The 112208-nt window shown below is 63.9% G+C and carries 109 protein-coding genes and 2 tRNA genes (2 of these 111 cut by a window edge); 49 read left to right on the forward strand and 62 right to left on the reverse strand.

What is annotated here, in order from left to right; all coding sequences use genetic code 11:
- The 4 genes from cobT to FJ419_RS13050 form a co-directional block, all read right to left on the reverse strand.
- On the reverse strand, positions 1-1557 hold the 5' portion of the coding sequence (cobT, locus tag FJ419_RS13035) for a cobaltochelatase subunit CobT (protein ID WP_095767560.1). It extends 342 nt beyond the left edge of the window; only the first 1557 of its 1899 coding nucleotides appear in the window; the start codon lies at positions 1555-1557; its stop codon lies off the left edge, out of view.
- A 9-nt stretch (positions 1558-1566) separates the two neighbouring features.
- Positions 1567-2037: a hypothetical protein gene (locus FJ419_RS13040; protein WP_140692763.1), complete on the reverse strand. Its 471-nt coding sequence runs from the start codon at positions 2035-2037 to the stop codon at positions 1567-1569.
- A gap of 9 nt (positions 2038-2046) precedes the next feature.
- Complete coding sequence (cobS, locus tag FJ419_RS13045; protein WP_140542548.1) at positions 2047-3033, reverse strand: cobaltochelatase subunit CobS; 987 nt, start codon at positions 3031-3033, stop codon at positions 2047-2049.
- Between the two features lie 125 nt (positions 3034-3158).
- Entirely contained in the window at positions 3159-3782 is a 624-nt protein-coding gene (locus FJ419_RS13050) for a J domain-containing protein (RefSeq protein WP_095767437.1), read from the reverse strand.
- 136 nt (positions 3783-3918) lie between these two features.
- On the opposite strand from FJ419_RS13050, the gene FJ419_RS13055 reads away from it, so the two are divergent.
- Positions 3919-4221 carry a BolA family protein gene (locus tag FJ419_RS13055; RefSeq protein ID WP_095767436.1) on the forward strand — a complete coding sequence of 101 codons (303 nt, stop codon included), beginning with the start codon at positions 3919-3921 and terminating at the stop codon, positions 4219-4221.
- 4 nt (positions 4222-4225) lie between these two features.
- On the opposite strand, the gene FJ419_RS13060 is transcribed toward FJ419_RS13055, so the two are convergent.
- On the reverse strand, positions 4226-5032 hold the full coding sequence (locus tag FJ419_RS13060; protein ID WP_140692766.1) for an alpha/beta hydrolase: 807 nt from the start codon (positions 5030-5032) through the stop codon (positions 4226-4228).
- A gap of 276 nt (positions 5033-5308) precedes the next feature.
- Here FJ419_RS13060 and FJ419_RS13065 point away from each other — a divergent pair, with 276 nt between their 5' ends.
- Genes FJ419_RS13065 through FJ419_RS13075 form a run of 3 tightly spaced genes read left to right on the forward strand, consistent with a single transcriptional unit; the run spans position 5309 to position 10144 of the window.
- Positions 5309-7258: a PrkA family serine protein kinase gene (locus FJ419_RS13065; protein WP_095767435.1), complete on the forward strand. Its 1950-nt coding sequence runs from the start codon at positions 5309-5311 to the stop codon at positions 7256-7258.
- A 19-nt stretch (positions 7259-7277) separates the two neighbouring features.
- Positions 7278-8588, forward strand: a complete 1311-nt coding sequence (locus FJ419_RS13070) for a YeaH/YhbH family protein (RefSeq protein ID WP_140692771.1) — start codon at positions 7278-7280, stop codon at positions 8586-8588.
- An 8-nt stretch (positions 8589-8596) separates the two neighbouring features.
- Entirely contained in the window at positions 8597-10144 is a 1548-nt protein-coding gene (locus FJ419_RS13075; RefSeq protein ID WP_140692774.1) for a SpoVR family protein, read from the forward strand.
- Positions 10145-10169: 25 nt separating this feature from the next.
- On the opposite strand, the gene FJ419_RS13080 is transcribed toward FJ419_RS13075, so the two are convergent.
- From FJ419_RS13080 to FJ419_RS13090, 3 genes are read right to left on the reverse strand one after another with little or no spacing between them, the layout of a single operon-like run.
- Positions 10170-11066 carry a transporter associated domain-containing protein gene (locus tag FJ419_RS13080; protein ID WP_140692777.1) on the reverse strand — a complete coding sequence of 299 codons (897 nt, stop codon included), beginning with the start codon at positions 11064-11066 and terminating at the stop codon, positions 10170-10172.
- A complete protein-coding gene (gene aroB / locus FJ419_RS13085; protein ID WP_140692780.1) occupies positions 11063-12208 on the reverse strand; it encodes a 3-dehydroquinate synthase in 1146 nt (381 codons plus the stop codon). The genes FJ419_RS13080 and aroB overlap by 4 nt, the downstream gene beginning before the upstream one ends.
- Positions 12205-12834: a shikimate kinase gene (locus FJ419_RS13090; RefSeq protein ID WP_140692783.1), complete on the reverse strand. Its 630-nt coding sequence runs from the start codon at positions 12832-12834 to the stop codon at positions 12205-12207. Before FJ419_RS13090 ends, aroB begins: the two co-directional genes overlap by 4 nt.
- Before the next feature lie 190 nt (positions 12835-13024).
- Here FJ419_RS13090 and FJ419_RS13095 point away from each other — a divergent pair, with 190 nt between their 5' ends.
- The 5 genes from FJ419_RS13095 to FJ419_RS13115 all read left to right on the forward strand — a co-directional run bounded on the left by FJ419_RS13095 (position 13025) and on the right by FJ419_RS13115 (position 17017).
- The gene (locus tag FJ419_RS13095) at positions 13025-13177 is read left to right on the forward strand and encodes a hypothetical protein (protein WP_042643428.1); all 153 of its coding nucleotides are present in this window, start codon (positions 13025-13027) and stop codon (positions 13175-13177) included.
- Positions 13178-13212: 35 nt separating this feature from the next.
- The gene (locus tag FJ419_RS13100) at positions 13213-14127 is read left to right on the forward strand and encodes a site-specific tyrosine recombinase XerD (protein WP_140692786.1); all 915 of its coding nucleotides are present in this window, start codon (positions 13213-13215) and stop codon (positions 14125-14127) included.
- Positions 14128-14226: 99 nt separating this feature from the next.
- Complete coding sequence (locus tag FJ419_RS13105; RefSeq protein WP_140692788.1) at positions 14227-15177, forward strand: acetyl-CoA carboxylase carboxyltransferase subunit alpha; 951 nt, start codon at positions 14227-14229, stop codon at positions 15175-15177.
- A 221-nt stretch (positions 15178-15398) separates the two neighbouring features.
- The gene (locus FJ419_RS13110) at positions 15399-16697 is read left to right on the forward strand and encodes a murein L,D-transpeptidase family protein (protein ID WP_140692791.1); all 1299 of its coding nucleotides are present in this window, start codon (positions 15399-15401) and stop codon (positions 16695-16697) included.
- A gap of 50 nt (positions 16698-16747) precedes the next feature.
- A complete protein-coding gene (locus tag FJ419_RS13115; RefSeq protein WP_140692794.1) occupies positions 16748-17017 on the forward strand; it encodes a sulfurtransferase TusA family protein in 270 nt (89 codons plus the stop codon).
- Here the strand turns inward: FJ419_RS13115 and FJ419_RS13120 are convergent.
- A complete protein-coding gene (locus FJ419_RS13120; RefSeq protein WP_140692797.1) occupies positions 17014-18120 on the reverse strand; it encodes a GTP-binding protein in 1107 nt (368 codons plus the stop codon). The genes FJ419_RS13115 and FJ419_RS13120 overlap by 4 nt on opposite strands.
- An 8-nt stretch (positions 18121-18128) precedes the next feature.
- Positions 18129-19295, reverse strand: coding sequence for a D-alanyl-D-alanine carboxypeptidase family protein (locus tag FJ419_RS13125; RefSeq protein WP_140692800.1), 1167 nt, complete (start codon positions 19293-19295; stop codon positions 18129-18131).
- 221 nt (positions 19296-19516) lie between these two features.
- Between FJ419_RS13125 and FJ419_RS13130 the strand changes: the two genes are divergently transcribed.
- Entirely contained in the window at positions 19517-20680 is a 1164-nt protein-coding gene (locus FJ419_RS13130; protein WP_140692803.1) for a M20 aminoacylase family protein, read from the forward strand.
- An 86-nt stretch (positions 20681-20766) separates the two neighbouring features.
- Positions 20767-20843, forward strand: a tRNA-Arg gene (locus FJ419_RS13135).
- A gap of 43 nt (positions 20844-20886) precedes the next feature.
- Here FJ419_RS13135 and FJ419_RS13140 read toward each other — a convergent pair.
- The 6 genes from FJ419_RS13140 to FJ419_RS13165 form a co-directional block, all read right to left on the reverse strand.
- The gene (locus tag FJ419_RS13140; protein WP_140692814.1) at positions 20887-22293 is read right to left on the reverse strand and encodes an NAD(P)-dependent oxidoreductase; all 1407 of its coding nucleotides are present in this window, start codon (positions 22291-22293) and stop codon (positions 20887-20889) included.
- A gap of 206 nt (positions 22294-22499) precedes the next feature.
- Positions 22500-23414: an anti-sigma factor gene (locus tag FJ419_RS13145; protein WP_140692820.1), complete on the reverse strand. Its 915-nt coding sequence runs from the start codon at positions 23412-23414 to the stop codon at positions 22500-22502.
- Positions 23401-23970, reverse strand: coding sequence for a sigma-70 family RNA polymerase sigma factor (locus FJ419_RS13150; RefSeq protein WP_140692832.1), 570 nt, complete (start codon positions 23968-23970; stop codon positions 23401-23403). Before FJ419_RS13150 ends, FJ419_RS13145 begins: the two co-directional genes overlap by 14 nt.
- A gap of 462 nt (positions 23971-24432) precedes the next feature.
- Positions 24433-25818, reverse strand: a complete 1386-nt coding sequence (chrA, locus tag FJ419_RS13155) for a chromate efflux transporter (RefSeq protein WP_140692839.1) — start codon at positions 25816-25818, stop codon at positions 24433-24435.
- Positions 25818-26633: a sulfurtransferase/chromate resistance protein gene (locus tag FJ419_RS13160; protein WP_140692843.1), complete on the reverse strand. Its 816-nt coding sequence runs from the start codon at positions 26631-26633 to the stop codon at positions 25818-25820. The genes chrA and FJ419_RS13160 overlap by 1 nt, the downstream gene beginning before the upstream one ends.
- 175 nt (positions 26634-26808) lie before the next feature.
- Positions 26809-27597 carry a 3-hydroxybutyrate dehydrogenase gene (locus tag FJ419_RS13165; RefSeq protein WP_140692850.1) on the reverse strand — a complete coding sequence of 263 codons (789 nt, stop codon included), beginning with the start codon at positions 27595-27597 and terminating at the stop codon, positions 26809-26811.
- 241 nt (positions 27598-27838) lie between these two features.
- Here FJ419_RS13165 and FJ419_RS13170 point away from each other — a divergent pair, with 241 nt between their 5' ends.
- Together FJ419_RS13170 and FJ419_RS13175 are read left to right on the forward strand one after the other, a co-directional pair.
- Complete coding sequence (locus FJ419_RS13170; RefSeq protein WP_140692856.1) at positions 27839-28627, forward strand: acetoacetate decarboxylase; 789 nt, start codon at positions 27839-27841, stop codon at positions 28625-28627.
- The gene (locus tag FJ419_RS13175) at positions 28620-29780 is read left to right on the forward strand and encodes a patatin-like phospholipase family protein (RefSeq protein ID WP_140692865.1); all 1161 of its coding nucleotides are present in this window, start codon (positions 28620-28622) and stop codon (positions 29778-29780) included. The genes FJ419_RS13170 and FJ419_RS13175 overlap by 8 nt, the downstream gene beginning before the upstream one ends.
- A 56-nt stretch (positions 29781-29836) precedes the next feature.
- Here FJ419_RS13175 and FJ419_RS13180 read toward each other — a convergent pair whose 3' ends face one another.
- From FJ419_RS13180 to FJ419_RS13190, 3 genes are all read right to left on the reverse strand, one after another.
- Positions 29837-30865 carry a transporter gene (locus FJ419_RS13180; RefSeq protein WP_140633074.1) on the reverse strand — a complete coding sequence of 343 codons (1029 nt, stop codon included), beginning with the start codon at positions 30863-30865 and terminating at the stop codon, positions 29837-29839.
- 85 nt (positions 30866-30950) lie between these two features.
- The gene (locus tag FJ419_RS13185; protein ID WP_140544293.1) at positions 30951-32561 is read right to left on the reverse strand and encodes an inorganic phosphate transporter; all 1611 of its coding nucleotides are present in this window, start codon (positions 32559-32561) and stop codon (positions 30951-30953) included.
- A gap of 168 nt (positions 32562-32729) precedes the next feature.
- Complete coding sequence (locus FJ419_RS13190; RefSeq protein WP_140692872.1) at positions 32730-33263, reverse strand: TetR family transcriptional regulator; 534 nt, start codon at positions 33261-33263, stop codon at positions 32730-32732.
- A gap of 144 nt (positions 33264-33407) precedes the next feature.
- Here FJ419_RS13190 and FJ419_RS13195 point away from each other — a divergent pair, with 144 nt between their 5' ends.
- Together FJ419_RS13195 and FJ419_RS13200 are read left to right on the forward strand one after the other, a co-directional pair.
- Entirely contained in the window at positions 33408-34709 is a 1302-nt protein-coding gene (locus FJ419_RS13195; protein WP_246679196.1) for an efflux RND transporter periplasmic adaptor subunit, read from the forward strand.
- Positions 34706-37789 carry an efflux RND transporter permease subunit gene (locus tag FJ419_RS13200; protein ID WP_140692879.1) on the forward strand — a complete coding sequence of 1028 codons (3084 nt, stop codon included), beginning with the start codon at positions 34706-34708 and terminating at the stop codon, positions 37787-37789. The genes FJ419_RS13195 and FJ419_RS13200 overlap by 4 nt, the downstream gene beginning before the upstream one ends.
- 139 nt (positions 37790-37928) lie before the next feature.
- Here FJ419_RS13200 and FJ419_RS13205 read toward each other — a convergent pair whose 3' ends face one another.
- Both FJ419_RS13205 and FJ419_RS30760 read right to left on the reverse strand, forming a co-directional pair.
- On the reverse strand, positions 37929-38384 hold the full coding sequence (locus FJ419_RS13205; protein WP_140692885.1) for a L,D-transpeptidase: 456 nt from the start codon (positions 38382-38384) through the stop codon (positions 37929-37931).
- A gap of 308 nt (positions 38385-38692) precedes the next feature.
- On the reverse strand, positions 38693-38920 hold the full coding sequence (locus FJ419_RS30760; RefSeq protein WP_181170688.1) for a hypothetical protein: 228 nt from the start codon (positions 38918-38920) through the stop codon (positions 38693-38695).
- 176 nt (positions 38921-39096) lie between these two features.
- On the opposite strand from FJ419_RS30760, the gene FJ419_RS30765 reads away from it, so the two are divergent.
- Entirely contained in the window at positions 39097-39261 is a 165-nt protein-coding gene (locus FJ419_RS30765; RefSeq protein ID WP_181164944.1) for a hypothetical protein, read from the forward strand.
- Between the two features lie 75 nt (positions 39262-39336).
- Here FJ419_RS30765 and FJ419_RS13215 read toward each other — a convergent pair whose 3' ends face one another.
- Positions 39337-40038 (reverse strand): response regulator transcription factor, encoded by a 702-nt coding sequence (locus FJ419_RS13215; RefSeq protein ID WP_140692892.1) that lies wholly within the window; start codon positions 40036-40038, stop codon positions 39337-39339.
- A gap of 93 nt (positions 40039-40131) precedes the next feature.
- On the opposite strand from FJ419_RS13215, the gene FJ419_RS13220 reads away from it, so the two are divergent.
- Together FJ419_RS13220 and FJ419_RS13225 are read left to right on the forward strand one after the other, a co-directional pair.
- Positions 40132-40860, forward strand: coding sequence for a response regulator transcription factor (locus FJ419_RS13220; protein WP_246679197.1), 729 nt, complete (start codon positions 40132-40134; stop codon positions 40858-40860).
- A gap of 153 nt (positions 40861-41013) precedes the next feature.
- Positions 41014-43116 (forward strand): sensor histidine kinase, encoded by a 2103-nt coding sequence (locus FJ419_RS13225; protein WP_181170691.1) that lies wholly within the window; start codon positions 41014-41016, stop codon positions 43114-43116.
- Positions 43117-43390: 274 nt separating this feature from the next.
- Here FJ419_RS13225 and FJ419_RS13230 read toward each other — a convergent pair whose 3' ends face one another.
- Positions 43391-43801, reverse strand: coding sequence for a hypothetical protein (locus tag FJ419_RS13230; RefSeq protein WP_140544281.1), 411 nt, complete (start codon positions 43799-43801; stop codon positions 43391-43393).
- A 476-nt stretch (positions 43802-44277) separates the two neighbouring features.
- Here FJ419_RS13230 and FJ419_RS13235 point away from each other — a divergent pair, with 476 nt between their 5' ends.
- A complete protein-coding gene (locus FJ419_RS13235; protein ID WP_140692899.1) occupies positions 44278-45480 on the forward strand; it encodes an aromatic ring-hydroxylating dioxygenase subunit alpha in 1203 nt (400 codons plus the stop codon).
- 44 nt (positions 45481-45524) lie between these two features.
- Here the strand turns inward: FJ419_RS13235 and FJ419_RS13240 are convergent, their stop codons facing one another.
- Positions 45525-46943 carry an aminotransferase gene (locus FJ419_RS13240; RefSeq protein WP_140692903.1) on the reverse strand — a complete coding sequence of 473 codons (1419 nt, stop codon included), beginning with the start codon at positions 46941-46943 and terminating at the stop codon, positions 45525-45527.
- 291 nt (positions 46944-47234) lie between these two features.
- On the opposite strand from FJ419_RS13240, the gene FJ419_RS13245 reads away from it, so the two are divergent.
- The 3 genes from FJ419_RS13245 to FJ419_RS13255 are packed head-to-tail and all read left to right on the forward strand — an operon-like array spanning position 47235 to position 50081.
- A complete protein-coding gene (locus tag FJ419_RS13245; RefSeq protein ID WP_140692906.1) occupies positions 47235-48152 on the forward strand; it encodes an ABC transporter permease in 918 nt (305 codons plus the stop codon).
- Positions 48149-48970 carry an ABC transporter permease gene (locus FJ419_RS13250; RefSeq protein WP_140692909.1) on the forward strand — a complete coding sequence of 274 codons (822 nt, stop codon included), beginning with the start codon at positions 48149-48151 and terminating at the stop codon, positions 48968-48970. The genes FJ419_RS13245 and FJ419_RS13250 overlap by 4 nt, the downstream gene beginning before the upstream one ends.
- Before the next feature lie 37 nt (positions 48971-49007).
- On the forward strand, positions 49008-50081 hold the full coding sequence (locus FJ419_RS13255; protein WP_140693651.1) for an ABC transporter ATP-binding protein: 1074 nt from the start codon (positions 49008-49010) through the stop codon (positions 50079-50081).
- On the opposite strand, the gene FJ419_RS13260 is transcribed toward FJ419_RS13255, so the two are convergent.
- From FJ419_RS13260 to FJ419_RS13280, 5 genes are all read right to left on the reverse strand, one after another.
- Entirely contained in the window at positions 50045-51343 is a 1299-nt protein-coding gene (locus FJ419_RS13260) for a flavin monoamine oxidase family protein (RefSeq protein ID WP_140692912.1), read from the reverse strand. The two genes, FJ419_RS13255 and FJ419_RS13260, sit on opposite strands and share 37 nt — an antisense overlap.
- Complete coding sequence (locus tag FJ419_RS13265) at positions 51340-52416, reverse strand: extracellular solute-binding protein (RefSeq protein ID WP_140692915.1); 1077 nt, start codon at positions 52414-52416, stop codon at positions 51340-51342. Before FJ419_RS13265 ends, FJ419_RS13260 begins: the two co-directional genes overlap by 4 nt.
- A 137-nt stretch (positions 52417-52553) precedes the next feature.
- Positions 52554-53636 carry an ABC transporter substrate-binding protein gene (locus FJ419_RS13270; RefSeq protein WP_140692918.1) on the reverse strand — a complete coding sequence of 361 codons (1083 nt, stop codon included), beginning with the start codon at positions 53634-53636 and terminating at the stop codon, positions 52554-52556.
- 80 nt (positions 53637-53716) lie between these two features.
- Complete coding sequence (betI, locus tag FJ419_RS13275; RefSeq protein WP_140692921.1) at positions 53717-54403, reverse strand: transcriptional regulator BetI; 687 nt, start codon at positions 54401-54403, stop codon at positions 53717-53719.
- Positions 54404-54409: 6 nt separating this feature from the next.
- On the reverse strand, positions 54410-55204 hold the full coding sequence (locus FJ419_RS13280; RefSeq protein WP_140692924.1) for a methyltransferase domain-containing protein: 795 nt from the start codon (positions 55202-55204) through the stop codon (positions 54410-54412).
- Positions 55205-55459: 255 nt separating this feature from the next.
- Here FJ419_RS13280 and FJ419_RS13285 point away from each other — a divergent pair, with 255 nt between their 5' ends.
- The 4 genes from FJ419_RS13285 (at position 55460) to FJ419_RS13300 (ending at position 60341) form a co-directional block, all read left to right on the forward strand.
- A complete protein-coding gene (locus tag FJ419_RS13285; RefSeq protein ID WP_140692927.1) occupies positions 55460-57079 on the forward strand; it encodes an NAD(P)/FAD-dependent oxidoreductase in 1620 nt (539 codons plus the stop codon).
- Positions 57066-58640, forward strand: coding sequence for an NAD(P)/FAD-dependent oxidoreductase (locus tag FJ419_RS13290; protein ID WP_140692941.1), 1575 nt, complete (start codon positions 57066-57068; stop codon positions 58638-58640). Before FJ419_RS13285 ends, FJ419_RS13290 begins: the two co-directional genes overlap by 14 nt.
- A 211-nt stretch (positions 58641-58851) precedes the next feature.
- Positions 58852-60081, forward strand: coding sequence for an aminomethyltransferase family protein (locus tag FJ419_RS13295; RefSeq protein WP_140692957.1), 1230 nt, complete (start codon positions 58852-58854; stop codon positions 60079-60081).
- A 2-nt stretch (positions 60082-60083) separates the two neighbouring features.
- Positions 60084-60341: a hypothetical protein gene (locus FJ419_RS13300; protein WP_140692962.1), complete on the forward strand. Its 258-nt coding sequence runs from the start codon at positions 60084-60086 to the stop codon at positions 60339-60341.
- Between the two features lie 7 nt (positions 60342-60348).
- Here FJ419_RS13300 and FJ419_RS13305 read toward each other — a convergent pair whose 3' ends face one another.
- From FJ419_RS13305 to FJ419_RS13320, 4 genes are all read right to left on the reverse strand, one after another.
- Complete coding sequence (locus FJ419_RS13305; protein WP_140692967.1) at positions 60349-61407, reverse strand: dipeptidase; 1059 nt, start codon at positions 61405-61407, stop codon at positions 60349-60351.
- 260 nt (positions 61408-61667) lie between these two features.
- On the reverse strand, positions 61668-61967 hold the full coding sequence (locus FJ419_RS13310; RefSeq protein WP_140692981.1) for a GNAT family N-acetyltransferase: 300 nt from the start codon (positions 61965-61967) through the stop codon (positions 61668-61670).
- Between the two features lies 1 nt (position 61968).
- On the reverse strand, positions 61969-62598 hold the full coding sequence (locus FJ419_RS13315; RefSeq protein WP_140692986.1) for an alpha/beta hydrolase: 630 nt from the start codon (positions 62596-62598) through the stop codon (positions 61969-61971).
- 4 nt (positions 62599-62602) lie between these two features.
- Positions 62603-63535: a VOC family protein gene (locus FJ419_RS13320; RefSeq protein WP_140692990.1), complete on the reverse strand. Its 933-nt coding sequence runs from the start codon at positions 63533-63535 to the stop codon at positions 62603-62605.
- Positions 63536-63750: 215 nt separating this feature from the next.
- Between FJ419_RS13320 and FJ419_RS13325 the strand changes: the two genes are divergently transcribed.
- Positions 63751-65304 carry an alkaline phosphatase family protein gene (locus FJ419_RS13325; RefSeq protein ID WP_140692995.1) on the forward strand — a complete coding sequence of 518 codons (1554 nt, stop codon included), beginning with the start codon at positions 63751-63753 and terminating at the stop codon, positions 65302-65304.
- Between the two features lie 91 nt (positions 65305-65395).
- On the opposite strand, the gene FJ419_RS13330 is transcribed toward FJ419_RS13325, so the two are convergent.
- Positions 65396-66760 (reverse strand): PRC-barrel domain-containing protein, encoded by a 1365-nt coding sequence (locus FJ419_RS13330; protein WP_140693656.1) that lies wholly within the window; start codon positions 66758-66760, stop codon positions 65396-65398.
- A 243-nt stretch (positions 66761-67003) separates the two neighbouring features.
- On the opposite strand from FJ419_RS13330, the gene FJ419_RS13335 reads away from it, so the two are divergent.
- Positions 67004-67924, forward strand: a complete 921-nt coding sequence (locus FJ419_RS13335; RefSeq protein WP_140692999.1) for a diacylglycerol kinase family protein — start codon at positions 67004-67006, stop codon at positions 67922-67924.
- Between the two features lie 8 nt (positions 67925-67932).
- Here the strand turns inward: FJ419_RS13335 and FJ419_RS13340 are convergent, their stop codons facing one another.
- Positions 67933-68136: a hypothetical protein gene (locus FJ419_RS13340; protein ID WP_095767385.1), complete on the reverse strand. Its 204-nt coding sequence runs from the start codon at positions 68134-68136 to the stop codon at positions 67933-67935.
- A 160-nt stretch (positions 68137-68296) separates the two neighbouring features.
- On the opposite strand from FJ419_RS13340, the gene FJ419_RS13345 reads away from it, so the two are divergent.
- Positions 68297-69814, forward strand: a complete 1518-nt coding sequence (locus FJ419_RS13345) for an HWE histidine kinase domain-containing protein (RefSeq protein ID WP_246679198.1) — start codon at positions 68297-68299, stop codon at positions 69812-69814.
- 20 nt (positions 69815-69834) lie between these two features.
- On the opposite strand, the gene FJ419_RS13350 is transcribed toward FJ419_RS13345, so the two are convergent.
- From FJ419_RS13350 to FJ419_RS13360, 3 genes are all read right to left on the reverse strand, one after another.
- Positions 69835-70299, reverse strand: a complete 465-nt coding sequence (locus FJ419_RS13350; RefSeq protein WP_140693018.1) for a phage holin family protein — start codon at positions 70297-70299, stop codon at positions 69835-69837.
- Between the two features lie 6 nt (positions 70300-70305).
- On the reverse strand, positions 70306-70632 hold the full coding sequence (locus tag FJ419_RS13355) for a DUF883 family protein (RefSeq protein WP_140545906.1): 327 nt from the start codon (positions 70630-70632) through the stop codon (positions 70306-70308).
- 73 nt (positions 70633-70705) lie between these two features.
- Positions 70706-71458 (reverse strand): Crp/Fnr family transcriptional regulator, encoded by a 753-nt coding sequence (locus FJ419_RS13360; protein WP_246679199.1) that lies wholly within the window; start codon positions 71456-71458, stop codon positions 70706-70708.
- Between the two features lie 151 nt (positions 71459-71609).
- On the opposite strand from FJ419_RS13360, the gene FJ419_RS13365 reads away from it, so the two are divergent.
- Positions 71610-71993 carry a response regulator gene (locus FJ419_RS13365; protein WP_140545905.1) on the forward strand — a complete coding sequence of 128 codons (384 nt, stop codon included), beginning with the start codon at positions 71610-71612 and terminating at the stop codon, positions 71991-71993.
- Positions 71994-72148: 155 nt separating this feature from the next.
- Here the strand turns inward: FJ419_RS13365 and FJ419_RS13370 are convergent, their stop codons facing one another.
- Together FJ419_RS13370 and FJ419_RS13375 are read right to left on the reverse strand one after the other, a co-directional pair.
- Entirely contained in the window at positions 72149-72700 is a 552-nt protein-coding gene (locus FJ419_RS13370; RefSeq protein WP_040985057.1) for an RNA polymerase sigma factor, read from the reverse strand.
- A 3-nt stretch (positions 72701-72703) separates the two neighbouring features.
- Positions 72704-72907: a NepR family anti-sigma factor gene (locus FJ419_RS13375; RefSeq protein ID WP_095767379.1), complete on the reverse strand. Its 204-nt coding sequence runs from the start codon at positions 72905-72907 to the stop codon at positions 72704-72706.
- Between the two features lie 217 nt (positions 72908-73124).
- Between FJ419_RS13375 and FJ419_RS13380 the strand changes: the two genes are divergently transcribed.
- The 5 genes from FJ419_RS13380 (at position 73125) to FJ419_RS13400 (ending at position 76362) form a co-directional block, all read left to right on the forward strand.
- Complete coding sequence (locus FJ419_RS13380; RefSeq protein ID WP_095767378.1) at positions 73125-73919, forward strand: response regulator; 795 nt, start codon at positions 73125-73127, stop codon at positions 73917-73919.
- A 169-nt stretch (positions 73920-74088) separates the two neighbouring features.
- Positions 74089-74253 (forward strand): DUF1328 domain-containing protein, encoded by a 165-nt coding sequence (locus FJ419_RS13385; protein WP_018429836.1) that lies wholly within the window; start codon positions 74089-74091, stop codon positions 74251-74253.
- A gap of 268 nt (positions 74254-74521) precedes the next feature.
- Positions 74522-75472 carry a sensor histidine kinase gene (locus tag FJ419_RS13390; RefSeq protein ID WP_246676508.1) on the forward strand — a complete coding sequence of 317 codons (951 nt, stop codon included), beginning with the start codon at positions 74522-74524 and terminating at the stop codon, positions 75470-75472.
- 217 nt (positions 75473-75689) lie between these two features.
- A complete protein-coding gene (locus FJ419_RS30770; RefSeq protein ID WP_181164947.1) occupies positions 75690-75860 on the forward strand; it encodes a hypothetical protein in 171 nt (56 codons plus the stop codon).
- A 256-nt stretch (positions 75861-76116) separates the two neighbouring features.
- Positions 76117-76362, forward strand: coding sequence for a YMGG-like glycine zipper-containing protein (locus tag FJ419_RS13400; protein ID WP_140693029.1), 246 nt, complete (start codon positions 76117-76119; stop codon positions 76360-76362).
- 77 nt (positions 76363-76439) lie between these two features.
- Here FJ419_RS13400 and FJ419_RS13405 read toward each other — a convergent pair whose 3' ends face one another.
- From FJ419_RS13405 to xylF, 4 genes are all read right to left on the reverse strand, one after another.
- A complete protein-coding gene (locus FJ419_RS13405; RefSeq protein ID WP_140693044.1) occupies positions 76440-78065 on the reverse strand; it encodes a CHASE domain-containing protein in 1626 nt (541 codons plus the stop codon).
- Positions 78066-78193: 128 nt separating this feature from the next.
- Positions 78194-78994, reverse strand: a complete 801-nt coding sequence (locus tag FJ419_RS13410) for an ATP-binding cassette domain-containing protein (protein ID WP_140693055.1) — start codon at positions 78992-78994, stop codon at positions 78194-78196.
- A gap of 17 nt (positions 78995-79011) precedes the next feature.
- Positions 79012-80364, reverse strand: coding sequence for a sugar ABC transporter permease (locus FJ419_RS13415; protein ID WP_140693058.1), 1353 nt, complete (start codon positions 80362-80364; stop codon positions 79012-79014).
- Positions 80365-80513: 149 nt separating this feature from the next.
- Positions 80514-81554, reverse strand: a complete 1041-nt coding sequence (gene xylF, locus FJ419_RS13420; RefSeq protein ID WP_140633154.1) for a D-xylose ABC transporter substrate-binding protein — start codon at positions 81552-81554, stop codon at positions 80514-80516.
- 268 nt (positions 81555-81822) lie between these two features.
- On the opposite strand from xylF, the gene FJ419_RS13425 reads away from it, so the two are divergent.
- Entirely contained in the window at positions 81823-83067 is a 1245-nt protein-coding gene (locus FJ419_RS13425) for an ROK family protein (RefSeq protein WP_140693061.1), read from the forward strand.
- A 322-nt stretch (positions 83068-83389) separates the two neighbouring features.
- Here FJ419_RS13425 and phoB read toward each other — a convergent pair whose 3' ends face one another.
- From phoB to FJ419_RS13460, 7 genes are all read right to left on the reverse strand, one after another.
- Positions 83390-84079, reverse strand: coding sequence for a phosphate regulon transcriptional regulator PhoB (phoB, locus tag FJ419_RS13430; RefSeq protein WP_010911896.1), 690 nt, complete (start codon positions 84077-84079; stop codon positions 83390-83392).
- Positions 84080-84095: 16 nt separating this feature from the next.
- Positions 84096-84803: a phosphate signaling complex protein PhoU gene (gene phoU / locus FJ419_RS13435; RefSeq protein ID WP_140545898.1), complete on the reverse strand. Its 708-nt coding sequence runs from the start codon at positions 84801-84803 to the stop codon at positions 84096-84098.
- 20 nt (positions 84804-84823) lie between these two features.
- Entirely contained in the window at positions 84824-85627 is an 804-nt protein-coding gene (pstB, locus tag FJ419_RS13440) for a phosphate ABC transporter ATP-binding protein PstB (protein WP_140693064.1), read from the reverse strand.
- Positions 85624-86475: a phosphate ABC transporter permease PstA gene (gene pstA / locus FJ419_RS13445; RefSeq protein WP_140545896.1), complete on the reverse strand. Its 852-nt coding sequence runs from the start codon at positions 86473-86475 to the stop codon at positions 85624-85626. The genes pstB and pstA overlap by 4 nt, the downstream gene beginning before the upstream one ends.
- A gap of 3 nt (positions 86476-86478) precedes the next feature.
- Positions 86479-87465 (reverse strand): phosphate ABC transporter permease subunit PstC, encoded by a 987-nt coding sequence (pstC, locus tag FJ419_RS13450; RefSeq protein ID WP_140693067.1) that lies wholly within the window; start codon positions 87463-87465, stop codon positions 86479-86481.
- Positions 87466-87529: 64 nt separating this feature from the next.
- On the reverse strand, positions 87530-88588 hold the full coding sequence (gene pstS / locus FJ419_RS13455; RefSeq protein WP_140693072.1) for a phosphate ABC transporter substrate-binding protein PstS: 1059 nt from the start codon (positions 88586-88588) through the stop codon (positions 87530-87532).
- Positions 88589-89081: 493 nt separating this feature from the next.
- Positions 89082-92426: a response regulator gene (locus FJ419_RS13460; RefSeq protein WP_246679200.1), complete on the reverse strand. Its 3345-nt coding sequence runs from the start codon at positions 92424-92426 to the stop codon at positions 89082-89084.
- Positions 92427-92502: 76 nt separating this feature from the next.
- Here FJ419_RS13460 and FJ419_RS13465 point away from each other — a divergent pair, with 76 nt between their 5' ends.
- Both FJ419_RS13465 and FJ419_RS13470 read left to right on the forward strand, forming a co-directional pair.
- Positions 92503-92973 carry a hypothetical protein gene (locus tag FJ419_RS13465; protein ID WP_246679201.1) on the forward strand — a complete coding sequence of 157 codons (471 nt, stop codon included), beginning with the start codon at positions 92503-92505 and terminating at the stop codon, positions 92971-92973.
- Positions 92974-93152: 179 nt separating this feature from the next.
- Positions 93153-93374 carry a hypothetical protein gene (locus FJ419_RS13470; protein ID WP_140693076.1) on the forward strand — a complete coding sequence of 74 codons (222 nt, stop codon included), beginning with the start codon at positions 93153-93155 and terminating at the stop codon, positions 93372-93374.
- Between the two features lie 151 nt (positions 93375-93525).
- On the opposite strand, the gene FJ419_RS13475 is transcribed toward FJ419_RS13470, so the two are convergent.
- The 6 genes from FJ419_RS13475 to FJ419_RS13500 all read right to left on the reverse strand — a co-directional run bounded on the left by FJ419_RS13475 (position 93526) and on the right by FJ419_RS13500 (position 96825).
- Positions 93526-93885 (reverse strand): hypothetical protein, encoded by a 360-nt coding sequence (locus FJ419_RS13475; protein WP_181170694.1) that lies wholly within the window; start codon positions 93883-93885, stop codon positions 93526-93528.
- 276 nt (positions 93886-94161) lie between these two features.
- Positions 94162-95016, reverse strand: a complete 855-nt coding sequence (locus tag FJ419_RS13480; RefSeq protein ID WP_140693085.1) for a glutathione S-transferase family protein — start codon at positions 95014-95016, stop codon at positions 94162-94164.
- A 23-nt stretch (positions 95017-95039) separates the two neighbouring features.
- On the reverse strand, positions 95040-95621 hold the full coding sequence (locus FJ419_RS13485) for a VOC family protein (protein WP_140693089.1): 582 nt from the start codon (positions 95619-95621) through the stop codon (positions 95040-95042).
- A 145-nt stretch (positions 95622-95766) separates the two neighbouring features.
- Positions 95767-95841, reverse strand: a tRNA-Glu gene (locus FJ419_RS13490).
- Positions 95842-96031: 190 nt separating this feature from the next.
- Entirely contained in the window at positions 96032-96445 is a 414-nt protein-coding gene (locus FJ419_RS13495; RefSeq protein WP_140693093.1) for a VOC family protein, read from the reverse strand.
- Positions 96442-96825: a fimbrial protein gene (locus FJ419_RS13500; protein WP_140693096.1), complete on the reverse strand. Its 384-nt coding sequence runs from the start codon at positions 96823-96825 to the stop codon at positions 96442-96444. Before FJ419_RS13500 ends, FJ419_RS13495 begins: the two co-directional genes overlap by 4 nt.
- 26 nt (positions 96826-96851) lie before the next feature.
- Here FJ419_RS13500 and FJ419_RS13505 point away from each other — a divergent pair, with 26 nt between their 5' ends.
- Positions 96852-97922, forward strand: a complete 1071-nt coding sequence (locus tag FJ419_RS13505; RefSeq protein WP_140693099.1) for an RluA family pseudouridine synthase — start codon at positions 96852-96854, stop codon at positions 97920-97922.
- Between the two features lie 215 nt (positions 97923-98137).
- The gene (gene rpoH, locus FJ419_RS13510) at positions 98138-99049 is read left to right on the forward strand and encodes an RNA polymerase sigma factor RpoH (protein ID WP_140545121.1); all 912 of its coding nucleotides are present in this window, start codon (positions 98138-98140) and stop codon (positions 99047-99049) included.
- Positions 99050-99321: 272 nt separating this feature from the next.
- Here rpoH and FJ419_RS13515 read toward each other — a convergent pair whose 3' ends face one another.
- From FJ419_RS13515 to FJ419_RS13525, 3 genes are all read right to left on the reverse strand, one after another.
- Positions 99322-99981 (reverse strand): peroxiredoxin, encoded by a 660-nt coding sequence (locus FJ419_RS13515; RefSeq protein ID WP_140633184.1) that lies wholly within the window; start codon positions 99979-99981, stop codon positions 99322-99324.
- Between the two features lie 182 nt (positions 99982-100163).
- The gene (locus FJ419_RS13520) at positions 100164-100529 is read right to left on the reverse strand and encodes a cell division protein ZapA (RefSeq protein ID WP_095767358.1); all 366 of its coding nucleotides are present in this window, start codon (positions 100527-100529) and stop codon (positions 100164-100166) included.
- Positions 100530-100533: 4 nt separating this feature from the next.
- Entirely contained in the window at positions 100534-100806 is a 273-nt protein-coding gene (locus tag FJ419_RS13525; protein WP_023763725.1) for a DUF4164 domain-containing protein, read from the reverse strand.
- Positions 100807-101066: 260 nt separating this feature from the next.
- Here FJ419_RS13525 and tkt point away from each other — a divergent pair, with 260 nt between their 5' ends.
- The 6 genes from tkt (at position 101067) to FJ419_RS13555 (ending at position 109769) form a co-directional block, all read left to right on the forward strand.
- Positions 101067-103058, forward strand: coding sequence for a transketolase (gene tkt, locus FJ419_RS13530; protein ID WP_140693102.1), 1992 nt, complete (start codon positions 101067-101069; stop codon positions 103056-103058).
- Between the two features lie 144 nt (positions 103059-103202).
- Positions 103203-104213 (forward strand): type I glyceraldehyde-3-phosphate dehydrogenase, encoded by a 1011-nt coding sequence (gap, locus tag FJ419_RS13535; protein ID WP_140545115.1) that lies wholly within the window; start codon positions 103203-103205, stop codon positions 104211-104213.
- Positions 104214-104485: 272 nt separating this feature from the next.
- Positions 104486-106375 carry a potassium/proton antiporter gene (locus FJ419_RS13540; protein ID WP_246679202.1) on the forward strand — a complete coding sequence of 630 codons (1890 nt, stop codon included), beginning with the start codon at positions 104486-104488 and terminating at the stop codon, positions 106373-106375.
- A 161-nt stretch (positions 106376-106536) separates the two neighbouring features.
- The gene (locus FJ419_RS13545) at positions 106537-107733 is read left to right on the forward strand and encodes a phosphoglycerate kinase (RefSeq protein ID WP_140693105.1); all 1197 of its coding nucleotides are present in this window, start codon (positions 106537-106539) and stop codon (positions 107731-107733) included.
- Positions 107734-107848: 115 nt separating this feature from the next.
- Positions 107849-108874 (forward strand): class I fructose-bisphosphate aldolase, encoded by a 1026-nt coding sequence (locus FJ419_RS13550; protein WP_140693121.1) that lies wholly within the window; start codon positions 107849-107851, stop codon positions 108872-108874.
- 154 nt (positions 108875-109028) lie between these two features.
- Positions 109029-109769: a thioredoxin family protein gene (locus tag FJ419_RS13555; RefSeq protein ID WP_140693138.1), complete on the forward strand. Its 741-nt coding sequence runs from the start codon at positions 109029-109031 to the stop codon at positions 109767-109769.
- 49 nt (positions 109770-109818) lie between these two features.
- Here the strand turns inward: FJ419_RS13555 and FJ419_RS13560 are convergent, their stop codons facing one another.
- Positions 109819-109980, reverse strand: coding sequence for a hypothetical protein (locus FJ419_RS13560; RefSeq protein WP_140633199.1), 162 nt, complete (start codon positions 109978-109980; stop codon positions 109819-109821).
- Between the two features lie 205 nt (positions 109981-110185).
- On the opposite strand from FJ419_RS13560, the gene FJ419_RS13565 reads away from it, so the two are divergent.
- The 3 genes from FJ419_RS13565 to FJ419_RS13575 all read left to right on the forward strand — a co-directional run bounded on the left by FJ419_RS13565 (position 110186) and on the right by FJ419_RS13575 (position 111471).
- On the forward strand, positions 110186-110350 hold the full coding sequence (locus tag FJ419_RS13565; protein WP_095767353.1) for a hypothetical protein: 165 nt from the start codon (positions 110186-110188) through the stop codon (positions 110348-110350).
- 204 nt (positions 110351-110554) lie between these two features.
- Positions 110555-110749, forward strand: a complete 195-nt coding sequence (locus tag FJ419_RS13570; RefSeq protein ID WP_140693154.1) for a hypothetical protein — start codon at positions 110555-110557, stop codon at positions 110747-110749.
- A gap of 2 nt (positions 110750-110751) precedes the next feature.
- Complete coding sequence (locus FJ419_RS13575; protein WP_095767352.1) at positions 110752-111471, forward strand: YafY family protein; 720 nt, start codon at positions 110752-110754, stop codon at positions 111469-111471.
- A gap of 167 nt (positions 111472-111638) precedes the next feature.
- Here the strand turns inward: FJ419_RS13575 and FJ419_RS13580 are convergent, their stop codons facing one another.
- Positions 111639-112208, reverse strand: partial view of a DUF1013 domain-containing protein gene (locus FJ419_RS13580; RefSeq protein ID WP_140545101.1) — the 3' portion only. The gene runs 123 nt beyond the window's last position; the window shows 570 of its 693 coding nt (coding positions 124-693); its start codon lies beyond the right edge, outside the window — the gene reads right to left on this strand; the stop codon is at positions 111639-111641.

The raw sequence follows: 112208 nt of genomic DNA on the forward strand, positions 1-112208 counted from the left end.
CGCCTCGCCGTCGATGTTTTCCTTGAGCAGGCCCTCGCGCATCATCAGCCCGAGATTGCGGCGCGCGCGCCGCCACGGATGGTCGGCGGATTTATAGATGATGTGGCGCAGGTCGTTGAGCCGGCCGGGGTTAGGCGGCTTGCCATCCTTCAGCCATTTCTCGCGCGCCTGCCCGCCTTTCCACGCCCGCGTGGTGAAGCCGAGGATTTCCACCGAAACGCCGCAGCGCTCCAGCGTGCGCGCCAGGATGTCGGCGCAGGTCGCGGCGACGGTGATCGGCCGGCCGCGCATGGAGCCCGAATTGTCGAGCACCAGCGACACCACCGTGTCGCGGAACTTGGTGTCGCGCTCCTGCTTGAAGGACAGCGGCTGCATCGGGTCGATGACGACGCGCACCAGGCGGGCCGGATCGAGATAGCCTTCTTCCAGGTCGAAATCCCAGGAGCGGTTCTGCTGCGCCATCAGCCGGCGCTGCAGCCGGTTGGCGAGCCGCCCGACGACGCCGGAAAGGTTGGCGAGCTGCTTGTCGAGGAAGGCGCGCAGCCGGTCGAGCTCCTCTTCCTCGCATAGTTCCTCGGCGCCCACCGTCTCGTCGAAGGCGGTGGTGAACACCTTGTAATCGATCTCTTTCGGCAGGTTCAGGAACGGATTGTCGTTGCGCTTGGCCTCGCCCGGCGTCTCGGCGTCGGCGTCGTCCTCATCGGACAGGTCGTCGGAGGTGGCGTCGGTCGCTTCGGTCTCGGCCGACTCTTCGTCGTCGGCGGAGGCTTCGGCATCTTCCGACTGCGACTGCTCGGAGCCTGAATCCTCCTCGCCGCCTTCCTCGCTCTGTTCCTCGCCCTGCTGCTCGTTCTCTTCGTTTTCCTCCGAGTCGTCGGTTTCCTGGTCTTCGCCGAGTTGTTCGGCCATTTCCATGGAAACCAGCATGTCGCGCACGACGCGGGCAAAGGCCTGCTGGTCCTCGAGCTTGGCCGACAGGCCGTCCAGCTCGCCGCTCGCCTTTTCCTCGATCCAGGGACGCCAGAGATCGACCAGCCGCTCGCCGCTCTTCGGCACGGAACGTCCGGTGAGCTTCTCGCGCACCATCAGCGCAATCGCTTCCTCGAGCGGCGCGTCCGCCTTGTCCCTGACGTCGACGAGGTTCGCCTTGGCGTATTTGTCCTCGAGCATCGAGCCGATATTGTCGGCCACGCCTTGCATGGCGCGGCTGCCGATCGCCTCGACGCGCGCCTGCTCGACGGCGTCGAAGATGGAACGCGCCAGCTTGCCTTCCGGCGCCAGCCTGTTGTGGATGCGCTGATCGTGGCAGGCGCGCTTCAGCGCCATGGAATCGCCCAGGCCGCGCGTGATCGCAATGTCGTTGCGGGACGCTTTCTTCGGCAGTTCGGGCAGGCGAGCGCGGTTGCCGGCCAAAGCCGGCCGGTCCTTGGCAAAACCGACCTCGAGGTCCTTGTCGCCGGCGACGGCGCGCATGCACACGGTCACCGCGCGCTTGAAGCTGTCGGCTTCAGACCCGTTCTTCGGCTTGTTGCGCGTGTTGTCGCCTGGACCCGCCATGATACGTCTCTATTTTAGTTCCGGCTGTTGGATTGGTGTCGGCTGGTCAAACTGAGTACGGAGAATTCCGACAATTTCCTTCACCGAAATTGTGAAATAGCCCCCTTTTCCGGAGTCATAAGCCTGTCGCCACTGACGGTATCCATTTTCAAAACCACTTGGGATCGGAACGACGCCTTCAAGTTCAACGACACTTGCTCTCAGAGCTTCCGCCGAAATGGGCATATGAGAAACGGTTTGCAGTTGTTTTTCGCCGGTCGGTATCGGCGCGTCTGTAACAGAGATCGACACGATGGCCTGTTGATTGCCATCGAAGCTGTCAACCGCACCGACGATTACCCGAGATGAAGCAGGTACCGCTCCGCGGTAAGTCCAAATCTGCCCGGCTTTGAACGGGTTGGTTTGAGCCATAGCTACCTGACAGACAGATAAGCAAAAAATCAGCAAACCCCACTGGAATGTCCGCAGGGCTGGTTGCATGGGCTCCGCCTACCCCAGCACCACGTTCGCGGCGCTCTCCGGCAGATCCTCGCCGAAGGCGCGTTGGTAGAACTCGGCCACCACCGAACGCTCCAGCTCGTCGCACTTGTTGAGGAAGGTCAGCCGGAACGCCATGCCGATATCGCCGAAGATCTCGGCGTTCTCGGCCCAGGTGATGACGGTGCGCGGGCTCATCACGGTCGACAAGTCGCCATTGATGAAGGCCGAACGCGTCATGTCGGCGACACGCACCATCTTGTTGACGATGTCCTTGCCCTTGCTGTCGCGATAGTGCTTGGCCTTGGCCAGCACGATGTTCACTTCATTGTCGTGCGGCAGGTAATTGAGCGTGGTGACGATCGACCAGCGGTCCATCTGCGCCTGGTTGATCTGCTGGGTGCCGTGATAGAGCCCCGTGGTGTCGCCAAGGCCGACCGTGTTGGCGGTGGCGAACAGCCGGAATGCAGGGTGCGGGCGGATGACCCGGCTCTGGTCGAGCAGGGTCAGGCGGCCCGACGATTCCAGCACGCGCTGGATGACGAACATCACGTCCGGCCGGCCGGCATCATATTCGTCGAAGCAGAGCGCCACATTGTGCTGATAGGCCCAGGGCAGGATGCCGTCGCGGAATTCGGTGACCTGCAGCCCTTCCTTGACGACGATGGCGTCCTTGCCGACGAGGTCGATGCGGCTGACATGGCTGTCGAGGTTGACGCGCACACAGGGCCAGTTGAGCCGCGCCGCGACCTGCTCGATATGCGTCGACTTGCCAGTGCCGTGATAGCCCGACACCATGACGCGGCGGTTGTAGGCAAAGCCGGCGAGGATCGCCAATGTCGTCGCCTTGTCGAACAGATAATCCGGGTCGATGTCCGGTACATGCTCCGTCGCCGCCGAATAGGCGGGAACGACCATCTTGGAATCGAAGCCGAATTTCTCCTTCACCGGCACTGTCGTATCGGGCAGGTTGGCGATGTCGCGATCGACCTTGTTCATCACTATCAACGTCTCCACGGGCGAAACGCCGCGTTTCGCCGGCAATCAATTTTGTCCGGGGGCGGTCTTAGAGCCTTTTCCAACCTTATGAAAGTTGGAAAAACGACTTGGTACCGTGGGGCCGCTCAGCACAATCCTGCTTGCTTGAGCACGCGATAGGCCTGCAGCACATCGCGGAACCGGTCTTCCGAACCTCTGTCGCCGCCATTCGCATCCGGATGGTGACGCTTAACGAGTTCCTTATAGCGCGCCTTGATGTCCTGACCAGTCGCCTTTGTGTCAAGGCCAAGCGTTTCCAGCGCCTTGGCCTCAAGTGGCTTTGCCTTGCGCTCGCGCGGCTCGCGTGCTCCGCCGCTGAACAGGTTGAAGGGATCGCGCATGCGGTTGTAGTAGCCGGCCCGTCCCGAACGCTGCTGCGCGAAATCCGGCGCCGAGCGCGTTCCGCCGCCATTGGCGCCCATGCGCCATGTCGGCCTGTGGCCGGTCAGCGCCTCCTTCTGGAAACGGGCGATCTCTGTGTCCGACACGCCGGAGAAGTAATTGAAGCCCTTGTTGTATTCGCGCACATGGTCGAAGCAGAAGCGAAAATACTCGCCCTCCTTGAGGCGCCCGACCGGCGCGCGATGCGTGCCGGCCTCGTTGCAGCCGTCCCACTGGCAGATCGGCGCGCGCGACTTCAGCTCCGCGTCCTTCTCCGGCCGAATTCGAATTTTCTCGAAATATTTGGGATACGCTTTCATCTCACCCATTTATGGGCTGTTCGCATATGCGAAACAAGAATTGACATTTCGCCGATGATCGCCCTAACCGCTGAATCGCGGCTTAAAAGCGGTCGAAATTCAAGATTTTGCGGCTGTGCCGCAGATGTGGGGAAGGGAAACCCGGATGTCCATACAGTCGACAATCGAAAACAAGCTGAAAGCAGCATTTTCGCCCGAACGGCTAGCGGTCATCAATGAGAGCCACCTTCACGCCGGTCATCATCACGTCGAGTCGGGCCACCACGCGACGTTCGACGGCGCCGGCGAGACGCATTTCCGCGTTCGCATCGTCTCGCCGAGCTTTGCCGGCATGGCTCGCATCGAGCGCCACCGTGCCGTCAACGAATTGCTCGCGGACGAACTGAAGGCCGGCGTGCATGCGCTGGCGATCGAGCCGGCGGCACCCGGCGAGAAGACGCGCTGGTAAGCTCTCAGCCGACGCTCGCCTTGAGGAAGGCCAACACAGCCTTGGTCAAGGCGTCGCCGTCCTGGCCGAAATCGCGATTGATCGACATATGCGTATAGGCGCTGCCGTCGAACAGCGTGACCTTGGCGCCGGTGGCGCGCAGGCGTCCCGCGAAAGCCTTCGACGCTTCGCTTCGCCCGGGCGCGCGCGAGTAGGCGATGAAGGTCGGCGGATGTTTCCTGCCGTCGACATGGGTCGACGGCGATAGCGCCGCCCATTGTGTCGGGTCGGGAAAGGCACGCGCATAGACGCCCACCATGCCGCCATTCCTGGATAACGCCACAAGATCATAGGCCCTGGTATCGTCCAGGATCAGCGCGGCGACACCGGGCAACCCGCCGCGCATGCCGGTCAGGGCGATAAGGTGGCACCCGGCCGAATGGCCCATGCCGATAATGCGACTGGGATCGCCGCCGTATCGGGCAATGTTGGCGCGCACATAGCCATAGGCCTTTTCGACGTCGCCGGCCTGGGTGCCGACATCGGCTTCCGGCAGCATGCGGTAATCGATCGAGACGAACACGAATCCATTGGCGAGCAGGAAGTCCGGCTTTGAGCCGACCTGGCCGCGTTTGCCGAACCGCCAGGCGCCGCCATGGACAAAGAAGACCACCGGCAAGTTGTTCGCGTCGTCCGGCGCGTAGATGTCGAGCTTGGCCGGACCGTAATCGAGGGTTTGCGGCGCCTGCCGACCCGGACGCCTGGCGGCTGACGCACCTGCCGGCAGCAGCGCCCCCAGGGATGCCGCGATGAAGCCGCGTCGATCGATCATCGTCATCTCCGGCCAGGTTACGGCGCAAGCGTGCCGCGCACCTCGATTGGATTAATAATGACAACTTGTGGGTAGCAAACCAAATCAGGACCTTGAAGCTCCGCCGGCAATCACCACGTATTTCTGGGGCGAGCATTTTCGGCCGCGTCGGGTATCCCCCGGGTCAATGCCAGATTGCATGCGCTATCCTTCATGTGAAGGGAACAAACAGTGCTTTCCGGCAGTTGATGCAGCGATGAGCCGATTGGCAGCCCACCGGCTCCGAGGCAAAGCACCATGCGCGAGAACCAATCAGACGTCTTCGATCTGTTTTCGGAGATTTATTCCAACGCGGCTCAGGAAGAGATCAGCCTGCAGCAATATCTCCTGGCCTGCCGCGAAGACAAATCCATGTACGCGTCGGCGCCCGAACGCATGGTCGAGGCGATCGGTGAGCCGAACCTGGTCGACACCAGCAAGGACGAGCGGCTCGGCCGCATTTTCTCCAACCGCACCATCAAGGTCTATCCCTCCTTCTCCGATTTCTACGGAATGGAGGATACGATCGAGCGCATCGCCGGATATTTCCGCTATGCCTCGCAGGGCCTCGAGGAGCGCAAGCAGATCCTCTATCTCCTCGGCCCGGTCGGCGGCGGCAAATCCTCACTGGCCGAACGGCTGAAGAAGTTGATGGAGGAGCGCCCGATCTACACGCTCAAGGTCGGCAATAAGATCAGCCCGGTCTTCGAATCTCCGCTCGGGCTTTTCCATCCCGATCGCATGGGCGATCTGCTGGAGGACAAATACGGCATCGCCCGCCGCCGCCTGAACGGACTGATTTCGCCCTGGGCGGCCAAGCGCCTCGACGAACTGTCGGGCGACATCTCCAAATTCAGCGTGGTCAAGCTGATGCCGTCGCGGCTGCGCCAGATCGCCATCGCCAAGACCGAGCCCGGCGACGAGAACAATCAGGATGTCTCGGCCCTGGTCGGCAAGGTCGACATCAGGCAGTTGGAGCACTTCAGCCAGTCCGACCCGGACGCCTACTCCTACAGCGGCGGCCTCAACCGGACCACCCAAGGGCTGCTCGAATTCGTCGAGATGTTCAAGGCGCCCATCAAGGTCCTGCACCCATTGCTGACGGCAACCCAGGAAGGCAGCTACAACGGCACCGAGAATTTCGGTGCCTTCCCTTATCAGGGCATCGTCGTGGCCCATTCCAACGAATCGGAATGGCAGCAGTTCAAGAACAACAAGAACAACGAAGCCTTCCTCGACCGCATCCTCGTGGTCAAGGTTCCCTATTGCCTTCGTGTTACCGAGGAGAGGCACATTTACGAGAAGCTGCTGCGCGAGAGCGAGCTGGCAAACAGCCCCTGCGCGCCCGAAGTGCTGGACATCCTCAGCCGCTTCACCGTCTCCACCCGCCTTGCCGAACATGAGAACTCACCGCTCTACACCAAGATGCGCGCCTATGACGGCGAGAACCTCAAGGAGATCGACCCCAAGGCCAAGTCGGTCCAGGAGTATCGCGACGCCGCCGGCGTCGACGAGGGCATGACCGGGGTAAGCACGCGCTTTGCCTTCAAGATCCTGTCGCAGACGTTCAACTACGACACCAAGGAGGTGGCGGCCGATCCCGTGCACCTGATGTACATCCTCGAGGAGGCCATCAAGCGCGAGCAATTCCCGAAGGAAACGGAAGCCGCCTTCCTCGAATTCATCAAATCGGAACTCGCGACGCGCTATGCCGAGTTCATCGGCCATGAGATCCAGAAGGCCTATCTGGAATCCTACAGCGAGTACGGTCAGAACCTCTTCGACCGCTACATCGCCTATGCCGACGCCTGGATCGAGGATCAGGACTACAAGGACCCCGACACCGGCCAGATCCTCAACCGCGAGGTGCTGGACAAGGAATTGTCGCAGGTCGAAAAACCGGCCGGCATCGCCAACCCCAAGGACTTCCGCAACGAAGTGGTCAAATTCACACTGCGTGCCCGGGCGCGCAACCATGGCCGCAATCCCTCCTGGACGAGCTATGAAAAGCTTCGCGAGGTCATCGAGAAGCGCATGTTCGGCCAAGTCGAGGACCTGCTGCCGGTGATCAGCTTCGGCTCCAAGCAGGACAGCGTCACGGAGAAGCGGCACAACGAATTCGTGCAGCGCATGGTGGAACGCGGCTACACCCAGCGGCAGGTTCGCCGGCTGGTCGACTGGTATATGCGCGTGAACAAGGCGGGTTGAGCAAAGCCGGGACGGTTCCATGCCGATCTTCATCGACCGCCGCCTGAACCCGAAGGACAAGAGCCTGGGCAATCGCCAGCGCTTCCTCCGACGCGCCCGTGATGAGCTCAAGCGCAGCATCCGCGACCACGTCCGGACAGGTCGTATCGCCGACATTGACCGCGAGCATGCCGTGCCGATGCCTCGCAAGGGCACCAGCGAACCGACCTTCGGCGAAGACAAGGAAAGCGGCAGGCGTCAGCACATCCTGCCCGGCAACAGGACATTCAGCTCTGGCGATCTTATCCCCAAGCCGGGCGGCGGCGGCGGCTATGGATCGGCTCCGGGGACCACGGAATCCGAGGACGACTTCCGCTTTGTGCTGTCACGCGAGGAAGTGCTCGACCTTTTCTTCGAGGACCTCGAACTGCCGGATCTGGTCAAGCTCAATCTCAAGCAGATACTGAGCTTCAAGCCGAGACGGGCGGGCTTCACGGCAAGCGGAGCGCCGACCAACATCAATGTCGGACGCACGATGCGCAACAGCCACGGGCGCCGCATCGCGCTCAGGCGTCCCAAGCAGGCGGAGTTGGACGCAATCGCCCTGCAGATTGCCGAGCTTGAAGCGAAACCGGCAAGCGCGGCGATGAGCGAACGCATCGCTGCCCTGCGCGAGGAGTTCGACCGGATCGAGCGCAGGCGCAGGCGAATTGCCTATGTCGATCCGGTCGATATCCGTTTCAACCGCTTCGATCCCCAGCCGGTGCCGAACGCCAGCGCGGTGATGTTCTGTCTGATGGACGTCTCCGGCTCGATGGGAGAGCGCGAGAAGGATCTGGCCAAACGCTTCTTCGTGCTGCTGCATCTGTTTCTGACACGGCGCTACGAACGCACCGAGGTCGTCTTCATCCGCCACACCCACGAAGCCAAGGAGGTGGACGAGCATACGTTCTTCTACCACACCGAAAGCGGCGGCACGGTCGTCTCCACCGCGCTCGAGGAAATGCACCGCATCATCGAGGAACGCTACCCGGTCGCCGAATGGAACATCTACGCCGCCCAGGCCTCCGACGGCGACAATTTCGCCACCGATTCCGAGCGCTGCATAGAACTGCTCGACCGCAAGCTGATGCGGCTTTGCCAGTATTTCGCCTATGTGGAGATCATCGACGAGCGGGAAAGCCACATTTTCGGCTCGACCGAGAACGGAACGTCGCTCTGGCGCGCCTACAATGCCGTCGACGGGAAATGGCCGAATTTCCAGATGAGGCGCATCGCCGCGCCGGCCGACATATACCCGGTCTTCCGCGAGCTCTTCGCCAGGCAACCTGATCTGCGCAAGAGCGCTTGAGGGCTCGGATGGTCAGCCAAGCGCGCAAATCCGAATTGCTGTTTTCCGGGTCGGACTGGGATTTCAACAAGCTGTCCCGGGTCTATGACGAGATCGAAGCGATCGGCCTCGAAGAGCTTCGCCTCGACATCTACCCGGTGCAGATGGAGATCATCTCTTCCGAGCAGATGCTCGACGCCTATTCGTCGGTGGGCATGCCGCTGATGTACCGGCATTGGTCATTCGGCAAGCACTTCCTCTACAACGAACTGCTCTACCGTAAGGGCGCACGCGGTCTGGCCTATGAACTGGTCATCAACTCCAATCCCTGCATCGTCTACCTCATGGAAGAAAACACCATGGCCCTGCAGGCTTTGGTGACGGCGCATGCTGCGCTGGGACACAACCATTTCTTCAAGAACAATCACCTTTTCCGGCAATGGACGGACGCCGGCGGCATCCTGAGCTATCTGGATTTTGCCAAGAGCTACATAGCCCGATGCGAGGAACGGCATGGCCTGGCAGCCGTGGAGGCAATCCTGGATTCGGCCCACGCGCTGATGGAGCAGGGTGTGTTCCGCTATCATCGGCCGCCGAGACTGTCGTCCGAGCAGCAGCGCGAAGGGCTGCGCGAGCGCCTGGAATACGAGGAGCGTTCGTTCAACGATCTCTGGCGGACACTACCGCCTTCGCAAGAGAGCGACGATACCAAAACAGCCGGTGACGACGACGCGGCCGAGCGGAAAAAATCGCTCAATCTGCCAGAGGAGAACCTGCTCTATTTCCTCGAGAAGAACAGTCTCGTCCTCGAGCCCTGGCAGCGCGAGATCGTCAGGATCGTGCGCGTCATCGCGCAATATTTTTATCCGCAGCGGCAAACCCAGGTGATGAACGAAGGTTGCGCGACCTTCGTGCATTACACGCTCATGAACATGCTGTTCGACCGTGGCCGCATCAACGAAGGCGCCATGCTCGAAATCCTGCGCAACCACTCGAACGTGGTCTTCCAGCCGGCCTATGACGACCCGCGCTTTTCCGGCATCAATCCCTATGCGCTGGGTCTCGACATGATGCAGGACATCCAGCGCATCTCGACCGCGCCGACCGCCGAGGACCGCGACTGGTTTCCCGACATCGCCGGCCGCGGCGACTGGCGCGACACCTTGCTCGACGCCTGGGCCAACCATCGCGATGAATCCTTCATCCGGCAGTATCTGAGCCCAAGGCTGATCCGCAAATGGCGGCTCTTCGTGCTGGCCGACGGTGCCGACGAGCCGCACTATGAGGTGGCCTCGATTCACAATGAGCGCGGCTATGGCAAGATAAGGTCGGCGTTGGCGCAAAGCTACGATATCGGCGCCAACCGTCCCGACATCCAGGTGGTTGACGTCGACCTGCTCGGCGACCGGCATCTGCGGCTCCAGCACGTGGTCAAGGATGGCGTCATGCTCGAGGGCCAGAGCCGCGACGCGACGCTGCGCCATATCCGCAACCTCTGGGGCTATGATGTCAGCCTGGCGGCAATCGATGCCGGTACCGGCGCGATGCTCAGCGAGCGTTGGACCAAGGAACTTTGAGGGCATCGCCGGACATCGGCACGCCTTAGCCCTCGCTGGCGGGACGTATCCGCAATCGGGCGATGCGGTTCTTCTCGCGCTTCATCACCACGAAACGCTTGCCGTGGAAGGTGAAGGCCTGCTTCTCCTCCGGGATCGACTGCGTCTCATGAATGACGAGGCCGGCGATCGTCGTGGCTTCCTCGTCGGGCAGGTCCCAGTCGAGCGCGCGGTTCAAATCGCGGATTGGCACCGTGCCGTCGACGACGACCGAGCCGTCGGCCTCTTTCTTGACGCCCTGCATGTCGATGTCGTGCTCGTCGGCGATCTCGCCGACGATCTCCTCGATGATGTCTTCCAGCGTCACCAGCCCTTCGACCTCGCCATACTCGTCGACGACGATGGCGAAATGCGCCTTGCGCCGCAGAAAGGCGTTGAGCTGTTCCTGCAAGGTGGTGGTGTCCGGCACGAACCACGGCTTGGCCGCGATCTTCATGACGTCGATCCGCGAAAAATCGTTGCCGACCTCGTTGAGGGCTCTCAGCAGATCCTTCGCGTGCAACACGCCGACGATGTTGTCGAGCGAGCCCTTCCATAGCGGCATGCGGGTGTGCGGGCTCTGCAGGATCTCGCGCACCACCGCCTCCGGCGCATTGTCGGCATTGACCGAGCGCATATTGGTGCGGTGGACCATGACGTCCGAGACTTCGAGCTCATCGAGGTCGAACAGGCCCTCGAGCCGATTGCGCTCCTCACCGGCAGCCGCGCCCTCGCGGCGAGGTTCGTCGCCGTCTTCATCCTTGCCGTTGCGCTCGGACCGCTGCGCCGGCTCGATCGGCCGCAGCGCATAGCCGCAAGCGGCAAGCAATCGGGCGCGGAAGAAAAGCGCCAAAAGCACGATGGCGGCAAGGACGGCGGCGACGATCCAGCCGGCGCCGTTCATCCGGGATGGCTCACCTCGAGCCATCCGGGATGGTTCGATTTGAGGAAGGAGAGCACTTCCGACGACGGCACGTCCTTGGCGATGAAAGCTTGGCCGATGCCATGCGTCAGAATGAAGGTCAGCGCGCCGCGCGAAACCTTCTTGTCCTGGGTGATGAAGCCGAGCAACGCCTCGGCGTCCGGCAGCTCGCCCGGAATATCGGCCATCCGCCAGGGCAGGCCGACGGCGCGCAGATGCGCTTCGACGCGCTCCGCGTCGTCCGGGCTCGCCAGGTTGAGACGCGCCGAAAAACGATGCGCCAGCGCCATGCCGATGGCGACGCCCTCGCCATGGACGAGCCGGCTCCCATCATACTGCGTGGCAGCTTCGAGCGCATGACCGAAAGTGTGGCCGAGATTGAGCAAGGCGCGGTCGCCGGTCTCGAACTCGTCGCGGGCAACGACGTCGGCCTTGGCGCGGCAGGCCTCGGCGATCGCCTCGACCCGCGCCGGACCGCCGGCGAAAACGTCCCGCCAGTTCCGTTCGAGCCAGGCGAAGAAGGCCGGGCGGTCGATCAGCCCGTATTTGGCAAGCTCGGCATAGCCGGCGCGGAACTCGCGGATCGGCAGCGTGTCGAGCACCTGGGTGTCGGCAAGCACCAGCCTGGGCTGGTGGAAGACGCCGACGAGGTTCTTGCCGCGCGCGCTGTTGATGCCGGTCTTGCCGCCGACGGAAGAATCGACCTGCGCCAGCAGCGAGGTCGGTATCTGCACGAAATTCATGCCTCGGCGCACGATGCCGGAAGCAAAACCGGCAAGGTCGCCGATGACGCCACCGCCGAGCGCGATCACCACGTCGCGGCGTTCGAGTCTTGCCGCGAGCACGCCGTCGACCGCTTCCTCCAGATGGACGAAACTCTTGGTCTTCTCGCCCGCAGGCAGCGTGATGACGGCGGACTGGATGCCGCCTTTGTCCAACCCAGCCTTCAACGTGTCGAGATGCGCGGCGGCGACATTCTGGTCGGTGACGATGGCCGCGCGGGTACCGGGAAGCCGGCGCGCGATCTCCTCGCCGGCGCGCGCCAGCAATCCTGAACCGATCAATATGTCGTAGGCACGGTCGCCGAGACCGACCTCAACCTTCACCGGTTCGGCATTGCTCACGACTGAATCTCGCCAGTTGTGGCGCTCGTAGCGCCCGTTGCGATCGTGTCGATGCCGAGATGGGCGCAAAGCGCCGCGACGACTTCGCCAGCGATGATCTCCTTGCGGTCGTCGCGCGTCGGCACAGTCAGGTCGGCGATGGCGTAGACCGGATAGCGCTCGCCCATCAGCTTCTCCAGGACGCCACGCGGATCGGGATTCTTCAAGAGCGGCCGGTTCTGCTTCTTCGAAACGCGCTCCATCAAAAGGTCCAGATCGGCCTTCAGCCAGACCGATACGCCATGCGCGGAAATCGCCTCGCGCGTCTGCGCATTCATGAAGGCGCCGCCGCCGGTCGACAGCACTTGCGGTCCGTTCTCCAGCAGACGCAGGATCACCCGCTGCTCCAGCGCGCGGAATTCCGGCTCGCCATAGCGCTCGAACAACTCCGGCACCGTCATGCGCGAGACGCTTTCGATCTCCTGGTCGCTGTCCATGAAGGGCAGCGACAGCATCGTCGCCACCTTGCGGCCGATCGCGGTCTTGCCAGCGCCCATCAGTCCGACGAAGATGATCGACCGGCTTCCGAGCCGTTCGATCAGCGCGGCGCGGCCTTCGTCCGTCGGATTTGGTGGCAGAGCGTTCATCGGGGCCTCTTTGCGCCGTATCGACATCAAAAGCCTGTTTGCGTCAAGCACGGCCGGACAAACGGCCTCGAAGCTTCCCCGGCAAAACCTCCTGCTCACCGGAATCCTTCGTGCTTGAATTGGCCGGATTGGCGTCCCATAAGGGCACAGGGCTTTGGAAACGCAGAACAACAAGACGGGCGAAAATTGAATGCCGACTTTGTTTCGCTTCGTCGTGACGCTGGCGGTTCTTGCTGGCATTGCCTATGGCGCGATGTTCGCGCTGGCGATGTTCGTGGAGCCGAAAAAGGCCGAAATGAGCATCCGCATTCCGGCTGAAAAGCTCAACCCGAAGAAAAACTGACCCACGAACATCGACAAAGAGCTGATCCCGGCCGAATGAACAGCGCCGCCCGCATCGAAGCCTTCCTCGAGATGATGAGCGCCGAGCGAGGCGCGGCCGAGAACACGCTTTCGTCCTATCGTCGCGACCTGGAGGATGCTTCCGAGGCCATCAAGGGCGGACTGGCGGGCGCGGGATCGGCCGACATCCGCGCCTATCTCGACGACATCGCCGCGCGCGGCTTCGCGCCGACCTCGCAGGCGCGCAAATTGTCGGCCATCCGCCAGTTCTTCAAATTCCTCTATGCCGAAGGGCTGCGCGGCGACGACCCTACCGGCACGCTGGACAGCCCGCGCAAGGGCCGGCCGCTGCCGAAGACGATGAGCGAAGCCGAGACCGGGCGCCTGCTCGACCGGGCTGCGCAGGAAGCCGGAGAATCCGGGCCGGACGGCGACAGGCTGGCCGCGTTGCGCCTGCACGCGCTGGTCGAAGTGCTCTACGCAACGGGCTTGCGCGTGTCGGAACTGGTCGGCCTGCCGGTCACGGTGGCGTTGCGCGACGATCGCTTCTTCATGGTGCGCGGCAAGGGCGACAAGGAACGCATGGTGCCGCTTTCGAACAAGGCGCGCGCCGCCATGCGCGCCTGGCTCGCCGCAAGGGCCGAGCGGCCAGCCTTTGCCGAGAGCCCGTTCCTGTTTCCGGCCTCTTCCGACAGCGGCCATCTCTCCCGGCAGGTTTTCGCCCGCGATCTCAAGGGGTTGGCCGCGCGGACGGGGATCGCCGCGGCGAAAATCTCGCCGCATGTGCTTCGCCATGCTTTTGCCAGCCATCTCCTGCAGAACGGCGCCGATCTCAGAGCCGTTCAGCAACTCTTGGGCCTTGCCGACATCTCGACCACGCAGATCTACACCCACGTGCTGGAGGAGCGGCTGGTGCGGCTGGTCAACGATCATCACCCGCTTGCCGACTAGGCCTCATATCGCTATGTGAGGGCGACGTTCCACCGCCCGGAGCCGGCATTTCAGCGGTTCCGCCAGCCATTGCCTTCCGACGGATCGGTCCGCCCAAGCATGTACAATTACCTCGACTTCGAAAAGCCGGTGCAGGATCTGGAGCTCAAGATCCTTGAGCTGAAGAAGCTTGCCGAGAACGGCGAGGCGGTCGATGTCGCCGAAGAGATCAGCAGGCTGGAAAAGCGCTCGCGCGACGCTTTGCGCGACCTCTACAAGGCGCTCACGCCCTGGCAGAAGGTACAGGTCGCGCGCCATCCCGACCGCCCGCATTGCGTCGACTACATCAAGACGCTGTTCACCGATTTCACGCCTTTGGCCGGCGACCGCAACTACGGCGACGACCAGGCGATCGTCGGCGGCTTCGCGCGTTTTCGCGGCGAGCCGGTGGCGATCATCGGCCAAGAAAAGGGATCGGACACCGCAAGCCGCATCAAGCACAATTTCGGCTCGGTGCGGCCAGAGGGCTACCGCAAGGCGGTGCGGCTGATGGAATTGGCCGACCGCTTCCAGATCCCGCTTTTGACGCTGGTCGACACGGCCGGCGCCTATCCCGGCGTCGGCGCCGAGGAGCGCGGCCAGGCCGAAGCGATCGCGCGCTCGACCTCGGCCTGCCTGGCGCTGAAAGTGCCGTCGATCTCGGTGGTCATCGGCGAAGGCGGCTCCGGCGGCGCCATCGCGATCGCCACCGCCAATCGCGTCTACATGCTGGAGCATTCCATCTATTCGGTGATCTCGCCCGAAGGCGCCGCCTCGATCCTGTGGCGCGACACCACGCGCTCGAAGGACGCGGCAACCAACATGAAGATCACCGCGCAGGATCTTCTCGAGATGAAGATCATCGATGCCATCATTCCCGAGCCGATGGGCGGCGCCCAGCGCGCGCCGGAAACGGTGATTGCGTCCACCGGCGACCTCATCGCCAGGACGATGAAGGATTTCGCCGGCGCCAACACCGATTTCCGCGAGCAGCGCCGCGAGAAATACCTGGCGATGGGCCGCAGCCTCTGACCTCTCAAGTCCGGCAAGACGTTCAACTGTGGCCGGAATAAGCAATTCCGCCACAAAAATGCCGCCGGATTCGGCTCAATGGAAATCGCCGCGAGGGGTTTGCCAAGGCTTGCGGTAAGGAATTTTCAAGGTTAACGGGCTTACGGTCCACTGGTGTTCAGCCTATGGGCCCGGCCATGCCGAGAGCCGTTGGCCCGAGAGATAGAGACGTAGCCGTATCGATGTTTGCCAAGCTTGCCCGCACCGGAATCCTGATCGCCGCCATCGGCATCGCCGGCTGCAACGATTCGTCGATGAAGGACTTCGCGCCGGAGGCCAACAAGCCGTTGCCCGACAAGATCCTCGCCGACATGAGGGCCAAGGGCATGGTGCGCACCTCCTCGGTGATGGCGCGCATCTTCAAGGAGGAAGGCAAGCTCGAGATCTGGAAGGCCAAGACAAACGGCCGTTACGATCTTGTCGCCACCTACGACATCTGCAAATGGTCGGGAAAGCTCGGCCCCAAATACACCGAGGGCGACCGCCAGGCGCCGGAAGGTTTCTATACGGTGCGTCCCTCGCAGATGAACCCGCGCTCGAACTACCACCTGTCCTTCAACATCGGCTTCCCCAACGCCTATGACCGCGCCAATGGCCGCACCGGTCAGAACCTGATGGTTCATGGCGCCTGTTCGTCGTCCGGCTGCTATTCGATGACCGATGCCCAGATCGAGCAGATCTATGCCTTCGGCCGCGACGCCTTCCAGGGCGGCCAGACCGAGTTCCAGATCCAGGCCTTTCCGTTCCGCATGACCGCCGCCAACATGGCGCGCTACCGCAACGACCCGAACTACGATTTCTGGAAGATGCTGAAGGTCGGCTACGACAATTTCGAGATCACCAAGGTGCCGCCGAAGGTCGACGTCTGCGAGAAGCGCTACGTCTTCAACCAGGTCGCGCCCGAAGGCACGACCTTCGACCCGACCGGCCCCTGCCCCGCGATGACCCAGCCGGATTCGCTGAGGACGGCCTATGCCAATTACGAGAAGAGCTACGACGCGGCCTTCAATTCGGCCGTGAATTCGAGCACGCCGCCGCCGAAGCCGACGATTGCCGGCGTCAAGGAAGCCAGCATCGTTTCCGACTGGTCGAAGCGCCGCGCCCGCGGCGAGCGTGTGCCGATCGACCCGCCGTCGCTGAATTCCGACGGCTCGGTGACCGAAACGACCCGCATGGGCCGCATCGATTCCCCGCTCGGCCGCAAGATGGCGGCAGCCGACGCGGAAAAGGAAGCCAAGCGCAAGGCCGAAGAGCAGCGCCTGGCCGCGATCGAGGCGGCCAAGGTCGCCAAGGCACAGGCAAGGGCGCAGGCGCTGGCCGAGAAGGAGGCCGCCAAGCAGGCGGCGCAGCAACCGGTCGTCACCGCTGGCGTCGAAGCCGCGCCCGCCCAGCCGGCGCAGGAAACGCAGGCCGCCGCCGACGCCGACCAGGGCACCGTGTCGAAGCTGAAGAAGAAGCTTCTCGGCATGTTCGGCGGCTGAGATTTTTATGCATGTCGCCCAAAAGTGGAAGGCGGTTTTGGGATAACGACATGCATGAACAAAAGGCAAAGCCGCCCGCCATCTACGATCTCAAGGGACTGAACTGTCCGTTGCCGGTGCTGAAGGCCCGCAAGCGGCTGGCTGCGATGCGACCCGGCGCCCGGCTGTGGCTCGAAACCACAGATCCGCTGGCGGTGATCGACATCCCGGCCTTCTGCGCCGATGCCGGCCACCAGCTGCTCGAGACGGCGGCCGTCACTGGCGGCCACCGCTTCCTGGTCGAGCGCGGCAACGCGGCTGACCTGCTTGCTTCAGCTTAAAGCCCGGCAATCGCCAGCGGATTGGCTCCCAACGCCGCGCGGTCCGGCGTGTCGATCGACGGCTTGTTGGTGAAGGCGGCGAACAGCCGCTGGATATAGTCATCCGGCATGTCGAGCGTGATCAGCACCAGCCTGGTTCCGCGCTGGCCGTCGGGCCAGGCGGGCAGTCTCGCCGGCGGATGCAGGATCTTCTGCACACCATGGATGACCAGCGGCCGCGAGGGATCCTCCGCGAGTTCGATGACGCCCTTCATGCGCAGGAGTTTCTCGCCATGCGTCGAGCGCAGGAGGTCGAGGAACATCTCGATCGCCGAGAACGGCACCGGGCCGTCATGGACAAGCGAGTGCGAGCGCACGCGCGTGTCGTGGCGATGCTCATGATGGTGGTGGGGATCATGGTCGCCGTCATGGTGGTGATGGTCGTGATCATGGTCGTGCGCCGCCTCTTCGCCAAGCCAGCGCCGCACGTCGGCGGACTTGGTTTCAGGACCATAGAGGCCGCAATTGAACAGCGTCGCAGCGCTGCCCTCATTTACGCCGAGCACCACGGCGCCCGGATTGATCTGCTTGAGCCTTGCCCGCAACGCCTCGACCTCGGCCGCGCCGGCAAGATCGGTCTTGGTCAGCACGATGCGGTCGGCCACCGCGGCCTGTTTCACCGCCTCGACATGGGTGTCGAGCGTCGCCTCGCCATTGACGGCGTCGACCAGCGTGATGACGCCGTCGAGCCGAAACGCCTGCACCAGTGCCGGATGCGCCATGATCGACTGCAGCACCGGTGCCGGATCGGCCAGGCCCGTCGTCTCGACGACGACACGGGCCAATTTCGCGATACGGCCGGTCTGCAGCCGGTCGACCAGATCGGCGAGCGTATCGACCAGGTCGCCGCGCACCGTGCAGCAGAGGCAGCCGTCGGAAAGCTGGATGATACCGTCCGACGCCTGCTCCACCAGCAGATGGTCGATCACCACCTCGCCGAACTCGTTGATGATCACCGCCGTATCGGCAAGCGCCGGATCCTTGAGCAGCCGATTGAGCAGCGTCGTCTTGCCGGCGCCGAGAAAGCCGGTGAGCACCGAAACGGGAATGGGAAAGCTGCTCATTGGTTTGCCTAGTTGGCAGCTTTGACGGGCTGGTCGCCCTGCGCTCCGGCAGCGGCGGTCGCCAGCGGCTCGGCGCCGGGCGGCGCCGGCCTGTCCGGCCGCCAGATCGGCAGCGGCACATCGGCATAGTTCTGGTCAGTCTGGTCGACGAACGCCTTCGGCGCGGGTCCCGTGGCGCCGCCGAGGCCGACCGCGATGAGCGTAGGATGGGCGAGCTTCACCTGGTAAGGCGATTTCGGCTTATCCTTTGCGGCAACTTCGGGCGCCGCCTCCGATTGTTCCGCCTTCGGCTTTTTCGCGCAGATCTCGTCATGCATGTCGTTGGGTGACAGCGTGTCGCCATAGGGCTTGAGAGCGGCCAGCGTGGTCGAACCCGCCGCCGGCTTATCAAAACCCTGGTCGAGCAGCTTTGCCGCCGCTTCGGCGCGGCTGACCGCCGATTTCTCGCCAAGCACCACGGCGACGAGCGTGCGCCCGTTGCGCGTCGCCGAGCCGATCATGTTGAAGCCGGAAGAGCAGACGAAGCCGGTCTTCATGCCGTCGGCGCCGGGATAGCGGCCGATCAGGAGATTGTAGTTCGGGAGCGCCTTCTTGCCGACGGCAAGGCCTTCGATCGAGAACCACGGGGCATATTGCGGAAAATCATTGCGCAACGCCGTCACCAGCACGGCAAGGTCGCGCGCGGTCGTATACTGTTCCGGCGAATAGAGTCCGTTCGGGTTGACGAAATGCGTGCCCACCATGCCGAGCCGGGCCGCCTCGGCGTTCATGCGCTCGGCGAATGCGGCCTGCGACCCGCCGATATTCTCGCCGACTGCCATGGCTATGTCGTTGGCCGACTTGACCAGCATCATCTTCAGCGCATTGTCGAGCCGCATCACCGAACCCGGTTTGAAGCCCATCTTGCTCGGCGGCTCGCCGGCCGAATGCTTCGTCACCTTGATCGGCGAATCGAGCGCCACCTCGCCGGCCTGGATCGCGCGGAAGGCGACATAGGCCGTCATCAGCTTGCTGAGCGAGGCCGGATACCAACGCTTGAACGCGTCCTGGTGCTCCAGCACGGTGCCGCTCTTGAGGTCGAAAAGCACGACCGGATTGGCGCGCGCCGTGCCTGCAAGCACCGGAAGCGCCAGCGCGCCTGCCAGCAACAGGTTGAGGAAATGCCTTTGCCGCATGATCAAATCCGAAATCGCCTCTTGCCGTGATCGCCGCTGGCTCCGTAAGATTTCGTTACCCATCGCCAGCATAATGCGGGCCGACCCTCGATCCCGAGCCGCATTGTTGCGGTGCTATTTACCCTATGTGACGCCAAAATGGCAAAGTGCCATATATTCACAATTGCCGAGCAGTGGCTCTGAACCGACTGCCGCCAGTCAACCAAGAGATGGACCCGACCATGCCGATTCTGAACCGCGCCGCGCAAATGCAGGAAGAAGTTGCCGGCTGGCGACGACATCTGCACCAGACACCGGAGCTGAATTTCGACGTTTTCCAGACCGCCGGCTTCGTCACCGAGAAGCTGACGGCCTTCGGCTGCGACGAGGTGGTGACGGGACTGGGCAAGACCGGCGTCGTCGGCATCATCCGCGGCCGCAAGGGCGATGGCCCGACCATCGGGCTGCGCGCCGACATGGACGCGCTGCCGATCGACGAGATCACCGGCAAGCCGTGGGCCTCGACCGTGCGCGGCAAGATGCATGCCTGCGGCCATGACGGCCACACCGCCATGCTCTTGGGCGCCGCCAAATATCTGGCCGAGACGCGCAATTTCGCCGGCACCGTGGCGGTGATCTTCCAGCCGGCAGAGGAAGGCGGCGGCGGCGGCAACGAAATGGTCAAGGACGGCATGATGGAGCGCTTCGACATCGAAAAGGTGTTCGGCATGCACAATATGCCGGGCCTGCCGGTCGGCCAGTTCGCCATCAAGCCCGGCCCGATCATGGCCGCGACCGCCGAATTCACCATCACCGTCAAGGGCCGCGGCGGCCATGCCGCGATGCCGCACGGCACGATCGACCCGATCGTCATCGCCAGCCAGTTGGTCGGCGCGCTGCAAACCATTGCCTCGCGCAGCACCGATCCGGTCGAGTCCGTGGTGGTGTCGGTGACGAAGTTCCACGCCGGCGACGCCTATAACGTCATCCCCGAAAGCGCCGAGATCGCCGGCACTGTGCGCACGCTGAAGAAAGAAGTGGCCAAGAAATCGGAAGAGCGCATTCGCGCACTCTGCGCCGGCCTCGCCTCGGCCTTCGGCGCCACCATCGAGGTCGATTACGACGCCAACTACCCTGTCACCTTCAACCATGCCGAGGAAACCGTGTTTGCGGGCGACATCGCCGCCGACATCGCCGGCGACAGCCACGTCCACCGCGCCATCCAGCCGGTGATGGGCGGCGAGGATTTCTCCTATATGCTGGAAGCGCGCCCCGGCGCCTTCATTTTCATCGGCAATGGCGACTCGGCCGGCCTGCATCATCCGGCCTACGACTTCAACGACGAGGTCATCCCGCACGGCATGAGCTATTGGGTGAAGCTGGCCGAGACCGCGCTCGCCGCCTGACCGCACGCAGGCGAAAGCGGCGGCGTTCCCATCGCCTTCTCGCCTCTTGGCGAACCGGCCCGAAGCGTTTATGTGTCGGGCCGCGTGGTCCCGTAGCTCAGTAGGATAGAGCGGCAGATTCCTAATCTGTAGGTCACAGGTTCGATTCCTGTCGGGATCACCAACGTTTTCAAGGACTTGGTGAGCAAGTCGCCGCACTGCGAGCGTCAAAGTGATCCTGAAGTGAACGGCCCCGCAAGATGGTGCCTGCGCAAAAGTGTGGAGAGGCGGTTCGCGGCCTCGGCGAACGCTTCGCCTCCGGAAGCGATCAGCGCCGGTCGCTCCTGCTCGGACGCCGCCAGAATGCGTTCCCAGAACCCGGCGACGACGGCGCTCGACCGCGCGAGATCGCTGGCCGCGTCCTGGTCGTCGGCCAGCCCCGCCAACTGCCCGGGCGTGATGCCGCCGATACCGGGCGGGACTTTCGCTCCCATGTCGACGAAACCCGGAGGCAGCGATCCCTTCAGATTGTAGACGCGATGCTCGGTGACGGCGGCGTAGATCTGATCGATGGCCTGCTTGGCGCCGGCGACCCGGGAGGGATGGTCCGTGTCGGCCGCGGCATGTGGGAGAAGTTCCAGCTGCGGGCTATAGGCTTCGATCAGTCTGAGATAGGGCAGCATCGGCCCCGAAAGTGTGCCGCCATTGTTGAACAGGTCCGCATCGATGGCCGCATGGGAAACGCGTCCCGACGCAAGCGCGCGCTCCAGCGCTGCCACATCGACCAGTTCGCCTCGGTCGTAGTTGATCAGCACGGCGCCTGGGTTGAGAGCGCAAAGCACCCCGTCTGAGATCAGCCCGGCGTTGGCGTAACGTTGCTGGCCGGCATCGAAAGCACCCAGGCCGAGATGGACCGAAAGCGCGTCCGCGCCGCGCGCCGCGTCCACCATGGTCGCGGCGTAGTCGAAGCCTTCCAGCTCGATCCATTTGCGGTGACGGGGCCGCGCATGGATGGCGACCCGCATGCCGAAGGCCTGGCCGAGCCTGGCGAATTCCCGGCCGATATTGCCGTAGCCGATCACCGCCAGTCTTTTGCCTTCGAGCTTCTCGGTCGGGTAATGCCGCAGGTCTTTTCCGGTATCGAATTGCCCGCCGGCGACCAGCGCGTTGAGCCTGTCCACGGGAAGATCCGGCCTGACTTTCAGCAGCGCCTTCATGGCCATTTGCGCGGTTGCGCGGCTGTTGATGCCCGGCGTGTTCATGAGAGGCGCTTCGCCGCCTTCCCCGCTGCCCCCACCCCACGATGCCGAGCCCATATTGCCGGTGCCGGCGCCGATGCGCACGCCGCCGAGGCGGAATCTGGTCTCCGCCGGAATGAACGTCGCCGCGGCGATGACGGCGTCATAGCGGCCGTCGCCCGCCTCGGCCAACAATTCGTCACGCGTGCTCAATTGAGGTTGGTAGAAGAAATGCAGCCTGCCGGGATCAAGGGCGCCGGCCTTGGCGATGCCTGTCTGGTGGAACACGCCACCCCTGGCTTCGATATAAGCCTTGACCTCGCTGTGATCGGGATTGCCGTCCACGCCAAAGCGGAGGCCGACAAAGTCGCAAATCAGAATATTGGCTGATGTCATGGAGCGCGGTTTCCCCTGCAGCTCCCTCCAGCTACTCCAATCCGTCTTCCGATAGATCGACGCGAAGCGGCATATCCGAGTCGCAAGCGAGAGATTCGCCCCGGAAATTTGGACCGGCCGCGCTCGACCGCTGGTGGCGTTCAAGTGCCGCCTCGACGATCGCCGGCGTCCACCTTTGCGAAGGCGGCTACACCTGCCGGTGATGCTCAGCCCGGGCTGCCGGCGGCCGGATTGGCGATGATGGCGGCCCGGAAGCGGGCGACGAAATCGTCGAGCGCCAGGCGTTCGGCATCCGAGATCGCCCAGTAGGAGAAGGCGTCATCTGTCCAGTGGACCAGCAGGAAACCGCCTGCCGACAGATCGTCCGCCACCGGCACCGATTTGGCCTCGTTCTGCCGGGGTGCGGCCACCAGCGTGATCAGATGCTCGTGATGGCGGTAGACCAGAGCCGGCATCGGCCTGTCGCCGATCACCTCGACGCGCCCGCCAAGCAGGGCGTAACCATCCTTGGCCATGTCGGGCGCCGCAGGCGAGACGCCGATGCGGCCGTCGAGCCATGGCTTCACCGTGTGGCGGTCGGACGAGACGATGTCGACCGGAGTCGCCGCGAGCAGGCTGCGGCGATGGCCGTTGGCGACGGCCACGGCAAAGCTGTCGGCCCCATTGTCCGCCGTCGCCAGCCACTGCGTCGCGCCGCTGGCCAGAAACGCCGTCAGCACGATCGAGGCCGCCATCTGGCGCCAGTCGAAGGAGTTGAACCAGCGTGCCGCGCGCGGCCGCATCTCGACGACATTGCCTTGCTGCTGTTGCGGCTGTGACTGCGCCTTCACGGCTGTGGATTGGACGGCTTCGTCGGTCCCACTCACCTCGGCGATGGCCGCAATGCGGGCCAGAAAGTCGTCGCGGACCGTCTGGCGCGGCACATTGGCGACAGCGCCGCGCAGCGCCACCAGGCGCGCGTGTTCGGCGGCAAGCTCCGGATCGGCGGCCATGCGCCGCTCGACCGCCAGGGCGGCCGCGGCATCGAGCTCGCCATCGACAAGGGCGTGGATCATCAGCTTCATATCCTGCGGGTCCTGCGGCAATCCATCCTCACGCGGGCGATTTTCATGCGGGCTCATGGCGCCCTCCAAGTTCCGTCATCAAGAGGCCGCGGGCTCTCGCCAGCCGCGACATCACCGTGCCCTGCGGCACGCCGAGAATGGCGGCGATCTCGCGGTAGCTGAGGCCGTTGATGTCGCGCAGCACAAGTGTCTCGCGGAACGCTTGCGGCAGCCTGGCGATCGCCGCTTCCACCGCCGCCGAATTGGCCTTGGCAATCAGCGCCGCCTCCGGGCTGTCGGCGTCAGTGTCGGGCGGCGGCGACACGTCGTCGAGATCGGCGAGGTCGCCGACGGCGACCACGCTGCGCGGGCGGTTCTTCGCCATCCATGTGTAGGAAGCGTTGCGCACGATGGTGAGCAGCCACGCGCGGGGGTTTCCCCCAGCGAACCCTGCAATGCCCGCATGCGCCTTGAGGCAGGCCTCCTGCACCACATCCTCGGCGTCGGCTTGATTGCCCGTGAGCCAGCGGGCAAGCGACAGCGCATCGCTAAGATGCGGCAGCACCACTTCGGCAAAACGCGCTGCCAGCATCTTTTCGCTCAACACCGTTCCGCCGTCGGGCGCTCCCGCCATGGATTTGCCGCCCTCAGCGGGAGGCGACGATCTGTCCCTGCTCGTGTGGGCGAAGATCGCGACCGCAGGCGATGGCGCCTGCTTCGAGGGAGGAGAAGGCATTGGTGTCACCGGAGTCAAGTGTCTCGGAAGCAAGGCGTGCCTCGGAAGAGGACGGCGCATCGCTTGCTGCAACGGGGCGGTCGCCGTCATGGTCGTGGATCTCGATGGTGGCGATCGGCAGGGATCACGGCCGGCGGCGGGGCCGTATCGCCCGGACCGGACGCGCCCGGCTCATCCGCTCCAGGGGACGCCGGCGGCTGACGCCTTCGCCTTGTTCACGTGCGTATTTGTCTTCGCGCCGCTTCATGGTCGGTCTCCTGCTGTTGCGCACAAATGGCGCATGCCCTGGAGACCGGCGGACCGGGCCGTTTATTCCCGCCCGGTCGGCTTTTTGCTTCACGCTAGCGTGATCGGATGGCGCTACAGCGCCTGCAGCGCAAGCCCCCCCAGCGCGGATCCCGCCAGCGTCGGCAGCATGCCGAGCTTCAACCTGAACATCGCGACCATCGCCCCAACCGACAGCAGCGCGGCGCGCCAGTCGAGCGAGGACAGGACCGGAACCTCCACGCCCCAGCCAACGCTTGCGACCTTGCCGAAGACGACGTGCAGCGCGAACCACAATGCAAGATTCATGATCACGCCGACGACTGCCGCGGTGATCGCGCCCAGCGCCGCCGCCAGCGCCTTGTTCTGCCTGAGCTGCTCGATGTAGGGCGCGCCTAAAAATATCCAGAAGAAGCAGGGGACGAAAGTGGCCCACAGCGTCAGCGCCGATCCGAGCGATCCGGCAAGCAAAGGAGTGATCGCGCCGGCATGGCGATAGGCGGCGGCGAAGCCGACGAATTGCAGCACCAGGATCAGCGGCCCGGGCGTCGTTTCGGCAAGCCCCAGCCCGTCGACCATCTGTCCAGGCGAAAGCCAGTCGAACGAGGTCACCGCCGCCTGCGCCACATAGGCGAGAACCGCATAGGCGCCGCCGAAGGTGACCACGGCCATCAGGCTGAAGAAACCGCCGATCTGCGTCCACACGCTGCCGGGCCCCGCCAGCAAGGCGATCAGGGCCACCGGTCCGAGCCAGAGCGGCAGCCAGATGGCGATGGTGCGGGCCGCGTGCCATCTGGTCGGCACAGTGTGGCCGAGCTCGCCGCGCTCGAACATCAGGTCGACCACGCCTTTGATGTCGGCGACGCTGCCCTTGCCATGTGCCGAGCCGGAAAACAGCCGTGGCGCAAATCGATTGCCGATCCAGCCGATGAGGCCTGCCGCAAGCACGATCAGCGGAAACGGCAGCTTCACGAGATAGATGGCGAGGAAGGCCGCCACCGCGATCGCCACCATCGCACGGTTCTTCAGCGCCCGCTTGCCGATGCGGATCACGGCTTCGACGACGACGGCAAGCACCGCCGCCTTGACGCCGAAGAACAGCGCCTCAACGACCGGCGCGTCGTTGTAAAGCATGTAGAAGCTGCTCAAGCCCAGCATGACCAGCGCGCCCGGCAGCACGAACAGGCTGCCGGCGACGAGACCGCCTGCCGTCCGGTGCAGCAGCCAGCCGATATAGACGGCAAGCTGCTGGGCCTCGGGCCCAGGCAGGAGCATGCAGTAGTTGAGCGCGTGCAGGAACCGCTCCTCGCCGATCCAGCGGCGCTCCTCGACCAGTTCCTTGTGCATTAGCGCGATCTGCCCGGCCGGCCCGCCGAAGGACAGCAGGCCGATCTTGGCCCACAGCCGCGTCGCCTCGCGAAAACTCGGCGCGGTCGGGACATCGACCAATGGCGCGGCGTCGTTCTTGGCGAGTGCGGTCATTACGCCTTGCCTCCTGCCGGCCAGTTGTGCGTCTCGTCGGCGGCATCGCGGCACCAGCGGAAGAAGGCGTCATAGAAGAGCATGCCGGCTTCGAGCTGCTCAAGGTCGTCGCGGAACATGCGCGACAGGCCGAGCGAGGCGGCGAGGAACCCGGCCGCCTGCGGCACGAGGTCGAGGCGCGCCGTATCGGCGCTGCGCACGATCAGCGCCAGGCGATCGAGCGCTTCGACGCGCAGCCCGAACTCCTCGATCATCGTATCGAATGTGCAGCGATCGCCACGATGGCTCCAGAACACGCCTTCGATATCGAAGGGAACCGCGCCGAAGCGATCCGCCACAAGAGGCACTTCGGCTGGATCGACGAACAGGAAAACCGCCTCGGGATCGACGAAGCGGCGGATCAGCCAGGGGCAGGCGATTCGGTCGACCTTCGGCCGCGAACGCGTGACCCATACCGTACGCCCCTTTTCGGCGCGGGGCGGGATCGCGCCGGCGCTGATCAACGGTGCTCTGGCGGCGACCCAGGCCTCGAAGCCGCCTTCAAGCGATTCCGCCGGAATGCCTTCGTGGCGCAGCCACGCGGCAACACCTTGCGACAGTTTCTGCCCCCTCTGGCAGATCACGACCACTCTGCGTCCCGAAAATTCCGACGCCCAGCTTGAGACAGTCCTGAAATCGCGCCGGCATGACGCCGGCAACAGGCGCGGATCGGCTTCATAGTCCTCGCCGATGCGCACATCGACCAGGCAAGGCGCATCGGGCAAGCCGACGAGACGGGAAAGCTGCGGAACGGTGATTGCGGTTGTTGACGGCATAGCGTCCACCTCCTGAACAAAGAGAGCTTGGACGCGATCGTTGGGCTGACGCCTCACGGGGTCGTCGCGGGGAACCCCTTGCCGGAATGCTGGAACGGTCCCCCGCGATTGTCAAGAATTCAAATGCCAGGGGCGGAAGCTCCGCCCCTCGCATTACCTGAAGCGGCGGATGGCCTTACTGCGCCGTCCAGCCGCCATCCATCGGCAGGGTCGTGCCGGTGATCTGCCTGGCGGCGTCCGAGCACAGGAACACGGTCAACGCCGCCAGCTCCTCGACGGTGACGAATTCCTTGGTCGGCTGCGCCGCAAGCAGCACGTCGTGCTTGACCTGCTCCTCGGTCATGCCGCGCGCCTTCATCGTGTCGGGAATCTGCTTCTCGACCAGCGGCGTCCAGACATAGCCAGGCGCGATCGCATTTACGGTGATGCCGTCCTGCGCCACTTCCAGCGCCACCGTCTTGGTCAGGCCGGCGATGCCGTGCTTGGCCGAGACATAGGCCGACTTGAACGGCGAGGCGACCAGCGCATGCGCCGAAGCCGTGTTGATGATTCGGCCCCATTTGCGGCTCTTCATGCCGGGCACCGCCGCCTTGATGGCGTAGAAGGCGGCCAGAAGGTTGATGCGGATGATGGCTTCCCACTTGTCGTCGGGAAATTCCTCGATCGGCGCGACATGCTGGATGCCGGCATTGTTGACCAGGATGTCGAGGCTGCCGAACGCCGCCTCGGCCTCGTGGATCATGGCGGTGACTGCGGCGCCGTCCATCATGTTGGCGCCCGAATAGCGGCACTTGACGCCGAAATCCTTTTCGATGCCGGCCCGCTCCTGCTCGATCGCCGCCGCGTCGCCCAGGCCGTTGATGGTGACGTTAGCGCCCTCCGCGGCGAAGGCACGGGCGATTGCAAGGCCGATGCCGCTGGTCGAGCCGGTGACGAGCGCATTCTTCGAAGACAGGGAAACCATGGGAGATCTCGCAAGAGGTGGGAGGGACTTATCAACGCAACGAGTTGGGAGAGCAGATAGTTGGTGCAATGCAGCACGACAATGGCACGGCCATGTGTCGGCTCGATTACAGCGCGGCAGCGCCATTTGCCGGCTCCGTGGCCGCATGTCGCCGGGCTGACACGGCACTGTCATGCTGCCATGCAACATATTTGCCAGCGCATTCGCGCGGGTCATTTCACAGCTTACTGGGGCACCAGCCATGGAAATCGCCGATGTCGTGAAGCGCGCCTATGCCATGCCGCTCACCAACCCTTCCTTCCCGCCCGGCCCTTATCGTTTCTTCGACCGCGAATACATCATCATCACCTACCGCACGACGCGCGAAGCGATGGAAGCCGTCGTGCCGGCGCCGCTCGAGATAGACGAGCCGCTGGTCAAATACGAATTCATCCGCATGCCGGACTCGACCGGTTTCGGCGACTACACCGAGACCGGCCAGGTCATCCCGGTGCGCTACAAGGGCCAGCACGGCGGCTACGTGCATTCCATGTATCTCGACGACGACGCGCCGATCGCCGGCGGCCGCGAGCTCTGGGGTTTCCCGAAAAAGCTCGCCAACCCCAAGATCGTGCATGAGGGCGAGGTGGTGGTCGGCACATTGCATTATGGCAGCGTGCTCTGCGCCACCGGAACCATGGGCTACAAGCACCGCGAAGCCGACCACGACCAGGTGCTCGCCTCGCTCGCCGCGCCCAACTTCCTCATCAAGATCATCCCGCATGTCGACGGCAGCCCGCGCATCTGCGAGCTGGTCCGCTACTACCTCACCGACATCACGCTGAAGGAAGCCTGGACGGCACCCGCCGCGCTCGACCTTCGGCCGCATGTCATGGCCGATGTCGCCAAGTTGCCTGTGCTCGACATCGTCTCGGCCGTTCACTTCACCGCCGATCTGACGCTGGGTCTCGGCGAAGTCGTGCATGATTATCTCGCGGACCGCGGCCGATCGGCTGCCGGCGCGAAGGAGCTGGAGAAAGCCGGTGCTTGAGCGTACCCGCAACAAGGCGGCCGCCGCCACCATCCAGGAAATCACTGCGCAATATGACCGCATCGCCCTGGTCTTCCAGGGCGGCGGCGCGCTCGGCGCCTATCAGGCAGGGGTCTATCAGGCGCTTGCCGACGCCGGCTGCGAGCCGACCTGGCTTTCCGGCGTCTCGATCGGCGCCATCAACGCCTCGATCATCGCTGGCAACGAGCCGAGCCGCCGCCTGCAGCGGCTGGAGCAGTTCTGGCAGACGATCTCGGGCCGCAAGATCTGGGCCTATACGCCCGAAGGCGACATCTATCGCGATATCCGCAACCAGACCTCGTCATTGATGACCATGACGATGGGCCAGCCGGGCTTCTTCAAGCCGCGCAGCCCGAACCCCTGGTTCCAGCTGTCGGGAGCCGAAGGCGCCACCAGCTTCTACGACACCGCCGAGCTCAAGGACACGCTGGAGAGCCTGATCGACTTCGACGTGCTGAACGACGGCAAAAAGCGCTTGAGCGTCGGCGCGGTCAATGTCAGGACCGGCAACTTCGTCTATTTCGACACCGACAAGGTGCGCATCGGGCCGGAGCACATCATGGCGAGCGGCGCGCTGCCGCCGGCCTTCCCCTCGATCCGCATCGAAGGCGAGTATTACTGGGACGGCGGCATCGTCTCCAACACGCCGCTGCAATATCTGCTCGACCAGGAGGAGGACCGCTCCTCGCTGGTGTTCCAGGTCGATCTGTTCAGCGCCCGCGGCGTGCTGCCGCGCGGCTTGGCCGACGTCCTGTCGCGCCACAAGGACATCATGTATTCCAGCCGCACGCGCCAGAACACCGACAACTTCCAGCGCATCCATGCGCTCAAGATGAAGCTGCTCGACGCGCTGAAGCGCGTGCCGCCGGACCAGCTCAAGGACGGCGAGAGGGAACTGATAGCCGACTATTCCGACGCCGGCGTCGTCAACATCGTCCACCTGATCTACCAGCACAAAGGCTATGAAGGCCACGCCAAGGATTATGAGTTCTCGGGCACCTCGATGCGCGAGCATTGGGAGATGGGGCTGGAAGACACCGAGCGCACGCTGCGCCACAAGAAGTGGCTGATGCTGCCCGACAATGCCGACGGCGTCACCATCCACGACCTGCATCGCGAAGACCCAACCTGACAAGTTGTACCCGCCCGGGCCGTTTCGAGATCCGGGTGCCTGGACCGATAGGCATCCTAGAACTTGAGATCGGCGCCGGCTCGCAGCAGCAGCCAATAGAACAAGCCCGTCGCGCCACCCGCAAGCAGCATCGCCAGCAGGAAGCCGCCATGGGTGTGGGTCAGCGGCAGTCCTTCGGTGTTCATGCCGAAGATGCCGACGATCAGCGTTCCCGGCAGGAGCAGCGCGCTCATCACCGCCAGCGCCTTCAGGCTGCGGTTGGATTCGTCCGCCAACTCGGCCGCGACCTCTTCCTGCAGCAGCCTTGCCCGGTCGTTGACCATGACGACTTCGCGGTCGAGCCTTTTGAGGCGTGCCGACAGCTTGCCCAATATCTCGTGGGCGCCCGCCGACAGCTCCCAGCCGGCACGGTTCTCGTCCAGGAACAGCGCCACCTGCGCCGAGATCGGACGGTGCAGCGAGACGGTTAGGCGACGCACGTCCTTGATCCGGCGGCGCTCGTCGGCCAGCCGCTCGGTGACCAGATGATCCTCGACCTCGTCCAACTGCTTCGTCGCCCGCGCCAGGCGTTCGCTAGCGCTCCTGCAGAAGGCGAGCACGATCGCTGCGAACAGCTCGAAGGCCGAGGCGGGCTTGAATCCTTCCGAAAGCGTCTTGTTGACGTCCTCGACGGCGGCCAGCGAATGGCGCCGGCCGGTCACCAGCAACCGATCCGTCACGGCGAAATGCAGTCGGCCGATGGTGGTCGACCTCCGTCCGATCTCGCCATGCAGATCGGCGGCGATGCCGTGCACGACACCCTTTTCATGCGCCAGCGCCATGCTGTCCTCATGGCCTTCGAGGATCGCATGCGCCGATTGCGGCAGCGCGCAGGCATGGCTGATCCAGGAATGGGCGCGCTGGTCGATAAGGTCGACATGCAGCCACACCCAGCCATCCGGCTCGGCAAGGACCGCCTCGATATCCTTTGGCGCGATCGGCTCGGCCGGTGCATCGGCTTTGCCGCGATAGGCCCATATCAGGCCGGGCGCATGGTGCCGGCTGTCGTCCCAGGCAAGCAGCGTCAGATGTGATGCGTCATTCATGGCTGCCACTCAATCACATGCTGAAAAAGCAAGACGGCGCCGAAACCGGCGCCGTCGATGTTGCCGATCAGGCATGAACCGCCGCTCAGAAAACGTGGCGGAGGATCACGAACAGCACGAAGGCCAGCGCGATCGAGCAGGGCAGCGTGAGCACCCAGGCCAGCAGCAGGTTGCGCACGGTCGACCACTGCAGGCCGGAGCCGTTCGCCGCCATGGTGCCGGCGACGCCGGACGACAGCACGTGCGTCGTCGACACCGGCAGGCCGAAACGGTCGGCCATGCCGATAGTGATCATCGCGACCAGCTCGGCGGCGGCGCCCTGGCCATAAGTCAGGTGGCTCTTGCCGATCTTCTCGCCGACGGTGACGACGATGCGCTTCCAGCCGACCATGGTGCCGAGGCCGAGCGCCAGCGCCACGGCGATCTTCACCCACAGCGGAATGAACTTCGTCGCGTTGTCGACCGCCTTGTGGTAGTCGGTCACCGCCTTGAGATCGGCGTCCTGCATCGGCAGCAGCTTCTTCTTGTCGATCAGCTTCAGCGCTTCGCCGATCAGATAGATGTCGTTGCGCGCGTTGCTGACCAGATCGGTCGGCACGTTGTCAACCGAGGCGTAAGGCTGCAGCCCGGCGGTGGTGTTGTGGATATAGGTCTGCAGCGCGATCGTAGTCTGATCGTTCCAGCTCTTGCTGCGCACGGCCTCCTGCACGGCAGCCTTGGCAGCATTGGCATCGGCGACTGTAACGCCAGGCTTGACGTACTTGCCCAGAGCCTGCTCGACAGACACCGAGGCCGACTTGTAGGCGTCGAGATAGTTGATGTCGGGCGTGCGGTTGAGCGCGTAAGCCGTCGGCACCACGCCGATCAGGATCAGCATGATCAGTCCCATGCCCTTCTGGCCGTCATTGGAGCCGTGCGCGAAGCTGACGCCGGTGCAGGTAAAGATCAGCAGGGCACGGATCCACCATGGCGGCGGCGCATTGCCCTTCGGCGCTTCGTAGAGCGCCGGATTGCGCACCAGGAGCTTCATGGCATAGAGCAGGATGGCGGCGGCGAAGAAGCCGACGATCGGCGAGACCAGCAAGGTGATGCCGACATTGGTCGCCTGCCCCCAGTCGACGCCGCTGGTGGCGCTTCCGGCCGGGGCCATGAACTGGTTGGCGAGGCCGACGCCGATGATCGAGCCGACCATCGTGTGCGAACTCGAAGCCGGCAGGCCGAGGAACCAGGTGCCGAGGTTCCACAGGATGGCCGCGACCAGAAGCGCGAACACCATGGCGAAGCCGGATGACGAGCCGACCTGCAGGATGAGCTCGACCGGCAGCAGCGACAGGATGCCGAAGGCCACCGCGCCGCTCGAGGTCAGCACCCCGAGGAAATTGAAGACGCCCGACCACATGACGGCGAATTCGGCCGGCAGCGAGCGCGTGTAGATGACGGTGGCGACCGCGTTGGCGGTGTCGTGAAAGCCGTTGACGAACTCGAAGCCCAGCGCGATCAGAAGGGCGATGCCGAGCAGGATCCAGGGCACCGTCTTGGCGATGGCCAGATCTTGGCTGAGCGCATAGCCGACATAGACGATGCCGACGAGCACCAGCACGCCGAAAGCCGGCAGGAACCATTTGGCACCGCCCGATTGTTCCAGGGGATGATCCGGTCTCGGGATCCCCGCCTCACTCGAAACTACGTCCACCATTGTCCCACTCCTTTTGCATTGCAGCAAAGAACCGGGGAGAACGCTATGTCCCTAGGATGAAGCTGGTGTGACGCTCTTAACCGTTTGGTCACCACCAAACCGCTTGGTCACTACCAAACTGTTTGGTCACTACCAAGCCGTTTGGTCGCCACCAAACTGTTTGGTGAGCTATCCGGCTATCTTCAGGAGCGACGACACCAGAAGCCTGCGCTCGTCTTCGGACAGCACGTCTGAATCAAACAGGTTCATGCTGCGCATCCCCTCAATGGCGAGATAGCAGACCAGCAGCGAGCCGAGGTCGTCCGTCTCTCCTTTCAGCCGTTCGAACAGCTGGCGCTTGAAGGCCTTGATCGGCGTCAGAAAATCGGGATCTTCGGCGATCGCCGAGAACATCCACGACGCCGAGGGTTTCGGCCGCTCGCAGTCGTCGGCCGACAGCTTGATATAGGCTGAGAGGACGCTCTCGTGACCGGCCTCGGTGGCGCGCGTTTCCAGCGCCTTCTGGAAATCGCTGAGATAGCTTTCGACCAGGCCCTGCATCAGCTTGGCCTTGGTCGGAAAATTATAGAGCAGGCCGCCTTTCGATACTCCGGCGCGGCTGGCGACCGCCTCGAGCGACAGGCTTCCCGGACCAGCCTCGCGCGCCACATCGGCGGCGGCGGCAAGTATCTTCTCGCGTGAGTTCGCCCTGGGTACTCTCATTGCTTCCCCTACATTAGCCTAGGCGGAATTGACAAGACCGTCCAGCCGGTACAGTAAGGCGCGCCATTTGAAATCGGGACTTATCGTCGATATGTGTCCCGGCATCGATTGTTTTTGCCGGCTGCCGGCTCGAGGGGACTGCCCGTGAAGCGCTTTTTCGTCATCGCCGGATTCTTGCTGCTGCTTGCCCTGGTATGCGTCGGCATCGTTGGCTTCAACTTCATGCGCGATGCCGGCATCAAGCAGTATTTCGCCACCATGAAGCCGCCGGCCGCGACGGTCTCGACAGTGACGGTCAAGCCATCGGTATGGACCCCCGGCATCGAGGCCATCGGCACCGTCAACGCCATGCGCGGCGTCGATCTCACCCTCGAGACGAGCGGCATCGTCAGGGACATCCTTTTCCACGCCAACCAGAAGGTTGCCGCCGACGCGGTGTTGGTGCAGCTCGACGATGCCGTCGAAAAAGCCGATCTGGTGGCGCAGAAGGCGCAGGCCGCCTCGGACCAGGCGGCGCTGACCCGCGCGATCGAATTGCAGCGGCGCGGCGTCGGCACCGACGCAACGCTTGACGCCGCGCGTGCCGCGGCGGATGCCTCGGCCGCGCAAGTCAACAAGCTGCAGGCGGTGCTCGATCAGAAGCAATTGTCCGCGCCATTCGGCGGCACGGTCGGTATCCCGAAGATCGACATCGGCCAGTATCTGGCGCCAGGCAACGCGGTGGTGACGATCCAGGACCTGGACACGATGCGGGTCGACTTCACTATACCCGAACAGCAGCTGCCGCTGCTCAAGATCGGCCAGACCATCAAGCTCGGCACCAATCTCGCCGACATGTCCTTTGCCGGCTCCATTCGCGGCATCGACCCCAAGATCGATCCCGCCAGCCGGCTGGTCTCGATTCGCGGCGAGGTCGCCAATCCGGAAGGCAAGCTGACGCCTGGCCAGTTCGTCCAGATCCGTGTCGAGCTGCCGCAGGAAAACAATGTCATCTCCGTGCCGCAAACGGCGGTGACGACCAGCCTCTATGGCGACTATGTCTTCGTGGTCGAGCCGGCGAAGCCCGCTGCCGCTGCTGCGCCGGCGAAGCCGGATGAGCAGAAGGCCGGCGCCGACAAGGCGGCCGGCGATGCCGCCAAACCGCAGGCGGACGCCACCAAGCCAGCCGACAACGCCGCAAAGCCGACGGATGCGAAGCCGGCCGACAAAGCGGCCGGCGACGCCGCCAAGCCGGCCGAGGCCGCGCAGCAGCCTGCGCTCACCATCTCGCAGGTCTTCGTCAAGCTCGGCCGCCGCAACAACGGCATGGTCGAGATCGTCGAGGGCCTCAAGGACGGCGACCAGGTCGTCACGGCCGGCCAGAACCGGCTCTTCAACGGCATGTCGGTTGCCGTCGACAACACCATCGACCCCAGCAAATCGGCGAACAAACAGGTTCAGCAATGAGCTTTTCCGACCTTTTCATCCGCCGGCCCGTGCTGTCGACGGTGCTGGCCTGTCTGATCCTGCTGCTCGGTTTCCAGGGCATCTTCGGCCTGTCGATCCGTCAGTATCCCAAGGTTGACGAGACGGCGATCACCATCACCACGGCCTATCCCGGCGCCAGCGCCGACCTGATCCAGGGCTTCATATCGGCCCCGATCGCGCGCGCCGTCGCCTCGACCGAAAACATCGACTACGTCACCTCGTCCAGCCGTCCGTCCTCGAGCACGGTCACGGTGCAGATGAAGCTCGGCTCCAATCCGGACGTCGCGCTGGCAGAGGTGCTGTCCAAGGTCCAGGGCGTGCGCGGCACCTTGCCGGACGCCTCCAAGGATCCGGTCATCGTCAAAGGCACCGGCCAGCAGTTCGCGATGATGTACATCTCGATGCAGAACCCGAACATGACGAAGGAGCAGCTCACCGAATATATCGAGCGCGTCATCCGGCCTCGCATCTCGACCGTGGAAGGTGTCGCCGACGTCCAGATCTTCGGCGCCCAGGAATATTCCATGCGCGTCTGGATCGACCCGATCAGGCTTGCCGCCCGCGGCGCCACCGCCGTGGACGTGCTGACCGCGATCAACAACTCGAACTTCCTGTCGGCGCCCGGCAACACCCAGAACGAATATGTGGTCTCCTCGATCACCGTCCATTCGACCCTGCAGACGCCCGAGGCCTTCGCCCAGCTCCCGATACGCTCGACGGATGGCCAGGTGGTGCGCCTGCGCGATGTCGCGCATGTCGAGCTCGGCGCGAAAAACACCGACACCAGGGTGAGCTTCAACGGCAAGCCGGGAACCTTCCTGGCCATCTTCCCAACACCTGCGGCCAACCCGCTGACGACCGCCGCCGCGGTCACCCGGCTCGTGCCGCAGATCCAGGATACGCTGCCGAAAGGCATGACGATCGAGGTCGTCTACGACGCGACCGGCCAGATCAGCGCCTCGATCGAGGAAGTGTTCAAGACCATCGGCGAGGCGGTCGCCATCGTCATCGTGGTCATCCTCCTGTTCCTGGGCTCGTTCCGCTCGGTGATGATGCCGATCGTGACGATCCCGCTGTCGCTGATCGGCGTCTGCTTCATCCTGTTTGCGGTCGGTTATTCGATCAATCTTCTGTCGCTGCTGGCCATGGTGCTGGCGATCGGCCTTGTCGTCGACGACGCCATTGTGGTGGTTGAGAATATCCACCGCCACATGGAGGAAGACGGCATGTCGCCGATGCAGGCGGCCTTCAACGGCATGCGCGAGATCGCGACGGCCATCGTGGCGATGACCATCACTCTGGCCGCCGTGTTCGCTCCGCTTGCCTTCACCGGCGGCCTCACCGGCGCGCTGTTCCGCGAATTCGCGGTGACGCTGGCCGGCTCGGTGGTGCTGTCGGGCGTCATCGCCATGACCATCACGCCGATGATGTCCGCACGCCTGCTGAAGCCGGGCCAGAACGGCCGCTTCCAGCGGATCGTCGACGGCACCTTCAGCCGCGTCGAGCGCGTCTACGAACGGGCGGTCACCGCTTCGCTCAGGAACCGCCCGGTGACGCTGATCATCGTCGTCGCCCTCGTCGCGCTGACCGGCTTCATGTTCACCAAGACCTCGACAGAGCTGGCGCCGGAAGAAGATCAGGGCTTCCTGCTCTCGATCGTCACCGCGCCGCGCTATGCGACATCGGATTACACCGAGGCCTACGTCAACCAGATGCTTGGCCTGGTGAAGGACATTCCAGAGACCAGGGCGCAATTCTCCGCCGTTGCCTTCGGCGGCGCGACCAACGGCGCCTTCGTCGGCTTCGCCTTCAAGGACTGGGCAGAGCGCAAGCGCGGTTCGAAGGAGCTCCAGGCCGACATCCAGGGACGCCTCGCCAAGGTCGCCGGCGTCGAAGCCTTCGTCTTCGCGCCGCCGACGCTGCCCGGCTCCGGCGGCGGCCTGCCGATTTCCATGGTGGTGCGCTCCACCGGAGCTCCCTCGGAGGTCTTCGAGCAGGCGGAGAAGATCAAGAGCAAGGCGCAGGCCTCCGGCCGCTTCATCGTCGTGCAGAACTCGATGTCCTACGATGCGCCGCAGGTGACCGTCACGATCGACCGCGAGCGCGCGGCAGCATTGAACCTGCCGATCGCCGATATCGGCAACACGCTGACGCTGCTTGTGGGCGGCTCCGAAGTGGCGCAGTTCGACCGCGACTCCAACAGCTACGACATCATCCCGCAGGTGCCGCAGGAATTCCGCGACAATCCCGACAAGCTCGGCGAGTATTTCGTGCGCAGCGTCGACGGCAAGATGGTGCCGCTGTCGGCGGTCGTGAAGATCTCGACCAATGCCTCGCCGGCGGCCATCGAGCAGTTCAACCAGCTGAACTCCTCGACGATCTCGGCCTTGCCTCTGCCCGGCGTGACCACCGGCGACGGCCTGAAGGTGCTGGAGGATCTCGCTAAGGAGACCCTGCCCGACACCTTCTTCGTCGACTATTCCGGCCAGTCGCGGCAGGAGAAGGAACAGGGCAACACCATCCTGATCGCCTTCGCGGCGGCGGTGATCGTCATCTACTTGGTGCTGGCGGCCCAGTTCGAGAGCTTCCGTGATCCGCTTATCATCATGATGGCTGTGCCGCTGTCGATCTTCGGCGCGATCGTGCCGCTCAACATCGGCCTGGGGACGCTGAACATCTACACCCAGGTCGGCCTGATCACACTGATCGGCCTGATTACCAAGCACGGCATTCTGCTGGTGGAATTCGCCAACCAGCAGCGTGAAATCCATGGCATGCGGCGCCGCGACGCCATCATCGCTTCGGCCAAGGTGCGCCTGCGGCCGATCCTGATGACCACGGCGGCAATGGCGCTCGGCGTCGTGCCGCTGATCGTCTCCAGCGGCGCCGGTGCAGCCGCGCGCTATTCGATGGGGCTGGTCATCTTCACCGGCATCCTTGTCGGCACCATGTTCACGCTCTTCGTCGTGCCGATGTTCTACACCTTCATCGCCAGCAAGGACCTGCCGCATCTCGCCGAGAAGCCCGATCCGAATCTGATGCCGGCGCTGCCGAGCTGAGACGGCAACCGAAGCGAAAAAAACAAAAGAGGCCGGAAAATTCCGGCCTCTTTTGTTGGCGGCTGCCTCACAGCTTCGCGATCTTGGAAGGCGGCAACCTGCCTGCTACTCTTACCCAGCCGGTTACTTTGGCCAAGCCTTACTTGACAATGACGATGCTGGTGTTGCCGGGGCCGAACACCTCGACCAACTGATAGAAATCGGCCGCTGCATCGGGATGCAACCGCACGCAGCCATGCGAAGCGGGACGGCCGAGACGGCTGATGGCATAGGTGGCGTGGACGGCGTAGCCGCCGCTGAAAAACACCGAATGCGGCATCGGCGCGTTGTCGTATTTTTTCGAATACCACATCTCATGCAGGCGGGTCGGCTTGAACGAGCCGGTCGGCGTGATGTGCCTTTTGTCGCCGGTCGACACCTTCCAGGTGTAGGTCGGACGGCCATCGACCGTGACTTCCATGATCTGCTGCGACAGCGAAACCTTGGCGACGATCTGGTTGGCGTGGGCGGCGTTGCCGGCGCCGAAGAGCAGCGCCGCGCCAGTGAGCGCGGCGGCGGTGATGTTGATGAGCTTGGCGGAATTGGCGCAGTGCATGACGATCCCTCTGTTTTTTGCCGTTGTGTCCGGCTTCAATTTCGATGGGCTCTTATCGTGCTCGTCCGTTTCAGACCTATTTCGCTTGATGCTCGTTTCTGTTTCGAATTCGTTTCCACAAATTAACAACGGGACCAGTTGAACGATACCGCGGATCTCTTCGAGACGTGGCGGTCAGGCGTCGTACAATCGGCTTAAGCCAAAAACGAAAGTTCATTTCGTCCGCATATGAAAGACTTGGGCTCATTTTCGAAACCGACTTGCAACAAAGTGCGTCTCCGGCGGCATGATTTGGATACAGGCCGGCGTCAGATTTGACGCAACGGGAACAGACATCCGCAAACGAAAGTGGGCAGGAAATCGAAACTCCGCTCCTGGCTTCCCAGGATCAGCGTCGCGGCGATCGTGCTCGGCGGCGCCGGCTCGGTAGCAAGCCGGCGACGACGCTGGCGGCGATGACTTCCGGCGAGGTTTCGACGCTGCACATGGCTCTGTTCATCGCCACGGTCTGGATTTTGTGCAGCCTGCGCGTCCACCGGCTGAAGGCCTTCTGGCGGGTCGGCCTCCGGTTGATGAGGACGCGCGGCCCCTCCGGCTACTTGCTGCCGAGAGGACCGAAGGCCCGCGCCGCAGCGGGGGGCTCCGTCAGCGGCGCGGGCGCTTCGGGAGTTTCCTGAAGCACCGACGATTTCGAGATTGGGGATTTGAAGAGATGAAGACGAAATTTGCCGCCTCGGTGCTTTCCGCGCTGCTTTACGCGCAGGGTTTGCTGGGCTTTGCCGCTCTTGCGACTGTATTGCTAAAGGAGCGCGCCCAGGCCGGGATAACAGTCAGCGCGAACGTTCCAACTGGACCCTCGGTTATCGTCGTGCGCTGAACGCCAGGCGTTGTCGGACCCAGAATGACCACCGCTTTGGGGAATCCGATGCTCAAAAGCCTCGCTGATCAAAGCTTACTCGTTGCGTGGAACCGGCGGATCGAAACGATAGCCGGCGCCCCTGATGGTGGTGATGGTCTCGGTGTCGAGCTTGCGGCGCAGCCGCACGATGCGCGAATCGATCGAACGGTCGAATGCGTCGGCATTCTCGGCCGGCGCCGCGGCAATGATGTCGTCGCGCGTCAGCACCTTGCGCGGGCTGGCCAGGAACAGCTTGAGCAGCGCCACCTGGCCCGGGGAAAGCTGCTCCTCCGCGCCCGAGCGATGCATCACCATGGCCGACCGCAGGTCGACGGTGGCGTTTTCCAGCACGATCAGCTCGCCGCCGGCCCTGCCGCGTCTCATCAGCAGGCCGCCGATGCGCGCGGCAAGCTCGCGCACGTTGAGCGGGCTTTCGATGACGTCGGCGGCACCCAGCTCGAGCGCCAGCACCTTGTCGACGAGGTCGCGCGGCCGGCAGATCAGGATGAAGTCGGGACCGCCCTCGCCACCCCCGCCCTGGCTGCTGTAACGCCTGAGCAGTTCGCGGCCCTCGGCCTGGGTGACGTCGTCGCCGACGACCACGACATCGATGCCGCCGGCCGAAAGCAGCGTCTCCGCCTCCCAGGGCTGGCGCGCCTGGCGCACATCGTGCCCGCGCCGTTCGAGATGGTCGGCGAGATTTTTGGCCACCACCTCGGCGACGGACACAAGCGCAATGACGGATCGTGCGGCCATTTTCTTCACCCCGCCACAGGCAACTCGAGATGAGTGCTGGACATCATGTTTATACCCAATCTACTTTCCGCTGAAAGCGGGAGCGAGCGCGTCGTGAAGGCACGTATCATCGTCGTCGAGGACGAACCGGATCTGAGGGAGGCTGTGGCCGAATATCTCGGCGCCAGCGGCTATGACGTCGTGACGGCCGAGAATGCGGCCGCCGCGCGCGCGCTGTTCGAGGCGCAGTCCTTCCACCTCGCCATTCTCGACATCGCCATGCCTGGCGAGGACGGGCTGTCACTCGGCCGCTGGCTGCGCTCGAAAACGCAGATCGGCGTCATCTACGCCACGGCCGCCGGCACCGCGCTCGACCGCATCGTCGGGCTGGAGCTCGGCGCCGACGATTATATCGTCAAGCCGTACGAATTGCGCGAGGTGCTGGCGCGGGTGCGCAGTGTGCTGCGCCGCGTGCCGCAGCCGGCCGAGCTGCAGCCGGCGAAGGCCGAAACCAGCAATCGCCGCTTCGTGAATTTCGGCGGCTTTCAGGCCGATTTCGACGGCCGTCTGGTCATCGGCGCCAATGGCGCGGTCATCGAGATGGCCAAGAGCGAGTTCGACGTGCTCGAGGTTTTTCTTACCCGCGCCAACCGGCTTCTGACGCGAGCGGCGATTTCGGAAGCGATCGGCTTCGTCGAGGATCCGGAATCCTCGCGCGCGGTCGACATCCGCATCATGCGGTTGCGAAAGAAGATCGAGGCCGACCCCGCCAATCCGAAATTCCTGCGCACGGTGCGCGGCGAAGGCTATATCTTCTCGCTGCCGAGCGGCGACGCCAACTAGAGCATTCCGGGAATGGCGTGAAACGGCTAGGCTCGGCGCCTTGGCCGTAGCCTTCCGTCCGGAATTGCGTCAAAACAAAGCGGTAGAGCGGTTCGCCGTTTCCGTGGAACGAAGGGACGCTCTGAACGACCGACGTCCGGGCCTTGGATGACCATGACTGCTGATGCAGCACGCACCGATACGAATGGCTCGCGTCCGGGCGGCGCCGCCATGGCGGCTGTCCATGTCGTGCGCCGCCTGCGCGAGGCAGGCGACTGGCAGCGCGAGATGGACGACATACTGGGGACGATGTGCCGCAAGATGGATTGCCAGCGCGGCATTCTCTTCCGCCTGCGTGAATTGCCGGGCGAAGGCTTCGCCCAGTCCGTCGCCGCTTATTGGATCGACCCTGATTTCGGCGGCGAGCTGGCCTCGCCTACGGTGATCATGCAGTCGATCATCAACTCGGACTCGCTGCTGGAGCAGTTGCAGGAAGACGAGCGGCAAGGCAAGATTTTCTCCGGCCACACGCGCGACCTCGACGGCTTCCTGCGAGCCGATTTCGAGAAGCAGAACATCAAGTCGTTCCTGTCCGTCTCCGTGTTCGCGCATGGCCACCTTTGGGGCACGCTGGCCATCAATGACTGCATCGCCGAGCGCGAATGGACGGATGAGGAAGAAGCGACGCTGCACATCATCGCTTTGGCGATCGGCGACGCCATCGAGCGCTCGCCATCGGAGGCGCATGCCAGTGAAGTGATCCGCCGCACCATGCTGCAGGCCTCACTGGACGCCATAATCGTCATCGACGAGACGGGTTCGATCATCGAATTCAATCCGGCCGCCGAGAAGATGTTCGGCTTCCAGCGCAGCGCAATCCTGGGCAAGGACCTGCTCGATACCATCGTTCCGCTATACTACCGCAAAGGCTATGCCTCCGGCGCCGAATACATGGCCGGCCGCGGCGCGCCGATGGTCGGCCAGCGGCTGGAGACTGTCACGCAGAACGCTGCCGGCGAGATTTTCCCGATCGAGCTGACGGCGACCGAGATGCGCGTTGCCGACCGCCGCCTGATCTTCGGCTCGATCCGCGACCTGCGCGAAAAACTGCAGGCCGAGGAAGAGATCAACCGCCAGCGCGAGAAGCTGCACCAGAACGAGAAGATGGCGGCGATGGGCTCGCTGCTTGCCGGCGTCTCGCATGAGCTCAACAACCCGCTGGCGGTGGTTGTGGCGCAGTCGACGCTGCTGCACGAATTCGCCGGTGATCCGCAGACCAAGGTCCGCGCCGAGAAGGTGCGCGCCGCCGCCGAGCGTTGCGGCCGCATCGTCAAGAGCTTCCTGTCGATGGTGCGCCTGCACCCGACCGAGCAGGCCGAGACCGATCTCAACCAGGTGGTGCGCTCGGCGCTCGAAGTCACCGCCTATGGCGCGCGCTCCAGCGGCATCATCATCGACACCGATTTCGCCGGCGGGCCGCTGCTTGCAATGGCCGACGCCGACCACGTCACGCAGGTCGCGGCGAACTTTCTCATCAACAGCCAGCATGCGCTTGCCGGCATCGCCGGCGAGCGGCGCATCAAGGTGCGGACGTTCCGCAACGAGCACGGCAATCCGGGCTTCTCCGTCGAGGACAACGGCCCGGGTATCCCCGCGGCGATCCGCTCGCGCATCTTCGAATCCTATTTCACCACGAAGCCGGTCGGCGTCGGCACCGGCATCGGCCTGTCGATCTCGAAATCGATCGTCGAGCGTCACAAAGGCAACATCTGGTTCGAGGAGGTCGAGCCGCAAGGTGCGCGCTTCGTCGTGCAGTTGCCGGCGATCGCGGGCGGCAGCGCCGCGCCCGGCGAAGGTCCGGCGCGTTCGAGCGGGCTGCGCCATGCACTGGTGATCGACGACGAGCCGGACGTCGCCGGCTCGTTGTCCGACATACTCGAACTGATGGGCGTGAAGTCGCGCGTCGTGGCAAGCTGGACATCGGCGGCTGACGTGTTGAACGGTTATATGCCGCCGGACATCGTCTTTTCCGATCTGCGCATGCCGGGCATCAGCGGCATTGCGATCTACCGCGAACTGCTTTCTCAGCGGCCCGCGCTGGCGCAGCGCTTCGTGCTGGTCACCGGCGATCTGATCGGCGCCAAGGCGGAAATCGAAGCGCTGCCGCCGCAGCAGCGCCCGCACATCCTGGAAAAGCCATTCTCGACGCTCGACGTCCGCGGCATCCTCTCGACCATTGCCGACGAAGCCGCCGCCGACAACAGCGCCCACATCTGAGCAGGTTAGCCTGGGACCACCAGGTAGGCGGAATGTAAACCTAAACTCGCCGTCGCCGGCTTCGTCGAGATTCAGGTCAGGCTGAGTCGAAAATGGTGACTTCCGAGAACCGGAACGGAACGTACTTTAAGTACGTGAGTACCGGAAGCACAGGAAGTCGCCATTTGCAGACCAGCCTCACCTGAATATCGACGGAGCCGAAAAAAGAGGCTCCCAACCGATTTCCACGGCGGGAGCCTGACTGGAGCGCAGGAGGGCGCGCTCAGGGGAGGTCTTAAAAAACGTTCGGCGTGTTGGTGAGCGGCGCGGCGTTGGCGATCATGCGCACAGCGCGCTCCCTGTGCTGGCCGGACTGTTCGGCGATGGCGCGCAGGCACTCAAGGCTCTCGGCGCCCCAGTTCTGACCCTTGCAGGCAAAGTCGATCGTGGATTCCGGCAGACGGGCGGTCTTGAGCGTGGTCTGCGCGCCCTCGACGACATTGGCCGGCGGATTGATCGAGGCGAAAGCCGGCCCTGAGGCAGGCGCGGCCAACATAGCAACAAAGGCGCAGGCGCCGATCAGCATGAACATCGCCATCGGATGGTCGCTGGCACGCTGCCGCAGCGCAAGCTTCGGCCGGCGGTCATTGCGTTCCGGGGCGGCCAGGCGGCGATTGGCATCGGCGGCGCGAACTTTCGCAAACATCGGTTGTTCCCTTCGTTGTCTTTCTTTTTGCTATGAAACGAACATAATCGCACCAGGTAACTGCCGGATGGTCGGCGATGATTGCCTGTGTAACAGGATTGAAACAAACCCCGGACGCGCCTGCGTTCCCATTCCGAGGCAACCATTCGTGCGGCCGTCGAAATGGTCAGCGCAGATATGCGCCTGCCGCGCCGGCCCGACTGTAAACAGCCTCACACAGCAACGCCTGAATCGAGCGCTCCGCCGCTGTCTACGTACGCCCGTGACCGTCGAAACAGGCCTTCTCCGAGACGGGTATCCGCCTTCTGAATTGCCGTTCCGCTTCCTCGATTAAGACCCGGATTTTCCGGGATTTTTCCAACTCGGGCGGGGCCGGATTTGCCGCCATGGAATTTTCACATTTCCACAAGCCATTGCATTTCAATGCAAAATATGCTTATATTGAATGAGCATTCAACAAAAAGCAGAGCATATCCATGAACCCGCACCTCCGTGACGTGGCGATCCCCAACGATTGGGACCGGCGGGGCTTGCCAGGGTGGAGCTACCATTCCAACGCCCTTCTCGAGCTCGAGAAGGAGTACGTCTTCCGCAACCACTGGCAGATCGCCGGCCATGTCTCCGACGTGCCGAATCCGGGCGACTATCTGACCATGGATGTCACCGGCGAACGCGCCCTGATCGTGCGCGGCAAGGACGGCGTCGTGCGCGCCTTCAACAACATGTGCCGCCATCGAGGCAGCCGCGTCGTCGCCGACAGCCAGGGCACCTGCAAGAACGCCCTGGTGTGCCCGTTCCATGGCTGGGTCTATAATCTCGACGGCACGCTGCGCGGTGCTGCCCGTCCGCGCTCCTTTCCCGAGCTCGACAAGACCGAGTTCGGCCTGATGCCGCTCGACCTCGAAATCTGGACGGGCTTCATTTTCATCCGCTTCCGCAAGGGCGGCCCGCAGCCTTTGGTGGCCGAGCTGCTGAAGCCGATCGAGGCCGAGATGGCGCATTACAATGTCGCCGACATGGTCCCGTCCTGGGGCATCTGGACCCAGAAATCGCCGGTCAACTGGAAGTCGGTGCGCGACGTCGACAATGAAGGCTACCACGTCGCCATGGCCCATCCGGCGCTGCAGGACCTCTATGGCGCGACCTATTTCGACGAGCCCTTCATCAACGGCGTGTCGCGGTCCTTCGCCAGCTACAACCCGCATGCCGGGGGGCGCTGGAGCGTTCGCGAGTACATCAAGCTCGGGCCTGAGGCCAGGCATCTGCCGGAACATCTGCGCAAGGCGTGGATCTATTACGGCATCTTCCCCAACAACGCGCTGTCGATCATGCCGGAATCCGTCCAGTTCTATCAGGAGTTCCCGCTGTCGACCGGCGAGACGCTGCTGCGCGGCGCCATCTACCGCTACAAGGACGAGACGCGCCAACAGGCGGCGGCCCGCTACCTCGCCTATCGCATCGACCGCGACACGATGAGCGAGGACGTGCAGCTCTCGGTGTGGTCGAACGAATCCATGCTGTCGGAAGCCTTCGAGGGCTTTTACCTCTCAGACCTCGAATACGGAGTGCGCACCCACCACGACCACCTGCGCAGGCAGATCCCGGTTCTGAACCTGGAGACGGCGCCCGAGGAAAAGGACATGTGGGGATTGAACGACGCGCTGCGGTCGAGGGGGTAGCGCCCTTTTCTTCTCCCCGTGAAACGGGGAGAAGGAAGAGCTAATCATCCCCGCCAGACCCCTTCCTTCCTTAAATCATCCATGGTGCGTGAAATGCCTTCGCGCAGGATCGCCACCATGTCGTCGACCTGCTCGCGGCTGATGATCAGCGGCGGCGACATCACGCACATGTTGATCAGCGGCCGCACCAGAAGCCCGAGCTCGTGGCAATGCGCATCGATGCGTTTGCCCACATTCTTGTCGAGCTGCAGCGGATCCCTGCTGTCGCGGTCGGCGACGCATTCGACGCAAGCCATCAGCCCGACGCCGCGCACCTCGCCGACCAGCGGCAGCTCTTCCAGCGTCTTCAGTCGCGCCTGGAAATAGGGCGCTATTTCGCGCGTGTGGGCTAGCACGCCCTCTTCCAGCAGATCGAGATTCTTCAGCGCGACCGCGCAGCCGATCGGATGGCTGGTGTAGGTGAGCCCATGGCCGAACAGCGCATCCGGATGGTTGGAGCGGCGCAACTCTTCGAGCAGGCGCTCGGAGATGATGACGCCGCCGAGCGGGAAATAGCCCGACGTGACGCCCTTGGCGAAGGTGATCATATCCGGGTCGATGCCGAACACGTCGCCGCAGGCAAAGACATGGCCGAGCCGTCCGAAGCCGGTCACCACCTCGTCCGAGACATAGAGGATGTCGTTCTCGCGGCAGATCTCGCGGATACGCTTGAGATATCCGTCCGGCGGCACGATGACGCCTCCGGAAGCCTGCACTGGTTCGCCGACAAAGGCGCCGATGCGCTCCGCGCCGACGCGCGCGACGGTGTCGCGGAACTGGTCGACCAGGAAATCGGTGAAGACGGCAACGCCCATGTCTTTCGGGCGCCGGAACGGATCCGGCGAGGACAATTTGATCACCAGATGGTCGGCGCCGTCCATCCAGTCGCGGTCACGCGGCCGGCCGTTGAGCGAGGCCGACAGATAGGTCGAGCCGTGATAGGCGCCGCCACGGCTGAGGATCAGCTTCTTCTCCGGCCGTCCGCGCACATTGTTGTAGAACTGCATGAAGCGCAGCGCCGTCTCCACCGCCGAAGAGCCGCCGGTGGTGAAGAAGGTGTGGCTGAGGTCGCCAGGTGCCGCATCGGCGATGCGCCGGGCAAGCTCGGCCGAGGGCGCGTTCATCGTATACCAGGGCGTGTTGTAGGAGAGCGCCATCGCCTGGTCGTACATGACCTTGGCCAGCTCCTCGCGGCGATGGCCGAGATTGATGCACCACATGCCGGCCGGGCCGTCGATGAGGCGCTTGCCGGAAGCGTCGGTGATGTAGATGCCGTCGCCCTCGCCGATCAGCGCGCGCGCCTCGTTGCCGACCGAGCCGGCATAGGGCCAGGGCTGCAAGAGATGGCGCCTGGCGAGCTCGACCGCGTCATCATCGGCGGCATCGATGAGTTCGCTTGCCTTGATCTTGCTTTGAGCCGCCATTTTCGCCTCGCATCGCCAGGGTTGTCAGATTTTCGTCGGGATATCAACGATATGGAAAACCATGGAAATTCGGCTTTTCATCACTTCATTTTGAATATCCGTTCAATCAATATCGCAGAAATAGCGCTTGATTTCAATCGGCGGATGCGCTCATGATGAAAGAAAGCCGGCAAGCCAGGGAGCGATCGCGCTCCAAGCATAATTCGGGAACAGGCAGCCGGCGCCACGAATGGGAAGGCGCATGGCGGGACAGTCCGAGCCAGCTACCGAAATCACGCCCGGAGCGTTGCAATGACGGTTGCCGCGGAAGGGTCGCCCCCGTTGCGCATGGCGGGATTGAGACGAAGTCCCCTTCTGCAATCGGAAGCCGTCCAGGGCTTTGCCCTGATCAGTCCCACCTTCGTCTATGCCCTCATTCTCCTCGTCCTGCCGATCCTGGTCGTCATCGCCCATTCCTTCTGGACCCAGAACTACCTCACCATCGACCACACGTTCACGCTGGAGAATTACCGGATCGCGCTAACCGAGCCGATCTACCGCGACCTGCTCTGGCGCTCGCTCTACATCTCGCTGACCGTCAGCCTGCTCACCGTGGCTCTGGCCTATCCGGTCGCTTATTTTATTTCCTTCCATGGCGGCCGCCACAAGAGCCTGTGGCTGTTCCTCATCACCATCCCGTTCTGGACCAGCTACCTGCTGCGCGTGATGTCGTGGAAGGTGATCCTCGGCTATAACGGCGTGCTCAACTCCGGCCTTATAGGCCTCGGCGTCATCGACGAGCCGTCGACGGCGCTGCTCTACAATTCCACCGCCGTCATCATCACGCTGACCCATGCCTGGGCGACCTTCGCGATCCTGCCGATCTTCGTGTCGCTGGAGAAAGTCGACCGCACCCTGGTCGAAGCGGCGACCGACCTCGGCGACGGGCCGCTGCGCTCCTTCCTGCGCGTCACCCTGCCGCTGTCGGCGCCCGGCGTCATCTCGGCGGCGCTGATCGTCATGATCCCGACCGTCGGCGACTATGTCACGCCGAAGCTCGTCGGCGGCAAGGACGGCGTCATGATCGCCAACGCAATCCAGGCGCAGTTCGGCAAGGCGTCGAACTGGCCGCTGGGCGCGGCGCTCTCCGTCACCACCATGATCATCGTCTCGTTGATGGCCGGCGCCACTGTGCTGGTCTTCCGCGCCCTGCAGAGGCTGGCACGATGACGGCGATCAGACGTTACCTGCCCAGCTGGCTGTCGAGCTACGCCGTGCTCTATCTGCTGTTTCTTTACCTGCCGGTGATCTTCCTGCCGATCTTCTCGATCAACACCGCGGCAACGCCGAAATTCCCGCTCTCGGGCGTGACGCTGCACTGGTATGAAGACCTGCCGCGCACGCCGGCGCTGATCGACGCTACCTGGAACAGCCTCATAGTCGGCGTCTCCGCCTCGATCCTGTCGACGGTGCTCGGCATCCTCGCGGCCCGCTCGATCACCCGCTACCGTTACCCGGGCCGCCGCGCCATCAACGGCCTGATCATGGCGCCGCTGGTGCTGCCGGAGGTGATCGTCGCCATCTCGATGCTGCTGGTCATGCTGCAGCTGGGCTTGAACCTGTCGCTGTTCACCGTGGTGCTTGGCCATGTGCTGGTCTGCATTCCCTATTCGATGACCGTGCTGACCTCCGGTTTCGAGGGTTTCGATCGCAGCCTGGAAGAAGCTTCCGCCGATCTAGGCGAGAGCGCGTTCGGCACTTTCCGGCGCGTGACGTTGCCGATGGTCGCGCCGGCGATCATCTCCAGCCTGCTCGTCTGCTTCACCATCTCGCTCGACGAATTCATCATTGCCTTCTTCCTCACCGGCACCGAGGCGACGCTGCCGATCTACATCTGGGGCCAGTTGCGGTTTGCGGCCAAGCTTCCCGGCGTGCTGGCGCTCGGCACCTTGCTGCTCTTCGCGTCCTTCCTGTTGATGACGATTGCCGAAATCCTGCGCCGCCGCGCGGCGAGACGCACCCAGAACGACGGAGGCCTCTATGCTTGAGCGGGTCCAGTCCGAGCGCACCCAAACCGATCGCACCATGATCGAGATCCGCGACGTTACCCGCAGCTACGGATCGTTCAAGGCGCTGGACAATGCCTCGCTGGCAATCAGGGAGGGCGAGTTCTTCTCGCTGCTCGGGCCTTCCGGCTGCGGCAAAACTACGCTGTTGCGCATGATCGCCGGCTTCGACACGCCGACCAGCGGCTCGATCGTCGTCGACGGCCAGCCGATGGACGGCATTCCCGCCAACCGCCGGCCGACTAACATGGTCTTCCAGAGCTACGCGATCTTCCCGCATCTTAATGTCGAGCAGAATGTCGCCTACGGCCTAAAGCGGCTGAAGCTCGGCGCCGGCGAGGAGAAGCGCCGCGTCGAGGAAGCGTTGGCACAGGTATCGCTGACCGGCCTCGGCAAGCGCCGTGCCACCGAGCTTTCCGGTGGCCAGCGCCAGCGCGTGGCTTTAGCCCGCGCGCTGGTCATGCGGCCCAAGGTGCTGCTGCTTGATGAGCCGCTTTCGGCGCTGGACAAGAAGCTGCGCGAGCAGATGCAGGTCGAACTGCGCCGTCTGCAGCAGGCGGTCGGCATCACCTTCGTGCTGGTGACGCACGACCAGTACGAGGCCCTGGCGATGTCGGACCGCATCGCCGTGATGTTCGGCGGCAAGATCGCGCAGGTCGCTTCGCCGAAGGAAATCTACCAGCGCCCGGTCAACCGCCAGGTCGCCGACTTCCTCGGCGGCATGAATTTCGTCAAGGCCGAGATCGTCGAGGAAAACGGCGCTTCGCTGGTGCTCGACACGCTGGGCTTCGGCCGCGTCAGGACCGACAAGCCAAGGGCTTTCGTGCGCAATGGCGGCGCGGCAACGCTTGGCATCCGGCCCGAGCGGCTGCGTGTTTTGTGGGATGACGCGACGGCGAAGTTCGAGGTCTCAGGCAAGGTCGTCGAGCGTCACTATTTCGGCGAGATCACGCATCTGATCGTCGAGATTCCCGGACTGGAAAAGCCGCTTTCGGTGACCGAGACCAATGATTTCGGCGCCGACGACATTCCGGTCGGCGCGCCGATCCGTCTCGCCTACGACCCCGAGGCGCTGGTGGCGATGGCGGACTGAATCTTGCCGGCAGCGATGCGCCCGGCCACGATCGCGCCTTCGACATAGCCCGGGAAAGACGGCGACAGTTCCGAACATGCGAAATGGACCGGCGGCGCGCCGGCAAGGATCACGCGCTCGGCGTGCCGCGCGGTAACGTCGACGATGAGGTCACTATAGGCGCCGCCGCTCCAGCGGTCATGCGTCCAGTCGCGCACGCTGAAATCGACGACGTCGGCGGCCCGCGGACCGAGCGCCTGGACAAGCCTCGCGATGATTTCCGCACGCAACGTCGTCTCGCCGAGCGGGTGCCAGCGCAGCGCCAGCGGCCCGCCGACGAAGACGGCAAGCGCGGCATGGTCGGCATCCGTGCTGGCGTCGCAGGCAAACAGCCCCGGCTGGTCGCGCCACATGACCATGCCGCTCAAGGTGCGCTCGCGCCAAAAAGGCCTTGCGTAACGCACCAGGATCTTGATCACCGCGCCGCTTTCCCAGACGCCGAGCGCGCTCGCCAGCTCACTCGGCAAAGACGGCGCGAAATCGAGCTTCGCGGCCGTCGCCGGCGGTAAGGCGACCAGCGCCGCGCCCGCCTCGACAACGCCGCCGGTCGAGACGACGCGAATGCCCTGCCGCCCGCGCTCGATCCGCGTCGCGGCTTCGCCCAGCCGCAGGCGGTCGCCGAGATCTGCTGCCAGATCATCGGCCAGCGACTGCATCGTCTCGCGCAGGAAATACTGCAGCTCGAACACTTCGTTGGTGATGCGGCGATCATTGTCGATCAAGTACCACAACGGCACTTTGTCCAGCGGCAGGCACCACAGGCCCTCGATCATCGAACGGAAAGCTGCCTTGGCATCGGCCGTGTCCGCCTGGCGCTCGAGCCATGTCGCCACGGTCAACCCGGCGATCGACGGATCGTCCGGCTCGATCCCGTTCATGCGCTCGCGGATTGCCCTCGCGACATGATAGGTCCGCACCGCCCCCGCCGGCGTCATCGACGGATAGCTGATGAATTCGCCCTCGACATAGGTCTCGACGAAGGTCTTGCCGTAGGCCCTCGCCAGCGCCATCACTTCGGGCATGTCCACGCACAAGAACTGGCCGCCGCTGTCGACCAGTTCGCCGAGCCCATTGCGGACGGCCTCTACCCTACCGCCGACGTGGTCGCGCGCCTCGAGCACAAGGAAATCGATGCCGGCGCGCTTCAATTCGAGCGCGGCGGACAGACCGGTGAAGCCGGCGCCGACGATGACGATGTCGGTCCTTTCGATGACGCTGCTCAATAGCCGGCCTTGATCTTCTCGAACTCGGCCACCATGCGCTGCTTGAGGTCCGGCGCCACCGGCTGCTGGAACAGCGTCCTGTCGAGGAACTTGTCGAGGTTGTCGAAGCCGCGTTCGGTGAGCAGCTTCTGGTCCATCGCCGCCATGCCCGCGCTGTTGCCGTGACCGTAGCCGAAGGTCTTCACCATATACTCCGAAACGTCCGGCGCGTTGACGGCGCTCAGAAAATCATAGGCCTGGTCGAGCTTGCCCGGCGCCTCCTTGAGCAGGACATAGCCGCACACCCAGGTCGAGATGCCTTCCTTGGTGTCGCGGTTCATGGCGATCGGCAGGCCCTGACCTTTCAATGTCACATAGGTCTCGTTCCAGCCCCAGACCAGATCGACTTCGTTGCCAGTGAAGGCCTGGTTGAGGTCGGTGTCGTCCGTCCAGTAGAAGCGGACATTCTTGTGCACGTCGCGCAGAAAGGCGGAAGCCTGTCTGAACTGCTCGTCGGTCATCTTGGTCCAGTCCTTGAGCCCGATGACCAGGCTCGCCAGCGCATAGGCGTCATCGACATTGTCGCCGATGGTGACGCGGCCCTTGAATTTCGGATCGGCGAAGATCTTCAGCGACTGCGCCTCGTCCGCCGTCACCTTGTCGGTGCGATAGAGCAGTGAGGTGTTGCCCCAGTCGAAAGGCATGAACCAGGCCTTGCCGTCGGCGGTGGTGGCGAGATCCTTCATCGCCATGATGCCCGGATTGAGATCCTTCCAGCCGGCGATCTTCGAAATGTCGAGCGGCTGCAGCAGACCGGCCTCGCGCCATTTCACCACGCTTTGCGAGCAGGGATGCGCGATATCGGCCTTGAAGCCGGCGCGCATCTTTTCGAAGGCCTCGTCCTCGTCGCCGAAAAAGGAGAAGGTCGGCTCGGCGCCGAGTTTGGCGGTATAGGCCGGATGCAGCAGCGGGTCCTCGTAACCGGACCAGTCGAAGACCACGAGGTCGCCGCCGCCTTCGGCAAGCGCATAGGCGGAGCCCGCGCCGATGGTGACGATAGCGGCCAAGGCGAGGCGGCGAAGCACGGATGTCATGGCGCGAGAACTCCCCCATCGCGAATGTATGGGGGAGGTTAAGAGAATTCCCCGGCTTTGGCGAGCCCGCCTGGTCGGGCTCCAGCCGCCTGCGCTACGCCGTTTCAATCAAGAGCGACGGGTCGTTTCCGCAGCACTCAATAGCCGGCTTTGATCTTCTCGAATTCGGCGATCATCTTGAGCTTGAGCTCCGAAGGCAGCGGCTGCTGGAACAGCGTCTTGTTCACCCATTTTTCCACGTCGTCATAGCCTTTTTCCTTCAGGACCGCAGGATCGACGCCGGCCATGCCCTTGGCATTGGCCTGGCCGTAGCCCCAGTCCTTGACCAGCACCTTGGCGACTTCGGGATCGTTGACGGCATTGAGGTAGTCATAGGCCTTGTCGATGTTGCCGGGCGCGTCCTTGAACAGCACGTAGCCGCAGACCCAGGTCGAGATGCCTTCGTCGGTGTCCTTCTTGGACTTGATCGGCACTCCGGCCTTGACAGACTGCACGGTCGCATCGTTCCAGGCCCAGGCGAGGTCGACCTCGCCGCCGCTGAGCAGCTGCACGATGTCGGTGGTGTCGGTCCAGTAGGAGCGCACATTCTTGTGAACCTGGCGCAGGAAGTCGGACGCTTGGCGGAACTGGTCGTCCGTCATCTTGGTCCAGTCCTTGAGCCCGATGGCGAGGCTGGCCAGCGCGTAGGCGTCGTCGACATTGTCGCCGATCGAAACCCTGCCCTTGTATTTCGGATCGGCGAACGCCTTCAGCGACTGCACGTCCTTTTCGGCGATCTTGTCGGAATTGTAGGTGAGTTGGGTATTGCCCCAGTCCCACGGCATGAACCAGGCCTTGCCGTCGGACGTCGTGGCAAGGTCCTTCATCGCCATGATGCCGGGGTTGAGATCCTTCCAGCCTGCGATCTTGGACGTGTCGAGCGGCTGCAGCAGTCCCGCCTCGCGCCACTTCACCACGCTCTGCGAGCATGGGTGGCCGAGATCGGACTTGAAGCCGGAGCGGATCTTTTCGAACGCCTCGTCCTCGTCGCCGAAGAAGGCGAAGGTCGGCGAATCGCCGTTCTTCTCGACATACTTGCCGTGGAAGCTCGTATCCTCATAGCCGGACCAGTCGAAGACGATCAGGTCCTTGTCGGCGGCGACCGCGAACGCCGCCGCCGAAGCGGCGAGCGCGCTCCCAAGCGCCAGGGTCAATGTCAGGCGTCGGCTGAGTTTCTTCATGCTGTTCCATCCTCTTTTGGTTTGCCGGTCTTGTTGGCCGGCTGTTGCTGTCCCCGGTTTTTGCTAGCCCCATCTTTTGCTTAGCCAAAGTGTTTCGGGAAGGCGGCGGCCAAGAACGCATTCGCCGCCTGCAATGCGGTCTCTCGCGTGGTGTCCTCGGTCCCCATCATCAGCCGCAGCCACAAGCCCTCGAGCATGGCGCTGAGCGCGAGCGCGATGACCTGCGGGTCATAGGTGTAGTTACCGCTCTGTTTGAGCGTCGCGCAGAGATCGATGAAGACCTGCTGGTAATAGGCGTCGCGCGAGCTGCTCAGCGCCTGGTAGGTCGGCCGCGACTTGGCCTCGCCCCAGAAGGCAAGCCACGCGGCAAGCTTGCGCTTGTTGCAGATCGAGCGGTCGAAATCGGCCCATACCAGATGCTGCAGCTGTCTCGCCGGATCGTCGCCCGCCTTCTGCAGGGAAGTGCGCCAATGCGCCGAATATTCGTCATACATGTGCTGCAGCGTGGCGATCAGCAGCTTTTCCTTGCTCTCGAAATGGAAGTTGACGATGCCGCGCGACAGGCCGGCGCCGTCGGCTACGTCGGCCATCGTCGTTTCGGCATAGCCGCGCTTGGCCAGGGAATCGATCGTCGCCTCGATCAGCTGCAGCCGCCGGACCTCTTTCGAGGCCTTGCGGCCGCGCTTTTCGGCGTCGCCTTTCCGTGCCGTTTCGGGGAGAGCATCGCTCGCCTCTGCAGTCTTCATGGGTGTGACGGTCTCCAGCATCGCCGGCTATCCGACCGGCTTCCAACCGCGCAGATGAGTGGGGCGGTGCTCGCCACTGTCAAGCACCTTCTGCATCGCCTCCCAGGTCTTGATGTTCTTGTCGACATAGGCCGCGCCGACCGCTGCCGCGGCCTGCGCGTAGAGCGGCCCCTTGAGCCGCGAAAGCTCTTCGCGCGCGACCTCGCGGTACCACGGATTGCGGTCGCGGATGGTGATCTCGGTAAAGCCGGCGCGCCGCATCGCCTCGGCATAGCGCGCCGGCGAGGCCATGGCGAAGGAGAGCCCTTCGGCCGCGATATAGGCCTTCATCCGAGGCGACGGCTCGCCGTCATGCGAAATCATCCAGTTCGACGCCGCAAACACCCCGCCGGGCTTCAGCACGCGAAAGATCTCGGCGAACAGCGCGTCCTTGCCCGGCACATGCAAAAGCGCGTCCTTGGAGAAGACGACGTCGAAGGAGGCGTCCGTGAAAGGCAGCGGCCCCGGCGGCGCCTGGACGAAGCCGACACGGTCCTCTAGGCCCTGCCTGATCGCCCCTCGCCTCGCCGTCTCGATCACCGGCTTCTCGACATCGAGGCCGGTGGCCCGAGCCGCGCCGTGCGTTGCCACCAGATGCAGCGTGATGCCGCCGGCGCCGCAGCCGATATCGAGGATCGTCTTGCCCTTGAGGGAGAGGCCTTCGACCACGCGGTCGGCCTCCTCCGGGCCACCCGGCGACAAGTAACCCTCGCCCCACAGCGCTTCGAGAAAGCGGATGGCGGTGTCGTCATATTCCGGCTCGGCGCCGCCCGTCTCGATCATCGGATCCTCAACCTCAAATGCCGATGTGGATCAATCCAGAGATGCTGGCAAAGCCTAGCGCATCAATGGGAAAACGCAACATCATTTGTTGAACATTCATTCAATATGGCTGGACAAAAAACTGTGATCCGTGCCAAATTCGGGCAATCGGGAACAAGACGCACCGAGCAATTCCAGGAAAAGCGTGACGCGGTTTTCCGTCCGGAATTGCGGAGAAACAAGCAGATAGGGCAACCGGCTGGAGGTTCGGCGCGCATGAAGGCATGGGACGCGATCGTCATCGGCGGCGGCCATAACGGGCTGGTCACCGCCTGCTATCTGCAGCGCGCCGGGCTGGACGTGCTGGTGGTCGAGAAGAACGATTGGGTCGGCGGCGCCGCCACCAGCCGCGAGCTGACGCCGGGCTTCCTCTATTCCAACTGTTCCTATGTCTGCTCGCTGTTCCGGCCCGAGATCATGCGCGACCTGGAGCTGCCGCGCTTCGGCCTGCAGGTGATCTCCTATGAAGGCGGCGCGGTGTTCACGCGCGACGGCGACTACCTCGCCAACTACCGCGATCATGACGCGCATCGCCGCGAGTTCGCCCGCTTTTCGAAGCGCGACGCAGAGGCCTATGACCGCTATTCGCGCGACGTCACGAGGCAGTGCCGCTTCATCCAGCCGCTCTTGATGCGCACCGCGCCCGACCCGACGAGCTTCAGGCCGCGCGACCTTGGCGAGCTGCTTTATCTCGGCAAGAAATTCGCCGGCCTCTCGGCCGAGGAGATGGCGTTGACCTTGCGCTTCTGGACGATGTCGATCTCGGACTTCCTCGACGAATATTTCGAGACCGACGTCATCAAGGCGAACTTCGCGCTGTCCGGCATCATCGGCACGGCGCTCGGCCCGATGTCGCCGGGCACGGCCTATGTGCTCCTCCACCACTATATGGGCGAGGTCGACGGCTCGGTCGGCGCCTGGGGCTATGCGCGCGGCGGCATGGGTGCCGTCACCAAGGCCCTGGCCGCTTCCTTCAAGGCCTCGGGCGGCACCATCCGCACCGGCGCCGAGGTTGACCACGTGCTGGTGAAGAACGGCAGGGCAAAGGGCGTCGTGCTTGCCGGCGGCGAGGAGATTTACGGCAAGCTCGTGATCTCCAATGCCGACGTCAAGCGCACCTTCCTGAAGCTGGTCGAGGAAAAGGAGCTGCCCGACATCTTCCTGCGCCGCGTCCGCAATTTCAAGATCCGCGGCTCCTCCGGCAAGGTCAACATCGCGCTCGATTCCCTGCCCGAATTCCCGGCTTTGCCGAAGGATTCGCCGGTCTACCGCGCCGACATGCATTTCACCGATTCCATCGAGCGCATGGAGCGCGCCTATGACGACTGGAAGGCCGGGCACTGGTCGGCCGACCCCTTCCTCGACATGATGATCCCGACGACGCTCGACCCGACCATGGCGCCGCCGGGCAAACATTTCATGAGCTGCTTCGTCCAATACGCGCCGCCCAAGATCGACGGCCGCGACTGGACCGATGCCGACCGCGACGGCTTCGCCGAAAGCGTGATTGCGCAGATCGCGCAATATTCGCCCGGCTTCCGCGACCGCATCGTCCATATGGAGGTACGCACGCCGCGCGAGATCGAGGCCGAGGTCGGCCTCACCGAAGGCAACATTTTTCAGGGCGAGCTCACCTTCGACCAGCTGCTCTTCAACCGCCCGGTGCCGGGCTACGCGCAATACCGCTCGCCGCTCAGTGGGCTCTATATGTGCGGCTCTTCCACCCATCCGGGCGGCGGCGTCATGGGCGCGCCCGGACGCAATGCCGCCGCCGAGATCCTGCGCGATCTTGCCAAGCCAACCCTGCATATGAGCCCTGCCCATGACGTCATCTGATTTGAGCTGGGACGCCATCGTCATCGGCGGCGGCCATAATGGCCTCGTCGCCGCCGCAACGCTGGCCAAATCCGGCCGCAAGGTGGTGCTGCTCGAGGCCGGCAACGAGCTCGGCGGCGCCGCGCGCACCGAGGAATTTGCGCCGGGCTTCCGCGTCTCCGCGGTCGCACACCTGTTGAACCGCCTGCATCCCGATGTGGTGAAGACGCTGGAGCTGGAACGCCACGGACTGACGGTAGAGCGCGGCGACTTCGTGCCGTCGGTGGCGCTGTCGAAGGACGGCCCGCTGGTGCTGCACGGCGCCTATGGCGAGGTGCTGACGGGCGCCAGCCCTTCGGAACAGTCTGCCTGGAAAGATTTGCGCGCGCAATTGCTGCGCTATGCCGGCGTGCTGAAACCGTTCCTGTCGCGCCGGCCGCCTGATCTTGGCGGCATGTCGCTCGCCGATGTGACCGGGCTCGGCCAGACCGCGCTGGCGCTAAAGAGGCTCGGCAAGGAAGACATGCGCGACTTCCTGCGCGTGCTTCTGATGAATGTCTACGACCTGCTCGACGAGCAGCTCTCGGACGACCGTCTGAAGGGCCTGCTTGCTTTCGATGCGACGCTCGGCTCACATCTTGGGCCGCGCTCGCCGACTTCGCTGCTCGGCCTCTATTATAGGCTGGCCGGCGAGATAGGCGGCCTTGCCGGCGCGCAGATCCAGCCGAAAGGCGGCATGGGCGCTGTCGTCGCCGCCATCCGCGCGGCGGCGGATAAGGCGGGCGTTTCGATCCGCCCGGCTTCGCCGGTCGCCAAGGTGATCGTCGAGAAGGGCCGCGCCGTCGGTGTCGTCACGCAGGGCGGCGAAACGCTGCAGGCCAAGAGCGTGGTTTCCGCCATCAACCCGGCGACCACTATCCTTGACCTCGTCGGCCCGCGCGAGGTCGATACCGGCTTCGTGCGCAAGGTGAAGAACATCCGCATGAAGGGCGATGCGGCGAAGCTCCATCTGGCGCTCGACCGGCCGCCGCAATTTTTGGGCGTCGACGCCGCCGGCCACAAGGGCCGCCTCGTCGTCGCGCCTTCGCCCGACCATGTCGAGCGCGCCTTCAATCCGTCGAAATATGGCGAGTTCTCGCCCGAGCCGGTGATGGAGGTCACGCTGCCCAGCCTGGCCGACCCATCGCTCGCCCCATCCGGCGCCTGCGTGCTTTCGGCCGTGGTGCAATACGCGCCCTATGCGTTGAGAGAGGGCTGGGCCGCCGGCAAGCCGCGCTTCCTCAAGGCGATCATGGCGCAGCTCGAGACCTATGCGCCCGGCATCGGCGCCGCGGTCCGCCATGCCGAGCTTTTGACGCCCGCCGACATCGAGGCGCGCTACCGCATGCCTGGCGGTCATTGGCATCATGGCGAGTTGCAGGCCGACCAGATGCTGATGTCGCGGCCGGTCTCCGGCTGGTCGGGCTACGACACGCCGCTCGAAGGGCTTTTCCTCGCCGGCGCCGGCTCGCATCCGGGCGGCGGCATTTCCGGCGCGCCCGGCCTCAACGCCGCGCGCCGCATCATCGCGAGGAGGGGGTGAATATGTTTTTGCAAATCGCTGAAGTCGCGCTCCATGGCGCCCCCCTCTGGCCTGCCGGCCATCTCCCCCACAAGGGGGGAGATCAGCAGCTCGATCTGTCGGCGCTTTTCTTGCGACGTTGGAGATTGGCGAAAGCCAGCGTGACGTCCAATCTCCCCCCTTGTGGGGGAGATGTCCGGCAGGACAGAGGGGGGCGCGAAGGAACGCCGTCATGAATCATCATGTGAGAACCGACGCCGCCCGCACCCTCGCGCAATCCCACTTCCGCATGCTGCGGCTCGGCACGCCCTTCCAGCCGCGCATCGACGCGCTGGGGCTGAAGCAGGATTGGTACAACTGGGCCGGCTACCGCGCGCCGCATTCGCTCTGGGACGAGGAGCTCGAATATTTCGCCATCCGCAGCCAGGCAGCGCTCTTCGACATCTCGCCGATGACCAAATACCGGATCGAGGGCCCGGATGCCGAAGCCTATCTCGACCGCGTCACCTTGCGCGACGTCACCAAGCTCAAGCCAGGCCGTGTCCACTACACCGCCTGGTGCGACGACAAAGGCTTCGTTCTCGACGACGGCACGCTGTTCCGGCTGTCGGCGACACGCTTTCGCCTGTGCTCGCAGGAGCGGCATCTGCCTTGGCTGCTCGACAGTGCCATAGGCTATGAGGTCAGCGTGGAGGAAGAGACCGAGGCCGTCGCCGGACTGGCGCTGCAAGGCCCGACATCCTTCGCCATCCTGCGCGACGCAGGCTTTGCCGGCGTCGAGCGGCTGAAAATCTTCGACCTCGCCGAGTTCGCGCATGACGACGCTGCGGTGACCATCTCGCGCACCGGCTTCACCGGCGATCTCGGCTACGAATTGTTCGTGCCGGCCGACAAGGCGCTGAGCCTGTGGGACCGGCTGATGGCGGCGGGCGAGCTGCGCGGCATCCGCGCCATCGGCTATACCGCGCTGAACCGCGCCCGGCTGGAGGCGGGGCTGATCGTCGCCAATACCGATTTCACAGCTGCCGAGCACGCCATCCGCGCCGACCGCCTGCGCATGCCGGACGAGATCGGCCTCGGCTTCATGATCGATCCGGACAAGCGCCATTTCAACGGCCGCCGCTCCATCCTCGAAGCGCGGGCGAAGAAGAAGCTGCGCCATGTGCTGGTCGGCCTGGAGATCGACGGCAACATCCCGGCCGAGCATGCGATCGTCTACTACAAGAAAAGCCAGGAGGTTGGGCTGGTCAGCGCGGCGATGTGGTCGCCGATGGCCAAGCGCAACATCGCGCTCGCCTCGCTGCAGCGGCCCTATGGCGACACGATCGTCGACGACCTCTGGGTCGAGATTTACGCCATGCGCGAGCTGCAGTACCAGAAGTTGATGAAGAAGGCGAAATTGGTGCCGAGGCCCTTCATCAAGCTCGACCGCCGCACCGCCAACCCGCCCGCGGACTTTTGACTATGGCAAGCGAAGCGGAAGACCTGGAAGCGGAAGCCGCCGAGCAGTGGGAGCTGGTCAACACACCGCTCGGCGAGATGTGGTCCGGCCGCACCCGCTACGCGGCGGCGATGTTCTTCTTCAAGCGCGGCGAGATGAATGCCGAGACGCTGGAGGTCTACCGCATCTGCGCCCGGCTCGACGCGGAAAACCCCTTAGCGATCATCCGCGACCGTGGCGTCGGCAAGGAATGGCTGAAGCGTATCGGCTACGACGGATAGACCCGCCTTAGCCTATGGTGCGCTCAAGCACGCTCAACCAATTGCGATAAGCGATCTTCTCGATCAGCGCGCGCCCGAAACCGCGCGCGGCGAGAGCGTCGATGAGCTTCGGCAGACCTGCGACATCGCCGATGGGGGCCGGGATCATGGCGCCGTCGAAATCCGAGCCCAGTCCGACGCCGTCCTCACCCAGCGCCTGCAACAGCGAGTCGATGTGGCGCACCATGATATCAATGCTGGTGTCGGCGTTCATGCGGCCGTCCTCGCGCAGGAAGCCGGTGGCGAAGTTGAGACCCACCATGCCGCCGGACTCGCGGATCGCGCCGAGCTGCCAGTCGGTCAGGTTGCGCGAATGGCCGCAGATCGCATGCACATTGGAATGGGTCGCGACCAGCGGCGCATCGCTAAGCTCGGCCACGTCACGAAAACCCTTCTCGTTGAGATGCGAGAGGTCGATCATGATCCTGAGCTGGTTGCACGCCTTGACCAGCGCCTTGCCGGCATCGGTGAGACCAGGCCCGGTGTCGGGCGAGGACGGAAAGCGGAACGGCACGCCGTTGCCGAAGGCGTTGGGGCGGCTCCAGACGATGCCCAGCGAGCGCAGCCCTGCGGCGTGAAGCACGTCGAGCATGGCAAGCCCGGGATCGATCGCCTCGACACCTTCGATGTGGAACACCGCCGCGATCGAGCCCTTGGCCATCGCGTCCCGCACATCGCCGGCGCTGCGGCAGACGGTCAGCGCGCCGGCGCGCTCCAGCCGGAACAGGATCGAAGCCATGCCGATGGTCGAGGTGATCGCCTCGGCCTGCGGCAGTTCCGGCGGCAGCGGTTCATTGTCGCTCGGCGCCGGCGGCACGGCGCTGCGTTTCGACTTTTCGACCGGCGGCGGAAAGATCGCGAACATGCCGCCGGCAAAGCCGCCCTTCCTCGCGCGCGGCAGATCGATATGCCCGCCCGGCGTCCCCTCGATGAACAGCTTTTCGACGTCGGCTTCCTTCGACTGGTAGAGCCGAAGCAGCGTGTCGTTATGTCCGTCGAAAACGGGGATCAGGTCGGTATCGGTCATCAGGGAAGCCATTCAAATCGGAGATGGGCGGGACGACAGGTTTCGTCCGGGCGAACCGTCAACTTAGGCAAGATGACCGGACGGTGCAAATGCCAAGAGCTTCCCCTTCTCCCCCTGTGGGAGAAGGTGGATCGGCGCGACAGCGCCGAGACGGATGAGGGGTGTTCCAGCGGAGTGAGACGCTGGCTTTTCCTGGAGCACCCCTCATCCGGCCGCTGCGCGGCCACCTTCTCCCACAAGGGGAGAAGGGAAAGACGGTGCTACCGCTTCAGCACATCCGCCCATTCCGGGTGGCGGCGGAACTGGGCGTTGGCGAAGGGGCAGAGCGGGATGATCTTCTTGCCGGCGGCACGCGCATCCTCGACCGCGCGGGTGACGAGCCGAAGCCCGGCGCCCTGGCCGCGAAAGACGTCCGGCACCTCGGTGTGGTCGATGATCAGTTGGTGCTCGCCGATCTTGGTGAACGTCATCTCGGCCTCGGCGCCGCTCGGGCCGCGCAGCACGTAGCGTCCCTTGGAGCCGCGGTCTTCAAGCTCGATCTCGGGCAGTTGGTCGGCCATGTTATCTGCCTCCTTCGGCAACCGGCGCCGGCGCGAAGAGCCGCCGCGCCGCCTCGATTTCATTCGGCCGAACCTCATGCCCGCCGTCGTGCCATTCCACTGTGACATCGGCGCCGTCGGCGCGCAAATAGGCCTCGAGCCGCGACGTCAAGTTGGGCGGACAGATCGGGTCGCGCCTGCCGGCCGTAATCAGGATGCGGCGACCGGCAAGGCTCCCGTGAACGCGGGGTTCGAACGGGATCAGCGGATGCATCAGCGTCGCGCCATCGAACAGGCCCGGCTCGGCGAACATCACCGAGGCCAGGATGTTGGCGCCGTTGGAATAGCCGAGGCCGAACACCGCCGAGGGTTTTGCGGTCTCGACATGCGCCTTGACGAAGCCCGCCATCTTCGAAGTCGCGCGCGCCAGATCGTCCATGTCGTAGACACCCTCGCCGGTGCGGCGAAAGAAACGGGGAGCACCATGCTCCGACACATCGCCGCGCGGCGAGACGATCGTCGCCGAAGGCATAAGCTCGCGGCCGAAACCGAGAAGCTGGTTCTCGTCCGCGCCGGTGCCGTGGAGGACGAAGAGCAGCGGGCTGCCCGGCGTACCGGGCAGCACCTTGTGGATGTAAGCGTCCTTGCTCATGGCTTCAGTCTTCCAGCTTCTGCAAATGCTGTTCGAGATAGGGCCGCAGATGCTGGTGCTGCGCCGGCAGCCTCAGCGCCTCGCCGAGATGCGCGGTGTCCTCGTCGCGGTCGAAGCCCGGCTCGTTGGTCGACACCTCGAACAGCACGCCGCCCGGCGTGCGGAAATAGATCGCCCAGAAATAGTCGCGATCGATGACCGGCGTCACGCCATAGCCCGTGTCGACCAGCGCCTTGCGCACTTCCAGCTGTTTTGCGCGATCCTCGACCGCGAAAGCGACATGGTGCACCGAGCCGGCGCCGAGATTGGCAAAGCCGGCGCCCGGCAGCGATTCGATGTCGACGACATCGGCGCCGTTGCCGTTCTTGATCGCCAGCCGGCGAATATTGCCGGACTTGTCGACCTCCTCATAGCCCATGAATTTCAAAAGCTCCTCGGTGGCGCCGCCATCCTTCAGCCGGAGCGAGACCGAGTGAAAGCCGCGGATCGCCTCGTCGCCGGGAACACCGCCCTTGACCCAGGGCGCTCTGTTGTCGGTCTTGTCCTCGACAAGCGCGAAACTGTCGCCGTCGGGACCGGTGAAGGTAAGCCGCTTCTCGCCAAAACTTTCCGTGCGGGCGACGTTGCCCACGCCTTCATCGGCGAAGCGCTTTTCCCAATAGGCCAGCGTGCCTTCCGGCACCGAGAATACCGTGGTGCCTACCTCGCCGACGCCGTGCCGGCCCTTGGCGATATCGGGGAACGGGAAATAGGTCATCACCGAACCCGGCGTGCCGACCTCGTCGGCATAGTAGAGATGATAGACATCCGGCGCGTCGAAATTGACGGTCTTCTTCACCCGGCGCAGGCCGAGCTTTTTCGTGAAGAACTCATTGTTGCGGCGTGCGTCGCTCGCCATCGAGGTGACGTGATGCAGCCCCTGTATCTGATTGAGCATAGTCGTGCTCCTTCCCTTATCCTGTGCGACCCTTGCCGCTGTCCACGCCAATATGAGGATGAGCGGGCCGGCGGCAAAGCGGGCAAACACAGAATGGACTGTATCGAAAAAGTGAACGACTATTCGAAATATGTTCACCAATCTGTCACCACCACGCTTGGCTTGCAACACGGGTGATTTCCGTTCCATCTGAGCGCTTCCACAAGGAGACGACCTTGGACAATCGCACGTATCGCCCGAACGTCCTGCTCATCACCTGCGACCAATGGCGTGGCGATTGCCTGTCGGCGGCCGGCCATCCGGTGGTGAGGACGCCGAATGTGGATGCGCTCGCCGCGGAAGGCGTGCTTTTCCGCCGCCATTATAGCGGGGCAGCACCCTGCTCGCCTGCCCGCGCGTGCCTCTACACCGGGCTCTACCAGATGAACAATCGCGTCTGCCGCAACGGCACGCCGCTTGACGCGCGCCATGGCAACATCGCGCTTTCGGCGCGCGCGGCGGGCTATGATCCCACCCTGTTCGGCTACACCGATGTCGCGCTCGATCCGCGCCGGCTGGCGGCCGGGGATCCGCGCCTGCGCAGCTATGAGGGCGTGCTGCCGGGATTCACCGTGCGCCAGGCCCTGCCCGAGCATCAGAAGCAATGGTTGTCATGGCTGCGGACCCAAGGCATCGACACCGGCGCAGGCAGCCCCGACATCCACCGTCCGGCCCGCGGCCAGGCGGAACGCGATGTGACCAACACGCCGCCGGTCTATTCGAAAGACCAGACGCCGACCGCGTTCCTGGCCGGCGAATTCATCCGCTGGCTTGGCGAGCAGGAGAAGCGCGCGCCGTGGTTCGCCCATATCTCCTTCATCAGCCCGCACCCGCCCTTCATTGTGCCGGAGCCCTACAACAGCATGTACGATCCGGCCGAAGGTCCCGCGTTCAAACGCGCTGCAAGTTGGCAGGCCGAGGCCAGGAGCCATCCCTATCTCGCCTACGATCTGGCCGGGCAGAAGCGGACAAAATTCATCCCCGGCATCGAGGGCAACGTGCCGGACTGGAGCGAGGAGACCTTCCGCCGCATCCGCGCGATCTATTACGGCATGATCTCCGAGGTCGACGCCCAGCTCGGCCGCATCTGGCAGGCCATCAAATCGGCGGGCGCCTGGGACGACACCGTGATCGTGCTCACCTCCGACCATGCCGAGATGATGGGCGATCATTACATGCTCGGCAAAGGCGGCTTCTTCGACGCCAGCTACCACATTCCGTTGATCATCCGCGACCCGCGGCGGGGAGCCATGGCCGGTTCGTCCGTGGATCGCTTCACTGAAGCCGTCGATTTCTGCCCGACCGTGCTCGACCTGATCGGCGCCGCCCCCCAGCGCCACCTCGACGGCCGTTCGCTCGCGCCTTGGCTGGACGGAACGGAACCGGAAGCCTGGCGCGACGCCGCGCATTGGGAGTTTGATTTCCGCACGGTCGCCCAAGGCGAAGCCGAACGCCATTTCGGTATCGGATCGAACGCCTGCAACCTCGCCGTTGTCCGTACCATGGACTTCAAATATGTCCATTTCGGCGGCGGTCTGCCGGCGCTTCTGTTCGACTTGACGAAAGATCCGGGCGAGCTGAACAATGTGGCGAACGACCCGGCCTATCTACCGGTACGGCTCGAGTTCGCCGAGAAGATGCTTGCCTGGCGCGCCGCTCACCTCGATCAGTCCCTTGCCTTGGCGGAACTGACGGAGGATGGAGTGGTGGGATACGTGAGTGGGCAGTAGGCAGTAGGCAGTAGGCAGTAGAACATTCGTGTCGCTGCGTGCTATGCCAGCCGTTCTTTCGCCTACTGCCTATTTCCTACTGCCTATTCCCTTATTTCAGAATCATCCGCTGCTGGTCGCGATTGGCGGCATAACTGCTCTTGTCATAGGCCGTTTGTGCCTGCAGCTGCTCCTTGGTGAAGTTGGTGTAGAGATACTTCTTGCCGTTCTTGTCGGTCATGAATTTGAGCTTATCCATGCCGATCGCCACTTCCTTGGCGCCGATGCCGAGGAAGCCGCCGACGTCGACGATGACCGCGTCCGGCTTGTTGTCGGGCGTCAGCACGACATCGCCGATCGAACCGATCTTCTCGTCGTTGGCGCCATAGACCGTTGTGCCCTTGAGGTCGTCGACGCGCATGTTGCCCATCGGCATCTCGGTCAGTGTCGACTTGTCGATGGAAGCGGTCTTGGTCTGGTCGGTGGCAGCGCCGCTATTATCGGCGGGCTTGTTCTCGGCCGTGCTCTGGGCCGGTGGCGTCGCAGGCTTGTTCTCGGCCGTCGACTTGGCGGGCTCTGCCGGCTTCGCTCCCTTATCGGACGTGGTGCCCGAAGCGACCACCGCAGGCGTGGTCGTTGCCGGCGCGTTGCTCGCGGCCGTCGTCGAGCCGGGCGCCGGATCATAGGGCTTGCGGTCGAACTCCGGCTGGGCCTGCAGCTGCTCCTTCGTCGTCTCGGCCACCAGCCAGCGGTCGCCGTTCTTCTCCGCCCATTTCGCTTTGTCGAAGTCGAAAGTGACGTTCTTCGTGCCGATGCCGAGGAAGCCGCCGACGCCGATCACCAGCGACTCGGCCTTGCCGTCCTTGGCAAGCACCATGTCCTTCACGTCGCCGATCTTCTGGGCGTCGTCCGCAGTGCCGTTATAAACCGACTCGCCCATGATGTTGGTAGCGAGGTTGCCCTCCGCCTTCTTCACCGGCTCGGCCGGTGCGGCCGCGGGGGCCTGGGCTGTCGTCGTGTTATTGGCGGGCTGCGTAGCGCCGGTCGACTGCGCCGGCGCCGGATCATAAGGCTTGCGGTCGAATGCCGGCAAAGCGCTCAGCTCCTCTTTGGTCGACTTGGCGACCAGCCAGCGGTCGCCGTTCTTCTCTGCCCATTCCAGCTTGGCGTAGTCGAAAGCGACGTCCTTCTTGCCGACGCCAAGGAACCCGCCGACCCCGATAATGGCCGACTTGGCATTGCCGCTGGCATCGAAGACGACATCGTCAACCTTGCCGATGTTCTGTGCATCGTCTCCCGTGCCGTTATAGACGGACTCGCCGATAATATTGCTCATCAGCGCGCCATCGGCGCGCGGGACCGGCGCCGGATTCTCGGCTGCTGGGGGCTGTGGAGCCGGGGCGGGCGTCGTCTGCGCGAAAGCGCCGGTTGCTAGAAGGGTTGCGATCGCGGTCGTCGCAAAAAGAGTGCGGATCATCATGGTGGTCTCTCCTCGTGCCTGATCTGTGCATGACGCTCCTTGGCCAGCCTCTTGACGGCAGGTCGGAAGCGGCAATGTCTACAGGTTCACAACGTTGTGACCGGAGGGTTGTTCCAACCGCAACGCGTTCACGCGTCCGTGGATTGCTGACCTCCCGGCGGAACCTTTGCGGCGGCCTCCTCGTTTCAGCCTGCGGCTGAGGGTCTGCCGGCTCAAAGTGACCCGAACACGGAGCGCGATATGCGGTTTGCTGCGGTGCTGAACCAGGACGGCGGCACCCTCCGTACCATCGACATCGAAGCATTTTCCGAAAAGCTGCATCAGACCCTCGAAGCGGCGGGGCATTCGGTCGAGATCGACATCGTTGCCGGTCGCGACGTCGCCACAGCGCTGGAAAAGGCCATCGCCAGGCGAAATATCGACGTTGTTCTCGCCGGAGGCGGCGACGGCACGATTTCCACCGCGGCATCCCTCCTCATGAACAAGAAGAAGGCCCTGGCCATCTTGCCGGCCGGCACGATGAACCTGTTTGCGCGCGGCCTGGGCATCCCGCAGACACTGGAAGCTGCGCTGCAGTCCTTTGCCGACGGCGAGGTGATCGCCGTTGATATGGCGAGCGCCAACGGCCAGCCTTTCGTGCATCAGTTCTCCGTCGGCATGCACGCCAAGATGGTCCAGTTGCGCGAGAAAATGGATTTCGGCTCGCGCCTTGGAAAGATGCAGGCGTCCGTGCGCGCGGCGTGGGCGGCTATCAAGAACCCGCCGGCGCTCAAGGTGAGCCTGAGCATCGGCAAAGCCGAGATCGTCACCCGCACGACCGGCATCGGCATCTCCAACAATCTGTTCGGCGAAGGCCACCTGCCCTATGCCGACAACCCGGCTGGCGGCGTGCTCGGCATCTATGTCAGCGTCGCGCGCCGGCGTCATCATCTGGCGAAGCTGTTGCTGGACATGCTGCGCGGCAGGTTGCGCCAGAGCGCGCATGTCGAAGTGCATCAGGCTGGCAAGGTCGTGCTGAAAATCCGTTCGCCCACCAGGAAGTTCAGCGCGGTGCTGGACGGCGAATTGATCAGGCTGGAGAGGGAAACCACGGTCGAGATTCACCCCGGCGCCCTGAACGTGCTTGTCCCATCCCGCAATGCACAGGCGAAGGCGGCGTGATGGGAAGATCAGCTGCCTTGGGTGGATTTCTGCTCGGCGGGCGGCGCCGTCGGCACGTTCTGCTGGGTCGTCGGCGACTTGATCAGCTCGCCGTAGATCTCGACCGCGCCCCACGCGATGAAGGCGAGCAGCAGCCCGGCGATGAGGATTCTGAGGGCATGCCAGCCCCAATGCCCCTGGCGAGCTTTGTCTTCAGGTACGATCTTGGTCACGATTGGCCTCCATGCTGCGCGGCGGCGGGCGCTTCAGGCACGACATGGTCGGTAACGGATCCTGTTCGGGAAGGTTCCGTGTCGGGAAAGACGCCCAGCAAGCATGCGACAACCGATTGCGTGTATATGATGATCGATTGCGTGGCGTTTTGAGGGAATGGTGAGCAGCAAGGTGGATAGTTTGCCGGCGGACGTCAGCCGCGTCGTGATCGATGCGGAGCGGCTCGCCCTGCTTCAGGGCCTTGGCGCCATGGATACGGCAACCGATCCGGACTTCGACCGTATCACCGGTCTCGCTGCGGCAATCGCCGAAGCGCCTGTCGCGCTGGTGAGCCTGATCGGCAGCTCTCGCCGGCGGTTAAAGGCGCGCATCGGCCTCGACGAGAAGGAGACGCCGACCAGCACTTCCTTCTGCGCCCACGCCATCGCCGCCGGCGACGATCCCATGGTGGTGACCGACGCCACGCTCGATCCGCGTTTCGCGAGCAATCCGCTGGTCACGGGCAAGCAGCACATCCGTTTTTTTGTCGGCGTGCCGATGGTGGTGGCCGGTGCCAGGATCGGGACGCTCTGCGTGGTCGATCGCCAGCCGAGACCGTTTCCGGCCGAGGACAAGCTGGCGAAGCTGAGGACGCTAGCCGACCTTGCGGCCAGCCTGTTCACGCTGAAGGACGCCACCCGCGACGGCGCCATCGCCAAGGCGGAACTGGCGCGCGAGGAAAAGCGCCGCGCCATCGCGCTCGACGCCGCCTCGCTGGCGAGCTGGGCGTGGGACATACGCACCGACATGATCGAATGCGACACGCTTCTGGCCGAGCTTTTCAACCTGCCGCCTTCGAACCGGCTGAAGGCGCGCGACATCCTGCGCGCCATCGACCCGCGCGACGTCTACCAGACCGAGACGCGTTTCCGCGACGCGCTGAGCGGCAGCGACGACTATTTTGGCGAGTACCGGGTCAAGGGGCCGCATCCACCCCGCTGGATCGCCACGCGCGGACGCGTGATCGAACGCGATGGCGAGGGCAAGCCGACGCTGATCTTCGGCGTCAACTACGACATAACCGAGCGCAAGCTCGGCGACGAGCGGCAGCGCCTCTTGCTGCGTGAGCTCAACCACCGCGTCAAGAACACATTGGCGACCGTGCAGGCGCTGGCGACGCAGACCGTCCGCCACGCCCGCCAGCCCAGTGCGTTCCTGGAGGCCTTCGGTGCCAGGCTGCAGGCGCTCGGCGCCGCCCACAGTCTGCTGTCCGACCGCGAGTGGCGCGGCATTGGCATCGGCGAATTGGCACGCATCGAGGTCAGTGCTTTCGACATGGGCGGCCAGCCGCGTATCGCGATTTCGGGTCCCGAGCTTCTGCTCTCGCCCGACCAGGCGGTCGGGCTCGGCCTGATCCTGCATGAGCTCGCCAGCAACGCGCTGAAATACGGCTCGCTCTCCGCGCCGTCGGGAAAAGTCGATCTCGACTGGAAGACGCAACGCCGCAAAGACGCGCGCCGCCTGGTGCTGACCTGGCGCGAAAGCGGTGGGCCGCGCGTCGAGCCTCCGGATCGCCAGGGTTTTGGCTCGATCCTGATCCGCCGCAGCCTTGCCAAGGTCATCGACAGCGAGGTGACCCACGAATTTCGCCCGGAGGGCGTCTTCGCCGAAATATCGATGCCGCTCAACTGTCCTTGAAATGAGCGCTCCGGCATTGCTCAAGGCAAGTCTTCCGGGTCCGGCTTCGACGGCCCGGACTTGGTGTTCTCGCGATAGATAGCATACGAGACGACCGCCAGGGCAGGCGCGACAATTGCTCCAAGCCCGCCTTTGCTCTTGGCGAGGGCCGGAAGCAAGGCGAGTGCGGCGGTAACGCCCGCCGCCGTCATATCGGCCTGGCGTCGCCGCGCGCGGCGCTTGCTGCGCATGCCGGCCATCAGCTTGTGAATGACGAGGATGAGCCCGGCAACCACCAGAAAGCCGATGCCGAAGCCGAGACTGGTCGCCATCGGCCCGTAGCGGACCGCTAGCCAGATGTAGGCGGCGCCGATGAGGAAGCCGACACCGCACAAGGCGAAAATGGCGGCAAGCCCGTAGAGGATTGCCGCGGTCCGCGCCCTGTGCAAAGCGGCCATCGCCTCGCCCGAGGCGAGGGCCGAGATCAGCGAGACAAGCGCCCCCATCTGCGGCTAGCGGCGGGAAAGCAGGGCGAACAGGTAACCGACGCCCGCCGCGATGGCCAGCGAGGTCACCGGCTTCTCGCGCACCTTGGCGATCAGCTGCGCTTCGATATCCTCGGCGCTTCCGCGCATGCTCTCGAACGCGGCTTCGCCCTGCGCGCGCAATTGCTCGACGCCGTCCGCGGCGGCGCGACGGGCCGCGCCGTAGCCGTGTTGACCGGTCGTGGCGAGTTGCTCGGTGAGTCGCTGGATGTCCGCTTTCAGTTGCTCGATATCGGCCTCCAGATCGGCGGCGGTTGCTTCGTCTGTGGCGGATTTGCCTGCGGCGGTTGCCATTCTCTAACTCCTTGTGTTTGCGTTGGTTTCAACGCCCGTTCGGCGCCATGGTTCCGGTCGTCGCAAGCCAAACCTAGATCAGCGGCCTGCATTCCTCGCCTAGCCCCTCCCAGCGGGCAAGCTTCTTCAGCCCGTCATAGTCGATCACTTCGCAGCCGCCGTCTCGCCACATGATGAGCTTGCGGTCCATCAGCTTGCGAATCGTCTTGTTGGTATGGACCAGCGAGAGGCCGAGCGTGTCGGCGATGTGCTGTTGCGTGATCGGGATCTGCACCGGTGTCTTGCCGTTGAGCCCGGCGCCGCGAGCCCGGCGGGCGATGAAGGCGATAAGATAGGCGGCGCGTTCAAGCGCGGTGCGGCGGCCGATGCTGAGCAGGTTCTCATCCAGCATGCGCTCCTCGCGCGACGCGATCCAGGTGATGTCATAGGCAAGGCCGGGATGGTTGCGATAGAGTTCCTGCAGCTGATCGCGTTCGAAAAGGCAAAGCAGCATCGGCGACAGGGCTTCGACGGAATGCTGCATTTCGCCCATCAGACTTCCCTGCAGGCCGATGAGGTCGCCAGGCATGGAAAAATTGAGGATCTGCCGGCGCCCGTCGGGCAAAAGCTTGTAGTGGAACGCCCAACCCGACAGCACCGTGTAAAGATGCGCGCTGTGGCTGCCTTCGACCAGCACGGTCGCACCTTTGTCGACAGCCAATTCGCCACGCTTGAAGGTGTCGATAAATGACAATTCCTGCTCGTCGAATTCGCGGAAGGCCGGCAGCGGCCGCAGCGGGCATTTTTCGCAAGGATATTGGCGAGTGGCAACCAAACGTGCGGACAATTCGACCCCTCTTCGAAATCCCTGCCCTAGGGGCGCAAGGAAACGTTTGAGGGGGGCAGCGGTTCCGCCGGGCGTCACGTCCATGTCTTTTTTAAATGACATCGTGACGGATTGCGCGCATGAGTGCGGCTGCCAAGGAGACACCCCATAAGTGACAGCATTGCTTGACGGATTGCGCATTCTCGTCCTCGAAGACGAGTTCCTGATAGCGATGGATGTCGAGCAGCTTTGCCGTGACCACGGCGCCGCGGATGTGACGATCGCGCGCGAGATCGCCGACATCGACGGGCGGGCGCTGCCCTCGAGCTTCGACGCGGCAGTTGTCGATCTGATGCTTGGCGGGGTGTCGACCCTGGATTTCGCCGCGCGGTTGCGCGCAGAGGGCGTGCCGTTCGTATTCGCCTCCGGCTATGCGGATTCGGACGAAGTCAAGAACTCGTTCCCCGACATTCGGCTGGTGACCAAGCCTTACTCGGGCGACGATCTCGTCGAAGCCGTGGCGATCGCCTGCGGACGGGCCGCTCCGGCGGCCTGACGGCCCCCGCCGAGGCGATCTCAGGCCGCCTTGCGCGCTCACATCATGGCCGGTGCGAGTCCGGGTTCCTCAAGGAAACGCCGGATACGTCAAGCGCGCCGAATGACGACGCCGAATAGCGCGAGCAGGAACTTGTCGCCTTCGCGTCCCGAAAGTTAAGCCGCGTTCGAACCTGTGACCTGCGCCGAGATCGCGTCGGGCCCGAACTCGTCCTCTCCGGAAATCTTGAGGATCTCCTGCAGCCTGGCGCGCGCCCGGCTGACGCGGCTTTTGATCGTGCCGACCGCGCAGCCGCAGATCTCGGCGGCTTCTTCATAGGAGAAGCCGGAAGCGCCGATCAGGATGATGGCTTCGCGCTGGTCCTCGGGCAGTTGCTCGAGCGCGCCGCGGAAATCCTTGAGATCGAGCTGGCCGTGCTGGGCCGGATGAACGGCAAGCCTGGCCGTCATGATGCCGTCGCTGTCCTGCACTTCGCGGCCGCGCTTGCGCATCTGCGAATAGAATTCGTTGCGCAGGATGGTGAACAGCCAGGCCTTCAAATTGGTGCCCGGCTGGAAGCTCTCATGCTTGTCCCATGCCTTGACCAGCGTTTCCTGGACGAGGTCGTCGGCCCGGTCGGCATTCTGTGTGAGCGACACGGCGAAAGCCCGCAGGCTCGGAATCGCGCCGAGCAGCTCGGTCTTGAAGCTCTGGGATACCGCCGCCATGCCTCAGTCCTTTTTCTGGGCAGGTTCGGTCTGTTCCAGCTGGCTGAGCAGCTGAGCGAAACGGTCCGGCACATGATCCGAGACCAGTTCGTCATAATACTGCTTGAGCTTGCGAGCGATTTCGGAGTTTGCACCAAGCGGATTGCCATCCCCGTTCCGATGCCGGCTTGCGGCATCAGCCATCTGTTTTTTTGACATTTCCTTCATAATAGCCCTAATTTCCAGCACCCGAGCCGCTCTTCGACTTCAAACCACAACGCAAGCGGAACCCTCGTCTGGTTGCCCATCCCTGGATCCGAAACGCTCGCCTGCTAATTTAGTTCCGCGGCCGGCGGAACTTTTTCCGAAAGCCGGCGTTTGATGCAGAGGGGCTTGCAACCAATGCGGCCTTGAACATGAACGTCATCTGAGGGAGACGTCAATAATGAGTCTGTCCGCAACCATCGCTCCTCATCTCCCGTTCCTTCGCCGCTTCTCGCGCGCGGTGTCGGGGTCGCAGGAGAGCGGTGACGCGCTGGTCGCCGCGATGCTGGAAGCCATTATCGCCGATACCAATATCTTCCCCGAAGCCTCGAGCGACCGTATTGCGCTGTATAAGGTTTTCGCCAGGCTGTTTACCTCCGTGGCCATCCGCGTGCCGCAGGAACAGGCGCAGACCGCCTGGGAGCAGCGGGCCGCGGCCAATCTGAATGCGATCGCGCCCCTGCCGAGGCAGGCTTTCCTTCTGGTTGCCGTCGAGGGCTTCAGCGAGGACGAGGCGGCGGAGATCCTCGACGTCGACGAGGATGAGTTCTCGGAGCTGCTTGCCCAGGCGAGCAACGAGATTTCCCGGCAAGTCGCGACCGACGTGCTGATCATCGAGGACGAGCCGCTGATCGCCATGGACATTGAGGAGATGGTCGAGAGCCTCGGCCACCGCGTCGTCGGCACGGCGCGCACGCATGCCGAGGCTGTGGCCTTGTTCGGCAGAACGCGGCCGAAAATGGTTCTGGCCGACATCCAGCTCGCCGATGGGAGCTCGGGCATCGAAGCCGTCAACGAGATTTTGTCCTCGACGCCTGTGCCGGTGATCTTCATCACCGCCTTCCCTGAACGCCTGCTGACCGGCGAACGGCCCGAGCCGGCCTTCCTGGTCACCAAGCCGTTCAATCCCGACATGGTCAAGGCTTTGATCAGCCAGGCCCTGTTCTTCGACCGTCAGGCCAAGGCCGCCGCCTGATCCCTTCCGAGGCTCGACCTCGAACGTCATGCGAGGGCTTCGCGCCGTGCGTGACGCTTGGCTGTGTGCGGTCGGAAAAGCCCGCTCAAGGGGATCGTCTTTTTCAGCAAATGGTGGAACAAACGACATCCGGCCACGTTCTTTTCCCGACATAAGAAGGAGACGCATCATGCTGTACTGGGCGCTCGTATTTCTCGTAGTTGCGATCATCGCCGGCGCGCTTGGGTTCGGCGGAATCGCCGGCACATCGGCAGGCATCGCGCAAATCCTGTTCTTTATCTTTCTCGCCTTCCTGGTGATTTCGCTCATTGCAGGCCTCTTCAGGAGAGCCTGACCGCGACACTGGAAGCCGCACCCCTCAAACGGTTTCCAGCCACCGCCGGACGGCGCCTCGAAAGAGCACCGTCCGGCGGACCGTTTTTGGAGAGCCCTTTTTGGAGACCCTGTAATTCCAGGGTGTCGACTCGTGCGGAACAAGTTGCGGATTGGGCCGTTCAAGGGCCGAGTGGGGGATTTCTCCGATGCCTTCCCAAGGTCCCACGCAAGACAGGCTTGAAAAGCAAGACGGCGAAGTGATCGCGATGCATCCTTCGGAAAGCGGGATGCAGGTCGGGCGTGCCTTGCTTCATGCCCTGCACAATGCCGGGATTTCGGTTCTCTACCAGGATCGGCAGATGGAAACGGTCTGGGCGCGCAACATGAACGCGCCCTGGGCGTCCGATACAGCCGACGGCAAGGACTTGCTCTCGCCGGCGCAGGCCGAACGCATAAGGGCCGCCAAACTCAAGGTGATCGAATCCGGCAACCCGGACCAGCTCGAGCTCAGCATTCCGGGGCACCAGGGCGTACGTTGGTTCCAGCTTTGGATCGATGCAGACCGGGGGGAAGCCGGCGATGTCCTCGGCGTCGTCACGACGATGGTGGAGACGACGGAGCAGAAACGCCGCGAGCAGACGCTGAAGACATTGCTGCGCGAAGTCAGCCATCGATCGAAAAATCTCCTCGCCATCATTCAGAGCATCGCCACTCAGACCGGGCGCTACACGGAGACGCTCGGCGAGTTCCTGGCGCGGTTTCGCGGCCGGCTGCAATCGCTCGCGTCTTCGCAGGATCTCGTCACATCCTCCAACTGGCGAGGAGCCGCGCTGCACGAGCTCGTATCCGGCCAGGTCGGCCGCTACAGCAGCGATCTGGCTCAAAGCCTGCGGTTCGCGGGCGAAAATCCTTACCTCAACCCCAACGCCGCCCTGCATATCGGTCTCGCCATGCATGAGCTGGCCGTCAACTCCGTAAGCTATGGCGCACTGTCGCGGCCGGACGGCCATGTCGAGGTCCGCGCCAGGCTCGAGGCCGAAGACGGAACCTCGCCCAACCTCTTGCTGACCTGGACCGAGGCGGTCGGCGACGCCACCCGCAATGAGAAGCGTTTCGGCAGCGTGGCGCTGGAACGCGTCGTGCCGATGTCGCTGAATGGCTCCGCGACGCTGGAAATCGGCAGAGACCGGATGGAATACCGTCTCACCGTCCCGCACGGGAATTTCGAGACGGATTGAGAGCGCCGCCGATGGCGTAGGAGCATTCCAGGCAAAGTGCGCAACGGTCAGGCGGCTTCGCCGTAGTTGTCCGTCCGCATTGCGTCAAACGGAGACGGGAGCGCTTTGCCGGCGGAGGCCCTTAACCGGCTGTTCACCATAAAGTCCGATCCTGTGCTCCCGGCTGACGATGCGCCGGAAACCCATCCGCGCCCCGGCGCGACCTGGGGAGACTGAAATGATGGTTGCCGACATGAACAGGCTGGAGCAGGCCGCCCGCGTCTCGATGAGCGGCTTCCAGGATGCCGAGCTGCCGCCGGCGCCGCGGTCGTCGCATCTTTCGCTCCGCCTGGGCGCGATCGCGCTTCTGGCCGCCGTGGCCCTGACCGCGGCCTGGCAATTGTTCTGACCCCGCATGCGGCTTTGACCCTCAGCCACTGCGGATCCCGCGCTGGACGACTGCGACCGGATCGTCTGGAACGTGCGGCCCGACGGCACGCTGGTCGCAACACTGGAGGTGCCCGGCATGCTTGTCGCGTCGAACGGCGAGCGCCCCGAAAAGACTACGTTAGGCAACAGTGAAATCGGGCAGGCACAGCACCTTTTTTCATGCTAAATGGTTGCTGGCACTGCCGAAAGTGCGGACAAAAGTGAGGAGCAATTCTATGCGGAAGATGATGATTGCCATGCTTGCCGTGGTCGCTGTCAGCGGCTGCACAACGACCGAGCAGGACGTCGTCGGCGGCGGCCTGATCGGCGCCGGCGTGGGCGGCTTGGTCGGCGGCAGCAAGGGTGCGCTGATCGGCGCGGCCGTCGGCGCCGGGTCGGGCCTTCTGGTTCGCAACCTGCGCAACGGCTATTGCCAGTATCGCGATCATCGCGGCCGGATCTACACGGCTCGCTGCAACTAGTTCAGCACGGGAAAGACCGGGGGCCGGCAGCCGGCCTCCGGTTTGTTCCGAATTCAAATTCAAGTCGCTGATTTGCCTTACGCGGCCAGCGGAATCCTGATCTCCACCTTCAATCCGTCGGCGTGGTAGTCGCGCGCGATCGTGCCGCGCAGTTCGCGCGTGACATTGAGATCTATCAACCTGGTGCCGAAGCCGGTCTTGGCCGGTGCTTCCAGGTTCTTCTGACCCGTTTCGCGCCAGTTCAAGAGCAGCGTCCGCTCGCGACCGCGGCCGTTGACGCTCCAGTCGACCTTGAGGGCGCCCACCGAACTGCCGGCCTCGCCATATTTCAGCGCGTTGGTGGCAAGTTCGTGGAAGGTCAGCCCGAGCGCCTGCGTCGTCGTCTCGTCCAGCAGCACCTCCGGCCCTGACAACACGCCGTCGGGAAGGTCCTTGCCGAACACCTGCCCGAGCTCGATGCGCAACAGGTCGCCGAGATCCGCTTTCTGCCAGCGCGAACGCGTCAGCATATCTTGCGATGCAGCCATGGCCTGCAGGCGAGCCGAGAACGATGCCGAAAACTCCTTCACGTCGGTGGCTTGCGAGGCCGTCTGCCGCGCGATCGCCAGCACGCGGGTGATCGAATTCTTGATGCGGTGCTTCATCTCCTGCAGGATCAGATCCTTTTCCAGCAAGCTCTTTTCGGTCGCCTCGTGCAGCGCCGATTTCGCCTCATAGGCGCGCTCCTGGTAGTTCGCCACCAACGCGATGGCGCCGGCAAGCAGCAGGCCGAACAGCCCGAGCATCACCGGAATGGCGCGTGAGGACGGCGGTTCGAAGGCGCTTGTCGGCCTGAACAGCAAAGTCCACGGTTGGCCCGCCACGACGATATCGCGGCGTGCCAGAAACCTCGCGCCGATGCGTTCCGCCGGAGGAGCTTCCGACCGGAATAGCAAATTGCCGGCCTCGGGCTTGCCGTCATAGACCTCGACATTGACCGGCAGCAGCGGTGCGTGGCTGAGCGCGACCTGGAACAAGTCGTGCGCGCGGAAAGCGGCATAGAGAAAGCCAGCGGTCGAGGAGCGGCTGGCATTGATGACGTCCGGCGCCGTTTCCACGTTCAGCCGCACGAAGACCAGGAACCCCGGAAAGGTCTGCTTCGCGCCCATGGCCTGGCCGAGTTGGATAAGGCCGCTGGCATGCTGCTGGTCGTCGGCCATGGCTTTCTCGATCGCCGTCCGCCGTGCCGGCTCGCTGAACATATCGAAGCCGATGAACGACTGATTGGACGTATCGAGCGGCTCGAAAAGCATGATCGGCGTTCGCCATTGCTGCTCGCTGGTGGCCGGATAGATCGGATGCGCTGACCCATGATCGTGCAGGATGTCGCGTTCCACCGCTGCCTCGTCGCCGGTCTTGGCGAGCCTCAGGAAGCCGATGCCGCGCAGTCCGGCGAAATTGTCGTCGATGTCGAGCGCGCTGAAGAAGGCCTTGAATTCGCCGCGCGAGATGTCGCCGTTGCGGGCATCGAACAGCGCCTGCGTCGAACGCAGCAGCGACAGGTGCAGGTCGACGCGGCTCTCGATGCGGCTGAGCGCGTCGTCGGCCGTGCCCTCGAACTTGATCCGCGCCGCCTCCTGCGTCGCGAAATAGGCGAACCCTGCCATGGTCAGGCTGATCAGCGCGACGGCGACAAAGGCAACGATCGGAAAGAGCTTCTTCAAATCATGCGGCCCGTGGACGGTCGACGATCTTTATGGGCAAGTCTCGGCGCCAACACAATGGCGCGGTCAAACCATCACCGCGGCTGGCACATCACGCAGCCGTTAATTAGCCGGCTACTAGTTCGACTTCATGCCGCGATCTTCAGCGCCCCCGGGCCTGGAACGGCGCCTGGCGGGCATCTGCCGAGAATGATCATGCCGAGCACCTCGTCCTGGGTGACATCGGTCGTGCGCGCGGTGCCGACGACTTGGCCGTTCTTCATCACGCAGACCCGGTCGGCGAGCTCAAACACGTCGTGGATGTCGTGGCTGATCAGGAAGATGCCGATGCCGTCGGCCTTGAGCTGCTTGACCAGTTCGCCGACCTGCGCCGTCTCTTGCGGGCCGAGCGCCGCCGTCGGCTCGTCCATGATCAGGATACGGGCGTTGAATAGGATCGCGCGCGCGATCGCCACTGACTGCCGCTGTCCGCCCGACAGCTTGATCACCGGCTCCTTGAAGCGCTGGAAACGCGGATTGAGCCGGCCCATCACCTTGCGCGCCTCGGCCTCCATGGCGACGTCGTCGAGCGTGCCCCAACCCGTCATCAGCTCGCGGCCGAGGAAGAGATTGGCCGCGGCATCGACATTGTCGGCCAGCGCCAGCGTCTGGTAGATCGTCTCGACGCCGTATTTCTTGGCGTCGCGCGGATTGGAGATCGAAGCCTCCTCGCCATTGATGAATATCTGTCCGCTGTCGCGCTTATAGGCCCCGGACAGGATCTTGATCAGCGTCGATTTGCCGGCGCCATTGTGGCCGAGCAGCGCCATCACTTCGCCGGGGAAAAGATCGACGGATGCGTCGTCGACGGCGCGGATGCCGCCGAAGGCGATCGAAACGTTGCGCATATCGACCAGCGGAACGCCGGCGGGAGCGGATTTTTCAGCCATGGTCCTTCTCCTCTCTATCAGACGCGCTTGCGGTAGAGGGTGTCGAGCCACACCGCGACGACCAGCACGGCGCCCACGACGATGCTCTGCAGCGGTGAATCGACGCCGAGCAGCACCATGCCGGATTGCAGCGACTGCATCAGCAAAGCGCCCAGCATGGCGCCGAGCACGGTTCCGGAACCGCCTGCGAGCGACGTGCCGCCGATGACCGCCGCGGCGATGACCAGCAGTTCATCCAGCGTCCCCAGCGCGTTTGTCGAGGAGTTCTGCCTGGCCGAAGAGATCGCCGCCGCGATCGTCGCCAACACGCCCATGATCATGAACACCTTCATGGTGATCCAGCGCGTGTTGATGCCGGCAAGATTGGCGGCTTCCGGATTGCCGCCGATGGCAAAGACGTAGCGGCCGAAACGCGTGCGCTTGGTGACGAAGGTCATGATCAGGCCGACGGCGACCGCCATCAGCACCGGAATGGCGATGCCATGCGCGATGAACAGCCCGCCTTCGGGCACGGTGATGTTGTTGGCGGCGGCGTAGCGGTTCACGATGCCGACCGGCCACGGATAGGAATTGGCGAGCCACACCGCGCCCAGGATGACCGCGCAGGTGACCGTGGCAAGCAACGTCTCGGCCCAGACCGGACGCAGCGGGAAGCGGAAGCGCTTGCGCTGCACGCGGCCGTTGAAATGCATGAAGATGACCGCCAGGCAGGCGACGATGCCGACGGCCCAGCTCCATTTGGCGCCGATCGAGCCCGCCGGGCCGCCGCCCATCAACTGGAATGTGGCGTCGAGCGGCGCAACGGTCTGGCCGCTGGTGACCCACCAGGCAGCGCCCCGCCATACCAGCAATCCGCCCAGGGTAACGATAAAGGCCGGCACTTCGAGATAGGCGATGACGAAGCCCTGGAAGGCGCCGATGATGAGGCCGAGCGCCAGGCCGATCAGCAACGCCAGAACCCAGATCCAGGGATTTCCCAGTTCAAGCCCGACGAAGCGAACCAGGAAATGCGCCTGGGCAAAGCCCATGACCATGCCGATCAGCCCTTCGGCCGACCCGACCGACAGGTCGATGTTGCGCATGACGATGACCAGCACCATGCCGGAGGCCATGATCGCCACGGCCGAAGACTGAACCGACAGGTTCCAAAGATTGCGCGGCGTCAGGAACGTGCGGCTGTCGAAGTCGAGCGGATTGACGCCAAGCCGCAGGCTGGAAATCACATGCAGCCCGGTCCAGATCAGGAGCAGCGCGCCGATCATGCCCAGCATGCGGGTGTCGAGCTCGGTCGCCTTCAGGAACCGGGCCACAGTGCCGAGTTCCGACGCGCGCGCGGTGTCCGCCGGTTGGGTAGACGTCGTGTCGGTCATGATTTCCTCCCGCCGGCCTGCCCGTCTGGCGCGAATACCTAGCCAAGCCTAAAAGCTATCCGCCAAAGGCGGAAACACAAATCTTTTTGAGAAAACGCCGCGGCTTTCAGGCCGCGGCGCAGGTATTTTTGATCGAACGTCGGCAAGGCTCAGTTGCAGACCTTGACGCTGCCGGCGGGTACGCCCGCGCAGACCTCGTCCTTCTTGATCCAACCGGCGTCGATGACGACGTTGAGATTGTCCTTGGTGATCGCGATCGGCGTCAGGAACAGCGACTTGACGGTGTTGCCGCCGGGCGTCGTGAAGTCCTTGGCGCCGGCGATGTCGCCCATCTTCTTGCCGTCGGCGAGCTGCGAGGCGATCTCGGCGGCGTTCTTGCCGAGCTCGCGCGCGTCTTTCCACACCGACACGGTCTGCGTGCCGAGCGCGATGCGGTTGAGCGCCGCGTGGTCGCCGTCCTGGCCCGAGACCGGCACGGTGCCGGCCAGGCCCTGCGCCGTCAGCGCCGCGACGACGCCGCCGGCGGTGCCGTCATTGGCAGCCACGACCGCGTCGACCTTGTTGTCGTTGGCGGTCAGGAACTGCTCCATGTTCTTCTGCGCGTTGGCCGGCAGCCAGCCGTCCGTATAGGCCTCGCCGACATTCTTAATCTTGCCGCTGTCGATGGCGTCCTTCAGGACTTCCATGGAGCCCGCGAACAGGAAGTCGGCGTTGGGATCGGAGCCCGAGCCCTTGATGAAGACGTAGTTGCCTTCCGGCTTGGCCTGGAACACCCCGCGGGCCTGCATGCGCCCGACTTCCTTGTTGTCGAAGGTCAGGTAGAACACGTCCTTGTTCTCGATCAGGCGGTCGTAGCCGACGACCGGGATTCCTTCATCGAGCGCCTTCTGCACCGCCGGGCCGATTGCCGAGGCATCCTGTGCAAGGATGATCAGCGCGTTGGCGCCCTGCGAGATCAGGCTTTCGACGTCGGTCAGCTGCTTGCCCGGATTGGACTGCGCGTCGGCCGAAATATACTTGTCGCCGGCGGCCTCGATGGCGGCCTTCATCGCTGCTTCGTCGGTTTTCCAGCGCTCTTCCTGGAAATTCGACCACGACACGCCGATCACCTTGTCCTTCGCCTCGGCCACGGACGCCAGCGTCAGCGACATGGCAACGCCCGCCAGAATGGCGGCTGCAAATTTCTTCATGATATCCTCCCTGCGCCAGTGCGGCGCGACCCAGACTGGCCCGAAGGCCGGCACAGAGGCTTTTTTTCGAGCCTCAAAAAAATAGTGGTCCAGCATAACGACGCTGTCAACCGAGATTCTGATGGGTTTTGATGGGTCCATGCATTTTTTTCGGCATCCGCAATAAATAATGACATAACCCCTGGCTTCTGCCACAATCCCTAGCGTGTCAGCGACAGGCCATGGCATTATCACAAGGCCGCGATGACCGGGGAGGACATGCGAAACAATGTCGGTCGGAATCCGCCACGACGATTTGCGCCGGCGCAACCGGGCCATGGTGATTTCGGCGGTACGCCGCGCCGGTCAGCCATCACGGACCGAAATTGCCGCCACCACCGGGCTCAGCCACTCGACCATTTCGGCGATCTCCGCCGACCTGATCCAGGAGGGCATTCTCACCGAAAGCAAGGCCAGCGAGCCGGCGGCGTTGAAACGCGGCCGGCCGCAGATCGGCCTGGCGCTGAGCCCTGAAGCCGCCGCGGTGCTGACCGTGGTGTTGTCGCTGAACTTCCTGTCGGTCGCCGTGATCGATTATGCCGGCCAAGTTGTTGCCGAGGAGCAGCAGCGCCTGGACACGCTTGGCATGCCCCGCGACGAGCTGATCGGCGAATGCGTGGCGATCGTGCGGCGCCGGCTGCAGGATCCCGACCTCGACATTGGCAGCGTCGCCCGCATCGCCATGGGCATCCAGGGCATCACAGATTCGCATGCACGCGCCATGCTCTGGTCGCCGATAACGCCGCTGACCGACATTCCTTTCGCCGACATCCTCGAGAAGGAATTCGGCATCTCCGCCACCATGGAGAATGACTGCAACATGATGGCGGTGGCGCTGCAATGGCGCGACCCGGAGCGCTATCGCGACGACTTCATCGCCATCCTGTTGTCGCACGGCATCGGCATGGGTCTCGTGCTCAAGGGTGCGCTGTTCACCGGCACGCATTCCTCCGGCGGCGAGTTCGGCCACATGATTCACCGCCCGGGCGGGGCGCTTTGCCGCTGCGGCCGCCGCGGCTGCGTTGAGGCCTATGCCGGCAACTATGCGATCTGGCGCAGCGCCATGAAAATGAGCGAGGAGGCCGAGCCGGTCGACGTCGGCGACGCCGACATGCGGGCCCTTGCCGCGAAGGCGCGCGAGAGGGACGGCCCCGAACGGGAGGCTTATCGCCGGGCCGGCGAAGCGCTTGGTTTCGGTCTCGGCAGCCTGTTCGCCCTCATCGATCCGGCGCCCGTTGCCATGGTCGGCGTCAGCGCGGCCGCCTTCGACCTGATCGAGCCGGCGCTGCGCGAGGCGATCGCCCAGACCGCCGGCGGCCAGCACTCGGAATCGATCTCCTTCGACACCGAACCGAACGAGTTGCCGCTGATCCGCGAAGGCTGCGCCATGCGCGCGCTGACTTTCGTCGACCAGGAGATTTTCGCGCCGGGAGGCCAGGCGAGAGCGGGTGCCGCAGGCAAGAACGTGGCCTGAGGCAGCCTTGAAGAGGTCCGGGGACAGCAGCAGACGCTTGAAATTAGCGAAGGCCCCACAGCTTCGTCATTCCAGGGCGGAGCAGGAGCGAAGCTCCGTCGCGGAAACCCTGGAATCCATGCCGTTACCTCACGCGTCGAGCGCAGCGGTGCAAAATTCTGGACCGCCGCGGCGCGTCGACATCACGGAATGGATCCTCGGGTCTGCGCTGCGTCGCTGCGCTCCTTGCTCCGCCCGTGGATGACGAGGCACAAGCGTCTCGGCTACTCACCAGCGCGGATGTTGGAAGTGCTTGGCCCGTCAGGACTTCGGCGCCCTGGGCCTAATCTTCCCTGATCGCGTAACCCGCGCCGCGGATGGTGCGGATGACGTCCGGCATGCGGCCGTTGTTGACGGCCTTGCGCAGGCGGCCGACATGGACGTCGACGGTGCGCTCATCGATATAGATCGTCTCGCCCCAGACATTGTCGAGCAGCTGGCTGCGCGAGAACACCCGGCCGGGATGACGCATCATGAATTCGAGCAGCCGGAACTCGGTCGGGCCGAGCCTGATCTCGCTCTTCTTGCGGTAGACGCGGTGCGACTCGCGGTCGAGCACGATGTCGCCGACCTTGAGCACGCTGGACAGCACCTCCGGCTTGGCGCGGCGCAGCAGCGCTTTGACGCGCGCCATGAACTCCGGTGTCGAGAACGGCTTGACCAGATAGTCGTCGGCGCCGGTCGAAAGGCCGCGCACGCGGTCGCTTTCCTCGCCCCGCGCGGTCAGCATGATGATCGGCAGCCGCTCGGTCTCGGGCCGCATCCTGAGGCGCCGGCAGAGCTCGATGCCGGAAACCGCAGGCACCATCCAGTCGAGCACGAGCAGGTCGGGAACGTTTTCCTGAAGGCGGATTTCGGCCTCGTCGCCGCGGGTCACCACTTCGACCTGGTAACCCTCGGATTCGAGATTGTAGCGGAGCAGCACCCCAAGCGGCTCCTCGTCCTCCACCACCATGATGCGTGGCGCGATCATTGGCAGATACCCTTCGTCAGGCCGCCGGCGCCGACATTGTCGTTTCGTCCTGCTTGGGACGATTCGCGGGCAATTGCGTGCCGGTCAGCACATAATAGGCGTTCTCGGCGATGTTGGTCACATGGTCGCCGATGCGCTCGAGATTCTTGGCGCAGAACAGAAGATGCGTGCAGGCGGTGATGTTGCGCGGGTCTTCCATCATGTAGGTCAGGAGCTCGCGGAAGACGGATGTGTATTTGACGTCGATGCGCTCGTCGTCGTTGCGAAGCTTGGCCAGCGCCGTGGCGTCGCCCACCGTATATTCCTGGATCACGGCCTGGACCTGGATCAGTACCAGCTGCGCCATGGAATCGATCGAATGCGTGAGGTCTCGCGGCGCGGCGCTGACGCCGACCGAACCGACGCGCTTGGCGATGTTCTTGGCGAGATCGCCGATGCGTTCGAGGTCGCCCGCCATGCGGATCGAGCCGACCACGTTGCGCAGATCATCGGCCATCGGCTGGCGCTTGGCGATCAGCGTGATGGCGCGGTCGTCGAGCTCGCGCTGGCGCGCGTCCATGATGGCATCGTCGGAAACGACGCGCTGCGCCATGGCATTGTCGGTCTCGAGCAGGGCTCTGGTCGAAGCGCCGACCATCGAGCTGGCGAGATCGCCCATGTCGTTTATGAGCCGGCTGATCTGTCTCAGATCCTCGTCGAAGGAAGCGACGGTATGTTCGGCCATGATGATGTCCTCGTATGAGCTCAGCCGAAGCGGCCGGTGATGTAGTCCTGCGTGCGCTTTTCGCGGGGCGAGGTGAAGATCTTCTCGGTCCGGTCGAACTCCACCAGCTCGCCCAGATACATGAACGCCGTCTGCCGCGACACACGCGCCGCCTGCTGCATGTTGTGGGTGACGATGACGATCGTGTAGTCGGCCTGCAGCTCGTCGATCAGTTCCTCGATCTTGGCGGTCGACAGCGGATCGAGCGCCGAGGCCGGCTCGTCGAGCAGGATGACCTCGGGCTTCACCGCCACGGTACGGGCGATGCACAGGCGCTGCTGCTGGCCGCCCGAGAGGCTGAGGCCGCTGGCGTTGAGCTTGTCCTTGACCTCGTTCCAGAGTGCGGCGCGCTTCAGCGCCTGCTCGACGCGGCCGTCCATCTCGGCCTTGCTGATCTTCTCATAGAGCCTGACGCCGAAAGCGATGTTCTCGTAGATCGACATCGGGAACGGCGTCGGCTTCTGGAACACCATGCCGATCTTGGTCCTGAGCAGGTTGAGGTCCTGCGAGCGGTCGAGGATGTTCTTGCCGTCGAGCAGCACCTGGCCCTCGGCGCTCTGCTTCGGATAGAGCTCGTAGATGCGGTTGAGCACGCGCAGCAGCGTCGACTTCCCGCAGCCCGACGGGCCGATGAAGGCGGTCACGCTGCGCTCGGGCAGGGACAGGTTGATGTCCTTCAGCGCCTTCGACTGGCCATAGTAGAAATTGAGGTTCCTGACCTCGATCTTGGCCTTCTCGACGGTCGTATCGGCTGCGTTCAGGTCGGTGGACAACATCGGTTTCATCTGTCCTCTCTGCGTCCGGTTAGGCTGCGGGCGATGATGCTCAGCCCGAGAACCGTCAGGGTGATTATGAGTGCGCCCGTCCAGGCCAGTTGCTGCCATTCCTCGTAGGGGCTGAGAGCGAACTGGAAGATGGTTACCGGCAGGCTGGCCATCGGCGCATTGAGATTGCTCGACCAGAACTGGTTGTTGAGCGCGGTGAAGAGAAGCGGCGCCGTCTCGCCGGAGATGCGGGCGATCGCCAAAAGGATGCCGGTGACGATGCCGGAGAGCGCCGCGCGATAGGCAACCGAGCGGATCACCACCCAGCGCGGCGCTCCGATGGCGGTGCCTGCTTCGCGCAGCGCGTTGGGCACAAGGTTCAGCATGTCCTCGGTGGTGCGCACCACGACGGGGATCACCAGGATCGACAGCGCGACCGCGCCGGCGATCGCCGAGAAGTGCCCCATCGGCCGCACCATCAGCTCGTAGACGAACAGACCGATGATGATCGACGGCGCCGACAAGAGGATGTCGTTGATGAAGCGCACCACCGTCGTGAGCTTCGAGAAGCGTCCGTATTCGGCCATGTAGGTGCCGGCCAGCACGCCGATCGGCGTGCCGACGAAGATACCGATGATCGTCATGACGATGCTGCCGTAGATGGCGTTGAGCAGGCCGCCGGCATCGCCGGGCGGCGGCGTCATTTCCGTGAACACGGAGAGCGACACCCCGGAAAGTCCCTTGTAGAGCAGGGCGCCGAGGATCAGCGCCAGCCAGGCCAGCCCGATGCCCGCCGCGACGACGCACAGCGTCATCATCACGCCATTCTTGCGCTTGCGGCTTTGGTGAAGCGATTGGGCAGTCGACATCGGTCAGGCTCCCGTGCGGCTATCGATGCGCAACAGCATGTAGCGTGCGAGCGCGAGGATGATGAAGGTGATGACGAACAGGATCAGGCCGAGCGATACCAGCGAGGATGTATAGAGGTTGCCGTCAGCTTCGGTGAATTCGTTGGCGATGGTCGCCGAAATCGTCGTGCCCGGCGCAAACAGCGAGGCGCTGATGCGGTGCGCGTTGCCGATGACGAAGGTGACGGCCATCGTCTCGCCGAGCGCGCGGCCGAGGCCGAGCATGACACCGCCCATGATGCCGACGCGGGTGTAGGGGATGGTCACGCGCCGGGTCACTTCCCAGGTCGTGCAGCCGATACCGTAGGCCGATTCCTTCAGCACCGCCGGCACCGTGTCGAACACGTCCTTGGTGATCGAGGTGATGAAGGGCAGCACCATGATGGCGAGGATTAGCGACGAGGTCAGCAGGCCGATGCCGTAGGGCGGACCGGCAAACAGGCTGGAGAGCCCCGGTATGCCGTGGAAAAGACTGATGATGAAGGGCTGCACGGTCGTCTGCAGGAACGGCGCGAAGACGAACAGGCCCCAGATGCCGTAAATGATCGAGGGAATGCCGGCGAGCAGCTCGACCGCGATGCCGATCGGACGCCTGAGCGGGCGCGGGCAGAGCTCGGTCAGGAAGACGGCGATGCCGATGCCGATCGGCACGGCGATGAGAATGGCGATGGCCGAGGTGACGATGGTGCCGTAGATGGGCGCGAGCGCGCCGAAATTCTCGGTGACCGGGTTCCAGGATTCGGTGGTCAGGAAGGAGAAGCCGAACTTCGACAGCGCCTCCCACGATCCGGCGACCAGCGATATCGCGACCCCGCCGAGCAGAACGAGCACGAGCATGGCGGAAAGGCGCGTCGCCGTCCGGAAGACCATGTCGGTGACGGCGAAGCGGCGCACTGTCGCTTCCCTGGTCCGCATGGCGGACGATGTCGCGGCTTCGGAAACGGCTGTCATTTAGCCCCTCGCATTTCGAAAGAGACAGGAGGGCGCTAGAGGCGCCCTCCTCATTCAGCGGGAATTACATGCCGGAGTAGACCGGCTTGCCGTCCTTGTCGACGATGTCCTTGCCCCACATTTCCTCGACGCTCTTCACGACCTTGTCGGGCATCGGAACGTAGTCAAGCTCAGCAGCCATCTTGTCGCCCTTGGCATAGGACCAGGCGAAGAACTTGAGCGCTTCAGCCGTGGCTGCCGCATCATCGGGCTTCTGGTAGACGAGGATCCAGGTGGCGGAAGTCATCGGCCAGGATTCGGCTCCCGCCTGGTTGGCCAGGATGACGCCGTAGCCCGGCTGCGAGTTCCAGTCGGCATTGGCCGCGGCGGCCGAGAACGCCTTCGCGGTCGGCTCGACCTTCTTGCCGTCCTTGTTCACCATGTCGGTATAGGTGAGCTTGTTCTGCTTGGCATAGGCATATTCGACATAGCCGATCGCGCCGCCGGTCTGCGAGACGTTGTTGGCGACGCCTTCATTGCCCTTGGCGCCGATGCCCACCGGCCATTCGAGCGCGGTGTTGACACCGACCTTCGACTTCCAGTCGGCGCTGACGTCGGCCAGGTAATAGCTGAAGTTGAAGGTGGTGCCCGAGCCGTCCGAACGATGCACGACCGCGATCGCCTGGTCGGGCAGCTTGATCTTGGGGTTGAGCTTCTTGATTGCCGCATCGTTCCAGTTGGTGATCTTGCCTGCGAAGATGTCGGCCAGCGTCGGGCCGTCCAGAACCAGCTCGCCCGGCTTGACGCCTTCGAGGTTGACGACCGGCACGATGCCGCCCATCACCATCGGGAACTGCGCGAGGCCGGTGGAGGTGAGATCCTCGCCCTTCAGCGGCGCGTCGGAAGCGCCGAAGGTCACGGTCTTGGCCTTGATCTGCTTGATGCCGCCGCCGGAGCCGATCGACTGGTAGTTGAGACCGATGCCGGTCTCCTTCTTGTAGGCGTCGGCCCACTTCGCATAGATCGGATAGGGGAAGGTGGCGCCGGCGCCGGAAATGTCGGCTGCCATCGCGGCGGCCATGCTAAGGGTTGATGCCGCAGCCATTGCAATTGCAACGGCCGCCGAGCGGATGAAATGTCTCATGTGGCCTGCTCCTGTTCGGAAGATGGTCTTTCGGCACCCGTTGTATCGGCGCCCGGTCAGCGCAATAGCCCTCGATTATTACAGTCGCATGACAGTTTCGTGTCAGCCCGGTAACGCCTGAAGGGGGATGCACGGAAGGGGTCAGCGTCAGCCTCGAAAGGCCGGCCGGAGTTTGCCGCGGAAATCAGCAACTTGTCTGACTTTTGAAACAAAATTTATCCCGGCGGCCGGATGACGGCCGCCGGGAAATAAAAGCCGGACGAGAGTGCGTTGCCTGTAAGCCAGAGCGGATCATGGCCTGGCCATCGCCGAAAACAGGGTCCGTTGGGGTAGAGTCGACGCTGTTTCTTGTTGGCGGTCGCCGCTCCCGCCCGTAACCGAAGAGCGGAATCAATGTCGCGATTGTCCGAGCTTGGCGCTTGCTTTGGTATGGTGCGATCGCACCATACGCATGCGTCAGCCTCTTGCCGCCGTTCTGCCCGCCAAATTCGTTTTAACCGGCATTGCGCCGGGTCTCGACGTCCGAACCCAGCCAGCGCTCTAGCTTTTCGAGCAGCGCCCGCGGACTGATCGGCTTCGGCAGGTAATCGTCCATGCCGGCTTCGAGGCAGCGTTCGCGGTCGCCCTTCAGCGCATGTGCGGTGACGCCGACGATCGGCACATGCGTGCCCATGTCCTGCTCGAGCCGGCGGATGGCGCCCGTCGCCTCCAGCCCGTTCATTTCCGGCATCGATACATCCATCAGGATCATGCGCGGATTGAGCCTGCCGAAGGCGTCGAGCGCCTTGCGACCGTTGCCGACGATCTCGAAGCGGTAGCCGGTCTCGCCAAGGATCTGGGTGAACACCATCTGGTTCACCTCATTGTCCTCGGCCACGAGGATGTCGAGCTCGCGCTCGGCATCGGCGGGGCGCGGACGCGCCCGCGCCGGCGGCGGTTGCAGCATGGCGCGCTCCGATGCCGCCGTCTGCGCCGGAGCGGCTTGCGGGGGGCTGCCGGTGCCAATGGTGGGTTGCGCCGTCGCGCTGCTGTGGCGGTGGCGCTGGATGGTCGAGACCAGCGTTTCCAGCAGAATGGAGGAGCGCGCCGGTTTGATCAGCTGCGCATCGATGCCGAGGTCGCGATAGGCCGTGCCGGCAAGCGACTGGTCGACCGAGGTCAGCATGATGATGGGCGTATGCGCCAGGCCCGCCGTATTGCGCACGATGCGCGCCATCTCGGCGCCGGTCATGCCGGGCATCTGGTAGTCAAGCACGACGCAGTCGACCGGCACGCCGTAGGCGGCGGCGGCAATCAGCACCTTCAACCCTTCGGCGCCGCTTTCGGCCGCGCAGGAATCGAACGTCCACGACGCCATCTGCTCGCTGAGGATCGAGCGATTGACGGCATTGTCGTCGACGATGAGCACGCGCGCGCCGGTGACGTCGACCGGCATGATGCGCTGACCGCCCTGCTCGGCCTTGGGCAGCATGATCGTGAACCAGAAGGTCGAACCCTTGCCTTCGGCGCTGTCGACACCGATCTCGCCGGCCATCATCTCGACCAGCCGCGAGGTGATGGCAAGGCCAAGCCCGGTGCCCTCATGCCGCCTGGTCGAGGAGGTGTCGACCTGGCTGAATTTTTCGAAAACCTGCTTCAGCTTGTCTTCCGGAATGCCGATGCCGGTATCGGTCACGGAAATGGTAAGCCTCGTTCCCGCGGGAACCCGCTCACCCGTCACGTCGACCAGGACATGACCCTTGTCGGTGAATTTCACCGCGTTGCCGAGCAGGTTGGTGACGATCTGCCTGACACGGCCGACATCGCCGACGAACTGGCCGTCGAGGCCCGGCTGGATGCGAACGATGAGCTCGAGGTCCTTCTCCTTGGCGCGCGTCGACACCAGCGTCGCCACATCCTCGATCGCCTCGGCCAGATTGAAGGGCGCAGGGTCGAGCACCAGCTGGCCGGCATCGATCTTCGAGAAATCGAGGATGTCGTTGATGATGGTGAGCAGCGCGTTGCCGGATTTGACGATGATATCGGTGAACGTCTTCTGCTTCGGATCGAGGTCCGACTTTGCCAGCAGCTCTGCCATACCAAGAACCCCGTTCATCGGCGTGCGGATCTCATGGCTCATATTGGCGAGGAATTCCGACTTGGCCCGGTCGGCAAGCACGGCGCGCCGGCGCGCCTCGCTGAGCTCCGCCTCGCGCTGCTTGAGCTCGGTGATGTCGGTGGTGGAGCCGATGAGATAGAGCGAGCCGTCCGACGCGATCATCGCGCCCTTGCGCGCGAACTGGTGCCTGACGCTGCCGTCCGGCATCGTCACCGTCTCTTCGATCTCCTGCGTCTCGCCGGTGCGCAGCACGGCAAGGTCGCCGGCGACGAAGGCTTCGCCGTCCGCGCCGAAAATCTCGACATCGGTCCTGCCGACAGCTTCTTCCTTGCTGAAGCCGGTGAGATCGCACCAGCCCTTGTTGACGTAGAATTGCCTGAGGTCCGAACGCTTGGCATAGATCGACACCGGCACATTGTCGATGAGGCTGCGGAACACCTCGTTCTCGCTCATGCTCTGCCGCAGCGCCTGCTCGCGCGCCTTGACGTCGGTGATGTCGGTGCTGGAGCCGACCAGATGCACCGACCCGTCGATCGCCACCAGCCGGCTCTTGCGCGTCATCAGCTGGCGCACCGTGCCGTCGCGGTGGGTGACGGCCTCCTCGATCTCGCGTCCCGCGCCGGTGGCCACGACTTCGTTATCGTCATTGCTGAAACCGTCCGCCTCTTGCGCCGCGAAAAGCTCGCGATCGGTCTTGCCGAGCACTTCGTCCTTGGGCAGTCCGGTCAGCGCGCACCAGGCCTTGTTGACGAATTCTATGCTGAGATCGTCGGCCTTGATGAAGGCTGCCACAGGCAGTTCGTCCATCACATGCCGGTAAAGATCGATCTGGCGCATGGAATCGCGCAACGCCTTCTCGCGCGCCTTGATGTCGGTGATATCGACGCGCACGCCGATGAATGTGCCGTCGTCGGTGCGCATGTCATAGACCTGGTACCAGCGGCCGTCGGCGTTGAGGCGTTCGTAGGCCGAGCTCGGCAAACGGTACCGCTTGAGCATGGCGTCAAGCCAGCGCTCGGTGTCGACGCCATACAGGCTGTCGATTCCGGGGTCGCCGCTCGAGCGGAAGTAGCCGACGGAGTGGCCAAGCGCCAACGCCTCGCGGAATGTGCGGCCAGGCTGCCAGGCCGGCTTCAGCGCCGGCAGCGAATCCTGCAGCTTGCGGTTGGCGAAGACGAAGCGGTCGTCGCGATCGTAGATGATGACCCCCGCCGGCAGCGACTCCAGCACGGTGACGAGGTTCTTGCGCGCGTCCTCCGCCTCGGTCTCGCGCTGTTTCATGTCGGTGATGTCAACATAGGAGATTATCCGCTTGCCGCCTGGAAGAGGCGCCAGCGAGGCGATCAGCGTGCGGCCGTCCTTGCGCGGCAACTGCCTTGACCCTGCGCTTCCAGCCCGGATTTCGGCCTCCCGTTCGGCCACATGGCTTTGCCAGGCGCGTTCCTCGGCGCCGAACGGATCGGCATCACGACTGGCTTCCATGAGGTCGCGAAAGCGACTGCCGGCCGGAGCGCGCAGGGGATCGATCTGCCAGAAGTCGTAAAATGCCCGGTTGACCACCTCCGCCCGCAATTCGGCATCGAGAACGATGACGCCGATCGGCATCGAATCGACCATCAGCCTGAGATTGGCAAGCGCTTCCGAGGTCCCGGCCATATCGTGGACGTCGCCGAGAAAGGCCTCGTTGCCGCGCCTGTCCGCCTTGTTGTCCGCCTCGACAGTCCCGTCCGTATCCGCCATTCCTACCCCCAAGGCCGAACTGTGCCGGTCCGTCGGCGGAATGTGCCCGACAAGCATTAACGATCCGCTAACCATAATGATTGCAACCGCCTGCCGCCGGGTGCCGTTGAGCCAGATTCCGACCCTGGCGCCGGCTGCGGTAATCCGCCCGTTGGCGATCATGGCAACAACGCATTATAAGGTGCCTGAGGTGTTGCTAATGTTTGGTCGAATCGCGGCTTTCATCCTGTGCCCGGCGCTGCTTGCGGCGGGCGGTTGCGCGCGCAGCGACGACGGCACGGTGATCGTCCCGAGCCGGATGGACGTCAGGCGTGTCTGGGACAAGGCGCCGCCGGGAACGACCGCGTCGCGGCAGATCGCGTCGGACGTGTTTCCTTTGCCACCGCCGGGCGCGCCGCAAAGCCCGTCGGTCCGGCGCTATTCCAGGTCTCCGGCAAGACCTTCCTATAACCAGAATCTGGCTGATCAGTCTTCGGGCGAGCGGACCCCCCTTACCTGCAGGAATGTCGGCGAAACCGGCAAGCGCTACCGCGTCGTCTGCGAGTAGCTTAGCCTCAATCCGCCGGTCGATGCCGGCTGGATCCACTGCCCGGATGAAGAAAGACAACCCGACAGATTCAGCCTGGCCGCGACCGCGGCGCGATCACGGATCGCTGATGAAACCTTAGCCCGGTGACGGACGTTGTTGGCGTTGATGTGACGCGCGCAGCGCAGAGGAGACTGAAGATGTCCGTTCACTTCACCGTCTCTGGCCTGACCAGAAACCTGATCCATTCGCTTGGGCTGGATCATGAGCATACGCCGAGAGCCCTTACCCCCGAACAAAGCCTTCTGCTGGATTGCTACCTGGCCGGGCAGATCCCGGACTCCGCCTGGAACGATTATGTCTTCGAGATGCCGGAGTTGGAAAAGCACGCCCAGATCAGGCGCGCACGCGGTTTGACCTGAAAGCAGTTTCAGGAGAACTGCGGCACAGCATGTCTCCCGAGAACCTAAAGCGCATGGAGCGAATCTGAAGATCGCGACGCGCTTTAGGCTCGGCGCCTTTGCCGTGCCCTTCCCTCCGGAACTCCGTCGAAAAAAACAGTCAGGCCTCCGCCTACTTCTTCGGCGAGTTGAACTGCAGCGTAAAGACGTTTCCGGCGATGCCTTGCGCCAGCGAGGGCGAAAGGCTGAGCGGCAGACAATCGTTCAGGGCCTTGGTCGCAGCGTCGATATACGCCTTACGCGCCTTGTCGTCGCCGCTGACATGGATAGCGGTTGTTTTCGGCGGCCCGATCAGCGTGCCGTCGCGTTTGAAGCTGAAGCTGAGCGTGACTGAGGAATTGTCGGAATTGGCCGGCGGCGTCCAGCAGGCGAGCAAGGCGGCGCCAACCTCGTTCATACCGTTGAGCGGCGCGGCTTCGGCCGTGATGGCGGCGCTCGCTAGGAGCGCGCTCGCGACCGCGGAAAGTTTCATCATTCTTGTCATCGCCGTCCTCATCGCTTTTTTGCCCGGCTCGCACCTGTCAACCCAAGGTAATGGTAGGATCAATCACGCCGATGACAATAGGATTTCAACCGGTCTGGCACCGGATAAGTCGTATGTCGTGATTGCCGTGGGAGGCGATACAACCGCCGGCAAAGCAAAAGGCCGGCGCTGAGCCGACCTTTCCCTTCTCCTCCGCTTCGCGCCAGTACATCCGTGGTCGCGGCGAGGACTGTGACAGTAGACAGGCCTTGGGTAAACGAAACCTTAAGCCGTGGCCTGCGATTTCACATGCGCGATGTAGCCGCGCACGTCGCCGGCCGGCTCCGCATAGGCCTTGCCGAGCTTCTTCTCCAGCGCCGCCACGTACTCCTTCGCCCATTTGGGCAGCGGGTAGTCGATGACCGCCAGGAATTCCAGCGTCGCGGCCAGCCTTATATCGGCGATCGACGGGTTGTTGCCGCCGATGAACGGTTTGCCGTTGCGAAAGAAAGAGTGAAACACCTCGAGCGGCTCGGCGATCGCGGCCATCGCCGCCTTCTGCGCGTCCGATTTCTTGTCGGGATGGGCATCGCTGTGGCCGACTTCGCCGGCATATTGCGGGAAGCCGAGCGCCGGATAGGTCGCGCGCGCGACATAAGGATAGAGCGTGCCGACCAGATAGAACATGGCGCTGTCGATCATCGCGCGCTTGGCCGGCGCCTTCGGATAGAACTTGTCCAGCCCGTGCTTGTTGGCGAGATACTGCATAATGGCGCAGCTTTCCCACAGCACGCCGCGCGGCAGGCCCTTGTCCTCGATCATCGGCGTCAGATGCGCCGGATTGCGCGCCAGGAATTCGGGCGAACGTGTATGACCCCAGGCATCGGTCTCCGCCGGATCGAGTCCGGCCGCGCGCGCGAACACCCGCACCGTCATGTTGTTGACGCTCGGCCTCAGCATACTGAGTTTTATGCCAGGCTTCTTAGCTGGCTTCGCCATTTTCGAGGTCGCCTTCGCGGCCGCTTTGGCCGCCGCCTTCGCCGATGCCTTGGCGCCCGATTTCGCGGCGGCTTTCACCGCTGCTTTCGGCGCGGCCTTGGCAGCGGGTTTCTTCGCGCTCTTTGTTGCGGCTTTTGCCATTTCATGTCCCTCCCTTTGCTTGCTCAGTACGGATTCTTCGGCGCCCTGTTTTCCGACAGGGTTTCGCGTGACCGCTCGACCAGCGCCTGGATGGCGTCGGCAAGGTGCAATTCGGCGATGTTGTAGTCGCCCCGCGCCACGCGGATCTTGTGCGCCTCCATCAGCACGTCGGCATGGGCGAAGCCGGCCGGCGGGTCGAAACGGTAGGACGCGAGCTCGATCAACAGCCCGAGCGGATCTTCGAAATAGATTGAGTCCATGAAGCCGCGATCCTTGACGCCGCTGTGCTTGATGGCGCGCTCGTCGAGCCGCGCGACAGCCTGCAGGAAGGTAACCCGCGACACCGAGAACGCGATGTGATGGACGCAGCCGATATCGGTCGGAGTCCGCCGCTTGACCGGGACCCGGGTTTCGTCGGTGAACACGGTGATCAGCCGCCCGTCGCCCGGATCGAAGTAGAGATGGCTTTCGCTCGCCTTGTCGAGATTGGGCTGCTCGAAGATGAAAGGCATGCCGAGCACACCCTCCCAGAAGTCGATCGAGGTCTGGCGCCCGGCGCCGACCAGCGTGATGTGATGAACGCCTTGCGACTGCAGCTTCCGCATTGGACTCCTCCCGCCCGCACTTGCGGCAGGCTCTGTGCAAGGGAATGCTAAAGCAACTGCAGGCGCTGCGCCAGAACGGAGGAACAGGCGAACGCCGGATTGATCCCAGCAGGGGATTGGTCTTTCGGTCTACAGGAGAGTTGCTTGGTACGCCCAAGGGGAATCGAACCCCTGTTCCCGCCGTGAGAGGGCGGTGTCCTGACCGCTAGACGATGGGCGCGCTCAAGAACCGGCTACATAGGCTGGCGGCCGCGAAAAAGCAACCGAGCAGATTCCGGAAAAGTGTCGTACGGTTTTCCGACAAGAATTCCGACAAAACAAAAAGCCTAAGCGGAGCATTCATTGGCTTGCCAAACGAGTGCTCCGCTTGGGGTTTCGACCACTTCGCGCGCTTTGCCGGACGTCGCGGGTCAGCCCTGCCGTTTCGGCTCGATCAGGTCCCAGAGATTGCCGTAGAGATCGGCAAAGACCGCCACCGTGCCATAGGTCTCGAAGCGCGGCGCTTCGCGGAACTCGACGCCCTTGGCGAGCATCGCCTGGTGATCGCGGGAAAAATCGTCGGTCTCGAGGAAGAGAAAGACCCGGCCGCCGGTCTGGTTGCCGATGCGGCTTGCCTGCTCTTCGCCGGATGCTTCCGCCAGGAGCAGCTGCGCCCCCATGCCCTTCGCCGGCGCGACGGTGACCCAGCGCTTGCCGCCGCCGAGATCGACATCCTCGATGAGCAGAAAGCCGAGCCGCTCGACATACCAGGCGATCGCCTCGTCGTAATTGGCGACGACGAGCGCGACGGTCGCAATGCTGCGCTGCTCGGCAAAGCCGCTCATTTGTTGCGAACCGCGAATTGGCCGATGATGCGGCGCTCGGCGATGTCGTAGACGAAGATCGAACGGCCGCCATCGGCAAGCTCGGCGTCGATCGACAGGCGGTTGCCGGAGAGCGACTGGCTGATCACCTTGGCGCCGACGGGCAGCACGATGTCGCCCGAGAGCGGCGCACCGGCCGGGGCCTGGACATCGCCGGCGGGCGCCGATCCGGCCACCGGCGCGTTGCGGGCTTTGTAGACAAGCGCCCCGATCACCACCATAAGGGCGAGGAACAGAAGGCCGAGATTGACGATCATGAAGCGGACGAGCTTGCGGCGCACATTCTCGGCCGCGGGGTCGAGCGGCTTTTCCTCATCTTCTTCGGCGATCGGCCGGGCCATGGCTAAACAATCCGCAACGGGTTTCGATGAGCGCTCATAACGAAGAGAGTTCGACATTGATAGGGGAGGAACCGACGGACGACGAGTTGGCCGCAGGCGAAGCCACCGTGCTGAAAGCCGGCGCCGATGCCGCCGGCCAGCGCCTCGACCAGTGGCTTGCCGCCAAGCTCGGTCCGGAGCTCTCGCGCAGCCGCGTCCAGGCGCTGATCAAGCAAGGCGCGGTCTCCGTCGCCGGCAGGAAGGTGCTGGAAGCCAAGCGCAAGCTGACGGTCGGTGAGACGATCGAGGTCCTGGTGCCCGCTCCGGAGCCGGCAGAGCCGCAGGGCGAGGACATTCCCCTCGACATTCTTTACGAGGACGACGAGCTGATCGTCATCAACAAACCGGCGGGACTGGTCGTCCATCCCGGCGCCGGCAACTGGACCGGCACGCTGGTCAACGCGCTGATCCATCACTGCGGCGACAGCCTGTCCGGCATCGGCGGCGTCAGGCGTCCTGGCATCGTCCATCGCCTCGACAAGGAAACCAGCGGCGTCATGGTCGTGGCCAAGACCGACCGCGCCCACAAGGCGCTGTCGGAAGCCTTTGCCGATCATGGCCGCACCGGCGACCTCGAGCGCGCCTATCTGGCGCTGGTCTGGGGCATCCCGCCGCGGCCGGCCGGCACCATCGAGGCTGCCCTGGGCCGCGCAGCCGACCGCGTCCGCCGCGCGGTGGTGCCTGAAAGCCGCGACGACGCCCGCCATGCCGTTACCCATTTCAGCGTCGTCGAACGCTTCGGCGAAGGACAGCAGGCTTTCGCCACGGCAAGCCTGGTCGAATGCCGGCTGGAGACTGGCCGGACCCACCAGATCCGCGTCCACATGGCCCATATCGGGCACCCCGTGATCGGCGACCCGGATTACGGGCAGGCCTTCCGCACCAAGGCCAACCGGCTGCCCGAACCCTTGAAGGCCAAGGTCAACGCCTTTCCGCGGCAGGCCCTGCATGCCTGGCTCCTTGAATTCCGGCATCCGAGCACCCATCTAACGATGAGGTTCGAAGCGCCGATACCGGGAGACATGCAGGAGCTCGTCAGCGACTTCCGAAAACTCTGAACCGACCCGCCACGAACAAGCTGCAAACCAGCCATCAAAAAACCTGACCGGCGTTGTTCACTTTAGCGTGACAGACTGTTTAGCGTTGAACAAATGCCTGTCTTTTCTGGTTTTGTTCCTATATACACAGGTTGTCGCGGATGAGCCTTTGGCATCCGTGACGAATGCCCGCCGCGTTTCGGGGGCATCCACTCCAAAGAGAGAGGGGCGCTATCATGGCCCAATCATTACCCAGTATCGTTTCCGGTGAAGGCGGTCTCGCCCGTTACCTGGAAGAAATCCGCCGCTTTCCGATGCTTCAGCCGCAGGAAGAGTACATGCTCGCAAAGCGTTATGCCGAGCATCAGGACACCACGGCTGCGCACAAGCTCGTCACCAGCCATTTGCGGCTCGTCGCCAAGATCGCCATGGGCTATCGCGGCTACGGCCTGCCGATCGGCGAGGTGATCTCGGAAGGCAATGTCGGCCTCATGCAGGCCGTGAAGAAATTCGAACCGGAGCGTGGTTTCCGGCTCGCCACCTATGCCATGTGGTGGATCAAGGCCTCGATCCAGGAATACATCCTGCGCTCGTGGAGCCTGGTCAAGATGGGCACCACCGCCAATCAGAAGCGTCTGTTCTTCAACCTGCGCAAGGTGAAGGGCAAGATCCAGGCGCTCGACGATGGCGACCTGAAGCCCGACCAGATCGCCGAGATCGCTACCCGCCTCAACGTCTCCGAGGCGGAAGTGGTGTCGATGAACCGCCGCCTGTCGGGCGACGCTTCGCTCAACGCCCCGATCCGGGCCAGCGAAGGCGAATCCGGCGAATGGCAGGACTGGCTGGTCGACGACCACGAGAGCCAGGAAGAGATGCTGATCGAGCAGGACGAGCTGGAAAACCGGCGCTCCATGCTGTCAGGCGCTCTGTCGGTCCTCAACGACCGCGAGCGGCGCATCTTCGAGGCGCGTCGCCTGGCGGAAGAGCCGCTGACACTGGAAGAACTGTCGGCCGAGTTCGACATCAGCCGCGAGCGCGTGCGTCAGATCGAGGTGCGCGCCTTCGAGAAGGTGCAGGACGCGGTCAAGGCCGCCGCCAAGCGCCAGACCCAGGCGCTGCGGACCATCGAGGCGCAGCCGGCGGCGTAAAGCCACCCGCGCACTGAGCAACAACAAAACGGCGACGTCAGATTCTGGCGCCGCCGTTTTTGTTTGGCGAAAGCGGTGGCGCGCCCTTTCTCCCCGTCGCTATACGGGGAGAAATGCCCGGCAGGGCAATGAGGGGCAGCGCCGAGGTTGCAAGGTCATCGTCCACGCAACAATCGCTTCAAAGGGCCGGCGCGCTTATCTTCGAACGCCGCGCCGCCCCTCATCCGCCCTTCGGGCACCTTCTCCCCGTTGAACGGGGAGAAGGAAAGGGCTCAGGCCGTCGGCTGCTTGGTCTTCCTGAGGTAAGGAAGAACCGTCTCATACGCGCCAAAACGCTTGATCGCGTCCTCGTTGGAGACGGCGGCGGTGATGATGACGTCGTCGCCCTGCTTCCAGTTGGCCGGCGTCGCCACCTGGTGCTTGGCCGTCAGCTGGATGGAATCGATGACGCGCAGGATCTCGTCGAAGTTGCGGCCCGTGGTCATCGGATAGGTCAGCGCCAGCTTGATCTTCTTGTCCGGGCCGATGACATAGACCGAGCGCACGGTGGCGTTGTCGGCCGGCGTGCGACCCTCCGAGCTCTCGCCGGCGCCGGCCGGCAGCATTTCATAGAGCTTTGCGACATGGAGGTCCTTATCGCCGATCAGCGGATAGTTCACCGTCTGGCCGGTAGCGGTCTTGATGTCGGCCTGCCACTTTTCGTGGCTCGACACCGGATCGACCGAGATGCCGATGATCTTGACGTTGCGCTTTTTGAAGTCGCCTTCGAGGCCGGCCATGGTGCCGAGCTCGGTGGTGCAGACCGGCGTAAAATTCTTCGGATGGCTGAACAGCACCGCCCAGCCGTCGCCGATCCAGTCGTGGAACTTGATGGTGCCCTGCGTGGTCTCGGCCGTGAAATCCGGCGCGACATCGTTGATACGAAGACTCATGACCTATCCCTACCCTGTTTTGAAACGGTGGCCGGCGCGGCCGGCACGCATTCTAAGCTACCACCATCGCGGCATCGGTCAAACGCCGGGAGCCGTACCCGAGCCCGCTGCAGCCGAATTTTTTTCGCGGGCGCGGCGATCCTCGGCAGGATTCTTCCACTTTTTGCGAGAGGTGGGGCCGCTCAGGCTTTCCTTATCGCGAGCGTCGCCGTGAGGTCTTCCATGCGCTGCGCGAGCGCGCCGAGCGCGGTCGTGAGCACGCTGTCGCTCTTGTCGGCCTTGGTCAGCGCCTCGTCGCGCGTCTTGCGCAGGGTCAGCACTTCGCTCTCCATGCCTTTGACACGCTTGGTGAGCTCCGAGAGCTCGTCCATCACCATGATGCCGGCCATGACGGTGAGTCGCTGGTCGCCGATCTCGCCGAAGGAATCCTTCAGGTGTGAGACATAGCGGTCGAAGCGCTCGGCAAGGTCGATCAGATGCTCTTCCTGGCCTTCGTCGCAGGCCATGCGATACTGTTTGCCGTCGATGGAAACCGTGACCTGTGCCATTGCCTTACCTGTCCAGGACCGCGCGGATGGTTTCCATGGCGGTCACCAGCCGCCGCGACACTTCCTTGTTGGCGTCCTCCAGCCGCTCGGCGCGCGCTTCGGAATTGTCGAGCTCCTGCGCCAGGCGCGAACGGTCGGCGTTCATGCGCTGCACTTCGGCCTCGGCTTCCGAATAATCGCGCTCATGCTCGAGCTTCGCCGCCACGGCGTTTTCCAGCCCTTCCATGGCCTTGCCCAGCCTGGCGATGACTTCCTTGAGGGTCGTTTCCCCGGTCATGGCCTCGTCCTATGCCCTGCCCATCACCGAATCGCACGCGTTCAGAATGCGTTACCTGGGAAAGATTAGGCGCCGGGTGAAGGGCGCGTCAACAAAGCTCTCGCGACTGTCCCCCGCTATCGCTAATGTAGGCGCCGGGTGCCATCACAAGCCCGGCAAAATCCATCCCGATTTGTTGACTAAAAGACCGCGCCTGCTATGTGTCGCGGCATCCTTTTCCAAGGGTTCTCCCCAGGCTCCAACTCACTTCCGGAGGAAGCATGACCTCGCGTGAACAACATGATCGGATGGCCAACGCGATCCGTTTCCTTTCCATGGACGCCGTCGAGAAGGCGAACTCCGGTCACCCCGGCCTGCCCATGGGCTGCGCCGACATCGCCACGGTGCTGTTCAGCCGTTTCCTGAAATTCGACGCCAAGGCGCCGCACTGGGCCGACCGCGACCGCTTCATTCTGTCGGCCGGCCACGGCTCGATGCTGCTCTATTCGCTCCTCTACCTCACCGGCTATGAGGACATGACGATCGACCAGATCAAGAATTTCCGCCAGCTCGGCTCCAAGACCGCCGGCCATCCCGAATACGGCCATGCCGCCGGCATCGAGACCACCACTGGCCCGCTCGGCCAGGGCCTCGCCAATTCGGTCGGCTTCGCGCTCGGCGAGCGCATCATGAACGCCGCCTTCGGCAACGACCTCGTCAACCACTACACCTATGTGCTGGCCGGCGACGGCTGCCTGATGGAAGGCGTCTCCCACGAGGCCATCGCGCTGGCCGGGCACCTGAAGCTCAACAAGCTGATCGTCTTCTGGGACAACAACAACATCTCGATCGACGGTCCGGTCTCGCTGGCCGACAACACCGACCAGGTCGCCCGCTTCCAGGCCTGCGGTTGGAACGCCAGCCACATCGACGGCACCGATCCGGAAGCGATTGCCTATGCCATCGAGGCGGCGCGCCATTCCGACAAGCCGACGATGATCGCCTGCAAGACCACCATCGGCTTCGGCGCCCCGACCAAGGCCGGCACCAACAAGGCGCATGGCTCGCCGCTCGGCGCCGAGGAAATCGCCGGCGCGCGCAAATTCTTCAACTGGGACTCGCCGCCCTTCGAGATTCCGGCCGACATCCTCGACGCCTGGCGCGCCGTCGGCACGGGCGGCGCCAAGGCCCGCGCCGACTGGGAAGGCCGCCTGGCCAAGGCCGAGCCGAAGCTCAAGGCCGAGTTCGAGCGCCGCGTCGCCGGCAAGCTGCCCTCCAACTTCGACGCCGTCATCGCCGACTACAAGAAGAAGCTGTCGGCTGACAAGCCGAAGGTCGCCACCCGCAAGTCGTCGGAGATGGCGCTGGAAGTCATCAACGGCGCGGTGCCGGAAACCATCGGCGGCTCGGCCGACCTCACCGGCTCCAACAACACCAAGACCAGCCAGACCAAGAACATCACGCCCGACGATTATGGCCAGCGCTATGTCCATTACGGCATTCGCGAGCACGGCATGGCGGCGGCGATCAACGGCCTGACCCTGCATGGCGGCCTGATCGCCTATGGCGGCACCTTCCTGTGCTTCTCCGACTACGCCCGCCCGTCGATGCGCCTGGCCTCGCTGATGGGCATCCGCTCGATCTTCGTCATGACGCATGATTCGATCGGCCTCGGCGAGGACGGCCCGACCCACCAGCCGGTCGAGCATCTGGCCGCACTTCGCGCCATCCCGAACCACAATGTCTTCCGCCCGGCCGACGCGGTCGAAACCGCCGAATGCTGGCAGATTGCGCTGGAATCCGAAAAGACACCCTCGACGCTGGCGCTGACCCGCCAGAACCTGCCGACCGTGCGCACGGAGCACTCGGCAACGAACCTCTCCAGCCAGGGCGCTTATGAGCTGGCCGCCGCCGGCGGCGAGGCCGTGGTGACGATCTTCGCCACCGGCTCCGAGGTCGAGATCGCGCTCGGCGCGCGCGACCTGCTGGAAAAGCACGGCCATCCGACCCGCGTCGTCTCTGTGCCCTGCTTCGAGCTGTTCGACCAGCAGAGCGAGGATTACCGCAAGAAGACCATCGGCAACGCCAAGGTGAAGGTCGCGATCGAAGCCGGCATCCGCCAGGGCTGGGATCACCTGATCGGCACCGACGGCATTTTCGTCGGCATGCACGGGTTTGGCGCCTCCGGCTCGATCGAGCAGCTCTATCCGCATTTCGGCATCACCGCCGAGGCCGCGGCCAAGGCGGTCGAAGCCCGCCTGCACGGCAACTAAGAATTGGCTCAGCCCGGCAACGTCGATTGACGCTTTGCCGGGCTGGACCAACCTAATCGATTTAAATGCGACCTTCTGCGGCTGGATTCTTGCGCCTTCCGCCGTTATGACACTGCGGACCCATCCGCCCCAAGGGAGAGAACAATGACCGTCAGAGTTGCCATCAACGGATTTGGCCGCATCGGCCGCAACATCCTGCGCGCCATCCATGAATCCGGCCGCAAGGACATCGACGTGGTCGCCGTCAACGACCTCGGCCCGGTCGAGACCAACGCGCACCTGTTGCGCTATGACAGCGTGCATGGCCGCTTCCCGCATGAGGTGACCGTCGACGGCGACCAGATCTCGGTCGGCAAGGAGAAATTCAAGGTCACCGCGATCAAGGATCCGACCCAGCTGCCCTGGAAGGAGCTCGGCATCGACATCGCGCTCGAATGCACGGGCATCTTCACCGCCCGCGACAAGGCGGCCGCGCACCTGACCGCCGGCGCCAAGCGCGTGCTCGTTTCGGCCCCGGCCGAAGGCGCCGACCTCACCGTCGTCTACGGCATCAACCACGACAAGCTGACCAAGGACCACATCGTCATCTCGAACGCGTCCTGCACCACCAACTGCTTGGCGCCGCTGGCGGCCGTGCTGCACGAGACCGTCGGCATCGAGAAGGGCATGATGACGACGATCCATTCCTATACCGGCGACCAGCCGACGCTGGACACCATGCACAAGGATCTTTACCGCGCCCGCGCCGCGGCGCTGTCGCAGATCCCGACCTCGACGGGTGCCGCCAAGGCGATCGGCCTTGTCCTGCCCGAGCTCAAGGGCAAGCTCGACGGCATTTCGATCCGCGTGCCGACCCCGAACGTCTCGGTTGTCGACTTCAAGTTCATCGCCAAGCGCTCGACCTCCGCGCAGGAAATCAACGAAGCGGTTATCGCCGCGTCCAATGGCAAGCTGAAGGGTGTTCTGTCCGTCACTCATCACCCGAACGTGTCGATCGACTTCAACCACGATCCGCATTCCTCGATCGTGGCGCTCGACCAGACCAAGGTGATGGACGGCAACTTCGTCTCGGTGCTGTCCTGGTACGATAACGAATGGGGCTTCTCGAACCGCATGGGCGACACCGCCGTCGCCTTCGGCAAGACCATCGCCTGATCGCTGCCGTCAATTACAGTTCAAAACGCCCGGCTTCGGCCGGGCGTTTTCGTTTAAGTCTCGGCGGATCCGCGCACCATGGTGACTAGCCGGAACACCAGTCGCGTCGTCATTCCAGAATCCGCGACGGAGCTTCGCTCCTGCTTCGCCCTGGAATGACGAAGTTTGGAAGCGTTGGCCCCAAAAAACATCCTGTTGCCTTGCACTGGTCATGTCTTCGCCCCACTCTCCCGTAAAGCCACAAACAGAGGGATTTGGAGGGGCAATAGCGGATGGAGCATGCGATCTACCTCGTGACGCTGGTCGGCACGGCGCTGATTGTCGCCGCCGCGTTTTCGAGCCTGATCGCCTTCCGCTTCGGCGCTCCTTTGCTGCTGCTCTTCCTCTGCATCGGGCTTGCCACCGGCGTCGACGGCCTCGGCATCGAATTCGACAATGCGCGGCTGGCTTATTTTGCCGGCTCACTGGCCTTGGCCGTCATCCTGTTCGATTCCGGTTTCGGCACGCCGCTCAACGCGCTCAGGCAAGCAGCCGGGCCGGCGCTGTCGCTGGCCACGATCGGCGTTATCCTGACCACAGCCATCTTCAGCGCCGCCGCTTCCTATGTTCTCAAGCTCAGCTGGCTGGAATCTTCCCTGCTCGGCGCCGCCGTCGCCTCCACCGACGCGGCCGCCGTCTTCTTCCTGCTGCGCGCCGGCGAGATCCACCTGCGCGAGCGCGTGCGCGCGACGCTCGAAGTGGAATCCGGCACCAACGACCCGATCGCCATCTTCCTCACCATCACCTTGGTCGAGATCATCGCCGCGCACGCCAACCCGGAAGCCAACGTGCTGGCCACCAACCTTTTGCTCGGCTTTCTCGCCAATATGGGGCTCGGTGCCGTCATCGGCGTGATCGGCGGCTTTGGCATCGTGCGTCTGGTCGAGCGGTTGAATCTCGATCACGGCCTGCTGCCCATCTTCGTGCTGACGCTATCGCTGATGGTGTTCGCGGCGGCCGGCGCCGTCGGCGGCTCGGGCTTCCTCGCCGTCTATCTTGCCGGACTGGTCGCCGGCAATTCCGACATACGCGCCGTCACCATCCTCAAGCGCTTCCAGGACGGCATGTCGTGGCTGGCGCAGATCATCATGTTCCTGATCCTCGGCCTGTTCGCCACACCCTCGCAATTCCCCGAAATCCTTGTGCCGGCGATCCTGCTCGGCCTGTTCCTGATCTTCGTCGCCCGCCCGGTCGCCGTCTGGCTCTGCCTCGTCCCGTTCCGCCTGCCGCGGCCAGAGGTCGCCTTCGTCTCCTGGGTCGGCCTGCGCGGCGCGGTCTCGATCCTGCTCGCCATCACGCCGCTGCTCGGCGGCCTCGAGCATGGCCGGCTGATCTTCAACGCCGCCTTCATCATCGTGCTGGTGTCGCTGGTGGTGCAGGGCTGGACCGTCGGTCCGCTGGCGCGCCGCCTCGGCCTGATCGTGCCGGCCCGTCTTGGGCCGCTGGACAAGGTGGAGCTCGAGCTGCCGGGCTCGGCGCATCATGAGCTGCTCGCCTATCGCGTAGCACCCGGCAGTCCGGTGGCGCGGGGCGAGCGCATCCCGCGCTGGGCGAGGCCCTCGCTGGTGCTGCGCGACGGCCGCTCGATGCGCTTTCAGGACATGGGCCGGCTGGCGGCCGGCGATCAGGTCTACATCTTCGTGCCGGACCGCTACCCGCGCCTGCTCGACAAGCTCTTCGCCAGCCGCGCCGTGGTCGATCCTGAGGATGCCGACTTCTTCGGCGCCTTTGCCGTCGATCCGGCCCGCGCGGCCGCGGAGCTGGAAGCCGCCTATGCCCCCGGCCTGTCCGAGGCCGAGCAGAAGCTCACCGTTGCAGCGCTCGTTACCGAGCGGCTCGGCGGCCGTGCCGAATATGCCGACCGTGTGATGATCGGCCCGATCGAGCTGATCGTGCGCGATGTCGACGAGAAAGGCAGGATCACCGGCCTTGGCCTGTCTTTCGAGCCGACCGCGCCGGTCGCGCGCGTGCCGGTGTTCATGAGCGCCGGCGAGATCGGCGACCGCATCGCGGCGCTGATCCGCAGCTGGCGCAGACCGGCGGCGAAGCAGGCAGCCGACGACGTGCCGGTTGACACGGTGGCGCCCGCAGCGGACGGGCAGAAGGCAACCGGCGAAGGCTGATGTCTCACGGCGACATCATTTTTGCGCGCGCGCCATCGACGCGGCCCTTGCATCGTCTTCCGCGCCGAGTAAGGTCGCCGCGTTTTCGCTAGAGCAATTTCAGGAAAAGTGTGGGCGGTTTTCCCGTCCGGATTGCGTCAAGGCACTAGGAAGGAACGACCATGGCCGGCTTCAAGACACTCGATGATATCGGCGCCGTCAGCGGCAAGCGCGTCTTGGTCCGCGTCGACCTCAACGTTCCCGTCGCCGACGGCAAGGTGACCGACGCCACCCGCATCGAGCGCATTGCGCCTACCATCGCCGAGCTCTCGAAAAAGGGCGCCAAGGTCATCCTGCTTGCGCATTTCGGCCGCCCCAAGGACGGCCCATCGGCCGAATTCTCGCTTGAGCCTATCGCCAGGGCCACGGCTGACGTTCTCGGCCGGCCGGTCGGTTTCGCCGCCGACTGCATCGGCGCAAAGGCCGCGGAAGCCGTCGCGGCGATGAAGGACGGCGACGTCCTGCTGCTCGAGAACACCCGCTTCCACAAGGCCGAGGAGAAAAACGAGCCGGCCTTCACCGAACAGCTCGCCGCTAATGGCGACATCTATGTCAACGACGCCTTTTCCGCCGCGCACCGCGCGCATGCCTCGACCGAAGGCCTCGCGCATCTTCTGCCGGCCTATGCCGGCCGCACCATGCAGGCCGAGCTCGACGCGCTGGAAAAGGGCCTCGGCGATCCGGTACGTCCGGTGGTGGCCATCGTCGGCGGCGCCAAGGTCTCGACCAAGATCGACCTTTTGATGAACCTGGTGAAGAAGGTCGATGCGCTCGTGATCGGCGGCGGCATGGCCAACACCTTTCTTGCCGCGCGCGGCACCGCTGTCGGCAAATCGCTCTGCGAGCATGACCTCGCCGGCACCGCCAAGCAGATCATGATCGAGGCGGCGGAGGCCGGCTGCGCCATCATCCTGCCCGCCGACGGGGTGGTCGCCAAGGAATTCAAGGCGGGTGCACCCAGCGAGATCGTCGCCATCTCGGACGTGCCGGCCGACGGCATGATCCTCGATGTTGGCGCAAAGACCGTGCAGAGCGTCAGCGACTGGATCGACCGCGCCGCGACGCTGGTCTGGAATGGCCCGCTCGGCGCCTTCGAGATCGAGCCCTTCGACCGCGCTACCGTGGCCGCGGCAAAGCATGCCGCTGCCCGCACCAAGCAAGGCAAGCTGGTGTCGGTCGCCGGCGGCGGCGACACGGTGGCCGCGCTCAACCATGCCGGCGTCGCCGGCGATTTCACCTATGTCTCGACCGCCGGCGGCGCGTTCCTCGAATGGATGGAAGGCAAGCCGCTGCCCGGCGTCGAGGTGCTGAAGCGGTAGACATCCGAGCCCAGGCAAAGCCCGCGCGGCTTTCGATCGATTCTAGCTTTCCGGCGTCATTCCTTTGGCGGTAGTGTTCTGCTGGCGCGGAATAAACGCACGTAGGAGAGCACCCATGAGCGAACGTCTCGAAGATATCGCCGCCGCGATGGTGAGCGGCGGCAAGGGCCTTTTGGCCGCCGATGAGAGCTCCGGTACGATCAAGAAGCGTTTTGACGTTATCGGCGTTGAATCCACCGCCGATAACCGGCGCGACTATCGCGAGATGATGTTTCGGTCCAAGGAGGCGATGTCAAAATACATCTCCGGCGTCATTCTCTATGACGAGACCATTCGCCAGCAGGCCGCCGACGGCACGCCGCTCGTCGACATCATCAAGGCCGCCGGCGCCATTCCCGGCATCAAGGTTGATCTCGGCGCCAAGCCGCTGGCCGGCTTTCCCGGCGACACCATCACCGAGGGCCTGGACGGGCTGCGCGAGCGGCTCGCCGACTATTACAAGCTCGGCGCCCGCTTCGCCAAATGGCGCGCGGTGATCGATATCGACACCGGCAAGGGTGTGCCGTCGGCCAATTCGATCGCCTCGAACACCCACGCTTTGGCCCGCTATGCCGCACTCTGCCAGGAGGCCGGCATCGTGCCGATCGTCGAGCCGGAAGTGCTGATGGACGGGGCGCATTCGATCGACACCTGCTATGACGTCTCCAAGGCGACGCTGATCAAGCTCTACGACGAGCTTTACGCGGCCCGCGTCATGCTGGAAGGCTCGATCCTGAAGCCGAACATGGTCATCTCCGGCAAGAAATCCGGCAAGACCGACAGCCCGGAGGAAATCGCCGAGAAGACGATAAAGCTGTTCCGCGAGGTGGTGCCGTCGGCAGTGTCCGGCATTGCCTTCCTCTCCGGCGGCCAGGACGACGAGGAGGCGACCGCCAACCTCAATGCCCTCAACGCCATCGGCCCGCATCCTTGGAAACTGACCTTCTCCTATGGCCGCGCGCTGCAGGCCGCGCCGCAGAAGGCATGGAGCGGCAAGGCCTCGAACGTTGCTGCCGGCCAGGCTGCCTTCACTCACCGCGCCCATATGAACCATCTGGCGGCGCTCGGAAAATGGCAACCGGCGCTGGAAAAGGCCGCCTGACGCCATCCCGGAGCCGTGCATGAAAACCCGGGCCGGCAGCCCGGGTTTTGCTTTTTGCGGGCCGCGTTCCCACTTGTGAGGCGCCGACCGCTATCGACCATGTCGGATCGCGCCGATGTCGAACGTCCTTGGCAGGAGAGGACAGGAGATGGTCATGCATCGCAACGCCGTGGTTTCGCGCGAAGACTGGTTCGAAGCGCATCGCAAGCATCTCGAGCGCGAGAAGGAGCTGACGAAGTTCCGCGAGCTTATCGCCGCGGAGCGGCGGCAACTGCCCTGGTTCAAGCTGCGCAAGGATTATGTTTTCGAGAGCGAAGCGGGGCCGAAGCATCTTGCCGAGTTGTTCGCCGGCAAGAGCCAGCTCATCGTCTATCATTTCATGATGGCGCCGGGCTCCGACCACCGCTGCGAGGGCTGCTCGTTCCTCGCCGACCACATCGACGGCGCCAACCGGCACCTGAAGCATCATGACGTCTCGCTGGTCGTCGTCTCGCGTGCGCCGCTGGCCGAAATCCTGCCTTACAAGCAGCGCATGGGCTGGAAGTTCGACTGGGTGTCGTCTTATGCGTCCGATTTCAACTTCGACCTGCAGGTCTCCTTCACCGACAGGCAGATCGCGGCGGGCGAAACCACCTATAATTTCGAGAAGCGCCCGTTGCGGTCGAAAGACCTGCCCGGCACCAGCATCTTCTATCGCAACGAGTGCGGCGACATCTTCCTCACCTTCATGTCGCGCGCCCGCGGCGGCGACGCGCTGATCGGCGCCTATCATTATCTCGACATGACGCCGAAGGGCCGCGGCGAGACGGGTCCCTATCACAACCTGATGGACTGGGTGCGCCTGCATGACGAATATCGGGACAAAGACAAGGACCGGCCGGACTGCTGCGCGTGAACGGCAGCACGCGCCACTCGCGGGCCGTCCTCCCCGAATATGGGCAGGCCTACGCCCAGTGCCCAAGCACCGCCGCCAGCGAGATAGCGGCCATCGCAAGCAGCGCCAGTTTCCAGAAATCGCCGCGCCGCTTCAGCCCCGGCCAGCCCAGCGGCTTGATGACCTGGATCAGCATGATGCCGCAGATGACAAGGGCAAACAGTTTCGTCATGCCGCCTTTGACCAGCATCGATGGCGACTGTCAAAGCTGTTCTCGAGCGCACCCTCGGGCGGAGCATTCCTGACAGAAATAGGGCCTATTCGAACGCTGCGAGCGGCACCGCACCGTCTTCCTCGGTGCCCTGCCAACCTCCTGACAGACTGCTGTCAGGAGGGGTGTCAGATACTCTTCTCATCAAAAAGAGAGGAGTGAGGTCATGAACGGTTTTACAATTCTGCGTAGTGTGCAGCACTATGTTGGCAGGATTCGCACCGTGCGCAACGAGATTCGCACCCAGCGTTTCCTGAACACCTTGCCGGCGGACATCCGCAAGGACATCGGCTGGCCGGACCTTTACCAGGGCCGCGTGCGTGAAAACTGAAATTTTGCGCCGCGACTTGGATTGGAGCGCAGTAGCGCCCAGATGTAATGCGGCCAGTAATGTTGAGTTCAGGGAAAGAGCCTTGTTCGCGGGTAGTTTCGCCGCAGTCTCCTGACAGTATGTTGTCAGGAGGCATGCGGTAATTGGAGCGGCTTCGATCCTGACAGCAACGAACGTCAACCAACGATCCGGAGTGATCCGCGTATGGTGAAAAGCTGGAACGGCAGGCTGAGCACGCCGAGCATCATCGGCATCAAGCCGTCGCTGCCCACGGCCGGTGATGTCGTCCAGGGCCAGTCGATGCTGGCGCCGACCGCGGGCAGATTGTCCTTCGGTGCGAAATTCGTTGCCGCGCAGCGCACGCGCGAAGGGCTTAAGTCATATCCTCGGGGGATCTAGCGATGCGTCGTGCTGACAGGCTTTTCCAGATCGTGCAGCATTTGCGGGGCGGCCGGCTGGTCACCGCGCAGAAGCTCGGCGCATGGCTCGAGGTTTCCGAACGCACCATTTACCGTGACATAGCCGACCTGCAGTCGACCGGCGTGCCGATCGATGGCGAAGCGGGCGTCGGCTACATGATGCGGGAGGGATTCGACCTTCCCCCGCTGATGTTCACACGTGACGAGATCGTGGCGCTGGTTGCCGGCGCCCGCATGGTGCGCGCCTTCGGCGGTGCCACAATGGCGAGGGCCGCCGACGAGGCGCTGGTCAAGATCGGCGCCGTGCTGCCCGACACCGAGAAGGACCGCATCGCCCGCACCGAGATCCATACGCCGATGTGGGTGGTAAGCGACGCCGCGCGGGAAGCGATCGACCTGATCGAGCGCGCCATCGAGAAGCGCCAGGTGCTGACCATCGACTATTCCGACGAAGCCGGCCGCGGCACCGCGCGCGACATCAGGCCGCTCGGCCTGTGGTTCTGGGGCAAGGTCTGGACCCTGGTCGCCTGGTGCGAGATGCGCGACGATTTCCGCGCCTTCCGCATCGACCGCATCGCCTCGGTCGTCATTGCCGGTCGCATCTTCAAGCCGGAACGGGGCAAGCAGCTCGCCGATTTCTACCGGGCCGTCGAGCGCTCAGAGGATTACGGCATGGCGCCCGACCGCGCCGCGCGGACGTGACTTGCGCTTTTCTCCTTCTCCCCTTGTGGGAGAAGGTGGCCGCGAAGCGGCCGGATGAGGGGTGTTCCAGGGAACGCCGACGTCTCACTCCGCTGGAACACCCCTCATCCGTCTCGGCGCTATCGCGCCGATCCACCTTCTCCCACAAGGGGAGAAGGTAAGAGCGCTCATTCCTCGTCTTCGTCCTTGTCCTTCGACTTGAGCGCCGAAAGCTTGGCGAAGACGGCGTTGGCATCGAGCTCCTGGTCCTCATCCTTCGGCTTCTCCGGCGCCGGCACCAGCCGTTCGGTGAGCGCGGCGGGCAGCAGCGTGTCGCCGACGGGCTGCGCCGGCTCGCGGCCGCGCGAGGCGCGGTTGACCTCAAGGTCCAGGTCGATCTGCGAGGTGAGGCCAAGCGTCACCGGATCCATCGGCTGCAGATTGGCCGAGTTCCAGTGCTTGCGCTCGCGGATCTGCTCGATCGTCGACTTGGTGGTGCCTACGAGACGGGCAATCTGCGCATCCTTGAGCTCGGGATGGTTGCGCACCAGCCACAAGATGGCGTTCGGCCGATCCTGGCGCTTCGACAAAGGCGTGTAGCGCGGGCCCTTGCGCTTCGATTCCGGCACCCGCACCTTCGGCTCCGACAACTTCAGCCGGTGGTTGATGTCCTTCTCGCCGCGCGCGATCTCGTCGCGCGTCAGCTGACCGGTGATGATCGGGTCCATGCCCTTGATGCCTTGGGCCGACTCGCCGTC

Source organism: Mesorhizobium sp. B2-6-2 (assembly GCF_006440615.1).
GTDB lineage: Bacteria > Pseudomonadota > Alphaproteobacteria > Rhizobiales > Rhizobiaceae > Mesorhizobium.

Bases quoted from the DNA above. Each gene is read 5' to 3' on its own strand.
- FJ419_RS13040 (WP_140692763.1), bottom strand. From the start codon at position 2,037: ATGCAACCAGCCCTGCGGACATTCCAGTGGGGTTTGCTGATTTTTTGC.
- cobS (WP_140542548.1), bottom strand. From the start codon at position 3,033: ATGAACAAGGTCGATCGCGACATCGCCAACCTGCCCGATACGACAGTG.
- FJ419_RS13050 (WP_095767437.1), bottom strand. From the start codon at position 3,782: ATGGGTGAGATGAAAGCGTATCCCAAATATTTCGAGAAAATTCGAATT.
- FJ419_RS13055 (WP_095767436.1), top strand. From the start codon at position 3,919: ATGTCCATACAGTCGACAATCGAAAACAAGCTGAAAGCAGCATTTTCG.
- FJ419_RS13060 (WP_140692766.1), bottom strand. From the start codon at position 5,032: ATGATCGATCGACGCGGCTTCATCGCGGCATCCCTGGGGGCGCTGCTG.
- FJ419_RS13065 (WP_095767435.1), top strand. From the start codon at position 5,309: ATGCGCGAGAACCAATCAGACGTCTTCGATCTGTTTTCGGAGATTTAT.
- FJ419_RS13070 (WP_140692771.1), top strand. From the start codon at position 7,278: ATGCCGATCTTCATCGACCGCCGCCTGAACCCGAAGGACAAGAGCCTG.
- FJ419_RS13075 (WP_140692774.1), top strand. From the start codon at position 8,597: ATGGTCAGCCAAGCGCGCAAATCCGAATTGCTGTTTTCCGGGTCGGAC.
- FJ419_RS13080 (WP_140692777.1), bottom strand. From the start codon at position 11,066: ATGAACGGCGCCGGCTGGATCGTCGCCGCCGTCCTTGCCGCCATCGTG.
- FJ419_RS13090 (WP_140692783.1), bottom strand. From the start codon at position 12,834: ATGAACGCTCTGCCACCAAATCCGACGGACGAAGGCCGCGCCGCGCTG.
- FJ419_RS13095 (WP_042643428.1), top strand. From the start codon at position 13,025: ATGCCGACTTTGTTTCGCTTCGTCGTGACGCTGGCGGTTCTTGCTGGC.
- FJ419_RS13100 (WP_140692786.1), top strand. From the start codon at position 13,213: ATGAACAGCGCCGCCCGCATCGAAGCCTTCCTCGAGATGATGAGCGCC.
- FJ419_RS13105 (WP_140692788.1), top strand. From the start codon at position 14,227: ATGTACAATTACCTCGACTTCGAAAAGCCGGTGCAGGATCTGGAGCTC.
- FJ419_RS13110 (WP_140692791.1), top strand. From the start codon at position 15,399: ATGTTTGCCAAGCTTGCCCGCACCGGAATCCTGATCGCCGCCATCGGC.
- FJ419_RS13115 (WP_140692794.1), top strand. From the start codon at position 16,748: ATGCATGAACAAAAGGCAAAGCCGCCCGCCATCTACGATCTCAAGGGA.
- FJ419_RS13120 (WP_140692797.1), bottom strand. From the start codon at position 18,120: ATGAGCAGCTTTCCCATTCCCGTTTCGGTGCTCACCGGCTTTCTCGGC.
- FJ419_RS13125 (WP_140692800.1), bottom strand. From the start codon at position 19,295: ATGCGGCAAAGGCATTTCCTCAACCTGTTGCTGGCAGGCGCGCTGGCG.
- FJ419_RS13130 (WP_140692803.1), top strand. From the start codon at position 19,517: ATGCCGATTCTGAACCGCGCCGCGCAAATGCAGGAAGAAGTTGCCGGC.
- FJ419_RS13140 (WP_140692814.1), bottom strand. From the start codon at position 22,293: ATGACATCAGCCAATATTCTGATTTGCGACTTTGTCGGCCTCCGCTTT.
- FJ419_RS13145 (WP_140692820.1), bottom strand. From the start codon at position 23,414: ATGAGCCCGCATGAAAATCGCCCGCGTGAGGATGGATTGCCGCAGGAC.
- FJ419_RS13150 (WP_140692832.1), bottom strand. From the start codon at position 23,970: ATGGCGGGAGCGCCCGACGGCGGAACGGTGTTGAGCGAAAAGATGCTG.
- chrA (WP_140692839.1), bottom strand. From the start codon at position 25,818: ATGACCGCACTCGCCAAGAACGACGCCGCGCCATTGGTCGATGTCCCG.
- FJ419_RS13160 (WP_140692843.1), bottom strand. From the start codon at position 26,633: ATGCCGTCAACAACCGCAATCACCGTTCCGCAGCTTTCCCGTCTCGTC.
- FJ419_RS13165 (WP_140692850.1), bottom strand. From the start codon at position 27,597: ATGGTTTCCCTGTCTTCGAAGAATGCGCTCGTCACCGGCTCGACCAGC.
- FJ419_RS13170 (WP_140692856.1), top strand. From the start codon at position 27,839: ATGGAAATCGCCGATGTCGTGAAGCGCGCCTATGCCATGCCGCTCACC.
- FJ419_RS13180 (WP_140633074.1), bottom strand. From the start codon at position 30,865: ATGAATGACGCATCACATCTGACGCTGCTTGCCTGGGACGACAGCCGG.
- FJ419_RS13185 (WP_140544293.1), bottom strand. From the start codon at position 32,561: ATGGTGGACGTAGTTTCGAGTGAGGCGGGGATCCCGAGACCGGATCAT.
- FJ419_RS13190 (WP_140692872.1), bottom strand. From the start codon at position 33,263: ATGAGAGTACCCAGGGCGAACTCACGCGAGAAGATACTTGCCGCCGCC.
- FJ419_RS13200 (WP_140692879.1), top strand. From the start codon at position 34,706: ATGAGCTTTTCCGACCTTTTCATCCGCCGGCCCGTGCTGTCGACGGTG.
- FJ419_RS13205 (WP_140692885.1), bottom strand. From the start codon at position 38,384: ATGCACTGCGCCAATTCCGCCAAGCTCATCAACATCACCGCCGCCGCG.
- FJ419_RS30765 (WP_181164944.1), top strand. From the start codon at position 39,097: ATGAAGACGAAATTTGCCGCCTCGGTGCTTTCCGCGCTGCTTTACGCG.
- FJ419_RS13215 (WP_140692892.1), bottom strand. From the start codon at position 40,038: ATGGCCGCACGATCCGTCATTGCGCTTGTGTCCGTCGCCGAGGTGGTG.
- FJ419_RS13225 (WP_181170691.1), top strand. From the start codon at position 41,014: ATGACTGCTGATGCAGCACGCACCGATACGAATGGCTCGCGTCCGGGC.
- FJ419_RS13230 (WP_140544281.1), bottom strand. From the start codon at position 43,801: ATGTTTGCGAAAGTTCGCGCCGCCGATGCCAATCGCCGCCTGGCCGCC.
- FJ419_RS13235 (WP_140692899.1), top strand. From the start codon at position 44,278: ATGAACCCGCACCTCCGTGACGTGGCGATCCCCAACGATTGGGACCGG.
- FJ419_RS13240 (WP_140692903.1), bottom strand. From the start codon at position 46,943: ATGGCGGCTCAAAGCAAGATCAAGGCAAGCGAACTCATCGATGCCGCC.
- FJ419_RS13245 (WP_140692906.1), top strand. From the start codon at position 47,235: ATGACGGTTGCCGCGGAAGGGTCGCCCCCGTTGCGCATGGCGGGATTG.
- FJ419_RS13250 (WP_140692909.1), top strand. From the start codon at position 48,149: ATGACGGCGATCAGACGTTACCTGCCCAGCTGGCTGTCGAGCTACGCC.
- FJ419_RS13255 (WP_140693651.1), top strand. From the start codon at position 49,008: ATGATCGAGATCCGCGACGTTACCCGCAGCTACGGATCGTTCAAGGCG.
- FJ419_RS13265 (WP_140692915.1), bottom strand. From the start codon at position 52,416: ATGACATCCGTGCTTCGCCGCCTCGCCTTGGCCGCTATCGTCACCATC.
- FJ419_RS13270 (WP_140692918.1), bottom strand. From the start codon at position 53,636: ATGAAGAAACTCAGCCGACGCCTGACATTGACCCTGGCGCTTGGGAGC.
- betI (WP_140692921.1), bottom strand. From the start codon at position 54,403: ATGCTGGAGACCGTCACACCCATGAAGACTGCAGAGGCGAGCGATGCT.
- FJ419_RS13280 (WP_140692924.1), bottom strand. From the start codon at position 55,204: ATGATCGAGACGGGCGGCGCCGAGCCGGAATATGACGACACCGCCATC.
- FJ419_RS13285 (WP_140692927.1), top strand. From the start codon at position 55,460: ATGAAGGCATGGGACGCGATCGTCATCGGCGGCGGCCATAACGGGCTG.
- FJ419_RS13290 (WP_140692941.1), top strand. From the start codon at position 57,066: ATGACGTCATCTGATTTGAGCTGGGACGCCATCGTCATCGGCGGCGGC.
- FJ419_RS13295 (WP_140692957.1), top strand. From the start codon at position 58,852: ATGAATCATCATGTGAGAACCGACGCCGCCCGCACCCTCGCGCAATCC.
- FJ419_RS13300 (WP_140692962.1), top strand. From the start codon at position 60,084: ATGGCAAGCGAAGCGGAAGACCTGGAAGCGGAAGCCGCCGAGCAGTGG.
- FJ419_RS13305 (WP_140692967.1), bottom strand. From the start codon at position 61,407: ATGACCGATACCGACCTGATCCCCGTTTTCGACGGACATAACGACACG.
- FJ419_RS13310 (WP_140692981.1), bottom strand. From the start codon at position 61,967: ATGGCCGACCAACTGCCCGAGATCGAGCTTGAAGACCGCGGCTCCAAG.
- FJ419_RS13315 (WP_140692986.1), bottom strand. From the start codon at position 62,598: ATGAGCAAGGACGCTTACATCCACAAGGTGCTGCCCGGTACGCCGGGC.
- FJ419_RS13320 (WP_140692990.1), bottom strand. From the start codon at position 63,535: ATGCTCAATCAGATACAGGGGCTGCATCACGTCACCTCGATGGCGAGC.
- FJ419_RS13330 (WP_140693656.1), bottom strand. From the start codon at position 66,760: ATGATCCGCACTCTTTTTGCGACGACCGCGATCGCAACCCTTCTAGCA.
- FJ419_RS13335 (WP_140692999.1), top strand. From the start codon at position 67,004: ATGCGGTTTGCTGCGGTGCTGAACCAGGACGGCGGCACCCTCCGTACC.
- FJ419_RS13350 (WP_140693018.1), bottom strand. From the start codon at position 70,299: ATGGGGGCGCTTGTCTCGCTGATCTCGGCCCTCGCCTCGGGCGAGGCG.
- FJ419_RS13355 (WP_140545906.1), bottom strand. From the start codon at position 70,632: ATGGCAACCGCCGCAGGCAAATCCGCCACAGACGAAGCAACCGCCGCC.
- FJ419_RS13370 (WP_040985057.1), bottom strand. From the start codon at position 72,700: ATGGCGGCGGTATCCCAGAGCTTCAAGACCGAGCTGCTCGGCGCGATT.
- FJ419_RS13375 (WP_095767379.1), bottom strand. From the start codon at position 72,907: ATGAAGGAAATGTCAAAAAAACAGATGGCTGATGCCGCAAGCCGGCAT.
- FJ419_RS13380 (WP_095767378.1), top strand. From the start codon at position 73,125: ATGAGTCTGTCCGCAACCATCGCTCCTCATCTCCCGTTCCTTCGCCGC.
- FJ419_RS13385 (WP_018429836.1), top strand. From the start codon at position 74,089: ATGCTGTACTGGGCGCTCGTATTTCTCGTAGTTGCGATCATCGCCGGC.
- FJ419_RS13390 (WP_246676508.1), top strand. From the start codon at position 74,522: ATGCAGGTCGGGCGTGCCTTGCTTCATGCCCTGCACAATGCCGGGATT.
- FJ419_RS30770 (WP_181164947.1), top strand. From the start codon at position 75,690: ATGATGGTTGCCGACATGAACAGGCTGGAGCAGGCCGCCCGCGTCTCG.
- FJ419_RS13400 (WP_140693029.1), top strand. From the start codon at position 76,117: ATGCGGAAGATGATGATTGCCATGCTTGCCGTGGTCGCTGTCAGCGGC.
- FJ419_RS13410 (WP_140693055.1), bottom strand. From the start codon at position 78,994: ATGGCTGAAAAATCCGCTCCCGCCGGCGTTCCGCTGGTCGATATGCGC.
- FJ419_RS13415 (WP_140693058.1), bottom strand. From the start codon at position 80,364: ATGACCGACACGACGTCTACCCAACCGGCGGACACCGCGCGCGCGTCG.
- xylF (WP_140633154.1), bottom strand. From the start codon at position 81,554: ATGAAGAAATTTGCAGCCGCCATTCTGGCGGGCGTTGCCATGTCGCTG.
- FJ419_RS13425 (WP_140693061.1), top strand. From the start codon at position 81,823: ATGTCGGTCGGAATCCGCCACGACGATTTGCGCCGGCGCAACCGGGCC.
- phoB (WP_010911896.1), bottom strand. From the start codon at position 84,079: ATGATCGCGCCACGCATCATGGTGGTGGAGGACGAGGAGCCGCTTGGG.
- phoU (WP_140545898.1), bottom strand. From the start codon at position 84,803: ATGGCCGAACATACCGTCGCTTCCTTCGACGAGGATCTGAGACAGATC.
- pstB (WP_140693064.1), bottom strand. From the start codon at position 85,627: ATGAAACCGATGTTGTCCACCGACCTGAACGCAGCCGATACGACCGTC.
- pstA (WP_140545896.1), bottom strand. From the start codon at position 86,475: ATGTCGACTGCCCAATCGCTTCACCAAAGCCGCAAGCGCAAGAATGGC.
- pstC (WP_140693067.1), bottom strand. From the start codon at position 87,465: ATGACAGCCGTTTCCGAAGCCGCGACATCGTCCGCCATGCGGACCAGG.
- pstS (WP_140693072.1), bottom strand. From the start codon at position 88,588: ATGAGACATTTCATCCGCTCGGCGGCCGTTGCAATTGCAATGGCTGCG.
- FJ419_RS13460 (WP_246679200.1), bottom strand. From the start codon at position 92,426: ATGGCGGATACGGACGGGACTGTCGAGGCGGACAACAAGGCGGACAGG.
- FJ419_RS13465 (WP_246679201.1), top strand. From the start codon at position 92,503: ATGATTGCAACCGCCTGCCGCCGGGTGCCGTTGAGCCAGATTCCGACC.
- FJ419_RS13470 (WP_140693076.1), top strand. From the start codon at position 93,153: ATGTCCGTTCACTTCACCGTCTCTGGCCTGACCAGAAACCTGATCCAT.
- FJ419_RS13475 (WP_181170694.1), bottom strand. From the start codon at position 93,885: ATGAAACTTTCCGCGGTCGCGAGCGCGCTCCTAGCGAGCGCCGCCATC.
- FJ419_RS13480 (WP_140693085.1), bottom strand. From the start codon at position 95,016: ATGGCAAAAGCCGCAACAAAGAGCGCGAAGAAACCCGCTGCCAAGGCC.
- FJ419_RS13485 (WP_140693089.1), bottom strand. From the start codon at position 95,621: ATGCGGAAGCTGCAGTCGCAAGGCGTTCATCACATCACGCTGGTCGGC.
- FJ419_RS13495 (WP_140693093.1), bottom strand. From the start codon at position 96,445: ATGAGCGGCTTTGCCGAGCAGCGCAGCATTGCGACCGTCGCGCTCGTC.
- FJ419_RS13500 (WP_140693096.1), bottom strand. From the start codon at position 96,825: ATGGCCCGGCCGATCGCCGAAGAAGATGAGGAAAAGCCGCTCGACCCC.
- FJ419_RS13505 (WP_140693099.1), top strand. From the start codon at position 96,852: ATGAGCGCTCATAACGAAGAGAGTTCGACATTGATAGGGGAGGAACCG.
- rpoH (WP_140545121.1), top strand. From the start codon at position 98,138: ATGGCCCAATCATTACCCAGTATCGTTTCCGGTGAAGGCGGTCTCGCC.
- FJ419_RS13515 (WP_140633184.1), bottom strand. From the start codon at position 99,981: ATGAGTCTTCGTATCAACGATGTCGCGCCGGATTTCACGGCCGAGACC.
- FJ419_RS13520 (WP_095767358.1), bottom strand. From the start codon at position 100,529: ATGGCACAGGTCACGGTTTCCATCGACGGCAAACAGTATCGCATGGCC.
- FJ419_RS13525 (WP_023763725.1), bottom strand. From the start codon at position 100,806: ATGACCGGGGAAACGACCCTCAAGGAAGTCATCGCCAGGCTGGGCAAG.
- tkt (WP_140693102.1), top strand. From the start codon at position 101,067: ATGACCTCGCGTGAACAACATGATCGGATGGCCAACGCGATCCGTTTC.
- gap (WP_140545115.1), top strand. From the start codon at position 103,203: ATGACCGTCAGAGTTGCCATCAACGGATTTGGCCGCATCGGCCGCAAC.
- FJ419_RS13540 (WP_246679202.1), top strand. From the start codon at position 104,486: ATGGAGCATGCGATCTACCTCGTGACGCTGGTCGGCACGGCGCTGATT.
- FJ419_RS13545 (WP_140693105.1), top strand. From the start codon at position 106,537: ATGGCCGGCTTCAAGACACTCGATGATATCGGCGCCGTCAGCGGCAAG.
- FJ419_RS13550 (WP_140693121.1), top strand. From the start codon at position 107,849: ATGAGCGAACGTCTCGAAGATATCGCCGCCGCGATGGTGAGCGGCGGC.
- FJ419_RS13555 (WP_140693138.1), top strand. From the start codon at position 109,029: ATGCATCGCAACGCCGTGGTTTCGCGCGAAGACTGGTTCGAAGCGCAT.
- FJ419_RS13560 (WP_140633199.1), bottom strand. From the start codon at position 109,980: ATGACGAAACTGTTTGCCCTTGTCATCTGCGGCATCATGCTGATCCAG.
- FJ419_RS13565 (WP_095767353.1), top strand. From the start codon at position 110,186: ATGAACGGTTTTACAATTCTGCGTAGTGTGCAGCACTATGTTGGCAGG.
- FJ419_RS13570 (WP_140693154.1), top strand. From the start codon at position 110,555: ATGGTGAAAAGCTGGAACGGCAGGCTGAGCACGCCGAGCATCATCGGC.
- FJ419_RS13575 (WP_095767352.1), top strand. From the start codon at position 110,752: ATGCGTCGTGCTGACAGGCTTTTCCAGATCGTGCAGCATTTGCGGGGC.